Origin of the sequence: Pseudoalteromonas sp. N1230-9 (assembly GCF_032716425.1) — a bacterium.
Classification (GTDB): Bacteria; Pseudomonadota; Gammaproteobacteria; order Enterobacterales; family Alteromonadaceae; genus Pseudoalteromonas.
The window spans coordinates 2,355,072-2,470,414 of record NZ_CP090419.1; the positions used below are offsets into that span (position 1 = coordinate 2,355,072).

The following is a 115,343-nucleotide window of genomic DNA, read 5'->3' on the forward strand; positions in this document are numbered from 1 at the left end:
GCCAAACTATTAATATAAATCACATCACTTTTTGCTTTCAAATTTCCACGACGCGTTAAGTTTAATAACCGTGCATGTAATTCATCAAACGAAAAAGGCTTTGTTAAGTAATCATCAGCGCCTGTGAGCAGCCCTCTAACTCTATCTTCTGGCTCTTGTTTAGCCGATAAAATAAGTACTCGCACATCAAGCTGCTTTGCTCTGATGGTTTGCAGTAAAGTAATGCCATCAATACTCGGTAGCATTAAATCAAGAACTATTAGTTCATACTCTCCTGACATAGCCATACTTAACCCTTCGGCTCCATCTCCTGTTTCATCAATGGTAAAACCTAAGTTTTCAAGACCTATTCGTAAACTGCGTCGCAAAGACGCCGAATCTTCAATGAGTAATAGCTTCATAGCTCTCTCTTATAAAACATTCTAAGCGTAGCTTACGCTGTAAAACTTAAGATTTACTTAAGGTTTACTGAATTTTAGCTAACCCAGTAAACATTAAGTTTTTCATAAGTATTTCTTAAGCTTTGCTTCCTAGTATTGCGATACTTTTCGATTAAGTAAGTATAACTATGCAAGCAATCACATCCGTTCTAAAACCACTATTACGTTTTACGCTACTGATTATGTCAGTTTTTATATTGTCTAGAATGGGCTTGCTATTATGGCAACACCAAAGGTTAGCTGATGGCGATTGCCTAGCCGTTTTATTGGGCGGCTTAAGAGTCGACTTAAGTAGTTTAGGCTACTTGTCAGCCTTGGCTGTTTTGATGTTACTCGCTGATGTGCTTGTGCGCAGCAAAACCGCTTTATTTCGCCGTGCGTTTACTCTTTATAGCAGCATAGTCGTGACTTTAATCGTGGTTGTTGAGGCTTCGACCCCCGCGTTTATTACCCAGTACGATGTACGACCAAATCGTTTATTTGTCGAATATCTCGATTACCCTCAAGAAGTCTTTTCTATGCTATTACATGGCCACCTATTTGCCATGATAAGCACCTTAATTATTGCAACGCTTAGTTGTGTGTTTGCGTATCGTTATGTAAATGCAGCATTTAGCAAACAGCAAAATGCTAAAACGGTTAGCCAAATGGTGATACTCGTTACTACTTTATTAGTTTGCTTAATTAGCGCAAGAGGCACTGTAAGCCATCGCCCTTTAAACCCTGCATTAGTGTACTTTTCAAGTGACTCACTGGTTAACTCTTTGGCTCTAAATTCAACTTACAGTGTTGCATTTGCAATTAAAAATATGGGCAATGAAAAAAATGCCAGTAGTTTGTACGGCACCATGCCACGTAATGAGATTTTACAAACGGTAAAGCAAGCAGCCTATAAAAATCAGTTTGTAACGCAGAGTATTCCTACCCTAGCCAACAACACACCTTTTAATACAGGCAAACACAAGAATTTAGTGATCATTTTAGAAGAAAGCTTAGGCGCACGCTTTGTTGGTGAACTAGGTGGTATTGGTGTAACTCCTGAGCTTGATAAGCTTTATCAGCAAGGCTGGGGGTTTGATAACTTATACGCAACGGGCACACGCTCTGTACGCGGCATCGAGGCCGTAACAACCGGATTTCCTCCTTCGCCTTCACGATCTGTAGTAAAGCTCTCTAAGTCACAGCACAACTTTTTCTCACTCGCTGATGTATTAAGCCGCACAGGCTATACCACCCAGTTTATTTACGGTGGTGAAAGTCATTTTGATAACATGAAAAGCTTTTTCTTAGGGAATGGCTTTAGCGATATTGTAGATATTAGTGACATGCAAAGCCCAGAGTTTATCTCATCTTGGGGCGCAAGCGACGAAGACTTGTTTAATCAAGCTGATAAAGAGCTAAGTGAGCTAAATAAATCAGGCAAACCATTTTTCAGCCTTGTGTTTACCTCAAGTAACCACGACCCATTCGATATTCCAGAGGGTAAAGTAACACTGCCTGAAGGCCACGACCCAGAAAACGTCAAGCGCGATCTCGCAATCAAATATGCTGACTATGCACTAGGAAAATTCATCGCGAAGGCAAAAACGCAAGATTACTGGCAAGACACCGTCTTTTTAGTGGTTGCGGATCATGATGTACGCGTGTTTGGTTCAGAGCCTGTGCCGCTTAAATCTTTCCACATCCCTGCTGTGATCCTAAATAGTGATATGGATGCAAAGCGCGATACTCGCTTAGTCAGCCAAATTGATTTACCCGTTACTTTGTTGTCGTTATTAGGCGTTGAGCAAGCAACCCCCATGCTTGGTTATGATTTAACTCAACAATACCCTGTTGAGCGCGCCATGATGCAGTACTACGACAACTTTGCTTACGTAGAAAATGGTGAAGCCGTAATACTCATGCCAAATCAAAAAGTGAGTTATTGGCGTTATGACCCTTCAAGTAAAACCCAAGTTGCCATTGATAAAGGTGGCAGCAGCGTTGAGCTTGCAAAAAAAGCCTTAGCGCACGTCTTATTTAGCAATTTAGCTTATACCGAACAGTTGTATCGCTTACCAAATAAATCGTAGCGATGAGGAATGATTATGAGCATGCAAATTAAACAACTCCTTACTAAAAAATGGCACGTTAGCTACAGCCAATTTGTCTGGCTGGTGTCGTTGTACTTGGTTATTGTATTTAATGGTCTGTTTTTATTTAATGTATTTGAAGCTGCAAGCAAACCTGAACATGTCGATTGGTTATTTATAGCAAGCGTACCGTTTTTCTTATTAGCACTGACGGCAATGGTGTTAAGTTGGTTATCGTTAATCACCTTTGTAAAACCCGTGCTTTTAACAAGCATCGTGGTTTCATCGTTGTTGTTTTATGCAACCTTAAATTACGGTGTTATCTTTGATAAAAGCATGCTGCAAAATATCTTAGAAACAACTTCAGGCGAAGCATTTTCATACCTTAATGTACAAGTTATCGCTTTTATTTGTGTGTTAGGTGTACTGCCTGCTTACTTGTTTTCTCGCTTTAAAATTGTCGGAAACTTTCGTGTTCGCCTTAAAAGCTTTGCGTTTCTTAACGTTACAGCATTTATTGCTGTAGCTGTTATTGCCGTTCCTTTTTATAAAGATTACGCCTCTGTAGGGCGTAATAATCGCCAATTAACCAGCTACATTACCCCTTTTGCATTTTATACTGCGGGCTATAAGTACCTGCGCGATAATTATTTTTATCCACCTTTACCATTTAAAGTCTTAGATAAAACACCGCACCTATTAGCTAAGCAACAAAGTTCACTGACGATTATGGTGGTAGGCGAAACAGCGCGTGCAGCAAACTTTTCATTGCAAGGTTACGACAAGCCGACTAATCAATATACCCCTAAACTTGGCGTTAAATATTTCAGTGATGTTAGTTCATGTGGCACCGCAACGGCCATTTCTGTACCTTGTATGTTCTCGCGCTTAGATCGCAATCACTATGATTCGCGCATCGCGCAAAGCCAAGAAAATGCCCTAGATATCATTCAACGAAGTGGTGTAGAAGTAACATGGATTGATAACAATAGCAGCTGTAAAGGGGTTTGTGTGCGGGTAAACTCACAAACGGTAGAACCAACAAAGAGCAACCCACTTTGTGACGGACGCTATTGTTTTGATGAAGTACTGGTTGAAGAATTAGCCGCAAAGCTTGCTAAAAGTCATGCGAAGCACCAACTAGTGGTGCTACATATGATTGGTTCACATGGGCCAACCTACTATCGACGCTATCCAGAAAAAGACAGTAAATTTTTGCCTGATTGCCCACGTAGCGATATCCAAAACTGTAGCAGTGAGCAACTTACCAATACCTATGATAATACCATTGCTTATACCGACCTAGTGCTGAGTAAACTTATTAATTTACTGCAAAACAGTCAGGCGGATGACAAAGCTCTGCTGTATGTTTCTGATCACGGTGAATCACTGGGTGAAAAAGGCTTGTACTTACATGGCTTCCCGTATGCGTTAGCGCCTAAAGAGCAAACCCAAGTGCCTATGCTGTTTTGGAGTAATAAACTAGCCGATACCCGCTTTAATCAATGTATCGAACAGCAGCGTAACCAGGCTTTTTCGCATGATAACATTTTTGACACCTTACTTGGCTTAACCCATGTACAAAGCACTGAATATCACCCAGAGCAAGATATCTTTAATGCTTGCTCAATACAAAGCTAACGAAATAGAGATTTCATACTATGCAATTTGATAGCACTAACAAACCCATTGGCATTAAACGTATTCGCCTCGCATTTAAAAATTCCCAACGAGCATTCACGTGGTTAGCAAAGCATGAGTCTGCTTTTAAGCAAGAGCTGATACTGTTGGTCCTAGCCATCGCAGTGGTTTTTGTCTGGCAGATTAGCCTGTATGAGAAAATTATGCTGCTTGTATCTGTGCTCTTTGTGATGTTTGCTGAAGTAGTCAATACGGCAATTGAAGCCGCCATAGACCGAATAGGCCTTGAAATTCATCCATTATCAGGCCTAGCTAAAGACTTAGGCTCCGCAGCCGTGCTGATTGCTCTAACGATTTGTGCGTTGGTATGGGGCGGCGTGTTTGTTAATAACCTAAGCTAACTCGCTTTTTTATCATCAGGGGTGTCATTACAAAATGCACAGTGGCGCCCTTTTGATGAATGATATAAACGGGTTGCGATAAAAATGGCCGTAGCAATAAAAGACCAAAGTAGCGCAAAACCCAATGCACTTAAGGGCTCATGGCCTTTCAAGATTTCTACCATAAATAATAAAATAGCTACCAGCGTAAAAATTTTAGTGGCTCTGAGTATCCAAAATTTTGCACCCATAACTTACTCCTTTAAAAGGATAAGTGTAGTTCAAATAAGAAAAACACCTTACAAATTTAAAGCAGGTTCAGACAATATCTGTACGTTATTTTTGAATACCTCTAAAAGCCCCGGCGGTGACTGTTCCGTACCAAGCAAAGTCACATGACAGACATAACGATAACCGTTGTTAGTAAAGGTATAAAAATGATTGCCCCCACTGCCATCAAAACTTAATGTGCCCCCTGTGAGCACAAGGCTTGGCTCATCTTGCATAGATTGATCAATTTCCCATGCAACATAACGGTACTGATTATCAGCAAGCTCATCGATACGAATTAGATGTTTTTTTGTTTGCCACGTTAATATCGGCTTTGTGAATTCACGAAGGCTTTTATGTAATGCTTGTTTTTGCTCGTCAATCAGTGCTTCGCGTCGTGTTTTTTCTGCCTCTGATTCATAAGGCACAGCCCAAATAGAGCCATCAAAGTCTAACCACAATTTGCCTGAATCAAACATAATGCCGCGCCAGCCCATCATTTCCCAGTCATGGCGAATGTTTGAGCTAGCTATTTGTTCAATAAATTCTTTATCAAAAATTTGCTCAAAGTTTTCTATAAGCATTTGCTCATTTTCAATTGCTTGCAGCGGCGCTTTACGCTGCAGTGGATAATGCACTCGCTTGGCAATGGCAGCTTTATCACCTGCCTTAAATGCCGCAACCACAGGTTTGACAATATTTATGTGCTTTGTTGCGGCAAAAGCTGAAATCGAGAAAATACCGCTAAAAAATAATACCAGTAAATATTTAATTACTTTCACTTTAATACCTATTTAATAGACTTAGTGAAGCGTAACAAATATATGTGTAATGCGCATATCTTTAGCTGTTTAAATTTTTGAAAAAATTGAGCTCTAAAGCTCGATATAAACACGCTATTTTCTATCAGAGATGGTTATGTACTTACTTCATAATTTGCGCTGAACCACACGTCATTAGTTTCATATAAATAACGCGACGTAAAGTCGCGACTACAGTTTATCAAACTGCTTTTATATCTATATTTAAGGTTAAATTTACTCACGGTTTCAAGGTAAAGCCTACGGACTAATGAGCTCTTACCGAAGCTCGTGAATTAGATAAAAGCGAGCAGTGAATTAACACCACCCGCTTGCTTATCGAAGGTTTTTATAGGCTTTAACTCGCCATTGAGTTGTCGAGGTAATCTTCTAGAAGATCAGCGTATTCCTGCTCAATAACTCCTAACTCGATAAAGCACTGATCTTTAATTTTTAGCCACTCGCTTGAATGTTGCCTATGTCTGGCATAGTCAATCATGCTTTCTGCACATTTTAAAATAGCAAAGGCCATTCGCTGGTGGTCATTATCACTTAGCTTTAAAAAGTGGCTATTATGATGGTTTAAAATAACGTTACATAACGGCTTAGGTAAGTGCCACGATGTGGCAATAAAATAACCTATAACAGCATGGTCGCACTGATAACGAGCTTGTTCAAGAGCGGTTATTACTTGCTCTTTTGCATGATTTGCGTGTTGTAATACGTCAATATAGTCACGGTATTTTAGAGCCATTGCTGCAATGCCAACATTGTGGAAAAGGCCTAACGAGTAGAGCTCATCAACTGGCATCAGCGACTTGTAACTATGTCCAAGCCATACACAAGCGTTTGCTACTTCAACAGACTCATCCCAGAATCGCTCTAAACTGATGCAGGCATCACCAACAAAGTTGTTCTTAAGTAATGCGAGTGTAACTAAGCGATTTAGTTGCTCTAAACCCAAAAACATAGCCGCTTGTTTTATATCACTGATCGTTCTTTGTAAGCCAAAAAAAGGGCTGTTGATGGTTTTTAATAATAAAGCAGAGAGGCTAATATCTTTAGAGATCATGCTGGCAATTCTATCTAAGCAAGCATCGTCTAACTCCATTTCAGTTGCAATTTCATCGAGTAGTTCAGGCTTAGGTGGTATATGAAAGCCACGTTTTAACGATGTTAAACGCTGCTCATCTAACGTAATCATTTATCTAAAATCCCTCAAACAAGCAAATAGCTCGTTACTTAATTTGGCAACAGAATAAGCCAGTTTATTTAAAAGGGTGTTATTTAAGATCAATAAGATTAAAGAAGGAAATGAGTTGTCATAAAATGAAACAGCTCGTCGCTGTTTAAAGCTAGAATAGCGAAGAAGCCCTGATAACCATAAAACTAAAGGTGCACAAATGCACCTTTAGTTGCAACTCGATATGAGCCTATCCCGAGCAATCAATTAAAAGTTATAACTGAAGCTCAGTGATGCATTGCGTGGCGCACCATAGCGGTAAAGGTCATAGTAGCCTGCTGTCATGTAATTATAGTATTTCTTATCAAATAGATTATTAACATTTAACTGTAAATCCATTGATTCATTAATATTATAACGCGCCATCAAGTTTACAATTGTATAAGCATCTTGCTCTACATTACGTGTTGTGCCTTGCGCATATGACTTGCTTTGCCAGTTAAGACCACCACCGACTGTAAGCGCTGGTAATTGTTTTACAAATTGGTAGGTCGTAAATAACTTAAATTGCTTACGTGGTGAATCTGTATTTACTTTGTTGTTATCGGCATCCTCGGCTTTAAAGTGTGAGTAGCCGGCTGAGATATTCCAACCATCCACAGGCTCCCCCATCACTTCAAACTCAAAGCCGCGACTTTGTGTTCCTTCAGCGCCATAATATGCTGACATTTGTTCAGCGGTTGGCACAAAGTTGGGATCTTCTGCTGCTAAGTTGTCTTGTTGAATATCAAAAATAGCCAAAGATGTTTGCAAACGCTCATCAAAATAAGCACTCTTTAAGCCAATTTCACTTGCTTTACCATCAACAGGGTCTAAATACTCCCCGTTCGCATCTAAGCTATTTTGCGGACGAAAAATTTCTGTGTAGCTGGCATACATGCGGTGCTGATCATTTAAATCAAAGAGTGCGCCAAAGTAAGGCACAAAAACGCCTGAATCGCCGTAATCTTGTTGATCGCCATAATAGTAGCGCTCTCGCTCCCATGACGAAATACGCCCACCAGCAATCACTTTAAACGCATCAGTTAACGAAACTCGTGTAGCTGCGTAAAAGCCTTTTTGTACTGTGTCGTTATCATCTTGTAGTGTCACTTCTTCAGTCCAATTAGGTTCTGCAATATCATCCCCTTGGAAATCAAAAAAGTTATCAATAGGAACCGCATCCCATGCGCTACCACCAATGATAGGATCGGGATCGCGAGTACTTGTTTCACCAGTTTGCTTAGAGTAAAGCGCACCCACCACAAAGTCATGGCTCTGTTCAAACAAAGTGTATTGACCTTTAAGCTGTACATCGACACTGTCTTGCTCTGTTGAGCCAAACGCAAAATAACGTTGCCCTGTTAAGCCTGCCCCTGTTTCTTTATCTAATGCACCATAGACATAAAATAAGCGGCTTTCTTTATCATATTTTGAGTGATTATAATTTGCTGTTAACTGCCAACCATTCGAAAATAAATGCTCAACGGTTGCAAAATAGTTTTTGTGCGTTGTTTCCCAACGAGTCCAATCAAGGGCCGTAGTTTTAGAATCATCCCACTCAGCTGCTGTGCCATCTGTATAGTATGCAGGTAAAGCGCCCCACACAGGACCATGCGGATCACTGTTCTGGTAACTCGCCCCTACACGCAGGGTAGTATCTGGTGTTAGGTCAGTCTCTAATACACCGTAGAAGATATTTTTATTCTCTTCGTATAAGTCGATATATGATTCACTATCAACCACTTTTGCGACCACTCGACCGCGCACTGTACCGCTATCATTTAAGCCATTCGCGATATCAAGGGTTAACTCTTTTTTATTCCAACTTCCTATTGAAGCATCAACGTAACCAGTTAAGTCGGTGTTACGCGCGCGTTTGCGAACAAGATTAATTGATGCAGATGGGTCGCCCGCCCCGGTTAGTAAACCCGTGGCGCCTCGTACAAACTCTACTCGTTCATAAATCGCAACATCCGCTGACGTTTCACCAGAATCCCCTGCCAAACTCCACGATAAAGGCACACCATCAATTTGATAGTTAGACACATTAAACCCGCGTGATTGCATGGTGTTACGAATGTTATCCATTTTTGAAGATGACAAACCAACCGTATTATCAACTGCGTCAATAATCGTGTCTAAATCTTGATCTCGAATACGCTCAGCAGTAAAGACTGTTACAGACTGTGGAGTCTCGCGAATTGATAAACCAAGGCCTGTCGCTGTATCGATATTTTCGTTAACGATGTACTTACCATTTACAGTAATTTTTTCTATGAGGTCTGTTTCTTTTTCATTAGTTTGTTCTGCTGCAAAAGCACTGTTTGACAGAAGCGCTAAGCTCACCGCTGTGGCTGTAGGAAGTAGAGAAAAATTCATAATAACCCTTGTTATTGAAATAGCGCAAAGATGTTATCACGAACAATTCCCATTTGCATTACATTTAATGTTAATATAGTACAATTCACACTAAATAATAACTACCGCCCCCTAATGCTAATTTTAAAAGCTGATTCTATTGATTCGAAAATTTAGTTTAGCGGTAAGAGAAATAACGACTTCAGTTTCTACTACTTGCAATAAACCCTATTCCAAGACCTAACCACCCTTAACGCAAAGAAACAGACATTCTAAGATATGAAATACCTGATTTTTGAAATGGCTCGCCATGTGAGCACAAGCCAAATCTCTGATAAAAAGAAAGCGCCGTTTTACGTGCATCACACCTAAAATAATTAACATCAGAACACTTCAAGTCACTCAGTATATGCTCTATTACTCTAGAACCTATTCTTTGTCCTTGGTATTGAGGCAAAGTAGCAAACTTTCTCAATCTTGCCTCATTGTTATTAAGATAAATAGATGCAACACATACTAACCTTTTATCAATAAATGCACCGTAATGACTCGCCGTATCGTCGCCTTCAACAGAACAAAAAGAAATCGGTTTATTTGGCCACAAAACGCGATGCCTAATAGGTAAAGCTTCTGCTATGGTAATTGTTTTTATGTCTATGCTATTCATTGGAAGCATCGAAAAATTAAGGGAAAGCCTAAGCTAATAAAAAAGGGCCAGAAAGACAAATCCAGTGTTGTTTAGCATAAGTTTACACAAACACATTTACTTCACTAGGCTAAAACGTGAAACGAAATCGAATCGACGGTGACAAACTCAACTTTAAAGCTTTGCTAAATCAACTTAATAATGGAGCTGACCACCACGTAGGTTGAAATACAATAACTGGAATTAAGGCAAGAGCAGAAATCCAGTATATAGCAGCTTTAACTCGACTCTTTCTGATACGATAAGAAAGTAACCACAATAAAGAACAAGGTATAAGTACAATAAAATATAAAAAGACCCCATAAATCCCAATGCCTTTCCCTTCAAGAATAAAATCTTTAAAAGAAATAACTAAGTATGATTCTGTGCCTATTATCAATATAAGAGCAACAACAAAAAGTAAACTCCCAATAGAATTTTTATTCATTATCGCAAACCTAAATCATAGAGTTCTTTGACTAATGCTTTACGGCGCGCATCACCTATACTCGATGGCTCTGCATAATAAAAATGCCCCTCTGAATTAGGCATTTGATTTGCTAATGTTGGTAAGTTTGAAAAAAGCTCTATAATACTCATACCTGCAAATATAGGATCTCCGTGTTCATCCAAGTCAATGACCACCACTCTTTTTATTTTTGGAATACTTTTCAGTTTTTTGGCTTATAGCAACGAAAGTGAAGAATATATTGACATAAAATTGAAGCTTATAATGGCAAAAGTTACCAGATACAGGCTTTAAAGAGCCAAGTTCAGTTGGGCATTATGTGCCATGAGCAAACATTGGTAACGCCACATTAAGGTGTGAGCAACGCTTGCCTATACTTGAGCGAAGCGAAACTGCCAAGCGTTACGAATCACTATTAAATACATTGCTATTTAGATTTGTTATAGGCTAGTCTATTTCGATAAAATCATCGTCACTAAACTTACCGCTATGTTGCTTCCTATATTCTTCAAACTCTAGATCAGTTTCTAAGTCACCAGTAGGCCAGCCAGCATCTAGTTGCGCCAAAATATCAGAAACTGGCGACCAGCCCACGATATCAGAAGTCGTTTGATTCAACCATGATTTACCATCCCAATATAAGTAGTCATATGAACCGAAACCACTGATATGCCTCAATGCTACTAAGTAGACACCAACTTCACTAGGCTCTGTTCCCTCAAACCATATAGTTTTAATCTTAACTTTACTCATTATTTTCGGTTCCTAAATACTTCCGCCTTATCGCGTAGTTAACACAGAGTAAGCTTGTCATTTTCATGCACATAGAAAGCTGATTAAACTAGTAGTTCTATTCTTAGCCTACAGGTTTATGGAAGGTTTATAAGGAAGTGTTTGGCTTTTAGTGGGAATAAGTTGATTTGTCTTTTGGGAAGAAAATAGGCTATGTCATCTTATACTTCAAACAACAAACCCAATGTTGTTTGAAGTATAAGTTGACATAGCCACATTCGATTTCATTAAGCTAAAACGATACAAGTGAAGTGTAAGTTGGCATAATATTGAAGCATTAAATGGCATAAAGGTACCAATTTTACCTATGGCTAGTAAATATTGATTATTGAAAGTGCTTCATTAAGCCCTTTCTTATCTAACTCAATATCACTGATTAACTTTCTAACACACTTACTTGTCGGTAATTCTGAAATAATTATTTTCGCATCTAAATTTAATCTTGAAAAAAGTAAATTTAGCTCATCAATAATATGCTCTCTAATTAGAGTTTTACTTAGGTTCAGTCTAAGCATCCTATGAACTAAGTAAAATTCTGTTACCAATTCAGGCCTAGATTCTCTTTGATTACCACCAATACCATTAAGAATTTTATAAATATACTTGGAAGTTTCCTTGTTATAATTTTCAAAGTTGAAATCAATGGAAGATTGAGCTAATCCGGCAAGTTCAACATAAGGAGGTAACATATTTGTATTTTCAGCCAATCCCTTTAAAATCTTTCTATAAGTTTTCCAATGACAAACTTTCTCTGGTAACGTCAACGTCCATACATATTTAGCCTTTTTAAATATAAAACTTTTACTACTAGCTTCTCTTTGTTCCTTAGGTACAACTTGTACAAAAAAGTATTTGAGATCATAAAGTGACTGTTCCGGAATATGACTTAAAGAGTAATGTTCTGACTCTATTATTTCATGCCTTATAATCCCCGAATATGAAAGCTGATTACCTAAAGTGTTTACAACATCACATACAAGTTGTGTCACATGAATTTCAGGATAATTCTTTAAACCATTTAAAATTGACTTTGCTTCCTCTAAATCGTTACCTGATATTTCAACAGCAAAATTTGGATAGGAAACTGATCTACCTCCATAAGGAAGCAATCCTGCATGCAATTCCTCTCTTAGAATATACACATGTGTTGAGCCTCGAAAATCGTATTCATTGTTGTCATCCAGAATTCTGGATAAGAACTTAGGTCTTTGTGCTCTTTGGTTATTCTGCATCAGATACACTCTTTATATATTTATCATATTTCTCTTTTTCTCGCAGAATATCGTTTCTCAAATCACGCCTAACATTAACTAGCCTTTCATCTTCAGAGGATAACTTTGGTATCAATATTGTCGTAACAAAGGCATCAATTCCTTCTCTATTAAAATCTCTTGGATTACGAGCAAACAACCTCACGATAGGATCATTATGTAATTTGACTTTCTCTGTATCAAAATAATGTTTGCTCATTGCTATTTCTTTCGTGTCAATTTCACTACTTAATTTAAGGTTTATTGTGTTTTTCCAATTAAATCTATGATCCCATCTATTACCTATCCCTGGAAAACTATCAAAGTAATTTACTGTAGAAAGTACCTGCGAAAAACGGCTCTGCTCTTGGTTGAAATATTGCTCCCAAATACTTTGAATAAAAAGTTCTAATCTTTTATTTTTATTAAATTTACTAATGACTATGGCATATCCAGTCAAATCAAATAAATCAACTAATGCTGCGGATGCAATCCTAAATTGGTTTTCTATCTGCCATGTGTGTTTATATTTTTCTGAAATTAATTCAGAAAATTTATAAAAACTAACCCAAACATAGGTCCTGTATAGTTTTCCAACTTTTCCCAAATCATTATTAATTAGTGCTTCAAAAACACTTTCACCTAAAGAATGAAGTAAAAAACCATGATAATCTGGAAGACTAGCTGGCCGACTATATGGCAGAAGCCCCTTTAAGACTACTTCATTTATGTCTTGGATCGTATTTAATCTCTTCTCCACAACATCAAATATATTATCCAGCTCAAAGTTACTCCATTGAGCTTCATTATTTTTATGAGCCAATAGAGAGTTTTGATAGTCACTCAGTTTAGAACGTTGATAGCTAAACTTAGACCAAAACTCTTTTTCACGTATTATGCAGGTAGAAGCTAGCCAAAACCTTCTTGCTGAAATTAAATTTGCAACCCAACTTTGGTATAACTTACCGACTTCATTCGCGAACAAGTTTATGTTTTTAATAAAAGATAGTTCTTCCTCTCGACTAACTCCGCCTAAAATATACCAATCAGGTGTTATGTATTTATTTTCGATTTGATATTCGAAAACTAACCTTTCAGATAGCCACTCAAGTTTTTTGATAGTATTTTCAGATAACGGTATTTCATAAATAAAGTTACTTCTTCTCCATTCCTTTTTCTTCACAAAATCGCTAATTTTTATGCCATCTCTCAGTTCTAAACCTTGCCTGAATGCTAAAAAAGAATTGATTGGTAACCCTGCTATCTCATCACAGAGTATTGTTAAGTTTTCGTTTTGATCAGTATCTTTTTTACAAACTAGATTGATGTGTGTTGTAGCAATACTAGCTGTTTTTTCAATAACTTTGAGCGACCATGCTATATCCCCTTTCTTAGAGATTACTTCAACATACAATTTAATATAATTTAATGTTCCATGCGCAAAATCATAATTTTTAGAATTTAAATTGGTTTTTAGACAAGTGAGTAGAACTTTTGAAAGCTCATTTTCCAACCACCTATAATCACGTACTATTTTTGGTTGTAGGATTTGACCAAATTGAAATGCTCGATTAGTCACTGAATCATTACTTTTGTACCAATCAGGATGTTCAAGCTTCGACTCGAACCATTCACTGTTTCTAGGTACTTTATCTTTATTAAACTCATACCAACATAAAAACCGTGTTATTTGATCAACAAACTTTAAAAAAACCTTACCTGATAGATGCCTTTCTGAAGATGACAATGTAGCTAATGCGTCTATGGACTCTAACCAAGATTGTACTTTGCTTTGTTCATGCTTTTGAAACTCAGGTACTTTCCAGTTATTGTTTCCAGGTATTACATTTTTTACAGACTTGTGAATGTTTTTAAAGATTTCAGTTGAAAGCTCGGTTGGCTCGAATAAAGATAAAACTCGCACTCCAAGTTGGTAGAAAGCAAATACAGCAAAACCTGCTAAAACGGTGATAATAGGAACATTGATAGGATTTACTCTATACCCTAAAACATATTGGGTTAGGAAAAGAATCCCTAAGAATGTAAAAAATACTAAATATCTTAGATAGTTTTTGCCTATACTTTCATTGAATAATAATTGACGCAAGCTCTGAGGTAGCTTTGTGTAGATTGCACCACTAATACTAGTAATAGCGGTGTAATACAAACCAATAAAAAGGCCACTAATACTTGTAACTGTTGCCACTAAAGTTGAGTAATCAGTATCTTTTAAAACTATCCATCCGTTATTGACAAACAATGGTCTTAAAGGTGCTTCTAAACTTTGTGTTAAGAGTGCAATTGATATTGGTAAAACGAAATAAGGTAAGGAGTTTTTAAACATGTTAAAAATAAAAGCAAGCATGCTGGAAAACTTTACTGCAAACTCCTTTAATAGATAATATCCCTTCGCAACTTCGAATTTTATTAATTTATACAGCCTTTGAATTTTCCAAAATAATTTATATTGAGAAAATTTCTGCTTCAACTCAATAATCATGAAGCAATTCCATTCGTTAAAATATGTTTAATCATATCCTACCTCTGAACCACATGAATTACAGTAAACAAAACATGCCTTACTTCTAAATTTAGTCAAATCATCATTTCCGCATGCGCATTTTATTTGTATGCCTTTAGCCTTTAACTTTGACATCAAGCCAGGTTGAATAATTCTTGGCTGTATATATTTATCTGCAACAGATGCATAAGAAGAGTTACCGCTTAATCTACTTTTCCTTTTTTCATTTAACCTTTTTCTGTAATCTGCGTTCTCTTGCTGGCGCAGTTTATATATCTGATCTGCTTCGTTTTTTGCATCAGTTTCTGACTGCTGAACATCGAAATAGGTAAGGTTGTTCTCGTTAAAGTGTAAGTCGTTCAAACTCACTAATTTTGATTGCTCTGAACTGACAACTTGTACCTGAAAGCCTAAATCATCGATTCCGTATTGTGTATAAAAACACTTAAAAAACAGCTTGCTTTGATCTCGGCTAGTGATTTTTGATTCAAGGTCAAATACGTAAAGGTTTTCGTTAGAGTTATAAAATATGTCTTTTCGGGTGAAGTTGTTTTTGTCTTGTAGAAATAGCCAAAGGACTGTAGCACCTTGTTCTTTAAAAAATCGATCTCTCGCAACAATAACATCTAGTGGTACTTGGTCTAACACTAACTCAATAGCTATATCCATGTTGTGCGTGTTAGAGTAAAAACTTATATCTGGTCTTCGCCATGCTTTAGCTAGTCCCGTCTGAAACTGCTCTCGATAAGTTTGTTCTACTTGAATATTTTCATACTCAAATTCGCTTTTAAGCAAATTTGATATAGTCGCTTTATAGTCTTTATGTTTTTTACTTTCTTTTATTCCATTGTAACTAATTGCCTTTAGTTCACTATCGGTGAGGCTTGTTGTGCTTTTCACAGGACAATCTTCTGAACCGATAGGGTGTTTAAAATGATGTTTTTGCGATGAAGTACCGGCAAGTATTAAAGGCTGAAAACATGTAGCACATAGTATACTTCCAAGCCCTTCTGGCTCTCTTAGAAAGCGTCTAAGCTTAAATAGACCTGCTTCATCTATAGATAGAATTTCATTAGAGGAATAACTTTTACCCTCGACAGGTAAAAAAACTTTAGAGACTGTAGACATAAACTAACTTATTAATTCCATTTAAAATATTCACTCTCAGTAATCTATCCCTTAAAACTTACAGTAGCAAGCATTAGCGTTGGATAGACAAGTCTAAACCATGAGCTAAACTAAAAATAAACCACTCTTAGGGAAATAATATGAGTATTAAACCAGGTCCAAAACCTAAAGCTGACTCTACAGGTAAAACTGATAAGCGAAGACGTGTTACCCCAGAGAATAAAAGTAAACATCCTAGCCTTAAAAAACACGATCACAAAAAGGGTGAATAAGATTAAAATTATTATTCGGCTTTAGAACAAAAGACCCCAGCGTTTGCTGGAGGTCTTTTTATTTAGCCTCTGCCTTTTCGGCAGTTAAAAGTCACAAGATGTGGTTGTTTACTTCCTGGCCTAACTTCAGCTGCCTACTCGGCAGTTCACAATTCGCTTAGGACTTATACCCATAGCTTTACATTTTCAGCTACCTACTCGGCAGTTCACACAGTAACCCGAAGAGAAGTAAAGTCAGGTCAATTTCCAGCTACCTATTCGGCAGTTCACTATTAAAAATAGTTTAAATTTCTATAAATACCAAACCGTTAAATGAATTTAAATTATTTACCCTTACCTTAATAAACCTGATAACTCATTGAAAATTACAGGGTGTTTTAAAACTATTAAAAAAGGGTATTCAAAGAGGGAACTGTACCTTGAAATGTTTGATTTGTAGCAAAACCATAATTGTTAAACTGATTTTTTAAGGATTCAGCTTTTTCAATTTTTTGTATGTGAAGTATAAAATTTTCCCCGTTGCCTTTGCTTGATACGGGTATTGAATGAAAGTGGCCTATGTCTTTTGCCTCAAATTTATATTCAGGATTATAAACCTCACCTCTGGCTTCAGCTCTTTTTTTAGCGCGTTTTAACCGCCTTTGCTTTTCGCCAACAAAAGCTTTAGCTACTGATTGGTTGCGAATAAACATAACCTCATTTTGCTCTGTTGGTACATCAAGTATTTTTGATAAATAAAACAACTTGTCATGAGCCATCATCTCAAAATAGCTTTGCTGAGATAGATTAGTTAATTGCTTTTTATCTGTTGATACAAACGCTATTTGATTGCCTATCGTTTGCTCATTCCATTTAGGAAAACACACACCAATATTACTTATTTCACGTGAACTCATAAACCCATGCAACATGCCAATACAACGCCCAGCAAGAAGACTTACATCACAATTTTTGGGTAAATAAGTAATGGTAAAATAATAGCGCTTCAAGCTTTACTCCTTTGGAACAAGCCACCTTTAATCAGCACTGCCGCAATAAAATGGATTGCGTCTGATTCATCACTTTGCCCTAAACCATGCTTTTCCATGTGCTTAATATGCAAAGCAATACGCGGGAGTAATGAATAAAAGTCTGAATGGGTCTTAGGTGTCCTGTGTGCAACTAATATTTGCTTATCTGCGCCATACTCATGAGTGCGTATAGGTTTGTAGCCTCCCTCATACCAATCATCAATAGTTTGAATCGCAGCCCCTACTTTTTGTGAGTTTAAACTTGCTGCTTTTTTATCGCCTACTTGAGTGTATGCAAGTTGTTTAGATGACATGCCCTGTTCAACAGTATCTACAAACTTTTGACTTGGGTGAACCTCTTGGCTAAATGCATTTTTAATTTTTGCGGTTATATCTAAATAACAGTAGCTTTGAGGGTTACTAAGCCCTTCTTGAATAGCTTCTGATAATGTTATTAGCGCTGTTTGATTATTTTGCCAATTGCCCTGCCACTTTAGCTTTTGTATACCTTCAACAACAATCGGGGCTGCATGTTCAGTAAGCACTTCTATATCAACATTCGGTGATTGACGGTTACGCCAAAGCCAGTTTCCCATCAGTATATTTTTAGCGTAACGGGTAGCAACTTCATTAAGGCCATTGTGCTTTTTATAGGTTTCAAAAAAACGTTTTAACCAATAAATAACTTTAGGATCATCACAAACATGAGGCTCAATACTATTGGCCTCAACCCTGAGTGAAAAACGACAAAATAGCTCTTTTACTGTTGGAGGCACGTAGCACACATCAATTGTTTGAGGGTTTCCAAAAGCAAGATCTTGTGGCGCTAAATTTTTAGCCACATTTTGCTTTTGATAGGCATCGCCAAATCCTGATTTTTGCCCAACTAATTTATTTTGTTCTATTTGTAGCGGTTCAAAATCAGACTCTGGTGTTTTATAAAAAAACACTGCTTTGCTGGGTGAAAGCGAACGCGAGTAACTTAAGTGCCGAGGTAATTGCATTATTCATACTCAAACTTAGACTTTTTCATAAGCATAGACTCTTTTTGAACATCCATAACCCAAAATGCGTCATGAAAGAACTGCTTAGCCCCTGCATACTTAACTGACGTATTGCTAACACACTCTAACAACCCAATTACGGGCTCAGCATAACAATGGTTCTCATGTAATGCTCCACCTCGCTTTACGGGTTCTTCAAGCGCAGCAAAGCCAATTGCAGCGGGTCTTAGATTAAAGTTATCGTTAAGGGCATCAATTAATTGTTCAAAACTTTTAACTACTTTTTTTGAAGGATATAACCAACTGCCATTTGACGATTTTGCTTTAAGTTTTTTAAACAGCTCACTCGGTTTAGTATGCACATGACACCAATCTATATTTTGGTATAACGAAGGTGGATGCATAATTCCACCTGCAAATGAAGATGGTAGTGCGGGCTTTAAAAGTTGACTGTTTAATTTATTAAGCATCTCAATATTTGGTACAAAAAGTCTAAAGACTAAATCGAGTGTTATATCGCATTTAGGTTTATCGATAATTCCTGATCTTATTACATGACTACGCCCTGCAACTTGTTTTAACTTGCTTGGCTCAGGTAATGGTTTACCTGTATGTAATTGATAGTTTTCAATGTAAATGGCACTACCAATACACTTAATTGAAGGGTCTATAAAATTTTTTAGCTTACGCTCAAAGTTATGAGCAAGCCCATTTAAAGCAGTAAGTGACGGCATACCTTGAATATACGAGTTAGCCATTGCCTCGGCATCAAACACTCGCATATCTTGGCAATGTACATACACTATTTGCTCATCATTTAATGTTTCTTCAGTTGCACACTGAGTAAACACATAGTTTAACTGCGTTTTAAACAGCCCCATTAAATTAGGGTGATATGCAAAGCGTTTGAGCTTACTTAAATTACCAAGGCTTTCATTTAGTATGTTACTAAATTGGCTAATACAGTTAGTAATACTCTGATCTAAATAATGCTTTGCCCAATCAGGGTAAGATTGCTCTCGAGCGTTATTTTTAGCTTCAAGAATGTTATCAAGCCATAACTGCAAACTAACACGGACTTGCCTAATAGCCGCTACTCGCGCTAATCGTTTTTGCCTCAATGTATTAAACTGCTTAATGTCTACCAATACCAAAAGCGCCTGTTGAAATTGACTACTTAATAGCGCACGAACTTTAAATGCTTTCTCAATATCATTATTGGCTACTTTAGAGCGGTTAATAGCCTTAGAATATGTTTTAGGGAAGTAGCGCAACACTCTTAAATTACCACCTACTGAGCTTGCTAAGTCGCCAACATTGGCAGGTCTTGAGTGCTCAACTAAACCAGAGTTTAATTTACGCTCTGTTGTTAATTGCTGAATTTTAGCTAGCATTGCGTGGCTTACTACAGGCGTAACCGCAAGGTAGCTTTGCAGGTATGGCATTTGTAATTGTAGTGAAAAAGAGCTCACTTCTAACGGGAGCTCTGCTACTGGCAATTGGTGTTTTATTTTACCAGCTATGTCTAAAACCGCCTTTTTTGTGAAACCGTATGCTCTGATAAAATCAATCCAGACAGGCTCTTCAGTAATTAATAACTTTGCTAAACAAGTCACTTTACCTTGCCAAATAAATAAGGTTAAAAATAGCTTTGCATGATTAATTTCAGCACTGTTGTGCGACCAACCAAAACTCAACGGTAATGACCGACTGCAAATACCTGCAATATCTTCACTTACTACCATACTAATTAAACGTTGATGGCTTACTCGTATATCAGGATATTTTAAATTATGAGTATGAAACCATTTAACTTCGTTTATGCACTTACTCAGTAACACTTCATCGCGTAATACACTTTTAGCGGCTCTTAAACTTGTTAAATCATCAATTTCACTTTGTTTATAAACTAGGTTAATGAGCACAGTCAGCGCTTGTTCTTCAAAGCCATCTACCGCAATGCAAGGCGTGTATGGCGCAAATAACTTTCTAAGTGCTGTGGTTTGTTCTTTTAGTGATTCAATTGCAAATGCATCTTGTAAGTTCATAAGTTACCACGGCGCTATAAATTGTTTTTTTGTTTGAGGCTTTTCAGCTGCGAATGCTTGCTGTAGCTCTATAACTTGGCGTAAATAAAATACATAGCTATCAGCTCTGAGCTGTTCGTTCTTTTTTTGTGGATAAGCACAGCTTAAAAAGCCTTCTTGATGAAGCCTATAAACTTGCTCTGTTGTGGTGTTTAACAATACTGCGGCATCAAAAGTGCATAGCAGTAAGTCAGCAATATTTGGATGTTTAGCTTTAGGGTTACTATCAACTAATTCAACAAAGTATTTAATAATCTCATCAAGTACTTTGTTTTTACGGTTACTTGTTGCTGCAATTTGACAATCACGAAGTAAATCGCCATATACAGAGTTAAACTTAGTTTTATTAAAAGGGTTAAGTTGTTTGAGCCGCGCATTGTTTGTAAGTATATCTAATTCAGTGGTAAACCCATCAGGCCAAGCACTAAAATACCCCACAAAGGTACAACTAAAGTCAGCGTCGCTTATATCAAGTTGTTTAACTTTCGCAAACCACGATATTAACCCGACTATTTTTTGGCTGTGATTACCTGCAAGAGCAATTGCAATTTTAAAGTCTGCATCGTTTAACTGTTCACTATTGGTTAGTTTACAACCGCAATTACATTCTAGAAACGCCTCAGAAGCTCTGTAATAAATTAAGTTATGGCATTCACCACAATGTGTGGCTAATTGTGTCTTATGCTTATGGCACGCTTTATAGGGCTTTAAATGCCAATAAAAAGGAATATATGAAGACTCATACAAGCATTCAATACAAACAGGTATGTTATCAGTGCGAAGTAGTTCAAGGGGAATAGTCAGTTCATTACGGCTTACTGCTGCTAGGTTGCCAAATTTAAAGTTGCTGCGCCGACATGCAAGCTCAAGAATGTCACCAGCATTAACATCTGCTAATTGGGCTACTAACCTGAGCGCTCTTATTCTAAAGCTGCTCGCTTGCCTAGCATGATAAACATCAACTTTACTCAGCTCTAACGGCAACGCACCTTCAAGATCATGATCTTGCTCTGCAAGCCATTGCCACAAAATATCAGCAAGCTCACTATAGCCATCGTATGAGTTATCCCTTGCAAGCCTTAGCAAATAGCTTTCAAGCGCCTCATCTGGGTAAGGTTTTGTTTGAACTAAAAAATGCATCGCCAACCTAAACTAAGAAAATCTTAGTTTAGGTTTAGGCTAAATAAATTAGATAGTCAAAAATAATTATCGTTAAATCATTCGTACTTCACAAAAGTACAATATCTGATACTGTAGAGAGCGTTACGGCATTTCTAAAGGATGTATTAATAGCCAGTAACATAATAAAAACTCAAATTTAAAAATACAAAGCTAACTTATAAGGAGATTCTTATGGCTTGTAACTGCTGTGGCAAAGCTTTAAATAGCGGTATGGTTCAAAAGAAAGACTCATCAACCGGTCAAAAGTTTAAATCATGCCCTCATTGTTCTGACGCTAATGGTTCTGAACATATATTCCACCCATATCCGGCTTCTTTTGGAATTACTCCTGCTCGTAAAACAGCTCGCAACCCTGATGGATATCAAAGCTATTGCAGTGATTGTCGAAGATTAAAAAAGGGCGTTGCTTCGAAAGCTTTTCACAATGGCCGTTTGTGTAGCACACTTTAGCTAAAGAGATTTAATGCAAGTACATAAAGATGATGCGGTAAATTGGTTATCAACACTTTCAACCGAAAGTGTTGATCTTTTAATTACCGACCCACCCTACGAATCATTAGAAAAACATCGAAAAATAGGAACGACCACTCGCTTAAAAGTAAGTAAATCGTCAAGTAATCAATGGTTCGACATATTTCCAAATAGTCGCTTTGAAGAACTACTAATTGAAATTTACAGAGTGCTTAAAAAAGGTTCTCATTTTTATCTATTCTGCGATCAAGAAACAATGTTTTATATTAAGCCAATAGCTGAAAACGTAGGTTTCAAGTTTTGGAAGCCAATAATTTGGGATAAAGTGACTATTGGAATGGGTTATCATTACAGAGCTAGACACGAATATATTCTTTTTTTCGAGAAAGGTAAGCGTAAGTTAAATGATCTAAGCGTGCCAGACATCCTCACTTGTAAAAGAGTATATAGGGGCTACCCTACTGAAAAACCAGTTAAGTTAATTGAAACGCTTATCTCTCAAAGCAGTAATGAAAATGAACTCGTCGTCGATCCTTTTTTTGGCTCAGGAGCTACTTTAGTAGCAGCCAATAACTTAAATCGACAAGCTATCGGATGTGATATTTCAGAATCTGCCCATTCACACCTAAAAGGTCGAATCACATAAGCAGTTATTGATTGTGTGATTCGATAAAATCCCAAACCGTTTCACAAAGCGAAGTAAGTTCTGGCGTTAACTTCCAATCATCAGACTCATTCATTAGTGAAATTGCAGTATGACAGAATTTAACTTTGTCTTTAATTGTACCTGATTTGTCAGAATAGAATTTCCGTTCAAGTCCATCAGCTTTGTCGACATAGCGCTCTAGTACTTCACCAATACCATACTTATTAGATTTGAATAACTCTTCCTTCATATTTTCAAATCTGTCGATATTACTGCCAGTTCTCAGTTTAAAAGTATCCCATCTAGCCTTAGCTGTATCAATCAAAATATCAAAAGGTATGTAGTTTTCAATTTCCTTATATTCGAGTAAGTAAAATGCCTCACTCAAAGCTTTTCGTAAGCTTTCAACACGTTCACCCTTTCCTTCGATATCTGCATCAGCAATTAATAAGATATTTCTGTTGAGTCTTTTAGCAGGAGTTTCATTACCATCGTTTTCAACATCATCACTGAAATCCCAGTGAGTGATATTACTGCCTTGGTACTCTGTAAAAACAAAATGAAGATTTTCATGATAACTTTTCAGCTTACTTTTCTTATCTTCATCTTCGAGCTCTTCGATGTATTTATTTAGATAGGCTCGCAAGTATAATTTATCAGTAACGCCCTCCACCCATATTGAACAATTAGCAAGGAGTACCGACGATGCACGTACACCAAGCTCATTAAGTAACTCACCATAATCTAATGAAGCTTGTACTATATACTCACCGTTTACCCTTGAAACTTGTTGAATAGAAATATCATCACGTTCTTGAACTAAGTCTAGAAAGTGATTTGAATGGGTAGTCATAAAAAACAAGTGTTCTTTATGCTTTGCAAATGTCTCAATCAGAGTTCTTTGAAGACCTGCATGCAGAAAATGTTCTGGCTCTTCTATAAAAAATATTGTTGGTTTTTCAGCCATGAAAACTTTATAGGTCAATAATATTATTGATTGAATACCGTCACCCAAATCATAAATTGGCCTGTCTTCATCATCACCTTCTTTGACATATACGACATGCTTATCAAGCATCGGAACCAAAGATATATCCCTGCCAAAAAAAAAGTTTTCCGAAAGGTAGTTTTCATAGTCTCGAACTTTTTGTCTTTTATCAAAAGAGCCAAGTAAGTGTTCCGTCAAGTCTTTGTAAAGGTTATGACCTGTAAAAACCTCACACTCATTCTGATTCATATTCGAGAAATAATCTAATTTGGTCCTCTGTTCAAAAATATCTAACTCAGCAACATGTCGAAGGCCTCTGAGGGTTGGAATATAAATTTTTGACCAATTTGAGGGCTTGTACAAAGATATTAAGTCTTCAATTTGTTCTGCATTGCTTATATTTTGGATCAAGTTCAACATGGCTTTATAAAAGCCACTTTCATCAACAGAGCTCGAGCGAGTAGGATTATAAAGACTACCTTTATAAGAATCAGCTATAAGTCCATTAATATCATTAACTTTACTTAAGTTTTCTTTTAAAAAATCAGATAGTTTCCCTTTGTTCATAAATCCAAAAAGGTCAAAACCTGTCGAGTTATTACTACGCAAATATTGTGATATTTGTTTTGATAATTCTGAAACAGGAAGTATCTCTAAATCGAAAACCCAATTGCTGTAATTATCTTTAAATAAGCTTCGTAGCTCTCTACTTTTACCAGAGTTATTTGGGCCGATAAAAAATGTCATTTGCCTAACACCTTCTAAAACCCAAGACTCTTCTGTACTTTTTCCAATTTTTGAAATGAGATTAGCTTTTACTTCCATGTCCAAATAAACCTTAAGTTTTATCAGAATTAAGTGAGTTTAAAATTCTGATTTGTTCTTCTTTTTTTAACTTACCCAAAGCACAAATTAGCTCAGATAAGATGTCTTCCTCACAATAAAAGAAAGCTACTGGCACATCTAGCTCTTTAGCTATGCGTTTCATAGTTAAAAAATCAGGGGCATGTTTGCCTTTTTCGTATTGGTTCATGCGAGCACTAGCCGTGTTTGGCTCCATTCCTAAAGCCATACCTAGCTGTTGCTGAGTAAGGCCTGCTGCCTTTCTTGCAGATTTTAGGCGTGAAGGTGTTGGAGTTTCCATGTGAACCTTAGCTATAAATTATATCTTGCTAAGATTCTCTTAGTATCTAACTCATAAGTGTACTAAGGATATTTTAGTTTTGAAACAGATACAAAAATGTCCGTACTTACTTTCCCACTTCAACTACTAGAACATGTAAGTTTAAATAGTTATTTTCATACTAGTGTTGGAGTTTTAAAAATTAACTCGACATCAGTTGTGCCTTAATGTGCAGATACTGGTAGGTCACCAATTGATGAAAATCAGGTGTTTGCTCAACACTTTTTTGGACAAAAATGAGTTAGAGCCAACGGGCGGCTCAATACAATTTCATAAGGTGGTAACGCTCTTATTAGATATTAGACCTCGCCTCTTTTAGGCTTAAGCTGAGTTTACTTGTTAGAAGTTGTACTTTTTTTAACATCCTCTACTAACCTAGGTATCATTTGTTCAACAGAGGCTAGCTGAGTGCCTATATCCAAACTACCTTTCTCTGCTATCACCTCAATATCAGAGAATAACTCTCTTAATTTGTTAGCGCTTATTTCACCACACATCCCTTTTAACGCATGCGCTATTTGACGGACTTCTTCACTATTCCCCTGTTTGTGTTGCTCTATTAGTTGCTGCACTTTAATAGGTGCTTTTACAACAAACACTTCACAAATTTTGTTTAGTAAGACTTCTTTATTTAATAATCGTACAAGGGCTTGTTCGCGGTCCCACAGTTTTTCTTCTTTGAGTTCATTTCCGGCAAGAGGAATTGCTTTAGATTGCCCCTCGTAGCTTGATAACGACCATTTGACGACCTTTTCTAATACTTTAACTGCCTCAATTGGCTTACTCACATAATCACTCATCCCCACAGCTAAGCATTTTTCCTTTTCACCAGCCATAGCGCTTGCGGTCATTGCAATGATAGGAATATCAATAAACGACTCTCCTGCTTTTCCTGTGCGTATTTTTTCACATACTTGATAACCATCTAAAATTGGCATTTGGCAATCCATCAGTATGCAGTTTATTTGCTTCTCATTTGTGTTGAAATGATTTAAAAGTTCAATTGCATCTTGTCCATTACTTGCTGTTAAAATATTTATAGGCAGCTCATCTAATGCGCCTTTAGCAACTTCAATGTTGATTTCGTTATCGTCGACAATCAATATTGTACAATCTTTTAATTGCTCAGTGACATCATCTGTAACTTCAAAGCTATTGGTTTCAGAAAGTAGATATAATGGCTCACTTTTTGGCACTTCGTAGCCAGCTACTTGCACCAGCTCTGTTTGGGTTATAGGTTTGGTGATTTGAGATACTTTTGATGCAATACCTTTAGGGAGTGGATTTCCTGGTTGATGAAGTGTTATAAACTGAGCACTTTGGTTATAATCGCTTAAAACTTCAATGATTGAACCTATGTTATTCGTTGTATCATCTTCATAGTCTAAGAACACGTAATCAAAAGCTTTGTTTTTATGTGCACCAAGCTCTGCCATAGAGCATGTGCTGACAATACCGCCTAGCAAACTAATTGTCTTATCCAAGACTTCCCAAATATTCTGATTACTGCTCGCCACCAAAATAGCTTTATTCTCGTAGCATTTTTCAGTAACTTGAAAGTTCTCTCCATTGCAGCGAACTTTAATATTGAAGGTGAAAGTACTGCCCTGATTTAAAGTTGAACTGACAGAAATGTCTCCATCCATTAATTGACATAATTGTTTACAAATAGACAAGCCAAGTCCGCTCCCCCCAAACTTTTCTGATATTGCCGTACTTGCCTGCTGAAACGCATCAAATAATTGTCCTTGCGTACTAGGCGCTATCCCTATTCCCGTATCTTGGACATTCACTTTTAAATCATATAACTTTTCCGATATGCGCTCAGAACTAACAGTGACTTTTATATAGCCTTTGTCAGTAAATTTTATCGCGTTACTGATTAAGTTATTTAAAATTTGGCTGAGTCTGAGCGGATCTGTTTTAATATTCTCACAGTTTAAGTCACTGGTATCTAAATATACATTTAACCCTTTATCAAAGGCTCGAATAGCACTTGATTCAACTAGTCTTTCAATTAGTAGTTGTAGATTGATTGTTTTAAGATTTAGATCCAGTTTACCTGCTTCAATCTTAGATAAATCAAGTATGTCATTAATTAATAGATTTAAATTTGATGCACTTAGATCCATCATTTCAACAAGGTTTCGTGATTTATCAGACAACTCTTCTCGTTTTAAAATATTTAAAGTGCCAATGACCCCATTCAATGGAGTTCGAAGCTCATGACTTATGTTCGATATAAATGCGCTTTTAATATCGCTATGCTTGATCGCATCATCTTTAGCCTCTGCAAGTGCCTGAGTACGCTTTCTAACTTTCGCTTCTAGCTCTGTATTTAATCGTTTTACTTTTATTTCAGCTTCTTTTTCTTTTGTTATATCTCTAATAATTAAAGCAAGTCCAATTAAAGTACTTTGTTCAGAAAATACGGGACTAACAGATATCGCAAAATGAAACGTTGTTTCGCCAAATTGTTCGGAGAATTCATCTTTAATTTGTGATTTTGAGCTTTGTATATCATTAATGTAGGTCTGGGTGGGTAATTTTGAGAGAAACTCAATGTCTATTGCTGGTTTCCCTAATGCTGTCACTTTAGAAATTGATAACAAACGCTCCGCTGTATTATTTATACTTGTTAACTCACCCTCTAGATTTAACCCAACGATTGCATCGATTGACCCATCAACTATTGCAGATGCTTCTCTGCGAGCTTCCGCTAATAACTGACTCCTCGTTGCATTTCTATAAAACATTATAAGTAATATGGAAGTGAAAACACCAATAGCCGCTAGGAAGCCATAAGTGATTTCACGTTTCTCATTAACTAACATTTCTACGTATTTTTCAGGTACTAAAAGATTAAAGTTAATATATCCATATTTATTCCTAGGTCTTGTTTTCACTTTTGTAGAATGTACATAAAACTGCAAGTTAGGGTTAAGTTTTGATGTTACCGTGTAGAGCCCTTGATATTGAACTTTCTGACTATAAACTTTTTCCCACGTTAGGTCTGGGTTTAAATCTCGTGAAAATTGATAGTCTTCTACAGGATGGTAAATAAAGTCACCTTCAGAGCTACTAATAATTAAATCAGAGTAGTTAAAAACGGTTCGTTTAAGATTATCAATGAGTGCATTAGCATTTACATTCATAATTAAAAATGCATACCGCTTTCCTTTATCACTAAAGACGGGAATAGAAAAACGTAACATTGGCTGGTAAGGAAAAACCACTTCACCAAATTCTTTATTTAAAGTGAGTGGTGACATGTAAATTTGATTCGTTTCAAGTTGAGAGCTTGGTAAAAAATATGGCTCACCACTTTTAGCCTGCAATGAGTAGTCAGGCACAGCCTCTACAGATGCGCCTACTCTTTGCACGCGTATTAACTCTCTACCCTCGGCAGTAACAGCAATAACACGAAGTTGCTCAACTGCAAGGTTATTTTCCATAAAGCCAATAAATATGGTTTCTAGACGTTCTTTCCACTGGTTGTATGTAGTACCATCGTATGGATCAATTCCATCATTAAATTCAGCTCTTGGTAATCCCGATATAGGGGGAGTTGAGTATAAAAAGCGGAGATCTGATTTTGACTCAGCAATTGAACTAGTTACTATTTCTTTTAAGCGCTCTTGTGTCTCAGTAAACTCTTGATCAATTGACCCTAAAACATCACTTTTAACGTGTCCTTCAAAAAAATAAACTGCAAATAAGGCAAAAATAAAAAACACAAAGGAAACTATTGTTAAAAATACCTTCGAACCAACTAAACTTGCACCACCTTTATTATAAATATCCATACTATGTCCGCTTAATATTTGTTCTACACCACTTTAGCAAGATAGACCTCAAAGCGTCATACTCGAGTGGCTTTGCGATATAATCATCCATTCCGGCATCAAAACAGCGCTGCTTATCTGCACTTAATACATTAGCAGTTAAAGCAATAATTGGTGTATGTTTGAAAGCAGAAAACTCTCTAATTTTTACAGTGGCTTGCGGACCATCTAATACTGGCATTTGCATATCCATAAAGATAATATCAAATACACCTAGTTCACATTGTTCAACAGCTTCCTGACCATTGTTTGCCATATTTATAGAGGTAATATTAAATTCATTGAGCATCGCTTCAATCACTATCTGATTAATGTCATTATCTTCAACAACAAGCGCATTAATATTCGATAAATCTATATCTTCTTTAGGTGTAGTTAATGAAGCATCTTTATGATCTAAGTCCATTGAAGATAGTGTGCGCTTTGCTAACAGAGAAAAATAAAAATGAGATCCTTCTCCTAGTGTACTTTCGACTTGTAGAGGTGCTTCCATCAAATCTAATAATTTGTTTGATATAGTGAGGCCCAACCCTGTACCACCAAAACGCCTTGTGATAGAAGTATCTGCCTGAGAAAATGCTTCAAATAGTGTATTCAAGTGTTCACTTGCAATCCCGATCCCTGTGTCTGATACATTAAACGTAAGCTTTACTTCATCAAGCCCAATCTCTTGTATGTTTACAGTTAACGAAACGCTTCCTCTCTCTGTGAACTTAACAGCGTTACCCAGTAAATTTATCAATACCTGCTTTAAGCGCGTTTCATCGGCCAAAAAAGCCAGTTTTTCAACTTCCGGAGTTGTAGAGATATAAAGCTGAATATTCTTACTATCTGCTTGCTCCTGAAATAGGTGTTTAAGCTCCTCTAAAAGATAGCTTAAATCTACTGGTTCAGACTCAAGCTCAATTTTTGAAGCCTCAATTTTACTCAAATCAAGAATATCGTTGATAATAACTAATAAGCTAGCGCCAGAAGACTGTATGAGGTGTAGCATTTTGCTTTGTTCTGGTGTGAGAGTCGTGCGGCTTAGCTGGCGAGCCATTCCTAAAATACCATTCATAGGTGTTCTAATTTCATGGCTCATGTTTGCTAGAAACTCTGACTTAACTTTTGTTGTATGCTCAGCACTTTGCTTCGCTTCAGATAGATCTTTACTTAGTTCTCTAAACTTATTAGCCGCCTTGGCTAAAATACCAATTTCATCCTTTCGTTTTAAATCATAAATCGGTGCTTCCAAATCTCCATCTAAGAAATGTGTGAAGCTATTTGTTAAGCGTTTTATCCCACGTGTAATTTGCAGGTGAAAAAATAAAGATAGAACGACAATGTATATAACAACCATTAAAGCAAGTACATTTAAAATGCTCTCTGTCATTGTAACCGCTTGTTGTGCATTCCGTTTTATTTGTTTTAGTTGAGTTAACGAATCTTCCCTTAAGCTATTTGCAAGCGTACTAAATTCAATTGCATCGCCTGCCATAACAACATTAACTAAGCTCAAATAGTTTCGATTAGCTTGAACACTTTTTGAAAAAACCACCCGATAATGGCTTACGAAATTGAGCATTTTTTCAAATTTAGTATTATCAGCTCCATTTTCAGATAACGTATCCAGTATTTTTTCAACGGATGCTCTTTTGGCATACTCTTTTTTTGTTAAAAATTGAATTGCATCATGATGCAGCACATGCCAAAGATTAAGGTATTCGGCAATTAGCAACTTATCATTTGTATTAATCGTCTTTGTTTTCAAATCGTCTAGAAGTAAAACTGCATTCAGATAAATTTGGGGTAACTCTTTTTCAATTAAGTTATTTCGTTGTGTAAAGCGAAGTTTCAATACTTTTAAATTATCACCATAACGACTTACTAGCTGCGTCATTCCATTTATGTGAGCTTTCGTTCTTCCTACAGTATTTTTTAAAGTAATTTCAGCTAATCGACTTTCAATACTTTCAAAATTTACCATTATTTTTTTAAAAACGGGGGCACTACCTGATGCTCCGTAAACTGAGATATCCCTTTGCATCTCAACAATATCTTTATTGATTTTTAAAATATCTACCGAATAATTACTAATGCTAGCGATATCATTGAAAGAGTCTTCGATGGTTTTCAGCCTTTGATTCATAATCAAATAACTAACACTCATGGCGATTAAGACAAGTGCCATCGCTAGTGACATTTTGGCAGCAAGAGATTTTGAAAAAAAGCTCAACAAATTACTTCCTTATGCATTAAGTAGTTCATACCACTTATCTAAACTGTAGTCATAATTTGGCATCACGGTATTCCAAACAGCGATGTTTGAAAAGCGTTTAATATAGCTGCCACCATCCCTTACTTCGCCAGCTTTAACAGATACTTTACCATCTGTTCCCTTCAAGTCAGTTGATGCTTCTTGTCCTTCATACCAATAGTTCCACTCAGGTTTCGACATAAGCGGTTGGCTTCGGCTAGGGTTAGAAATGTAATATCCTTGCCTTGCTATAAATGCGCCTGGGTAGCCGGATAACCACCAGTTCATATACTCATACGCTGCATCTTTAACATGCCCATGGGTATTTTTTGATAAACACATAACTCCATGCCATGCTCTGTATCCTTCTTTTGGCGATGCATAAGTTACTGGAATGCCTTGCCCGTTTAGCGCACTGACACCTGGTGAGAACATACTTTGAATGGTCACTCGGTTCATTTTCATAAAATCAACCGATTGCGGTACTGACATCCAAAAACCTGAAAAATGACCTTGCCGTTTCTTTTCAAATAAAATGGCAAATAATTGGTCAATCTCGGCAATAGTCATATTGCCGAAATCATTAAATTTCATTAATCCTTTAGCTTGAGCAGCTAGAGCAGCGTCAAAAATACCTATTGTTGGTGCATTAACTAAGGCTACTTTCCCTTTATTCTTTTCATCTAATAACCATGCCCAGGATTCTGTTTCGTAAGGGATACCTTTTTCAATAACATTCGTGTTATAGCCAAATGAATCGACATTATGTACATATGGCATGAAGCTAATTAATTTGGATGGTGTTGCTCCTAACGAACCATCTGCCTGTGCATAAAGCAGCTTGTTTGGTGAATCGCCTGCGCCTAACTTTGCATCCGGTACAATTTTGCCAGTCTTGGTAAGTGGGTTTATTTCATCCCAATAAACGAGTCTATCAACCTCGATTGGCTGAATTGCATCTGCTTGCCACAAAATATTAATAGAGTCAGACCATTGCTCAAACAAATCAAAAGAACTAGGGTCTGCTGCTGCTTTTTGTAAAACGGCGGCACTCCCCATAGGCGTAAACTCGATGTTTATACCTAGCTCGCGCATTGCTCTCTGTCTAAGCTCTTCTTGCAACGTAACATGTGTTCCCATTACACGAAGGGTTACTTTGTTCTTTGCAAAAACATAGGGGGCTTTAAACGCAAGTGATGATGCCGCAGCACCAACACCGAGTGTTTTTAGAAAATCTCGACGCTTTTGGGAATGTTCCATTGTATTTCTTGGTAAGTTAACAATCTCCAAAGTATAGGCTATGTTCCTGAGGTTTCTACAAAAAGCGGTAAGAAAAGCCTAAATCAATCACAAAAACTAAGCCTAAAACAGTTTCGCCCATCACTTTTAGCCGCATAAAGCGCTTTATCTGCGCAATTAATTAGCTCATCAAAGCTCACCTTATTTTGGTGCTCGTAGATAACCCCACCGATACTGACTGTCGCGCGGCCCCATAAAGACTTAACATGCGGGATATTAATCGCCTCAAGCTCTGCTGTAATACGATCACATATGAATTTAACACCTTCGAAGTCAGTGTATGGTAGTATGATAAGAAACTCCTCCCCACCATATCGTATTGCTATATCTTGAGGTCGTTGAATAGAACGCTCAATAACATCAGCAATTAGTTTCAGGCAAGCATCTCCTTGCGGGTGCCCGTATTGATCGTTGTATAACTTAAAGAAATCTAGATCAAGCATTAGCAAACTGAACGGTTTCTTCTCTCTTGAAGTTTGTTTAAAAACATTAGCAACTTCAAGGTCTAAATAGTGCCGATTAAATAAGCCTGTCAATGGATCTTTATAGGTAAGCTCTATTAGTTTTTCTAATCGAAGCTTATTCTCTAAGTGATTTTTTGTACGATGTATCAACGTGGATGCTGTGATGGGTTTACCAATAAAATCAGAAGCACCAGCTTCCCAGCATGCATTTTGGTATTCCGTGTCGTAAGTCGAAGTGATGAAAATTATTGGGATATTTTCGAATGTAGCTTTAGCCTTAAGTCGCCTACAAATATCCAGACCACTTATATCCGGTAAATTAATATCTAGTAAAATCAAATCTGGAAGTAAATCCTCACAGGCTTCTAAAACAGCCTGACCAGAAGAGTATGCATCCACGGAAAAATGATCTTCTAAAATAACTCCTAAACTTAGCCTTACCATCTCATCATCGTCAACGATGAATACTTTACATTGTGATAAGGGCTTTAAACTTAAGGGCATAATATTCCTTCAACCTTACTACTTTGTATTAGTTTGTTAGCCTTGTCGATATTCAAAGGCTTACTTAGTAAATAACCTTGACCAATTTGACAACCAAGCTCTTGCAGTCGATCTTTTTGCTCTAAAGTTTCAATCCCTTCAGCCACAATTTGCAGTCCTAGTGAATGAGCTAATTCAATTATAGTAGTAACAATATTAAATGCTTGAGCATCATCAAGCATATCACGAACAAAAGACTGATCTATTTTCAGCACATCTAATGGGAATAATCTTAAATATGAAAGGCTTGAGTATCCAGTACCAAAGTCGTCAAGAGCAATACTCACTCCCATTCCAGATATAAGCTTTAATTGACTTACAGTATAATCAAAGTTTTCAATCAAGGCCGATTCTGTCACTTCTAACTCTAAATAACGACTTGGTAATTGGGTTCTTTCAAGAATTTCGGCAACAGTATCTACAAGTTTAGTATCTGTGAATTGTTTAGCAGATATATTTACTGCTACTTTAATAGGCAGACCTTTATCAAGCCAAGTTTTCGCTGCAATACAGCTCTTTTCAAGAACTTGTTCTCCTAAGCGAAAAATAAGCCCCGTTTCTTCTGCATATTCAATAAAGTGAACAGGAGAAATAAAGCCACCTTGCCCATCTTTTAAACGAACTAAGCTTTCTACACCAATCAGTGTGTCAGTGTTTAAATCATATTTAGGTTGATAATGAACTTCGAGATCATTTTCTTCTAATGCCTTTCTTAGCTTATTTCCAACCTCAAGGCGCCTATTCATTTCAATCTGTAAATCGTCACTAAAGTAAAAGTAACTATTTGCAGATTCATTCTTTGCTTTATACATTGCAGAGTCTGCATGACGAAGCATCTCTTCAACGCTTGAAGCATCGTCAGGATACACACTTATACCTAAACTTGCTGTAAGCACATGTTGTTCACCACCAGACCTGAAAGGTTTGCTAATAACATTGAGAACTTGATTAACAAGAGGCTCTAGGCTTAATGAGTTAGCTGAATGAGGAACAACGAGTGCAAACTCATCCCCACCAACACGTGCGACAGTAATATCGTTACATGCAAATAAATCTAAACTATGACCAATATGGGCAATTATCTCATCACCAACGTGATGGCCTAATGCATCATTAATAAACTTGAACTTATCTAAATCAAGTAACATTAAACTTAATTTAGAGTCATTAAATTCTGCTCTGGCTATGCCTTGCGTGAGTCTATCATGCAGTAGCACTCGATTTGGTAGTGAGGTCAATTGATCATGATGAGATAAATAAGTCATCTGCATAGACATAGCTAAAGCTTCGCTTACATCTTGAAACACCATAACAGCGCCGCATTGATTATGGTTTTTATCAAGGATAGGAGCTGCGCTGTCTTCAACTCGATGTTCAATTCCTTGCTTACTTATTAGTTGCGTATTTAAAGCCATAGCAACAGGTCTATTTTCATTTAATGCAACGACTAATGGGTTAATTGATGAAGCTTTGGTCGTAGCATCGATTAACTTCATCACCTCTTCAATATGGCGACCTTTCGCTGCTGTTTGTGACCACCCTGTAAGTCTTTGCGCTACAGGGTTCATATACACAATATTTGCCTTTTTATCAGTAGAAATAACAGCATCAGCAATCGAGTCAAGAGTGATTCTCAACTGTTCCTTTTCAGCAAAAAGTTCTGCTTGAGTCTGTTGCAATATCTTTTCTTGTGACCTGATTTTTATATGATTTTCAATACGAATTCGACATAGTCTGAGGTTTAAGGGTTTTGAAATAAAGTCTATCGCGCCAAGAGACAATGCTTTTTCTTCTATCGCAGGATCACTGTGAGACGTAATAACAACAGTTCTAATATGTGCCAGAGTAGACTTTTTCTGTATGACTTCTAAAATATCAAAACCACTGACTGTAGGCATTTCTAAGTCAAGAACTAAGATATCAGGCTTAATTTTTTCTATAAGTTGTATAGCCTCGGAGCTATTGTTAGAAGTTGTAATCTTACCAACATCCTCTAGGGCATGCTCTAACTGTAAGGTATTAATTTCTTCATCATCAATGATTAGAACGCTGCAATTGTCCATTTAAGTTTCCCGCAATACTTTGTACCTACTTACAATAACGCTAAAACAGTAAATTTGCGACACACTTTTTTATTAGTCTTAAAATATTATTTTTTGTATATTAAACTGGTATTTTTGAAAGCATTAGCTAGTTTTTAATTAATGTGTAAGTAATACATATTAACTATGTAATAAAACAAAATGGATATTTTAGGGAGGAATTTTGAAACATTATTACATTAACGATAACGCCCAAAACACAGGTGAACATGAGGTACATACAGAGTCATGCCCGTACTTCAACTTGATAACAGACCGCACTTATTTAGGTTTCTTCCATAGTTGCAAAGATGCAGTAGAGAAAGCAAAAACCAAATATTCAAATGTTGATGGTTGTAAGCATTGTTGCTCGCTTTGCCATACTCGATAGAGAAATTTATAACTGAGAGACTGACTTGATTTAGTCACATTGTTCAGTCTCTCTCAAGTTGTGATAGCTAAATTAAAGGTTTGTTTTAAATTGGCCTACAGCCTCAACGACTTCTTTTGCGCCTTTTTGAATGTCATCGATTACATTACCTGCACTATTAGATAAATCCAAAGCATCTTTGGCTTCTACTAGGCTAGATTCAATTTGGGTTACAGCGTCCTGAGTAAGTACTTTGTTTTCTGCAACCACACTAATTATTTGCTCTGTAGCTAAACTCGTTCTTGATGCTAATTGTCTTACTTCGTCTGCGACAACTGAAAAACCACGTCCTTGCTCACCCGCTCTTGCAGCCTCTATTGCAGCATTAAGTGCTAATAAGTTTGTTTGATCTGCTATTCCTTTAATACTTTCAACCAATTGAGAGACTTTTGCTGATTGTACATCAAGTTTATTAATGCCTTCGCTCGCAGTTTCAAGTTTCTTAGAAAGCGCATTCATAGTTGAGATAGTTTGCTTTACAACACCTAAACCATTTTCTGCATCAGAGTCAGTTTGTTTTGAGATATCGTAAGCAATGCCAGCTGTTTCTGAAATAGCTTGCTCTCTTCTCATTTGTTCTGTAATGACAGTCGCGAACTTAGCAACTTTATATAAATCTCCATTTTCATCATGAATAGGGTTATAAGAAGCTTCAAGCCATACTTCATTGCCATAACTATCTATTCTTTTAAAGCGGTCAGAGATAAAGCGCCCCCCCTTTAACTCTGACCAAAACTCTTTGTAAGAATTTGAATTTGCTTCTTCTGGATCGCAAAAGATACTATGGTGCTTACCTAGTATTTGGCTTTTAGAGTACCCCATTGCATTTAAAAAATTATCGTTAGCACTCAGAATTATTCCATCTAGAGTAAACTCGATTACAGCAGATGAACGACTAAGAGCAGCAAGCATATCTTCTTTCTCTCTCGAATGAGAGATAGTGCGAGTGAGCTCAGATGAGAAAATAGCTATATCTTCATTTACAGGTTGAACAATGCTTCTAAGCCACAATTCTCTATCAGTTTTCGTTTTTAACTGTAAAGCACCATGCCAATGGTTAGTTTTCTTAAGTGCTGACAAGAATTTTTGTGTATGAGGTTTATTTAATGACTTTTTTAAGATCAAGCTTTCAATGCTTGCCCCTTTTAGATCCTCAACTTCAATTTCGATTGCCGCAGCAAAACGATGATTTGCTTCTAAGATATGCCCACTTTTACTTAATAAAAAATACAGCATCTCTTCTTTCAGTTCCTGCTTAATATTTTCATACTCGGCAGTTTGCTCTTTCAGATAAGCAATTTCAGATAACAATTTTTTATTTGTAAACCACATTTGGGGTGTTTCCCTTAAGAGTCAACTCAAAATTTGAGTTTTAAGAATCAATAGTTTAGACAGTAGATACTAAAAGTAAAGATATGGCAGATTAAGGACTCATATTATCACTTCAACTGGCCTTCAGTACGAAGTTAGTGAGCAATTGGATCTTTATGTTAGTTCATAAATAAGAGAGGTTATGTAAATAACCTGTTTCTCTGTAATCTGGTTTGAGTGTCCCTCCCATCACTTTTATCCAAGATTAAAGTGCATGTGCGTAAGAATCAAAAATTGTCTTTAACGCCCCCCAAAAAGGCAGATCACTCTAGCGCATTTCTGGACAAAAACACGTTAGAGTATTTAATCAGTAACGCCTCAATTTGCGGCGAGCGTTAGCGAGTCCGGGCGCGACAGCGCCATACAACATTGACTTGTTAGGCATGCAGACTTCACTTTCGGTCGAGAGTATTTTTACGCTCCGATGTATACGCCCACCAAGGCTTAGCCTCCTCGCCGCTCATGAAACGAGTAATTGATATAAACACATCAATTACACAAGGGTCATGCTTGTGCCCTGTCGTACTGCAGAGTTTTTCGTACATTTGGTATGGGTCACGACCCACAAGATCTTCTGGATTCACAATGCCAAGTAATTGCAAGTCAGAAGCACCGGCCTTGCCAATATTAGGGAGGTCAGTCAACTTTGTGGTTTTGCTGCGATCAACTTTTGCTGGATTCATAGCTTGCCTAACGCCTCAATAATAGGCGTAAAAATGCTTGGCTAAAATTAGCGAAGAATGAGCGCAAGCCAAGCGTTTTGTGTCCTATTGAGTAACTTGTTAGCATTCAATTCGCAAGTTTTTCATAATTACGTCAGCAGAATTGAAGTAATATTCACAATCCTTGCTAACCATTTTTGTAGCATAAGAAGCTTTAGGTTGCTTGCGCTTATCAAATTCGAAGTTGAAACTTAAAGAATTATAATACTGAGAGTCCATATAAACTTCTGCTGGAAGGTGTTCTTTTGAACGAATATTAGCGCGAGCAGTATGTTCTATATCCATTAACTGAGCAAATGGAATACCTAAGCTATTAAGAGATATATGATTTTTTGACTCTGAAATATGAAGCAAATTGTCATCATAGTAAGAGTTTTGCCCTTGTGTAATTACTGAATAGGTTGGTAAGCCTAGGCACTCTTGGTAAATAGTAGATATTTGTGCGGATAGTTTAATAAAGAGCTCTGGGGCATAACTGTATGAGACTTCATTATCATGAGCACCTACTGACCAATTACTTTTTAAAAGTAAACTATCTGCAAAAGAAATAAATGAAATTGATGGGTAATCGCTAGCTAGTGCATCAATACGATCTCTCAGAGATTTGAGCATTTCAGTTGTAAGTTTATCTTCATCCAAATACTGCTTTACGCCAATGGCGTCAACCATAGCAAATACAGAAAAAGAACGAGCATAAAGGCTATTTAACCAGTCTCCGTTGACAAAGACGATTGGTTTTTCGTCATATTCCCAACACCCGACGCAGAATACAAAGTTTTCTTTAGTTAAGATAATAGAGATTTCGTGAAAACGATCGGAAACATTCGCATACCAAGATAACTCAACTGAATTAGCTAGAACCTTTCTTGCCGCTACAAAACTCACGTACCCAACAGGTACATATTCATTGTTTTGTGGATCATCCAAATAGTTAGTCATCATTTGTTCATATTCAGTAAGGAATTTTTCGTCCATAAGATAAATATCTCGGTCTAATGGAATTTCTTCAAATGAATATTGATTAAATTTTTCGTGCTCAAACAATGCTTGATACCTCAGTGAATGTTAACGCCCTTTTAGCCATGATCATTGCCATATAATTTATCAAAATGAACATAGAGTATAGAGTTGATGTTCTCTACCCATTGGAGAATGTCCATTAAATACTTATCTGTAATACCTATATGGTTTAACCACAATTTATATGGGCGGTTGCAGAATATTAAAGTTGTTGTTAAAAAACGTATATCAGGTGGATGGTAAAATGGAAACGGATCAAACGTATTATCATCATTTCTGTATAAGCACCAATCGAGACTATCGTTCCAAGATGCATGAATAGACTCTGACATCATGCCGAAAGTTGATGTGTATAATTTCTCGTCTTCTACTTGTTTAAAAATTTCGAAGAAATTTTTCCCTTGGAGTTTCCAGCCATTCTTTTTCTGCTCTTTGAAAGAATTCTCATCAAAGTTTTCTAATTCAAGCTTTTCTTCAACCGATTTAAGTAGCCTTTTACCTGCTTTTGTTTCAAAAAACACATCTCCGCTTTTCAATTCGCGTAGAATACGTAAACGACCTTTGTAAGAAATCTTTCTATAGTCTTCAATAACTTTAGAGTCTGATTTTATTAAATAACTAGCAGTAATAGCTGACTCAACCAAAGGACGCTCTAGGATGCTTATTATTTCTGCATTATCTTTTTCATAGTAAGCGACTATTTCTTTAAGTAACTTCCAAACTTTAATTAATAAGCCAATAATTGGTGCGTCATCTAGCGAGTATCCTGATGGATTTAATTCAACATTTCTTACTCTTGTTATACAGTCATATATTTCAGCCACATCTTTGTAAAATACAGCAGCAAAAATATTGAGTTTATCTAATGAGTAAATGTGCTCCTGAATATAATCATCCGTGTATTTTTCAATGATATTTTCTAATTCGTCCAATTTGGCTCAATCCTTGACAGTTACGGAGAATGCTAACATGTTTATAGCGAGCGAATCGCGCGTTTTTCTACCACGCTGTCGCTCACTTTTCTGAATGACATATCTTTAACAAACTCGTTAACTTATTACCAGTATTATTAAAAATTACAATCGCTCGTTTTTATCTAAGAACAAAAATGCGCGATTTGGTCGTTTTCCTGACTATGCGAGCAACTTGATTACGTATGTATACAAATACAGGGGTTATTTAAAAGATAAATGTCCGGTTTTCGCTCTTTTGAGTCACTCGCCTAAACACGTTTTGGGGCAGAAACGAGCTAGGGTCGAACAGCCGCTTTCTCATTGACATTTAATATCAAAACTAGAATCCACTCACTTCCTCAACAACTGACTAATAGGCATCCCCTCAGTAAACTTGGTTGCTATAAACGGATCTTCATCTTGGGCGCTGTCAGGTTTATAGAGTGAATAGCGCTCAACTTCACTGGCTGTAATTTCTGCAACGGGCAAAGTAAATAGGTTTGGTACATCAGGAAAGAGTACTTCAAATGCTTTGACCAAATGCTTGGTTGTGAGAGTTTTCGCGTTATCCATTAATGCATAAAGTACCGCATCATCTAAAAAGTATTTTAACGTTCTAAAACAGCCTTTTGAAAGTGAGAACAAAGCAAACACTGTTGCTTGCTCACTTAAATTTGGCTTTTCGGTGAATGGCATACGTTTGGCTAGGCCAATTATTAACTGTACAAAATGCTTTGGGTTTTCTGATAATTTAAAATAAGGCAGCTGCCTCCTTACTAATAAACGCGATGACCACTGGGGTTCGTCTGCTATTTTTTCTACCCACGGCATACCTACCAAGACAATTGATACACCCGCTTCGTCGTTAATGTATTTTAAACGATTAGCAATCTCACGGCGCTTTATACCTTGGTTGTGCTCAATTAGCTCTTGAAACTCATCAATAATTATAAGCTCTGTACCACACGTTTTTAGGCATTTTATTAATGATGTCGTTAAACGCGTACCGTTTACTCGCAGTTTACGCTCAGTGCTGCCTACTTGCCCTAAGTCTTTGAGAAGCTCGGCTAAAGTAGATTCTAGTGTCGGATTGCTAGGTATGCGACTGACTAATACAGGGTGATTCATCACTCCATTAATAAATTGCGGTAAATGACGTTCTTTATATTGTTTTATTAGTGCTGTTTTACCTGTGCCTGTATCGCCATTTAAAAGCATGCAGGGCTTTTCACCCACTAATCCATTACCTAGTCTTAATCTGTCGAAGTCGTTAAATACAGTGGTTATTATTGGGTATTCAATAAATACATCGCGAAATTCATTAAGCTTTTCTTTTTGTTTGTCGGTCAGCATAATTAAAATCCATCAAGGTCTGAGATAAAGTCATCCCAGCTGTCAGTTGCTTGCTCTGTAGGTGTAATCTTTTTGGGTTCTACTGGCTCGCTCTGAGCAATTGATTTCTGCGATTCACTATTTACATTTTGATGCTTAGCTAACGCTTTACCCCCTTTTACTTTTGAGTGTTTTGGTCCAGCCTTTAACTCTGCAATTTCTTCTTGTATTTTATTATGAATAAACATACGGGCTTTTGCTAAGCCAACATTATCAATAGAGCTCGAAATAAAGTCGCGATGAATACGTATATTTATTTTATGTTGATGCAAACTCAGGCCTTGAGTATAGCCTTGATCTTTACATGGCACTTTGATGTAGTGTTCTAATTTATCAAGGTAAACGTATATATAAGAGATATCATCAGGGTTTAATTTAATTAAAACTTCTTGAGATACCTTGTGGCTAAATTGCTTTCTATAGTTGGCAAGTTCAGTACTGTCGTAGTCTAAATTCTCTAACTGTATTCCACCTTTACTTAGTTTGCGTTGATATGAAAAACTTAGTACAACATCTAAGTGCTGAATATCATTATTACTAAGCACTGTTGGTGGTAACGTTTTAAAGCCTTGCTCCCACAACTGACTCGGTACGTAATTAAAGCGGCTGTCAGCATCTTGATGGTAAACGTCTACTACCCATTTATGAAATAACTTCATAAAGGTTGTAAAACGCATGATTGCATCTTTTTTAGGGTTGTATTCATGTTTTTGTAAAATATTAGAAAAAGTTTTACCTGGAATCGGATCTAATAACTCAGTGTTAATAGTGCCAAACATACGTTCTACAAAAGGTTTAAGCCAAGGTTTTTTTGTTGGATTGTATTGAATGTTTACTCCAATTTCGCAAACGGCAAGCTCAAGATTGTTACCCCAAAACTCTCTTCCATTATCAGTAACGAGTGTTTCAATTTTACCAGCACACTTCCATTCATTTACCGTATCAGGGTATAATTTTGCCACTTCACTTTTAGGTTTCATGGCATTCATCATAGCTCGCCTTACTGCTTCATAGCTGGGTTCGCTGAAACTAAAGTAGTAGCCAACAATACAATGACTATACACATCTACTAACATAGTGAGTGTTGGTCGGCCAAGTGGGATATGTAGCTCATCATCTAATAAAATAAGATCGAGCGGTGTATGATCAATCTCAACTTTTTCGAGTACTCTGGTAGGCCGTCTGTGCCCTTCTACTTTATTAAAAGCAATATCAGCAAGGCGCTTACCATAACGAGCAACCATCACATCGTACTGCGGTAAGTTATCTATTCTATTTTTAAAAGCTTTGTATGTTAAAGGCTTTAAATCACAGCCAACAACACTGTCGTTTTCAATAATAACTAAGTCCTTATAGAACTTGTAAGCCGAAGCCACTGATGGTTTTTCTTTTACTAAGTAACGCTCAAGTGCTTTTTCAAAAAACTTATCGGTGGCTGTATTGCGTTCCCTGTTACCTTTTTTTTGATGGTTTGGTATTAGCGACATAATATTTTTATCCGCATTAATGTAAGCGCTATACCAACGTGCTGCAGTTCTCCAACTGGGCTTTTTTTCTCCCTCAACTTCAGGCATTTCTTTCAATAAAGTCTCAAGATTTTTTTGTGTCCAACCACCTTGAATATTAGTCTCAAGCCATTGAATATATTTATACTTAGCAAAAGTAGCTATTTTTATTTTTTCAGGAAAAGCTTGTAGATCTTTAGCGTATTTTGGAGGTAGTTTGATCTCTACTTTTGGCAATGGCTGGTTAAATTCATCATCAAACAGCCCATCATTAAACATTGTTAGACCAAATTGCTGTTTCTATTGAAATTTCATTTGTAGTTATGTCAGCAAATAACTGACCTAAAGATAATAAGCGTAGCACTGTAGCAAGCAGCTCACCGGCAGTTACTTTTAACAAGCTGACTAACTGACCCACCTTAACAGACTCGTATTGCTGAACAAGTTCTAACACCGATACTTGCAACTCTGTTAAGGACTGAAAACCAGAATAACGATGCAAAAGTTTTAAGTTATTGAGTGTTGGGTATACACGGATTTGCTTATCAGTAACCAGTATTAAATCGCGCCCACACTGCTTAGCGACAGCTTGTTTTTCAAAAAAACGTGCACGAAAGTCTTCGTCTGCAATTTTGCTTTGCGGTTTTACTTCTATAAATTTTTGCGTGCCGTCTGTGTGGGTAAGTAAGAAGTCAGGCGTGTATGGGCAAATACGGTTATTAAACTCATATTCGTAGCCTAGTGGTTGTGCTTCAAATGCGGCTATTGATGGTGAAAATTCAAAATGGAAACACGCATCAAATTCTAAAGAGGATTGAACTAAACAGGTCGATTTATTTTTTTGACTAGCAAATTTATGATTATGATTAATCGGAGAGTTTTTGATTTTTTTTTCGTACATGCGAGTCAACCACCTAACCGTTTGGTTAAATAATAGACTATGCCATCATATACTTCCAATTTATGCCATCTTTTAGTACAAATATGTCAATTTATACTTCAAACGACACCCAAGAAGAATTTGGGTGGCAGTCTTACCAGCCACATCTCGGCACACACGTCACACGCTGTGGCTGCTCCCTTCCGGGCCTGACCAGGTTCACCTGCTAGTGTTGCGAGAGGACCAATAAGACTACCATTGAGGGCCTTGTTTGGCGCGGGAGGGATTATCTCTAGTTTTAACCTGTTATTCAAGGGGTATTCGAAAAAGAAAGTGCGATTGCATACTTGCTGTACAATCGCACTGTATTTAATGGTTTAAAAGCTTACTTTTCTAGTTCAGCTTTTATGTTACGTAATGCCGCTTTCACTTTTTTCATATTTTCAGGGCCCATACGCAAAAGCTGCTTTTGCGCTTGTGGAAGGTTTTCCCACTCTGAATAAGCATATTGATAAGTCACTGAGTTGCGCACTAATGGCATGTCACCTTTTGGTTCTGGCGTATCAAGTAGAACGTCAATCGCTTCTTCAAGAGTTTGATTAAAGGCATCGCCTTCGTAGCCAATCTCAGCATATGCTTCGTTTATCAGTGGTTTATATTCATCATAAATGCGAATAGCCTGCGCAGCACTTAAACTAGTAAATAGTTTTACATAAGGGGTGTAGCGCTCATAACTGTTCGGATCAATCGTTAAAATATCACCTTCAATAACTTTAAATGACTCTTTTGGACGTTCAACAGGTGCATGGCTAGCTGCTACTTTGCCTTTTGCAATGTTATCTACATACACTACACCGCGACGAATAAGGTCATCGGTCACCATTAAACTCATAACCTGATCGCTCAGTACTTCGTCCATGCGAGCAACAACCACCTCATCGCTTTCGTTTAATGTAGGTAATGGTTCTACCTCTGGCACTGGCTCTTCTTCACGTGCTACAGGCTGCTCAACAACAACGGGCTCTGGTTCTGCAACTGGTTCGGGTTCAGGCTCTGGTTCGGGCTCTTGAAACTCCGCCATAGGTACTTCTTCAGTTACAATATCCTCTACGGTTTGCGTCGGCTTATCGTCTGGTTGGAGTAAAATATACGCTGCAACACAGGCAACAATAATTAAAATAACAACACCAAATATAAGGTTGTTATTAACTGGACGCTTTTGTACTTCGGTCTCTGACGAATGCTCTGACATACAGACTCCTTTAAAAAACAGACATAAAACTCGACAAAATAACGTGAGCAATTAGGTAAACTTTGCTTCTTCTAGCTTAAAGACTTACAGTTGATAAATAAAGTAAAGACGCACAACAATTTAAATGCAACTATGAGCAGTAAGTTAAAAAAAACACAGCACTCTAAAATCGCCTTATTATTAACAGGTGGTGGCGCGCGTGCCGCTTATCAAGTCGGCGTGTTGAAAGCAATAACACAAAGTATGCCTCGCACTGCCCCATTACCTTTTACTATTATTAATGGGACATCAGCGGGGGCAATTAATTCCGCCGCACTTGCATGCTATGCGTCGTGCGCCCATTTGGCGAGTAAAAAGCTGGAATGGGTCTGGAAAAACTTTTCCACCTCTCAAGTGTACAAAAGTGATTTTTTAAGCGTGTTTTTACATCTAACACGTAATATTTTAACGAGTTTCCAGTCTGAACACATTAATCATCCACCAGCAAGCTTGCTAAATAATAAACCGCTGAGAAAACTTCTTAACGAAATTTTAGACTTATCACGCATAGAACGTAACTTACATAAAAACTACCTTGATGCTGTGTCTATTACTGCGTCAAGTTACACAACCGGTGATTCTGTCGCTTTTTTTCAATCACTTACGCAAAAACCATGGCAACGGGCGAAACGTGAAGGTCAAGCAACGCGTATTAATGTAGAACATTTAATGGCATCAAGTGCTATTCCTATGGTGTTTCCAAGTGTTAATGTACATAACCATTATTTTGGCGATGGTTCTATACATCAGTTGTCACCACTGAGCCCTTCTGTGCATTTAGGCGCTGAAAAAATCTTTATTATTGGTGTTGATGAACCCAAAGAAATGCACCCACCTGGGTATCAACCCCATTACCCTGGGCTTTCAAATATTGCAGGTCACCTGCTTGATAGTGTTTTTACCGACACGCTGCAATCTGATTTAGAACGATTAGAACGCATAAACAGAACACTTGGTTTGTTACCTGCGCGTGACAAACATCAAGAACTTAAACAGATTGATACCTGTATCATTAATCCCTCACAAAATTTTAATATGATTGCAGCACAATTTTATGACGATATGCCAATCGCGATTAAAGTGCTACTGCGTATGATAGGTGTAAAAAAACGCTCACAATCGAGTTTAACCAGTTACTTACTGTTCGAAAAACGCTATACCCAAAAGCTGATTGAAATAGGTTACCAAGACGGGCTCAATAAACTGCCCGAAATTCGTAAATTCTTAGAGCTTGACTAATTACTCTGTTCCATCGAGTAAATAATGTTCTATACGCTCTACTCGACGCGGTTTACCTTGTAAAACAAGAATATCGCCAGCCATTAATACTGTTTGCGATGATGGGGCTTCTATTTCCCTGTCTTGTCGGCGCAGTGCTCTAACCGATACTCGGCGCTGTTCGAGCTTTAGCTCACTGATTTTTTGATTCACAGCAAACGCATATTCAGGCAGTGCAATAACGTGTAAATATTCTAATCGATCAGAACTGGTTTCTTCGCTATCAAGCTTATCCCCAGTAAAAAAGCCATTTAAAAATTGATAGCGATTACGGCGCTCTTTACTCACTCTGCGAATAATTCGTGTCATGGGTACACCAGACATATAAAGCACATGCGAAACTAGCATTAAACTCGCTTCTAGGGTCTCTGGCACAACTTCTGTAACGCCTAACTCTTTGAGTGTTTCCAGCTCAGAATCATCTCGCATGCGGACTAAAATTTTAACTTTGGGCGCTATTTGTTTTATTGCATCAACAACGACTTGCGTTTGTTCAAAGTCTGCAAATGTAATAATAACAAGCCGTGCTCGCTCGACCCCTGCGGATTTTAAAATATCTTTTTGTTTTACATGACCAAAAATAATCGGTTCACCCGCAGCTTTTGCTTCTTGCAATAAAATAGGGTTACTTTCAATAGCCACGTACTCAATGGCCTCAGGCTTAAGAAAACGAGCAACAGTTTGCCCTACACGCGAAAAACCACAAATCACCACATGATTATGATAAAGAGGGCTACTTGTAGCAGGCTGTTGCCAGTACTGACCTGCATGGGAAAGTAAACCAAAGCGCTTTAAAAGTACGGGGGTTTTCTCTATCAAATAAGGAGTGAGTGCCATTGATAAGACGCCCACGGCAATAAGAAATGATGCTTGCTCTGTGCTGATCAGCAAATGCTGCGATGCCAGTGCGATTAATACAAAACCAAACTCCCCCATTTGCCAGAGCATAATACCAGCAGCCACGGCATCTTGTTTACGCTCACCAATCACTTGCGCTGAAATTGCTAATACGGCAATTTTAAAAAAGAGCAGCCCAACTAATACGGCTAAGATCCAATACCAACTATTTAGCACATATAACACATCAAGCTGCATGCCGACCGTAACAAAAAATAGCCCCATTAAAATATCGCGAAACGGTCTAATATCAGCTTCTAATTGATGACGATACTGGCTCTCGCCTAGCATCATCCCTGCTAAAAATGCACCCAGTGCCATAGAAAGGCCAAATAAATACGTAAGGCCTGCTGCAAATAGTGCGACCAACAAGGTTGTTAAAACAAATAACTCATCGGTACGAACCAATGCTATCTCACTGAATACCTTAGGTAAAATCCATTTCCCAATTGCCCATAATAAAGCGCATACAAATGCCCCTTTGGTTAATGCGAAAGCCAGTGCGCCGGCAATGGCATCTGAGCCACTTTGCGCTAAAAGCGGGTAAACAATTAACAACGGAACAACTGCAATATCTTGAAACAGTAATACACCCACAGCCAGCTGACCACGCCGTTGATTCAGCTCGCCAGACTCCTTTAACAGCTTAACCACAACGGCTGTAGAAGATAGCGCCATTAGAGTTGCAATCGTAAAGCTGTTTAACAGGCTATGCTCAAGCACTAGCAAAATAATGATAAAGACAAGGCTAGTGACTACAACTTGCAATGATCCCAGCCCAAATACAATATTGCGCATTGCCATCAAGCGGGGAATCGAAAACTCAAGCCCAAGGCTAAAGAGCAAAAACACAATACCGAGTTCTGCTACAAAATGCATTTCATGGCTTTGCGCCATCCAGCCAATGCCGTGGCTTCCCGCCAACACACCGGTTGCCAAGTAGGCAAGAATAGGAGGTAAACCAATTCGTTTGAAGAACCAAACAAATACAACGGCAGCGACAAGCAAGCCAAACACTTGAATCAGTACATTTTGCAAGCAATAAACTCCTTTCGACTTGATGACCAGCTATACCTTTCTTTAAATATAGCAACCATTTGTTTCTCAGCCAGTTTAAAAAAGTGGCACAAATCTCGCTTACTCACAGTATCTAAACACTCCGGGGGGAGAATTATCGTGGAAAATGTCCATATTTTGACGCAGCGAGTGTCTGCACGTGGCGAATTCATGCCATTTTCGGCAGAGTATTACCGAAATAATGAACTAAGCAATGCGCATGGCCTTGTAGCGAAATTACAGACAACTCTATCAATTGAGGAAATTCTTACAATTTTTGCTGACCATGCTAAACAATTAATAAACTTGTCGGGTTTGCAATTTCAGTCTTCCCTTGGTGTTTGCCAAAGTGCAGAAAGCGATACCAGCCAGACGCCTTATTCATTTGATTTAGATATCGAAAATGAGCGCCTTGGTCAGCTAATATACTTTAGTAAGTTTCCTATGGGACAAGCTATAAAAAGCAAATTGCAACAACTGCACAGCGCACTTATTTACCCATTACGTAATGCGGTTATGTATAACCGTGTATTACGACTTGCAACTAAAGATGCCTTAACCGGTCTCAATAATCGCAGCCAATTTAATGACAGCTTGGCACAAAGGCTTGAGCGTTGTCGCAGGCAACACCGCCCATTTAGCTTGATGTTGCTGGATTTAGATAACTTCAAACAAGTTAACGATAATTTTGGTCACAAGATTGGCGATGATGTACTGCAAGAGTTTTCTAAAGTACTAAATAAAAGCGTACGCGGCACCGATTCAATCTTTCGTTTTGGTGGTGATGAATTTGCTTTGCTTATCGATGACCCAGAATTTACAACCAACAAAGTGATTGCCGATCGCATTATGCACTTAGTTGCTCAGTCTGATTTAATGGCGCAATACAAGGTTACATCTAGCATAGGTTTTACACTTGCTAACAACCAAGACTGCGAAAACGAAGTATTTGCCCGTGCTGACAAAGGTCTTTACAAGGCTAAAGCAGCAGGCAGAAATTGCGCCAGAGCCTACTAATCAAATAGAAAGCCTAACATCCCCCGTTAGGCTTTCTTAACCATCAGCTTATAGCCCAGTAATACCAACCAAAAGCCAGAGAAAAAACCACTCAATAAATAAAGTAATGCAGCCATCGTGGTAAGCGGCGATATCACTACTAACGCCAATGGCGTAAGCACGCCTAAAATAAAGAAAATACCGCCTTTACCTGACCAATAAGCCAATAGCAATAACGAGCACACGACTCCGCCAGCCAACGCATAAAAGAGCGTATTTAAAGTCAACTGTGTGAAAACAACACTCGCAATTACTGCAACTAACACCGACAACACAAATCCAAGCGGTGCCTTCTTAACTAGTGATAAACCAGCATGTGGTTGTTCACTCATACATCTATCTCCCAAAAAATTCCATCATCAGCACTGTGCTGAGCACTAACAAAATAGCCAACCACCTGAACTAGCTCATCGTTATAGTAAATAAGCGGCACTTGCACACGTAACCAAGGAGCTACTTTGGCATCTTTAAACCAATGCTTTAAGGTATTTGAACCTGGCTTGTTAACTGGCTTAATTCGAGCCTGTGGATTATTGAACATAACCTTCACTTGCTCATTTTCTAAAGGCATACGAACACCTTTGCCTCTATGCGGCGCAAGCATTCTGCCATCAGACAACTGCACGGGCTGTAAGTCAATCATCATTGCATCAGGAGCAGCTTGCTCAACAACAAAATACCAATGCTGTTGATGACGGCGCACATCACCGCTTTGCAAACTAATTTTCAATTGCGCATCAGCCTGCGCTGTTAAGCCTTGTTCAATAATTTGCCGCAGCTGATTTTCAGAAGGCAATTGGTGAGTAAATTGATTAAGCCACGCACGCACAAGGTTGGCTTGGCGAACTTCACTAAACTTTGCAACGGACCCACAACTTAAGCCCCCGTGCTGATTTTGACACTGTGCAAGGTCACTTTGCGTATATTCATCAAGTAGCGATTGCTGTTTCTGTAACAGTCGAATACTGCGCGCTGCACTTTTTTCAAACCCTTGAAAACGCTCCGTTAAAATCGGCATAACCTGATGACGTAAAAAATTACGGTCAAAACGCTCATCGCTATTTGAATCATCTGTGATATGAGTAATGGCAAATTCATCAGCAAACTGTTCAATTTGCTCACGAGTAATATTAATGAGTGGCCTAAAACATACGCGTCCTGACGCGAGTAGTCGCTGCTGTTGCATCGATGCCAAGCCTTGCAAGCCTGAGCCACGTTTGAGTCGCAACAAGAAGGTTTCAAGCTGATCATTTAAATGCTGACCAAGCAGTAACACATTGCCTGCTGAACAGTTTTCATCGAGTGCTTGGTATCTTGCCTCTCGGGCTTGTGCTTCAAGTGAGGTGCGTGCACGCTCAACAATTTCAACGCTCACCGCTTTAAATGCTACATCAAGTTTTTCACATAACGATTGACAAAACCTTTGCCACTCACCAGCATGTTGACTCAAACCATGATTGACATACACCGCTTCGATTTCAAGTTCAGGATACTGCATTCGCACAGTAGTCATTAAATGTAATAACACAACCGAATCAACACCACCGGATAAAGCCACACTAAAGCACCTGTGCTGAGTATTCAGTAAAGGCTGTAATTGAGCTAAAAAATGGTGATATAAATCTGATGTTTGCATTAAAAACCAATCAATATACAAGCATAATAGTTACAGGCATTATAAAACAAAAAAAGCCGCAAAAGCGGCTTTTCCGTTTATAAGCTGTGTTTAGCAATAACCAAACGACATTAAACGTTTGTAACGCTGATCAAGCATTTCATCTAGTGAAAGGCCTTGTAAGTCAGCAAGGTCACGCTTAAGTTGGTTTTTAAGGTTACGTGCCATCGCATCGTAATTACGATGTGCGCCACCTAGTGGCTCATCAATGACGTTGTTAATTAAATCAAGCTCTTTAACACGTGCAGCAGTTACACCCATCGCCTCTGCAGCTAATGGTGCTTTATCTGCGCTTTTCCATAATATTGATGCACAACCTTCCGGTGAAATTACAGAGTAAGTACTGTATTGCAGCATGTTTACACGGTCACCCACACCAATTGCTAATGCGCCACCTGAACCACCTTCACCGATTACGGTACAGATGGTTGGTACTTTTAACGCCGCCATTACTTTTAGGTTACGTGCAATCGCTTCACTTTGACCACGCTCTTCAGCACCAACTCCTGGGTATGCACCTGGGGTGTCGATAAAGGTCATGATTGGCATTTTGAAACGCTCAGCCATTTCCATTAAGCGCAATGCTTTACGGTAACCTTCAGGCTTTGGCATACCAAAGTTGCGTTTGATTTTTTCAGCCGTGTCACGCCCTTTTTGCTGGCCAATAACCATAACTGGTTGACCTTCAAAGCGTGCAACACCACCTAAAATAGCAGGGTCGTTAGCAAAAGTACGGTCGCCTGCTAGTTCGTCAAATTCCGTGAAAATGCGCTCGATGTAATCACGAGTATAAGGACGCAACGGATGACGGGCTAACTGAGAAACCTGCCAAGCACCTAATTCAGAGAAGATTTTCTCTTTCATTTCAGCGCTTTTCTCTTTTAATCGACTGACTTCCTCTTCTAATCCAAGGTCTAATTCGCCAGCGCGGCTTACATTTTGTAATTCTTCAATTTTTGCTTCTAATTCTGCGATTGGAAGCTCAAAATCAAGATAATTGAGGCTCATGCTCTAAACTACCTAATTAATTAAATTCTAGTTCTACATCTTGCGCCGCCATCAGTGATAACTTATGAATTAAGTCATCACTAGGCGTAACACACCATTCGGTTCCTAAGGTAATCTCAGCCAACGCATCCGGACGTTGATAGAATACTTTTATAGGACAAGTACCAAACTTATAAGGCTCCAGTACTTTTTGTAAATTATCGAAGAAGTTCGCCTCGATTTGCACCATATTCAACGTCATTTTAATCGCTTTTATACGTTTTTCTCGCGCTTGAGCAATGGTGCATATGTCTCTAGCGGTCATTGTAATGCCACCGGAGAAGTTATCAAAGCTGACCTGTCCAGATATCACCAAGATATTATTAACTTGTAGCATATCTTGGTACATTTCAAACTGTTCTGGGAATAAGCGTACATCAATACGGGCACTCTTGTCATCTAAAGTTACAAGACCCCAACGATTTCCTTTTTTATTAATAAGGGTTCGCGCATTAATAACAAGACCAGCTGCTGTTGACTGCACATCGCGGTTTGTCGGTTGTAGGTCAACAAGGCGGCCTGATGTGTAGTGTCTTAGCTCTTTTCTATACTGATTTATAGGGTGACCAGTTAAATAAAGGCCCAACGTTTCTTTTTCGCCATCAAGCCATTCGTTATCCGTTAAATCAGTTGCTTTTATAAATGCTTGTTCAACTTCGTCAGGCTCTGTGGCTAATAACCCAAATAAATCGGCCTGACCTAATGATTCAGCCTTATGATGCTGATCGGCCGCTCGCATGGCATCTTTTAAGCTCGCTAATAAAGTCGCACGACCTGGCTGGGTTTTATCTGGGCCTAACTGGTCAAGCGCACCGGCATAAATTAGTTTTTCTACCACACGTTTATTTAAACGTTTTAAATCAACTCTCGCACAAAAATCAAATAAGTCTTTGAAAGCCCCACCTTCACTTCGTGCTTCTAAAATGGCTTCAACAGGCGCCTCACCTACTCCTTTAATAGCACCAATACCGTAAACAATCTCACCTTGACGATTAACCGTAAACTTGTACTCACCCGCATTTACATCTGGCGGTAACAAGGTCAGTTTCATGTTTTCACATTCATCAACCAAGGTAACAATTTTATCGGTGTTATCCATATCCGCCGACATTACCGCAGCCATAAACTCTGCTGGGTAGTGGGTTTTCATCCACAGCGTTTGATACGACACCAATGCATAAGCCGCAGAGTGAGATTTGTTAAAACCATAACCTGCGAACTTCTCTACCAAGTCGAAGATTTTCATTGCAAGTTCGCCGTCAACTCCGTTATTAACAGCTCCTTCTTCAAAGGTTGAACGTTGCTTTGCCATCTCTTCTGGCTTTTTCTTACCCATCGCACGACGTAGCATGTCAGCGCCACCTAGCGTATAGCCAGCCAGTACCTGCGCAATCTGCATTACCTGTTCTTGATAAAGAATGATACCGTAGGTCGGTTCTAGAATCGGTATCAAACTATCGTGTTGCCACTGCACATCTGGATAAGATAACTCTTCACGACCATGCTTACGGTCGATAAAGTTATCTACCATGCCTGATTGCAATGGGCCTGGGCGAAACAGTGCTACCAGTGCGATCATATCTTCGAAGCAGTCGGGCTTTAGACGACGAATAAGGTCTTTCATACCACGAGATTCTAACTGGAATACCGCGGTGGTTTCGGCGCGTAGCAATAACTCAATACTTGGCTTATCATCAAGTGGAATGGCGTTGATATCAACCGGCTCTTTACCCTCACGAGCTAAGCGCTCGTTAGTCATATCAATTGCCCACTGCAAGATAGTAAGTGTTCTTAGACCTAAGAAGTCAAACTTAACTAAACCCGCCGTCTCAACGTCGTTTTTATCGAATTGCGTTACCGGGAATTTACCCTCATCATCACAATAAAGGGCGGCAAAATCAGTAATCGTTGTTGGCGATATTACAACACCACCGGCGTGCTTACCGGCATTACGTGTACACCCTTCAAGGATGCGACACATATCAATAAGTTCTTTGACCTCTTCATCACCGTCGTAGGCTTCTTGTAACCGCGGCTCAACATCAAACGCTTTAGCCAAGGTCATGCCCGGATCGCCCGGTACTAATTTTGAAATACGATCAACAAAGCCATAAGGGTGACCAAGTACACGGCCTACGTCACGGATAACCGCTTTTGCAGCCATGGTACCAAAGGTAATAATCTGAGATACCGCGTCACGACCATAAAGCGCCGCTACGTGATCTATTACCTCATCGCGCCTATCCATACAGAAGTCGACGTCGAAATCGGGCATTGAAATACGTTCGGGGTTCAAGAAACGTTCGAATAGTAAGTCAAATTCGAGCGGATCAAGGTCGGTAATTTTTAGGGCATAAGCAACCAATGAGCCGGCACCTGAACCACGCCCAGGACCTACCGGAATATTGTTATCTTTACTCCACTGAATGAACTCCATTACGATCAAGAAGTAACCAGGGAAACCCATTTGGTTGATTACGTCGAGCTCTATTTTTAAACGCTCGTCATACTCACCGCGTTTTTCTTTACGCTCTTGCTCATCTGGGAACAAGAACTGTAAACGCTCTTCAAGGCCATCTTCAGAGACCTTAACCAAGAAGTCTTCTATTTTCAGCGAACCGGTTGGGTAATCTGGTAAGAAGTAAGTCCCGAGCTGCACGGTTACATTACAGCGCTTGGCAATTTCAACAGTGTTTTCCAGCGCTTCAGGAATATCACTAAATAGCTCAGCCATTTGCTGTGCTGTTTTTAGGTATTGCTGATCTGAAAAGCGTTTAGGCCTGCGCTTATCTTCAAGCGTGTAACCATCATGAATTGCTACGCGGATTTCGTGAGCTTCAAAGTTCTCAGGTTTTAAAAACACCACTTCGTTCGTTGCCACTACAGGTAACTGCTCTTGTGCGGCAAGCTCAACGGCTAAGTGTAAATAATCTTCTTCTAATGGGCGCTCTGTTCGAATTAATTCAAGGTAGTAATGATCGCTGAAATGCTGTTTATAAAAGCTTACTACTGACTCAATAAGCCCTGCATTACCTTTAAGCAGTGCTTTGCCTAAATCACCATCTTTCGCGCCAGAGAGAATAATCAAGCCGTCTTTTAACTCAACTAACCATTCACGATCAATAACTGGGCGATGAAATAAATGCCCGCGCTGATACGCCTTAGAAATCAATAATGTGAGATTTTTATAGCCGTCATTATCTTTCGCTAATATGGTTATACGACATGGTTCATCTTCAAACTCAGGGCTTCTTAGCCAAAAATCAGCGCCAACAATAGGTTTAATACCCGCGCCATGGGCAGCACCATAAAAACGCACCAAACCACATAAGTTCATTTGATCGGTGATTGCCAGCGCAGGCATTTGTAACTCTTCAGCCTTTGCAACTATTGGTTTTGTTTTAGCAAGACCATCCACCATTGAGAAATCTGAGTGAACACGTAAGTGGACAAATTGCGGCGTTGGCATTAGCGTTGCTCTCCTTTTAACGCCAAAATGCGCTGTACAGGTTTAAAGCTTTTACGATGCTCTGCAATTGCACCGTATTGTTCAAGTGCCGCAAAATGTGCTTTTGTCGGGTATCCCTTATGGCCTGCAAAACCATAATCTGGGTAACGTTTATCAAGCTCAATCATTTCATCATCGCGGGCAACTTTAGCCAAAATGGACGCTGCTGAAATTTCAGCTACTAAACTATCACCTTTTACAACAGCTTGAGCAGGGACCGTTAATTGAGTTGGCACACGATTACCATCAATAAATACAAACTCAGGCTTTACACTCAAGCCTTCAACAGCACGACTCATTGCCAGCATAGTGGCATGTAAAATATTTAATTCGTCAATTTCACTTGGGCTACAACGGCCAATAGCATAGCAAAGTGCTTTTTCTTTTATTTCGGTTGCAAGCAATTGACGCTTTTTATCGGAAAGCTTTTTTGAGTCAGTTAAGCCTGCAATAGGTTTAGCAGGATCTAAAATAACCGCGGCTGTGACTACATCACCGACTAATGGACCACGGCCAACTTCGTCGACACCCGCAATAAAGTTAACGTTAGGTCGTTCAATCTGCATCTAGTAACTCCGCAACTGCAGCCGCAGCTTGTTCATTGGCATTTAATCTAATTTCTTTGTGAATAGCTAAAAAGCGTGCTTTCAGTTTTGCATTATCGGAATTTAACATGGGTGTTAATGCATCAACTAAGTTCTCAACATTACACTCTGTTTGCAAATATTCAGGCACCAGCTCTTCATCTGCCAATAAATTTGGCAATGAAAAATATTTAATATTGAAAGTGAATAATGTTTTGAAAATCCAATAACTCATTGGTTTTATTTTATATCCAACAACCATAGGTTTTTTATAAAGCATGCCTTCAAGTGTTGCCGTACCTGATGCGAGTAAAATAGCATCCGCTGCTTGCATAGCGAGGTTTGATTTACCGTCTAATAGCGCTAACTTTAACTGTGGTGCTGTTTTTTCTAACACATCGCAAAATTGGGCTTTGCGTTTTTCATTAACTAAGGGCACCACAATTTTAAGCTCTGGGTTCGCAGCTTGTAGCTTTGCAGCTGTTTGAATATAAGTTTCGCTTAACAGGCCGACCTCTGAGCCTCGACTGCCTGGTAATAACGCAAGCACCTTATCCGTTTGAGCTAAACCTAACTGATGGCGTGCATCATTTTGGTCATGTTCAAGCGCAATATCATCTGCAAGCGTATGCCCAACAAATGTACAAGGCACATTATGCTTATCATAAAATGCTTTTTCGAACGGTAACAGTGCTAACACTAAGTTAGTTGCAGCACTAATTTTGTGAATACGTTTTTCGCGCCATGCCCACACCGACGGACTAACATATTGAACCGTTTTGATACCCGCCTCTTTTAAAGGCTTTTCAACACGCAAGTTAAAGTCTGGTGCATCAATACCAATAAATACATCAGGTGGGTTATCGATAAAGTGCTGTACAAGCTGCTTACGAATTTTTAGTAAACGCGGTAAGCGGCCTAAGACTTCAACGAGCCCCATAACCGATAATTCGTCCATATCAAATAGTGTTTTGCAGCCAGCCGCTTGCATACGAGGGCCTGCAATGCCTTCAAATATGGCATCTGGAAAACGGACTTTAAGTGCTTTTACCAGTCCCTCACCTAAAATATCACCTGATAACTCGCCTGCCACCAAGGCAATACGTAACGGCTTTTTTTGTTCTTTCATTCGTTGATAATTCGCAACTTAAAGGCACATATAAAAATTAGTTTACCGTGTTTTAGCAACAGGATAAATGTCACACGCTGAATAAATACTAGAAATTGAAATTACGCTCAAAGGTTAAGCATTTAAGCCTCTTTATAAGGCTTTAAAGTTCGACATACCAAAGACTGATACCTCAAATGAAGTAATCGATACCCATTAAGTAATAACTGAATATCTTATTCTTTAAAGTAATTAATCATTTGAAACTTTAGAGCTTTATCTCTAACCTGTAGAAATGGTGAGCAGTGGTTTCACCTTATTTTCTTATTTATCTATTGACTAAAATGAATACAAGGTTACTATTTACAAAGTTTCAATAAATACTGAAACTTGAATAATTTAATTTGTCGTGTCTACCGCACCGTTTACAAGGAGCCAACCAATGATAGATGAAACGTTTGTGGATCTATCGCGATTGCAATTTGCAATCACTGCCCTATTTCACTTCCTATTTGTTCCTCTTACCTTAGGTATGACGTGGATTTTAGTGATCATGGAGTCCGTTTATGTGATGACTGGTCGTGAAATTTATCGTGATATGACTAAGTTTTGGGGTAAGTTGTTTGGTATAAACTTTGCTATTGGTGTGGCTACAGGTCTAACCATGGAGTTTGAGTTTGGTACCAACTGGTCTTATTACTCTCACTATGTGGGCGATATTTTCGGCGCACCTCTTGCCATTGAAGGTCTAATGGCCTTTTTCCTCGAATCGACGTTCGTAGGTATGTTCTTTTTAGGCTGGGAACGATTAACAAAGCGCCAGCACCTTGCAGCAACCTTTTTAATGGCACTGGGCACTAACCTGTCTGCACTGTGGATTTTAATTGCTAATGGTTGGATGCAAAACCCAGTGGGGGCAGAGTTTAACTATCAAACCATGCGTATGGAAATGACTAGCTTTGCTGAACTGGTATTTAACCCAGTTGCACAAGTTAAGTTTATTCACACCGTATCAGCAGGTTATGTTGCAGCATCTATGTTTGTACTTGGTATTAGTAGCTGGTACATCTTAAAAGGTCGCGACCTTGCTTTTGCTAAGCGCTCATTCTCGGTGGCTTCAGGCTTTGGTTTAGCGTCTATTCTGTGTGTGATTTTACTTGGTGATGAATCTGGCTACGAAGTTGGCGAGGTACAAAAAGTAAAACTCGCCACCATTGAAGCTGAGTGGCATACCGAAGAAGCGCCTGCGGCATTCACCTTAGTCGGTATTCCTGACTCTGAAGAACAAGTCACCCATGCTGCAGTTAAAATCCCTTATGTTATGGGTATTATTGCAACACGCTCAATAGATGAGCAAGTAACCGGTATCAAAGAGCTTGAAAAACAACATGAAGTACGTATTCGCAACGGTATGCTTGCCTATGAATACCTTGAAAAGCTTCGTAGCGGTAATGATACAGCTGAAAATATTGCCAAGTTTGACACACTAAAAGATGATTTAGGCTACGGTTTACTTCTAAAACGTTATACGCCAAATGTCGTTGATGCCACAGAAGAACATATTCAAAAAGCAGTTAAAGACTCCTTCCCTAAAGTGGGCCCAATGTTTTGGTCATTTAGAATCATGGTGGGCTGCGGTGTACTTATGCTTGGGGTATTTGTTCTGGCATTTTATTACAATGCACACCGTGTAATTGAACAAAAACGCTGGTTACTATGGGCTGCGGTATGGAGTATCCCACTTCCTTGGATTGCCATTGAGTTTGGTTGGATTGTCGCTGAATACGGCCGTCAACCTTGGGCTATATCAGAAATTTTACCAACCTTTTTAGCAACATCGTCACTGACCGTTAATGATCTTTTGATTAGTATCACAGGCTTTATTGTATTTTATACAGGGCTTGCTGCGGTAGAAGGCTGGTTAATGTTGCGCTTTATTAAGCAAGGCCCAAGCTCGCTTCATACAGGTAAATATCATCATGAACTTGCTAAAGTAGATAGCCAAGGAGCTCAGTCATGATTTTTGATTACGAAACACTTAAATTTATCTGGTGGCTACTAATCGGTGTATTACTGATTGGTTTTGCCGTGACCGATGGCATGGATATGGGTGTAGCGATTTTGCTTCGCCTAGTAGGTAAAACAGATGTAGAACGTAGAACAGTTATTAACACCATTGGTGCTCACTGGGATGGTAACCAAGTGTGGTTTATCACCGCTGGGGGCGCACTATTCGCAGCATGGCCTATGGTCTATGCTGCGGCCTTCTCAGGCTTTTACTTTGCCATGATGCTGGTGTTATTCGCACTCTTTTTTAGACCCCTTGGTTTCGATTACCGCTCTAAAATTGAGTCAACCCGTTGGCGTAACAACTGGGATTGGGGGCTTTTTGCTGGCAGCTTTATTCCTGCGCTCGTTTTTGGGGTCGCATTTGGTAACTTATTATTAGGTGTGCCGTACCATATTGATGACCTATTGCGTGTAAGTTATCAAGGTTCATTCTTTGCCTTACTTAATCCTTTTGCACTTGTTGCAGGCCTGATCAGTGTATTGATGTTAGTCGGACATGCTGGTATGTGGTTACAACTTAGAACAGATGCTGAGGTTGCAAAACGCTCAGCACAGTATGGACGATACGCACTCATGGCATTTATTGTGTTATTTGCTATTGCTGGTGTGTGGATATCACAAATTGAAGGCTATCGAATTATTAGCATGGGTGATACGCAAGGTTATGCAAATCCACTTGCAAAAACCGTAGCCCAAGCGCCTGGGGCATGGCTTGACAACTACAGCAAAATGCCATTAACCATGTTGTTCCCTGCTCTTGCATTTGTAATGGCTATTCTGGCACTGGTGTTTTCAAAATTACACAAGCCTGCGCTAGCACTTGTATCCTCAAGTCTAATGCTTGCAGGTGTGATTCTTACAGCAGGTATGTCAATGTTCCCGTTTGTGATGCCATCGAGCAATAATCCTAATATTAGTCTAACGATGTGGGATGCGGTTTCGAGCCATATGACATTAAATGTGATGTTTATTGCTGCAGTCATTTTTGTACCACTCATTCTTCTTTACACCACTTGGTGTTATGTGAAAATGTGGCGCAAAGTAACGATTAGTGAGATTGAAAACAATACGCACGGTAGCTATTAAGGAGATTTAATTATGTGGTATTTCGCCTGGATATTAGGTGTTCTATTAGCCTGTACACTTGGAGTTATCAACGTCATGTGGTACGAATTTCACCAACATAAAGATTCCATCGCTGATGATGAGCTAGAGCTGTATGCGAGACTCAAAAACAACGATGACAACTAAACCCCGACCAAATCGCGCGCAGCAGCAAACGCTGCGCGCGTTCTTAAAGCAGTATAGCCAGTCCGCTTCAGGGCTTCTGAAACTAAGCATTAGTCTGGGCACACTCAATGCCCTGTTAATGATTGCCTCTTGCTATTTACTGGCAAACGCGGTTCATCAAATTATGTTTGAGCAAGCAAGTTTGCAAGCTGTCACTCCGTTACTATGGCCTCTTGCAGGTCTTATTGTACTACGCGCCCTATTAGTTGCATTGAGTGAACGGGTGAGTAGCCTTGCCGCAGTAAAAATAAAAACGGTGATGCGCAATACATTACTTGCGAAGTTAACTAAACTAGGCCCTGCTTACAGTGAGCACAAAGGACACGGCGCAACACTTAACACTTTACATAATGGTGTAGAAGCGCTTCACCAATATTACGCAAACTACATTCCAAGCGTGGCGTATAGCGCACTTATTCCACTCGCTATTTTAGTGGTTATTTTTCCAACCGATTACAAAGCAGGACTTATCTTCCTGTTAACTGCCCCGCTAATTCCATTTTTTATGATTTTAGTCGGTCACAAAGCGGAGCAACTCAACCAAGAACGTTGGCAACAGCTCGCGGTACTTGGCAATTACTTTTTTGACCGCTTGCAAGGACTGACTCAGCTTAAGCTGTTTAATGCGACCAAACGCGAGCTTAATAATATTAGCCAGATTTCTGATGACTACCGTGGTGCAACCATGGGGGTGTTGAAAGTTGCCTTTTTATCCTCTTTCGCCTTGGAGTTTTTAGCCACCATTAGTGTTGCACTTGTTGCAGTTATTATCGGTTTTAGACTGTTTTTTGGTACCCTTGATTTTGCCACTGGGTTTGTGGTGTTACTACTGGCCCCTGAGTTTTACTTACCACTTCGACAAATGGGCACTCACTATCACGCAAAATTAGAAGGGATTAGCGCCGCTGCTGATATGGTCGACATCGTTAATCACAGCGAGGCACATGAGCATACGGGTACATCACAGTTATCAACACCGCTAAAAAACATACATGTGCATGGACTCACCTATCATTACCCTGACACAAACGAAGGGGTCACCGACATTAATTTTAGTCTGCCAAATAAAGGGTTAATTGCATTTGTTGGAGAGAGTGGCTCAGGTAAAAGTACCCTCTTTGATTGCCTTTTAGGTTTTCACCATCAAGCTAACAGTGCCGTCAATATTAACGGACAGGCACTCAGTGATATCGCACTACATAATTGGCAGGCGCAACTTGCATGGATCCCACAACAAGCCACACTATTTTATCGAAGTGTTGCCGACAATCTACGTCTTGCCAAACCAAATGCAAGCCATGATGAACTTATTGCGGCCACTCGAAAAGCAGGCGCACTTGAGTTTATTAACGCCTTACCAAATGGCTTTGATACTATGCTGGGTGAACAAGGGGAAGGTCTCTCTGGTGGCCAAAAGCAGCGTATTGCCCTTGCTCGTGCATTTTTAAAGGATGCACCAATTCTAATGCTTGATGAGCCAACAGCACACTTAGACAGCCAAACAGAGCACCTAATCAACCAAGCAATCCGAAATTATGCAAACGATCATTTAGTGATGGTTATTGCTCATAGGCTTAATACGGTAAAACACGCGGACAATATCTACGTTATGCAGCAAGGTAAAATTATCGAGTCGGGTCATTATCAACAACTCACTGAACAAGCGGGTCTGTTTGCTAAGCTTGTGAGTCGAGGTGAAGCACATGTATAACTTCATTCGCTTATTAAAACTGTGTAAACCTCATGCTGGCATGCTGCTACTGGGCGCTTTTTTAGCAAGCTTGACTGTGCTTGCCAATGTTGGTTTGCTTGCAATATCTGGCTGGTTTTTAGCAGCAATGGCAGCCGCTGGCATTGCAGGTGTACATATGAATTATTTTACACCAGCAGGAGTGATTCGCTTTTTAGCCATTGTAAGAACTGCATCACGGTACGGCGAACGAATGATCACTCACAATGCTACATTTTTATTATTAAGCGAAATTCGTGTAAAAATGTTTGCAACACTGAGCCGACTCAACAACGTTGATTTGGCAATGAGTCGCAGTGCCGACCTTGTGAATCGTTTGCAAAATGATGTGGATGCCCTTGATAAATTTTACTTAAATGTCTTACTTCCCATCATAATAGCCTTATTTACTATTCCAATTGTCATGGCATTTATGAGCGCATACAACGCGAAGGTGGCTTTGATTTGTTTTATATCATTGATGATAATTGGTGTTCTGCTACCAGTCTTATTGAGTCATAAACTACACAAACAAGCAGATGCCGAGACCAGACTTTCAGCTGAGCTAAAAGCTGAGCTTGCCGATACGTTAAAAGGAAGCCGTGAACTTGCAATTTATCAAGCACATGATGCTCAGTTAACACGCTGCGATACACTAAGTCAGCAATATAATTCGCAACTCTATACTCGCCATAAAGCCATCGCGAACAGCAATGGTTTAAGCACCTTTGTTGTACAGTTAACCATGCTTGCAAGCGTTTTTGTAATTATTCCTTTGGTTGCAACAGGCGCTATGAAAAATGTTGAATTGGCAATGCTCGCACTATTCGTCTTGGCTAGTTTTGAAACTGTACTTACCCTGCCCGCTGCTTTTATCGAGCTCCCTGTCGCTTTAAGTGCAGCAGAGCGGTTATTTTCGCTAGAGGACAAACAAACACCAGCACCTTACAAAAAGCACGACCAAGTAAACAATCAACACGCGCTCGGCTTAGAATTAACTAACGTGAGTTATCAATACTCTGGGGCGCATAATGACGCTTTGAGGGATATTAATCTATCCATTGCAGCTGGCAACAAAGTAGCACTGGTTGGCGCAAGTGGCAGCGGTAAAACAACATTAGTAAATTTACTCACGGGACTTTGGCCTTTACAATCTGGCTCATTAAAACTGTTAGCGGCAGAACACAGTGTTGAACTTAGTAGCCTAGACGCTAACGAACGCTTTATGCAGCTCACAATTGTCGCCCAACAACATCATATTTTTGATGGCACACTAAGAGATAACCTTCGCTTTGCAGCACCGGAGGCGACTGATAAAATGCTTATAGAAGCCTGTAAACAAGCAGAACTTGGCTCATGGCTGAATAACTTAAAAAACGGCCTCAATACCCGATTAGGCACCGCAGGAAGAAAACTCTCTCATGGTCAGTCACGTCGTATTGCTATTGCGCAAGCATTATTAAGACAAGGTAATTTTGTGGTTCTTGATGAACCAACAGAAAGCTTAGATAACCACACTAAGTACAGTTTACTTAATACACTCGAAAAGGTCTGGGCTGATAAAACCGTGCTAACGATCAGTCATGATCCTGTTATGTTGAATCGTGTTGATAAAGTCATTTGGTTAGAACAAGGGCAAATAAGAGCAATGGCAAGCCATGCTGAGCTGGTTGAGAATGAGCCTGATTATGTCGAGCTCATCACTCGTTTTTAATCAAGTTGCTCAACGGTAACGTCAATAACACCTTGCTGCAAAGAAGCTATTTGTGAAAATGCCTTTTTAGACAAATCAATAATTCGACCGTGAACAAACGGACCACGGTCGTTAATACTAACAATCACACTTTTATTATTTGCGACATTAGTCACTTTTACGCGGGTACCAAAAGCGAGATCTTGGTGGGCTGCACTCAATGCTTGTTGATTAAACACTGTACCACTGGCCGTTGTACGGCCATGGTATTTGTCCGCATAAAAGCTGGCTTTACCTCTTTGTACCTTAGCACTTGAGTTTATTGTTGGCGAGCTACTACAGCCACTTAAAATTAAGCTTAACAATGCAAAGACGATGAGTTTGTTCATATTACTAGATCCTTTTTGCTGTGAAGATAGCAAGCACTGACTTAGCAAAACCTGAACTATAAAAACAAAAAAGCCACCTTACGGTGGCTTTTGTAGGAGGTCGCTAATGATTAGCGAATAATTCCGCGCTCAGAGCTTTTCACGAAGTCTATCATCAGCTGAACAGCTGGGTACTTCGCAGCATCTTCGCTCAGCTCAGCAATTGCTTCTTCAACACCTAAGCTCTTACGATAAAGTGTTTTGTAAGCACGTCGAGTTGCCATTACTTCATCACTTTCAAAGCCACGACGTTTCATACCTTCAGTATTGATTGCGACTGGGCCTGCTGGCGTACCAATGGTTGTAACAAACGGCGGTACGTCTTTATTAACGCCTGAGTACATACCAACAAAAGCATGTGCACCAATCTTACAAAACTGGTGAACACCCGAGTTACCCGCAAGGATCACCCAGTCACCTACGTGCACATGACCAGCAACAGAGGCGTTGTTAGCAAAAATCACGTTATCACCCACGACTGCGTCATGAGCAACGTGCGTGTAAGCCATAAACAAGTTGTTGCTACCAATTTTAGTCACACCTTGATCTTGAATAGTGCCACGGTGAATTGTTGCACATTCACGAATGACATTGTTGTCACCCATAATTAAAGTAGTTGGCTCATTCGCGTATTTTTTGTCTTGGCAAGCTTCACCAACCGATGCAAACTGAAAAATATGGTTACCAGAACCAATTGTCGATGGGCCTTTGACAACCACATGAGACTCAATGATACAGTTATCACCAATCGTTACATCGTTGCCAATATAACTATAAGGGCCAACTGAGACATTTTTTCCAAGCTTCGCACCTGGTTCGATTATTGCCGTAGGATGGATCACTATTAAAACTCTCTTCTCGCACACATGATTTCGGCAGTACACACTACTTTGCCGTCAACTTTTGCTTCTGCTGCAAACTTCCATATATTGCGGCGCTCTTTAACAAACTCTACATGCAAATGCATAGTATCGCCAGGTAATACTGGTTGCTTAAATCGTGCATTATCAATGGCAGCAAACAAGTAAAGTTCATTATCGCTACGATTTTCAACTGTTTTAAAACCTAACAAGCCAGTTGCTTGAGCCATTGCTTCTAGGATCAACACACCTGGAAAAATTGGTTGATTCGGAAAGTGGCCTGTAAAAATAGGTTCATTCACTGTTACATTTTTAATCGCATGTAACGACTCGCCTGGCGTGTAATCTAATACACGATCAACAAGTAACATCGGATAACGATGCGGAAGTAAATTCAAGATATCTTGAATATCAAGACTATTTAATTCATTTGCCAAAATAGCATCCTTATTTGTCTTCAATATTGAGTGACTTAGTCAGTGACTCAAGTGCTTTTAAGCGGTCTTTCATATCACCAAGGTTTCGGATATGGGCAATACTACGACGCCATTCTTTGTTGTTTTGATGAGGCAAACCTGATGAGTAAATCCCAGGTTCAGTGATTGCTTTTGTCACCATACTCATGCCCGTGATTATAGCACCATCACAGACACTGATGTGACCATTAATTGCAACCATGCCGCCAATTTGACAATGTTTACCAACAACAACACTGCCGGCAAAAACAGTGCAGCCAGCAACTGCTGTACCCGAACCGATCTCGACATTATGCGCTATTTGACATTGATTATCGATAATTACATTACTATGGATGAGTGTGTCATCAAGTGCGCCACGATCAATCGTTGTTGAGGCACCGACTTCAACTTTATCACCAATAATTACACGTCCTAATTGCGGTATTTTAATCCATTCACCACGCTCATTGGCGTAACCAAAACCATCGCTTCCTACAACTGTATTTGCTTGAAACAGGCAGTCACTGCCAATTTCAACTTCATGGTAAATACTGACGTTAGCCCAAAGCTTTGTTCCTTGGCCTATTTTTACCTGCTCACCAATAAAGCAACCTGGACCAATCTGTACATCGTTTGCGATGACTGCATTTGCTTCTATCACCACATTGGCAGCGATCGAGACATTATCTCCAATTGATGCTGAATCATGAATGACTGCACTAGGGTGTATCCCAACTGATGCACTGCGAGGTGTTGTATCCATTAACTGGGCAAGCTTGGCGTAGCATACATAAGGGTTAGCAATAACCAGCTTATTGCCACTAAAATAGTCGGCATCTGCCGGTGATAAAATCACCGCACTGGCATTGGTACTCTCTAACTGAGAACGATATTTTTTGTTCGCCAAAAATGCAATATGCCCAGATTGGGCATTTGCAAGTGTTGATATTTTTTTAATCTCTTGAGTGCCATCGCCGTGTAGCTCAGCACCCAAAAGATCCGCAATCTGCGAAAGCGTGTAGTTTTGCATATGTAATTTCTATTGCTTACTTACTTTTTCAACAACTTTATCTGATAAGTCAGACACTGTTTTAGGATTAACGTAAATTGTTGTTTCTTTAACTTTTACTTCGTCGTACTTACCTGCTTTAGCAACTTCTTCAATCGCATCTAGAATTAGCTTTTGAACTTTTGCTAACTCTTGGTTTTGACGCATTTTGATTTCTTGCTCTAAAGGACGGCCCTTTTCAGCAAGTTGTTGTTGCATGCCTTGAATCTTAGTACGTAATTCTTCTTTTTGCTTGTCACTCATTGTTGTTGCTTCACGCTTGAACTTTTCAGCTTCAAAACGGATATCACCCTGCAATTTTTCAAGCTCTTGACGGCGTTCAGCAAACTCAGCTTCAAGTGTTTGCTCTACTTTTGCCATTTGAGGAATTTGCTTATAGATTTCTTGCATGTCAACAATAGCGACTTTATGTGCAAATGCACTGGTAGACAAACCCATTGACAAAGTAGCAAGTAGTGCAAACGCTGTTGATTTAATTGATTTTTTCACAAAAAACTCCTTTAGAATGTATTACTAATATTAAAGCTGATGGTTTTCGTATCGTCATCTTCTTCTTTTTGCAATGGATACGCAAAACTGATCAGCATTGGACCCATTGGAGAGATCCATTGTAGTGAAAGACCGGTTGATACCCTAAAGCGCATCGGATCTGAATAATCCTCTAATTTTGCGCGTTGATCAGGGGCTAAGTTTTGATAACGGTCAACGTTAAACTCTGTATCCCATACGTTCGCAGCATCTACGAAGAAGCTTGTACGTACAGAACTCGTGTTTTCTTCATCCAAGAATGGGGTAGGAACAATCAGCTCCATCCCTGCAACCGCTTTGGCATTACCACCAATTCGGCCTTGTAATCTTAATTCGTCAAATTCTGACGCCCCACCAATACTGCCGGTTGTTGTACCATCTTCAAGTGGCGTGCCCGGAATAGTTTGCGGTGTACGTGATACAGCACGTGGTAAAATGGTATTTCTATCAAAACCACGTAATTCCATCTCAGTAATACGGAAGTACTCTTGGAACGGTAATGTTTGATCAAACCCATTGGTTGAACCGTAACCATTGCCATATGCAAGCGCTGCACGTGTTGAGAATACCCAACGATGGTCATTGCTAATCGGCCAGTAAAAACGTGAGTCATAATTTAACTTAAAGTAAGTTAAATCTGAGTTAGGTGTTGTTGCTGTTAGATTAATTGATTGACGCGAACCCGCTGATGGGAATAAACCACGGTTTACTGTCACACGCGACCAGCCAGCACTTAACTCGTACTTAGTAAAGTTAAAGCCAGCATCTGGGTTTTCAGGGTCTAAGAAGGTTTCTCGCATTACGCGTGTTTGCTCGTATTCGGCGATATCCGATAACTCTTCTTCAATCCAACGGATACCGAAATTAATACGGTTTACAGCATCAATTGGGAAACCAATATTGGTACCAATACCATAGCTTTTCGATTTATAGTCGATGAGGCTAAATTTACTTGCATCATAGTTACTATAGAAAATGCTACTGCCCTGCGAAACACCATCTGGGGTGAAGTACGGGTCAGTATACGATAAGCTAATACGCTCTGAACCACGTGACGTATTGATATTAAAACCAATTTGGTTACCAGTACCTAAGAAGTTCGACTCACTGACACCAATGTTAAATTGCAGACCTAAGTAAGAGCCATATGCCAGACCAGCATTAAAGCTACCTGCTGACTGTTCTTTCACGGTAAAATCAACGTCTACTTGATCATCAACACCTGGTACAGGAACAACATTGAAATCAACGCTTTCCATATACGGCAAACGTTGGATTTGCAATTTAGAACGCTCTAGGTTTTGATTAGATAGCCACGCACCTTCAAGCTGAGTCATTTCACGACGAACAACTTCATCTGAGGTATTTTGGTTACCGCCAACGATAATACGGCGCACATATACACGCTTGCCAGGGTCTACCGATAGCGTTAACTGCACTTCTTTATTTTCATCATCGATTTCAGGAATCGTGCGTACTTCTGCATTCGCATAGCCAAATCGGGCTAGGTAGCTCTTGATAAACTCTTCTGATGAGGTAACCACAGAGCCATTGTACAACTCACCCGCTTTAAGTGGAATAACACTTTTAATAAGCTCTTCGCGGCCAAGTAAGTCACCGATAAAGTCAAACCCTTTTACGGTGTATTTAACACCCTCAGTCATGTTTGCTGTCACATAAACTGAATCTCGCTCAGGGCTCACAGACACTTGTGTGGAATCAATATTAAAGCGTAAGTAACCACGGTCTAAATAGTAACTGCGGATTTTCTCAAGGTCGCCTTCAATCGTTTGTTTCTGATAGCGGTCACTTGACATGAACTTCCACCATGGCAAATCTTGTTGAGATTCAGCCAACTTGAGTAGTTCTTCATCTGAGAAAAGTTCATTACCAACAAGGTTTATTTGACGAATTGACGCAGCGTCACCTTCATCAAACTTAAATAATAACTTTACGCGGTTGCGAGGTAGCTTGGTGATGCTAACTTCAACTTTAGCATTGTATTTACCAATACTATGAAAGAACTCAACAAGCCCTTTTTCAATATTATCAAGAACGGTTTTATCAAGAGGCTCACCGGTACGAATATCTTGTTGATCAAGTGATTCGTTTAGCTGCTCATCTTTAATATCTTTATTGCCGTCGAACTCAATCAAGCTGATTGTTGGGCGCTCAGTGACACGGAAAATAACATTATTACCGTCACGCAACGCTTTAATATTATCAAAGTGACCTGAACGATAGAGTGACTTTATGGTTCTTGAAATTGTGTACTCATCAATATTATCGCCCACGTTGATCGGAATATGCGTCAGTGCTGCACCTAATGCAACACGTTGTAAACCTTCAACTTTTAAATCTTCTACAATAAAGGAGTTTTGGCCTAGGGCTGCAAAGCTTGCACCTAATAAACTTGAAACTGCCAAATGTTTTTTTATAGCCATTTTGTTATCTTTATCCTTTACAACTGTATTACCGCTCAACACCTTGTAAATTTAACTTTTTGCGGTGTTTTACAATCGTGTTCAAATTGGAATTTTCCGCTTACTTGTTATAAACGTGATACATCATTGAACAAAGCGAAACATGTTAAAAATATGAGCAGTAAGGCGCCCAATTTAAAACCAAACTCTCGTGTCTTTTCAGAGACAGGCTTCTTACGAAAAAGTTCAATTATGTAATACATTAAGTGCCCACCATCAAGCACTGGCAACGGCAATAAGTTAAATACGCCAAGGTTAACACTGATCAAAGCTAAAAAGCTTAAAAATGCAACCAAGCCATAGCTTACGCTAGTCCCCGCCCCCACTGCAATGCCTACGGGCCCACTTAAGTTTTTAACTGACACTTGACCCGTAATGAGGTTGCCAATCATATCAAAACTTAAGGTTATTAAACGCCATGTTTCTTGTATGCCCAGCACAATACTATCGACGGGGCCATAATGTCTAGTTTCAATGTAGTTTTCTGGCCAAGGCTCAACCTTTGGTGCAACCCCTAAAAACCCTTGCAACACGCCAGCATCATTATCACGGCCATCTGGTGTGACGGTAAGTGACTCAATACTACCTTGTCTTTTTACACTAAATTGTAAGGATTTGTTAGGTGATTGTTGAATAATAGAGACTAACTGGGTCCAATCGCTGATATTTTCACCATTTACGGCTGAGATTGTATCATTTACCTGAAGACCAGCCCGCTCAGCTGCAGAACCTTTGTTGATTTGCGCGACCGTTAATGTCGCTTGAGGTCTAAATGGAACAATACCAATCGACGTTAACGGAGGCACATCTTGTTGGTCTAACTTCCAGCCATCTAGGTTCAATGTACGAACATGCTTTTGGTAATTTTGGTCGCGTAAAGTCACCACAACACTTTGCTCACCTAAACGACTCATTAATGAGAAAGTAGCATCTTGCCAGGTGCTAATATCATCTTCACCTATTTTGATAATTTGTTGGTTTGGTTCGATATTTGCGGCTTCTGCACGACTACCTTGCGTGACCTCACCAACGACAGGTTTTAGTGACTGTACGCCCACCATATACATTACCGCAAGGGCAAAAATAGCAAATAAGAAGTTCGCCATGGGACCAGCAGCAACAATCGCAATACGGGCTTTTACAGATTTGGCATTAAATGATAGATGACGCTGCTCCGGCGGGACTTCGTCAACTCGTTCATCCAGCATTTTAACATAGCCACCCAATGGAATAGCAGCAATGACGTATTCTGTTTTATGCTTGTCGTACCATTTTATAAGTGGTTTGCCAAAGCCAATTGAAAAGCGTAAAACCTTTACGCCGGCTTTACGCGCCACCCAAAAATGACCATATTCATGCACGGTCACTAAAATTCCCAATGCAAGAATGAATGAGCCTAAATTCCAGAAAAAATCAAACATCTTAATTCATGCCCTTTTTAACAAGTTCAAGCGCTTTCATACGTGCAGCTTTATCGCACGCTAATATTTCTTCAAGTGTTTGTACATTAACATTCAAGGTTGACTCTAATGTCTGCGCATTAACACGGAAAATATCTGTAAAGCCAATTTGCCCATTTAAAAATGCCGCAACAGCTACTTCATTGGCAGCGTTGACTGTCGTTGTTGCACCTTGCCCCATTTCACTGGCATCTATTGCTAATTTTAAATTTGGATAACGTGCATAATCAGGTTTAGTAAACGTAAAATCAGCTAGCTCTGAAAAGTCGAGGGGCTTCACACCTGCATCAACACGATCTGGAAAAGCAAGTGCATGTGCGATAGGTGTGCGCATATCTGGATTCCCCATTTGCGCAAGCACAGAGCCATCTTGATACTGTACCATTGAGTGAATAATACTTTGCGGATGAATGACCACTTCAATATCACTGGCGTGACAGTTAAATAACCATTTAGCTTCAATGAATTCGAGGCCTTTGTTCATCATGGTCGCTGAATCAACAGAAATCTTTTGTCCCATAGACCAGTTAGGGTGAGCCACCGCCTCAGCGACTGTAACAGATGATAAGGTGGCTAAATCACGTGTTAAAAATGGACCACCAGAGCCCGTTAACAAGATTTTGCTCACGCCGTTATCACCAAGTAACCCTGATGTGTTTTGTAATGATGCAGGCATGCATTGAAAAATAGCATTATGTTCGCTATCAATTGGCAGTAATGTTGCGCCATGTTGCTTTACTTTGTCGATAAACAACTGACCTGACATCACCAACGACTCTTTATTAGCAAGCAGTACTTTTTTACCTGCTTCAACGGCACTCAAGGTGGGTAGTAAGCCTGCTGCTCCCACAATAGCCGACATCACTGTATTAACCTCGGGGTGAGCCGCAAGCTCGCTCATTGCTTCTACGCCTGCAAGCACTTCGGTCGTACAGGGTGTATTTGCAAGTAAGCTTGATAACGCCTTTGCTGCCGCGTTATTAGCCATAACTGCAAATTTCGGTTGATGCGCTAAGCAAAGCTCAGCCATTTTTTCAGCATTTTGCCCTGCGGTTAACGCAAAAATAGCGAAGCGATCTGTATTTCGAGCAACAACATCTAACGTGCTTAGGCCGATTGACCCCGTTGCACCAAGCACTACCAGTTGTTCAGTCTTACTCATAAACTCAATGTCCATGCATAACAAAGGACAAAAATAGGTGCTGCAGCAGTTAGGCTGTCAATACGGTCTAAAATACCGCCATGACCAGGTAAGCATGAACCGCTGTCTTTTAAACCCGCTTCACGCTTAAACATACTTTCAAGTAAGTCACCCACCGCAGAAAACAGTGCTATAAATGCAGTCATAATGGCATAAACAGGCCAAACAGCCATATCAACATCGCTAAAGTGACAAAAAGCCAACACGAAGATAACCGATGCGACGACACCACCAAGTAGCCCTTCAATGGTTTTATTAGGGCTGACTTTAGGCATTAATTTACGTTTTCCTAAGTTCTTGCCTGTAAAATAAGCACCGATGTCTGCGCTCCAAACAATACCTAAAACCACTAAAATAAGCATTGAACCAAAGTGAGTCGATTCGTTATAGCCCGCACTTCTTAAGGTATTTAACGCCAACCATAATGGCACGAGGGTTAGAAAGCCTGCTATCGCTCGCATCACAAGACCTTCATTCCATGCTTTGGCCATGGCCGGGTAGCGCCATACTAAATAAGTGGCAACAATCCACCACGCGAATGACAAGGTAAACAAATAATTAGCATCGCCCACCAGTTTACCGTTTTGCCAAAGCGACTCTATCGGCCAGTGCCAATTCAGCAGAGCAAGAATGATAGCGGTCGCAGCAACAAAGCCTAGCCGTTTGAATTTATCGCATAAGCCCATAAAAGCAGACCATTCCCACGCACCGAGTAAAACAATACCGGCGGCGATATAACTAAATAAAGTAAGTGGGGTATAAAAAACCAGTACAAGTGCAAGTGGCGCAAGTACAAGTGAGGTTAAAATTCGTTGTTTAAGCAATGTGTGTACCTTCAACTAGTAATTAGGTTTCGGCGAGTAATTGTTTTATTTGTTCACCGGTACAACCAAATCGTCGCTCTCTGGCAACGTAACAAGCGATAGCGTCAGCAAAAGCAGCTTCATTAAAATCTGGCCAAAGCGTATCTGTAAAGTAAAGCTCAGCATAAGCAGCTTGCCACAAAAGAAAGTTACTAATGCGTAAGTCGCCACCAGTACGGATCATCAAATCAAGTTCCACCTGACCTGCCATACTCATGTGGTCGTTCATATGCTGCTCAGTAATTTCATCTGCAGCTAATTCACCTGCAGCGACTTTCTTCGCAAGCTGTGTTGCGGCATTGGTAATATCCCAACGACCACCATAATTAGCCGCGACATTTAATTCTAACCCAGTATTGTTGCGGGTAAGTTCGTGTGCAGCATCTACTTTGTGTCGTAAACCTTCAGAAAAACGTGATAAATCACCAATGATATTTAGTTTTACATTATTTTTATGAAGTTTTTTTACTTCTTTGCCCAGTACGAATAAAAACAACTCCATAAGTGTATTTACTTCGTCCTCTGGGCGGCGCCAATTTTCACTACTAAACGCAAATAGTGTTAATGACTGAATACCTAAGCGAGTACAAAATTGAACAGATTGACGCACCGCATCAACGCCCTTTTTGTGCCCGTAAACACGTGGACGATTTTTAGCTTGCGCCCATCGACCGTTACCATCCATGATTATAGCGACATGCTTAGGCAAACTTTGCTGGGAAATTTTATCAGCGTTAAGAACCATAAATATCGAGTATTCCATAAAAAAACGCCGTCTAGTATACCCTAGACGGCGTTTCAAAACTAATAAATTTAGTTATGCCTATTACCTATTCAGGATGAGTGTCTGAAAGATAAACAGGACGTATTAGATTTCCATCAATTCAGCTTCTTTCGCTGTTAATTGTGTATCCATTTCTTTAATGAACTTATCAGTAAGCTTTTGAATTTCATCTTCTGCTTGACGCGCTTCATCTTCAGAAATGTCTTTATCTTTCAATAAGCTCTTAATGTCGCCATTCGCATCACGACGGATGTTACGTACCGCAACACGGCCACCTTCAACTTCGCCACGTACGATTTTAATTAGGTCTTTACGACGCTCTTCTGTAAGTGGAGGAAGTGGAACACGAATAACTGTACCTGCAGACATAGGGTTTAAGCCTAAGTCTGAAGCCATGATCGCTTTTTCTACAGCTTGTGCTAGTGACTTGTCGAACACGCTAATAGCAAGTGTACGCGAGTCTTCAATTGTTACGTTTGCAACTTGGTTTAACGGTGTATCAGCACCATAGTAAGATACTTGAATACCATCAAGTAACGCAGGGTGAGCACGGCCTGTGCGAATTTTAGATAATTGACTGCCTAGTGCCGCAACACTTTTTTGCATGCGCTCTGACGCATCTTTTTTGATATCGTTAATCACGGTTCAATCCTAATAATCTATTTATTTATTTCATCTGAGGCTTGTGAAGAAATAAGTGTTCCTTCATCTTCACCCATAATAACACGTTTCAACGCGCCAGATTTGTTCATATTAAATACGCTTAAAGGCATTTTATGATCTCGTGCAAGAGTGAATGCAGCTAAGTCCATAACCTTTAATTCTTTTTCAATGATTTCATTGTAGCTCAAGTGGCGATATAGTGTAGCTTCTGGATTTTTCACTGGGTCATCAGAATAAACACCGTCCACTTTTGTCGCTTTGATAACTGTATCAGCTTCGATTTCGATACCACGTAAACACGCGGCAGAATCAGTAGTAAAGAACGGATTGCCTGTGCCCGCTGAGAAAATAACTACGCGGCCAGATTTTAATAAGCTGATTGCTTCAGCCCAGTTATAAGCATCACACACACCATTAAGTGGGATAGCTGACATTAAGCGGCAATTTACAAATGCACGGTGTAGTGCATCACGCATTGCCAAGCCATTCATTACTGTTGCTAACATTCCCATGTGGTCACCCACTACGCGGTTCATACCTGCTTCTGCTAATGAACCACCACGTAAGAAGTTACCGCCGCCGATAACCAAACCTACTTCTACGTCGAGTTCTACAAGTTCTTTAATTTCTTGAGCCATACGGTCAAGTACTTTCGGGTCGATGCCGAAGCCTTCGTCTCCCATTAATGCTTCACCGCTAAGTTTAAGAAGAACACGTCTAAAAATAGGTTTACGATTGATAGTCATAATATTTGGGCCAGCCTTAGTAATGAGATAAAAAATAACCGCGCTATGGTTACACATAAAACGCGGTTATTTTAAAGAATTTTCATCAGTGACGCAAAAGCTAATAGCAGATTAATTTCATCTAATTTCGCCTGCATCACTCAAGCAGAAAATTACTCGCCTTTTGCAGCAGCGATTTGTGCAGCTACTTCAGCAGCGAAATCTTCTTCTTTACGCTCGATACCTTCACCAACTTCTAAACGGATGAAGTTAGAAACAGTTGCGCCTTTCTCTTTAAGAATTTCGCCAACAGTCTTCTTAGGCTCCATGATGAAAGCTTGACCAGTAAGAGAGATCTCACCAGTGAATTTCTTCATACGGCCAACAACCATCTTCTCAGCGATTTCAGCAGGCTTGCCTTCGTTCATCGCGATATCGATTTGAACTGCTTTTTCTTTCTCAACAACGTCAGCTGGTACGTCTTCTGGGTTAACAAACTCAGGCTTAGACGCAGCTACGTGCATAGCAACTTGCTTAAGTGTTTCTTCGTCAGCTTCACCAACTACAACAACACCGATACGGTCGCCGTGACGGTATGAAGAAAGTTTGTCACCATCGATGTACTCAACGCGACGAACATTGATGTTTTCACCAATTTTAGCAACTAGTGCAACACGCGTTTCTTCGAATTGTGCTTTAAGCGCATCGATGTCTGCTTTAGATTCTGCAGCAGCGTCAAGAACTTGGTTAGCGAAACCAAGGAAGTTAGCATCTTTAGCAACGAAGTCAGTTTGACAGTTAACTTCAAGAAGCGCAGCGAAACCGTTACCTTCTTTGATTAAGATTGTACCTTCAGCAGCGATGTTACCAGCTTTTTTAGCAGCCTTTGCAGCACCGCTCTTACGCATGTTTTCGATCGCTAACTCGATGTCACCGTTAGTTTCAGTTAACGCTTTTTTACAATCCATCATGCCAGCGCCAGTACGCTCGCGTAATTCTTTAACTAGGGCAGCAGTTACAGCCATTAGAATATCCTCAATTGAATTCTGTTATTAGGGAAGCGGTATAGGCCGCTTAACAAGAATAACAAGTCTTCACCTTAATTAAGATGAAGACTTGATGACAGCTAATTACTCAGCTTCTACGAAATCGTCTTTCTCAGCTTGAGCAACGATGTTGTTCTCACGACCTTCAGTGATCGCAGCTGATACAGCGCCAGTGTAAAGTTGGATAGCACGGATCGCATCATCGTTACCAGGAACAACGTAATCAACGCCGTCTGGGTTAGAGTTAGTATCAACGATAGCAACAACTGGAATACCTAGGTTGTTAGCTTCACGGATAGCGATGTGCTCGTGGTCTGCATCGATAACGAAAAGTGCGTCAGGAAGACCACCCATCTCTTTGATACCACCAAGGCTCTTTTCAAGCTTTTCCATTTCACGAGTTAGCATTAACGCTTCTTTCTTAGTTAACTTCTCGAAAGTACCGTCTTGGCTTTGCGCTTCAAGATCTTTAAGACGCTTGATTGATTGACGAACTGTTTTCCAGTTAGTCAACATACCACCTAACCAACGGTGGTTTACGTAGAACTGCTCGCTTTGAAGAGCTGCTTCTTTAACTGCTTCGCTTGCTGCGCGCTTAGTACCAACGAAAAGTACTTTACCTTTGTTAGAAGCTGCGTTCGATAAGAACTTAAGTGCTTCGTTGAACATTGGTACAGTTTGCTCTAGGTTGATGATATGAACACGGTTACGAGCGCCGAAGATGAAAGGCTTCATCTTAGGATTCCAGTAACGTGCCTGGTGACCAAAGTGAACACCAGCTTGAAGCATATCGCGCATTGAAACGTTTGCCATTTGTAAATTCCTCTAATAGTTTAGGGTTAGGCCTCCACATATCCCATAGCACCAACACCTAAGCTAATTTGTAACTTATGTGCACCCAAGTGTATGTGACGATACGTGTGTGTGTTAAAATAAAATTGTGTTTGCCTTAAATACAAAAAATCAGTTAAGAATTTATTTGTAAAAAGACGGCGCGCTTTATACCATATTAAAATTGAAAACTCAACATTCAGTGCAAAATTTGTGCACTGAAAAATGACCTAAAAAACAACTTTGGAGCCTCAATGAGTGCTGTGATCAAGACCCCTGAAGAAATCGAAAAAATGCGTGTTGCCGGGCGCTTAGCCGCCGAGGTACTTGAAATGATTGAACCGCATGTGGTGCCAGGTGTAACCACAGATGAACTAAATACAATTTGTCACGATTATATTGTTAACGTTCAAGATGCTATTCCAGCACCACTTAACTATCACGGTTTCCCAAAATCAATTTGTACCTCAGTGAACCATGTAATTTGTCACGGTATCCCAAATGACAAACCACTTAAAGAAGGTGACAGCGTCAATATTGATGTAACTGTAATCAAAGACGGTTACCATGGCGATACATCTAAAATGTTCCATGTTGGTACACCTAATATCCAAGGTAAGCGCCTTGCTGAAGTAACTCAAGAAAGCCTGTACCTTGCCATTAAAATGGTAAAACCTGGCGTTCGCTTAGGTGACATTGGTGCTGCGATTCAAAAATATGCTGAAAGCTTTAGCTATTCGATTGTACGTGAATACTGTGGTCACGGTATTGGTGCAGAGTTCCACGAAGAGCCACAAGTTATGCACTATGGCAAAGCAGGTACTGGTGAAGTATTAAAAGCGGGCATGTGCTTAACAATCGAACCTATGGTTAATGCGGGTAAACGCCAATGTAAGTTGCTTAAAGATGACTGGACTGTCGTAACAAAAGACCGTTCATTGTCTGCACAGTGGGAACATACGCTGTTAGTGACTGAAAATGGTGTTGAAATTTTAACGCTCCGATCAGATGATACTATTGACAGGATCATCGAACACTAGGAGCCAGCCCCTGTGGCATTACCCAATAAAGTAAAGAAGTTGCTTAGCCAAGCTGAGCAACTTAGCGACTATCGCGACTGTTCAAGTTATTTTTACAAATGGCTTCAGAACGAATTTTCTAAACAACCCGTCAGCAACTTAATCAATGCCCGCGCTGAGTTTATCGATCGCTTATTGATTAAACTGTTTCATGACTATGACCTTGCGCACGAAAGTGATTTGGCCCTTATCGCAGTAGGTGGTTATGGCCGTGGCGAATTGCACCCCTACTCCGACATCGACTTTATGTTGCTAGTAAGCGAGCAGCCAAGTGATGCGGTGTGTGAAAAGATTGGTCAATTCGTCACTATGCTTTGGGATCTCAACTTAGAAATTGGTCACAGCGTTCGTACCATAGAACAAGCATTAGAACAAAAGCGCGAAGACGTGACGTTTGCCACCAGCTTACTCGAAAGCCGACTCATTTTCGGTAATCATATTGAGTTTGAAAAGCTCAAAAGACATTTAGACGATACACCCATTTGGCGCTCTGATGAATTCTTTTTGGCGAAAGTGCAAGAACAGAATTTACGTCATAAAAAGTGTCACGGTACAGCCTATAACCTTGAGCCGAATATTAAAGAAAACCCGGGTGGTTTACGTGATTTACAAACCATTATATGGGTGGCAAAAAAACACTTTAGAGCAGAAACATTACAAGAGCTCATTAATCACGGCTATCTTACTCACGAAGAATATCAAGAACTCTCTGAATGCTTAGAGAACTTATGGAATATTCGATTTGCGCTGCACATCGCTGCGGGTCGCTCTGAAAACCGCTTATTGTTTGATCATCAACCTCACGCTGCTGAAATACTTGGTTTTGGTAGTGATGGTAAAGCTTCCGTTGAGCGCATGATGAAACGCTTATTCCGAATTATGAGCCGCGTACGTGAGCTTAATCAAATGCTGCTTTCATACTTTGAGCAAAGCATTTTACCGGGCGCAGGTGAGTTACCTGTCGTTGAGCTCGATCGTAACTTTGAGCGTATTGGTCATCAAATTCGGGTAAAAAACCCATCGGTGTTTTTCCGCCGTGATCAACTATTTGTGTTGTTCGAGCATATTGCTGACAACCCTGAAATCACCCATATTTACCCAAGTACCATCCGTACAATGCGCCAAGTACGACGCCGTTTACTCGGTGATTTACAAGATTACGCAGCCTGCCGCGAAGCATTTTTACGACTTGTTAAGCATCCTAACGGCATGGGTCGTGCATTCACGCTTATGCACAAGCACGGCATGATTGCAGCCTATTTACCGCAATGGCGAAATATTTTTGGACAAATGCAGTTTGACCTCTTTCATGCTTACACCGTGGATGAGCACACGCATAAATTAATCAACAATATTTACAAGTATTTTGATAAATCAAAAGTCAGCGAGTTTCCGCTATGTAGTGAAATTGTCACGCGCATGGATAAACCTGAGCTACTTTATTTAGCAGGTATTTTCCATGATATTGCCAAAGGTCGTGGTGGCGATCACTCAGAGCTTGGCTCTGTAGACGCCCTTGCCTTTGCTAAGCTTCACCGCTTCCCTGCATCCGATGGTAAACTCATTTCATGGCTTGTTGCTAATCATTTACTCATGTCGGTCACGGCGCAGCGTAAAGATATCAATGACCCTGATGTCATTAAAGACTTTGCCAGCAAAGTAAAAACGGAGCGTCAACTCGATTACTTATATTGTTTAACATTAGCCGATATTCGTGCCACCAACGATAACTTGTGGAACGATTGGAAAAATACCCTACTACGAGAGCTTTATTTACACACCCAGCGCGCACTTCGTTTAGGGCTTGAAAACCCGATGGATCAACGTGACCAAATTCGTGATAAAAAACAACAAGCTAAACAACGCTTATTGAACCACGGCTGTAACGAAGATCAGATCGACTTAATTTGGAGTCGTTTTAAAGCCAATTACTTTACCGCTTTTAGTGAACAACAAATTTCGTGGCACACCGAACACTTACTCAGTTGTGAGGACTTAAGCCAGCCCAGTGTGATGGTATCTGATACCGCCATGCATGGGGGAACGCAAGTATTTGCTTATAGTCCATACTCAGGCGGGCTGTTCGCTCGTTTAGTTAGTGTCATCGGCTCAAAAAAAGCACAAATTCAACATGCACAAGTCCTCACAACGAAAGACGGTTATGTGCTGTTTAGTTTTGTTATTCTGGAAGTGAATGGCGATCCAATTGCCAGTAACCGTGCGCAAGGAATTAAACGTGCACTAGACGCTGCAATTAGTGACCCTAAAAAGAAAATCCGTTTTAAGAAGAACCGTTCACAGCGTTTTAAAGACTTTAATATTAAACCCAAAATTGTGCTTCGACCACATGCCCGAAAAGATCGCAGTTTAATCGAAATTCAGGCCGTGGATATCCCTGGGTTACTCACGAAAATTGCCGAAGTGTTTCAAGCACACTTATTACATATTCATGCCGCACGGATCACCACTGTCGGTGAACGTGCAGAAGATTTCTTCGTGGTATCAAATAACGAATACCAAGCATTAACAGACGAAGAACAAGCAAAAATTCATCAAGCATTGCGTAAAAAACTCAACGCAGAAACCGAATAAGAGGACCTTATGTCAGATTTAAAAACCATGATCGAAAACGCCTGGGACAACCGCGATAGCATCAGCCCAAGCACGGTATCAAGCGACGTAAAACAAGCTATTATCGACGCACTTGAACTACTTGATAGCGGCGCTGCACGTGTTGCTGAAAAAATCAGTGGTGAGTGGGTTGTACATCAGTGGTTGAAAAAAGCAGTGCTATTATCTTTTCGTATTCGTGATAACCAGCCAATGAACGATGGTGTTAATCAGTTTTACGACAAAGTACCACTTAAATTTAGCGACTATACTCCAGAGCAATTCCAACATGGTGGCATGCGTGTTGTGCCAAATGCAGTTGCTCGTAAAGGGAGTTTCGTAGGCAAAAACGTGGTACTCATGCCATCTTATGTCAACATTGGCGCTTACGTTGATGAAGGGACGATGGTTGATACATGGGCAACCGTTGGCTCGTGTGCTCAAATTGGTAAAAACGTACACTTATCTGGTGGTGTAGGCATAGGTGGCGTACTTGAACCACTACAAGCAAACCCTACGATTATCGAAGACAACTGCTTTATTGGCGCACGCTCTGAGATTGTTGAAGGTGTTGTCGTTGAAGAAGGTGCAGTTATTTCAATGGGTGTTTATATCAGCCAAAGTACGCGCATTTATGACCGTGAAACAGGTGAGATCCATTACGGTCGCGTACCTGCCGGTGCAGTTGTTGTACCAGGCTCATTGCCTTCAAAAGATGGTTCACACAGCCTTTACGCTGCCATCATAGTGAAAAAAGTTGATCAACAAACTCGCGAAAAAGTGGGTATTAATGCCCTCCTTCGTTCAATTGACGAGTAACTGCTTGCAATAACCGATTTTCATTACAGCGCTAGCCATAATGGTTGGCGCTTTTTTATACTCGTCGCTTTAAGTTTTATTCCTTAAATTGTTACATCTTATTTCAAATACACACTTAATCGCGTATTTACTGCTATTCGGCGTTACTTCTGACACACACTCTATTTACCTCACTGGCACTTTTTTTACATATCACTACAATGCACACAAACTGATTTTGGAACACACACAATGAATCTGACACGAAGTTCGCTAAAGAACCCCGCGAGCGTTATTGTCATCTTGGTGCTGATTATATTGTTTGGCGCATTAAGTATTTTTAAGCTGCCCATTCAGCTCACACCGGATATAGAGCAACCACAGATCACGATTTTTTCTGGCTGGCGTCAAGCTGCTCCTGAAGAGATCGAATCAGTCATCATTGAACCGCTTGAAAATGCAGTAAAAAACACCCCTGGTGCTTTAGAGATTAATACAAATATTAATCGTGGCAATGGGTCTATCACACTCACCTTTGCTGTTGGACAAAATATGCAACAAGCCATGCTTGATGTACTGACAAGTCTTAATCAAGCGCCTCCTTTACCTTTAGATGCTTTTGACCCTGTTGTATTTGCTGGCGGCAACAACCGTGAAGCAGCAGCTACGTTACTCGTTACACCCAAAAACTATAACAGCGACAGTCTTGATTTAGACATGGCGCAATTTCAAAAACAAATCGACGAATTTATAGAGCCACGCTTGGCACGTATTCCTGGTGTTGCCCGTGTTGATTTAGCCAGTGAACGTCCGAAAGAACTACGCATCACTTTCGACCCTCACAAAGCCGCTGCACTGGGTATAAGCCTTGATCAAATTACCACTGTGTTAGCCAGCTCACGCGATACCTCTGGTGGACTTGCTAATGTAGGACGTCGTCAATATACCGTACGTTTTACTGGCCAATATGATTTATCGAGCATGGCACAAATGCGCGTTGGCTATTCTGGCGACAGACCCATTTACCTTGGCGATATAGCAAGCGTTGAGCGTACTTTTTCAGATCGTTTAGGCATGAGTGGTCGAAATGGTAAACCTGCTTATTACATTCGTGTTTCTCGCGCAAACGAAGCTAATACCGTTGCTCTACTCGACGAAATTAATCTTGCTATAAAAGAGCTAAATGAAGGACCTCTTGCTGAGAATGGCTTGTCGATTGAATTAAGCTTTGATGCCTCAGTCCATATTCGCAACGCCTTATCACTCGTGAAAAGTAATCTAGGCTTGGGCGTATTACTTTCATGCTTAATCTTATGGCTGTTTTTTCGCGGTCTAAAAGCGACCTTTGTCATTGCAGCGACCATTCCTATTTCCTTAATGGTTGCGTTTTTAACCTTAAATATTTTTGATCGTAGTTTAAATGTCATCTCACTAGCAGGCCTTGCTTTTGCAGTAGGCTTGGTGCTTGATGCCGCCATAATTGTTCAAGAGAACATAGTGAGGCTCAAAAACGAAGGTTTCGATAGTAAAAAAGCTGCGCTAAAAGGAGCTGCACAAGTAACCGGCGCTTTATTTGCATCTACCACCACCAGCGTTGCTATCTTTTTACCAATATTATTTATGGCTGGAATTGAAGGACAACTATTCTCTGATTTAGCACTCACCTTATCAATTGCTGTTATCGCCTCTATGGTGTGTGCTATTACACTCATCCCCTTAGCTAATCACTTGTGGCCTGACAACAAATTAAAACCTGACCCTTTTCGCGAATACTGGCAAAAGCTGACTAACCTCATCATGACTTTGACAAACACACGGGTTAAACAAATCATGTGGATCAGTGCATTGTTAGGTGGCTCAATCTTAGCAACGATGACCATGCTACCTAAAACTGATTTTATGCCACGTGCACCCACTGATGGCTTTTTCTTTAACCTAAACGCACCTGCTGGCGGCAATGTGCAATTTATAGAAGAGGAGCTATTAATGCGAATCAAAAAGCGCCTGATGCCCTACTATAACGGTGATAAAGAGCCGGGGATTAAAGACTTTAACTTCTTTGCGTTTGGTTCAAACGCCGGAGGTTTTATTTACTCAGCAGACCCACAACGAGTAGAAGAGTTAATGAAGGTAGCCCGAGAAGAAATTTTCATTGATTTACCTGATACGCAAGTGTTTTTCTTTAGAGGCTCAATGATCCAAGTTGCCAATGGCGGTGATGGTCGTAATATTAATATCGATTTAACTGGCCCAAATATGGACGAGCTCATTGCCGGTGCCAATGTCGCACTGCAAGCGGTAAGTAAAGCAATGCCTGCTGCAACAGCAAGGCCACAGCCTCGCTTAGATATGGCAGAACCTGAGCTTAGACTGACACCAAATGACCGTCGAATTACTCAAGCGGGTCTGACCCGTCGTGATATATCACAAGCAATGCAAGCCTACACAGGTGGTTTATTTGTTAATGAATACTTTGATGGTAATGAACGCATGAATGTTATTCTGCGCGGTATTCCTTGGAAAACGCCTGAAGAGTTAAAAGCTTTGCCGATTGTTACACCTCAATCAGGTATTCAAACTTTAGGTGAGCTTACCTATATTGAACGAACAGTGGGGCCAACACAACTTAGGCGCGTGAATGGACGTCGAACCGTTAGTATAATTGTGACTCCACCAGCAGACATGAGCCTGCAAGAAGCGCAGAATATTTTAGCTGAGCAAGTCATGCCTCTAGTGCGAGACAGCTTACCACAAAGTGCCGGTGCAATTTTGGCAGGTAACGCCCAAAAGATGAATTCGGCAATGCAGGAAATGACCATCAACTTTTTCTTAGCACTGTTTATTTTATTCTTATTAATGACAGCATTATTTAAATCGGCCAAAGACAGTGCCTTGGTATTACTTGTAATGCCATTAGCAATTGCAGGCGGCGTACTGGCACTATTTATACTCAACTTATTCACCTTCCAATCACTCGATTTACTCACCATGATTGGCTTTATTATCTTGCTTGGTTTAGTCGTAAATAATGCCATTTTGCTAGTTGATCAAACGCGTGTTGCTATGGCAGCAGGACTTAACCGAGAAGACGCAGTTCGCCAAGCTGTGCTACTTCGTGCAAGACCTGTGTACCTGAGTACCTTAACTAGTTTATTTGGTATGTTGCCACTGATGCTAATGCCTGGCGTTGGTTCAGAAATTTATCGTGGTCTTGCAACGGTCATTGTGGGCGGTATGGCTATTAGCGCCCTATTCACCCTTATTTTGATGCCTAGCTTATTACAGCTTGGCAGACAACAGCCACCTATAAAAACCAAACAAAAACCAAAAACAACGCCTTTAAGCTTGGTGTCAAATCAATGAGTGATAAAACAATGAATATAATTTTACGTAAACTAACGGCAAGCGTTTGTGCTCTATTTAGTCTATTGGTGTTTAATGTCTGTGCTGTGGTGCCTGTTACTGTTGAAGCGGTAACCAAAGCCCAGCTAACCAGCGAAGTAGAAGTCAGCGGCACATTATATGGCAAAAGTGATGTAACCCTAACAGCAGGTGTCAGTGGCCGTTTATTATACGTAGTTGAGCCTGGCACTCTCGTCAATAAAGGGGATACGCTGGTGCGTATGGATACTCTGCCACTTGAGCTGGAGAAAGCACGTCAACAAGAAATGCTAAACCGTGCGAAAATCAACTTACGTTTGTATCAGCAGGAGCTAGCTCGATTAGAGAAACTAGCAAAAGCAAGCAGTGCAGCGGCAAGTCAAGTTGATGATATGCAGAATAAACATGACCTCGCTTTATCAGATATTGCATTAGCTAAAGTTGAACTGAGCGTAATTGATGACCAGCTATCGCGTGCAACAGTTCAAGCGCCCTTTGATGGTGTTATAAGTGAACGCTTTAAGCGTGCAGGTCGCGAGATTAACCGTGCTGATGAGCTAGTAACATTACTCGATATTCATAATTTAGAAGTGCGCTTATATGTGCCAGTGAAGTACTTAAAATTTTTGCATAAAGGTATCGAACTTCCAATAAAAGCAGGTGATTTATCGAACCCAGAAACCACCAAAGCACAAGTAACAGCCGTGATCCCATCAACAGATCCGCGTTCACAAACTGTTGAGGTTCGAGCTTTAATAAAGAAAAGCTCGGAGCAACTATGGGCTATTGGCCAACTTGTTGATGTTGCAGTGCCATTAAAGACAAAGGGCGATGTGCTCTTAGTAAACCGCGACGCACTTATCCTGCGTAAGCAAGGCAGCCATATAGTTAAAGTTGAAAATAATAAGGCCTTACAGATCCCCGTAACTGTGGGCGATGGAAAAGATAAGCTGGTTGAAGTGACTCCTCTCACTGATATTACTTTTAGTGCCGGCGATATGGTTATTATTCGAGGTGCTGAACAGTTACAAACAGGTCAGGAAGTTGAGGTACAAGGTGAGCTTTAAATTAATCTCTTAAACGAAGGCTTAAAATAGTGAATTAGGAGCTACTGTATTCATACTATCTAGTACGAGTTGTGTACTCCTAAACTAAAGTCTACCCGTTTAGGTGAATACACTTATTTTTGATTCGCGTAGTACATCTTTATTAACTCCCCCTTAATATTGGAAAAGCAATCAATATATTCAAAAACAATCCTTTATAACTAGCTATTCATTATTTGATCCAATAAGGTAGTTGATAAGTACGCTTAAAGTTAGCTTTAAAATAAAGGATTTATTTATGGCAAGAAAAACCTTACGCTCAACTATTTTACTACCCGTATTTTTACCGGCAGTCTCTATTATCTTTTTACTTGTGCTTGGTACAATCAGTGACCCTGAACAAGCAGGTAAAGCATTTTCAGTAACGCTATCTTGGATAACAGAAACCTTCGGCTGGTTTTATATGTTATCTGTTGCGGTATTCCTAGTATTTATAGTATCCATAGCAGCCTCTAGCTGGGGTAATATAAAGTTAGGCCCCGCTCACGCAGAACCTGAATATAGCTCATTAGAGTGGTTTGCTATGCTCTTCTCAGCAGGCTATGGTGTAGCACTTCTTTACTTCGGTGTTGCAGAGCCTGTTCTTCACTATTCCTCACCGCCTAGTGGCGCAGCAGAAACTATTGATGCAGCAAAGCAAGCGATGCAAATCGCATTTTTTCACTGGGGCTTCCACATTTGGGCAATTTATGGCGTCGTCGGTCTTGTTCTTGCCTACTTTGCATTTCGCCATGGTCTTCCGTTATCCATTCGCTCAGCCTTATACCCGCTAATTGGTGATAAGATCCATGGCCCTATTGGTCATTGCGTCGATATATTTGCAATTTTGGGGACCCTGTTCGGGATTGCAACCACATTGGGCTTATCTGTTACTCAAATCAATGCAGGCTTACATTATTTGTGGGAAGGTATTCCCATTAATACAACAGTGCAAATTATTACAATCGCCGTCATAACCGGTGCTGCAACTATATCGGTAGTTGCGGGGTTAGATAAGGGAGTAAAACGCTTATCTATACTCAATATGGCTATCGCAATAACGTTAATGATGTTTGTGTTTTTTGTTGGTTCAAGTATCCATATCTTAGAATCATTTTTACAAAATACAGGTAGCTACTTAAGTGGAATTGTAGAAAGAACCTTTAACTTGCAAGCATATACCCGCAGTGACTGGATAGGAAATTGGACACTATTTATCTTTGGCTGGACTATCGCTTGGGCCCCTTTTGTTGGTATGTTTATAGCAAAAATAAGTCGTGGTAGAACAATCAGACAGTTTGTTGTGGGTGTCATGTTAGTGCCAAGTTTATTTACTTTTTTATGGTTTTCCATTTTTGGTGACACAGCATTAAACTTGATAATGAACGAAGGGTTAAATTCACTTATTACTGATGTTGAAGCAAATCACGCTGTTGCTTTATTTCAATTATTCAATGCGTTACCGCTTTCATCATTTGCCTCTTTCTTAACTGTTATTTTGATTATCACGTTCTTCGTGACGTCATCTGACTCGGGTTCATTAGTTATTGATTCATTAGCATCTGGCGGCAGTATTCATACCCCTGCTTGGCAGCGAGTTTTTTGGGCTGTACTCGAAGGTGCTGTTGCTGCGGTATTACTTTTAGCCGGTGGTCTTAAAGCACTTCAAACGATGACCATAGCCAGTGCCCTGCCCTTTGCTATTATTATGCTACTTGCCTGTGCGGGACTATGGCGTGCTCTTCGCATTGAGGGCCACCGAGATGTGAGTCTACAAGCTCATACGCTCATTAATAAAAATTTAGACCTTTCTCTGTGGAAACATCGCTTAAAAGCAATGATTGATTACCCTAATAAGCAAGAGGTGTATGCATTTATAAATAAGATTGTTGTAACTGCAATGAAAGAAGTGCAAAGCGAGCTAATTAACCGTAATTGGCAAGCCTCTGTTGATGTTGACACTGATATTGGCCGAGCATATCTAACAGTAACACGTCATCATCATGTCGACTTTGTATACGACATTAGGCTTACCGAGCATGCTAAACCGAGCTTCGCATATGCCGAGCCCGCTGCTGCAGATAGTGAATCGCAACTGTATTATCGTGCAGAAGTGTTTTTACGTCGCGGTGGGTTGTCATACGATATTTATGGCTTTGAAGAAAATGATGTTGTAAAAGATATTCTCGACCAATTTGAAAACTACTTACACTTTTTAGATAACAGTCCAGGCGATCTTCCTTGGGATCTAGAAAAACATGATGATATGTTAGACACACGCAAAGATTAACAAGCCAAGCTAGCTTGTATCTCTTTGATTTAATCGGTGTAGCATTATTCAAGCCAGCAAAAGCTGGCTTGAATAAGCGCTCTTAAGCAACTTTAAATTGCTTCACAATCTGATCAAGTTCCAGCGCTGTTTGCGCCAGTCCATCAGCAATAGCAGCTGCTTGCTCTGCTCCATCCATTGTTTCATGAGCTTTCTCATTCACATGCTGCACACTTTCACTAATTTGCTGACTGACAACATTTTGCTCTTCAGACGCACTCGCTATTTGTACATTCATATCTTTAATGGTCCCTACTGATTGCGATATTTGTTCAAGCACGCTACCTGTTTGCTCTGTTTTTTCTGCAGTTTGCTCAACACTGACCATATTTTCTTTCATTGAGTCTACTGATTTCTTCGCTTCATTTTGTAAGTTTGAAATCATCACTTGTATTTCTTCGGTGCTCTGTTGAGTACGACTAGCTAATGAGCGAACCTCATCAGCAACAACTGCGAACCCGCGCCCTTGCTCTCCTGCTCTGGCAGCTTCAATTGCTGCATTCAAAGCAAGTAGGTTAGTTTGATCCGCTATCCCTCTGATCACATCCAGTATTGAGCCAACAGATTCTGTTTCAGCTTCTAAATTAGCAATGGTTTTACTAACATGAAGCATGGTTTCTACAAGCTCTCCCATCGCAGCATGCGTTTGCGAGACCACTTGTGTGCCTGTTAAAACCTCATTATCTGCTTTTGTAGCTGCCTCTGCTGCTAATTGCGCACTTTGGGTTATTTCATTGATTGTTGCAGACATTTCATGCATTGCTGTGGCTGTTTGCGTCAGTTGGTCTGATTGATGTTCAGCACCTGTCTTAGAATTTGTTGTGATGGTAGTTAACTCTTGCGAAGTTTGCGAAACTTGAGTCGTTGAGTCACTGATTTGAGTGACCATTTCATTAAGTTTAGCCACCATGTCCCGCATCGCTAAATAAATACCCGTTTCATTACCCTGCTGACTAAAACAATAGGTTAAATCTCCTTGTGCTATTGATTGAACAATACGAGCTATTTCGCTTGGCTCGCCACCAATAGGCGCTTTTATGAGCCGAGATATAAAGATACTTAAAAAAATACCTACAGCAATAATAATTAGCGAAAATACCAAAATCGTATTAATTGCATTTTTACTGCTAGCTTGTAGCATCGGGCCTATTTCATCTTGACGATTTTGACTGGCTAACTTTATTTGCTCTATTTGCTCGGCAATTGCAGGGCCTATGTTATCTAAGGTACCTGATATCACCGTGTTACGCTCGCTAATTGCTTCGTTAACAAGCACTAAGCCTTCAATGTATTCATTGGTTCTGAGTTTTACATCTGCGAGTAACGTTTGCTCTTTATTGCCACTCACTGTTTTTGCCAAACTCTCTAGCCTATCCAATAAAACTGTAAACTCTTGCTTCGCCCTATTAAGTTCTTCTTGCGTGTTATTAACAAGAAACTTAGCGGCATATAAACGACCTAACAGGAGTGACTCTTGTAATTGTGAGCTGTAAAACAAAGCTGAAACATCATTGTTTTGCATACTTAATTGAATTACTTCACTGATTCCCTCGCGCATATATTTACCATTCGCATCAAGCATGTTGGATACGACTTCATTTCTCTTATTAATGAGGTTAACAATTTCTTCAAAGGCTGATTTATAAGTTAACGCCTCTTGCTCTATGGTTGTAATCGCTTTAACTTTGTTTGCGTCGTTAAACTGCCGCTTTCCAGATTGGATGAGATCATTTAGTAATTGGTAGCGATTAGTAAATTCATTAATACTTGCTTGGTTCTGGTCCTTTAAATACTTAAGAGCACTTAAGCGAAGACTTAAAACATTTGATTGGATTCGACCTGAAATATTACTATCACGCGCATTTGCACGATAATCTACAAAATTTTCGTATCCAGAATTAAGTGCTATAAGTGCAACAACACTAACAACACCGAGAAGAAGGACCATTGCACCAAAGGCTAGGTACAGCTGGGTATTTAACTTTAACTTAGTAAACATAACGTTCTCTCTGTTTAACGTTGCGTCCACTGCATTAAGAGTCCTTGATAGGGGGCTTAAACAAAGTATAGAAACAATGTATGTAAATGAAATGTTTAGTACGAAAAAAAATTAATTTACGAAATGTCTGATAAGAGCAAAGGTATTAATTGCATTAAGAACAATTAAAACCTTGCAGTGAGATATGTTTGCTGTGCTCACCCAAGCTATCTTCGTGATGAATAATTAATTCATCTTGATTCACAGTAAAACTAAATTTCCCTAGCCATTGTAATGAAGCTATTGGTTCTTGATGATAAAAACCCTGTTTGTCATAACAAAGATAAGTAAAGTGATGGTAAACATCAGCAAAAACACCATAATCTGCGGTAAAAACATTAATATGTTGTTGCTGCTTAAAATGCTTTGCCTGAGTGCCTGCCACTAAATACCAAAAACAAACAGATGCCATTATCACCACTTGCAACCCTGCGAAGATAAAAGATAACAGACGAATCAAACGAATAGGTTTTGTATCTTGATGGAGTAATCTTTCATGTTTAAGAAGAATAAAAATACCCACTATCACCATCAGTAATTTTATAAACATCAGATAAACCCCTATCTGATACATCATTTTGGGGCTATGCCATTGAATACCAAACACTTGAGGAACAAACAAACTATCGATAAGAGGTAAAAAAATAAACAGAGTAGAAATTAATAAACTTTTATTTTTCATAGTATTCCTTAAAACTCTCATCATGTTACTTTTTCCCCTTTGCAAAAGCAAAAAGGCGTAATCTTGCGATTACGCCTTTAAAAGTTTTAGAGATGCTTTTTATAATGCAGCGAATACGTCATCTGTTTTAGCAGCACAAATAAAATCGTTTTTGTGTAAGCCTTTGATTGAATGACTCCACCAAGTAACAGTTACTTTACCCCACTCGGTTAAAAGACCAGGGTGATGGCCCTCTTCTTCGGCCATATCGCCCACTTTATTCGTGAACTCAAGTGCTTGCTTGAAGTTTTTAAACTTGTAAACACGCTCTAATTGCATAATGCCGTCGCGCACTTCAGGAACCCAATCTGGGATCATTTTGATCAATTCTGCTAATTCAGCATCAGATACTTTAGGCGCATCCGCACGACACGCTTCACACTTTTGTGTGCTTAATGAAGACATTATAAATCCTTAACTTGCTAATTTTTCTTTAGGTGGAAACTTTGGCTCATGTAGCCCCAATTCTTTTGCTTTACTCACCAGCGACATGATATCCATTTGTGAAATATCGAATAAGTCATTGATTGAGCTTATGGTGTAGTACACAGGTTGCATTATATCAATACGATAAGGTGTACGTAGCACATCTAATACATCCATTGCATTGATTTCTGGCTTATCTGAATATACATACTGTGTTTCGCCAGGGCTCGATAAAATACCACCACCATAGATACGCAGGCCTTGCTCAGTTTGCATCAAACCAAACTCAACAGTAAACCAGTAAAGACGCGCTAAATAAACACGATCTTTCTTTTCAGCGGCATAGCCTAACTGGCCGTATTTGTGAGTAAACTCAGCAAATGCAGGGTTAGTTAGCATGGCGCAGTGACCAAAAATCTCATGGAAGATATCTGGCTCTTGTAAGTAGTCAAACTCTTCACGGCTTCGAATAAACGTCGCAACTGGGAACTGCTTGCTTGCTAATAAACGGAAAAACTCATCAAAATCGATCAGAGCTGGTACAGGGGCAACTTGCCACCCCGTAGCCTCAAGCAGCACATCATTAAGCTCACTGAGTTGTGGAATACGATCTGTTGGTAAATTGATTTTCTTAAGACCTGCTAAATATTCATCACAGGCTTTACCTTCGATGCAAGCGAGTTGGCGAGCAACGAGCTCAGACCATATTTTATTTTCTTCTTCGCTCCAATGGATAACCCCATTTTCATCAGGTTGCTTGGAGGTGTAATTACTTGCTTTAGCCATAATAACCTTCTTCGTTAAATCGTGATCAGCATCGATCAGAGTTTCATTAACTTGTTGGTTGATACTATTTAAAAGTAAGCAAAAGTTTAATAGCTAGGGTTGTTTCCGAGACTTTCAAAAACAACCCAACTGTAAACTTAAGATTACACTAAAAGATCAATAAGTTTACACAGCTCGAATTACAAGGGGCTTAACGCCAAATTACTGTAAACATTAAATTACACACTAACTGATAAATGTAAATGCAGTTTTGAGATCGTTAATTATATCGTTAACATCTTCTAAACCAACTGATAAGCGAATTAAACCGTCACTAATACCTGCGGCTGCTCTTTCTTCGGGTGTATAAGGCGAATGGGTCATTGATGCAGGGTGTTGAATGAGCGTTTCAGCATCCCCTAAACTGACCGCAAGGGTGCAAAGCTGGGTGTTATTTATAAATGTTTCACCATCTTCTAGGTTGCCCTTTATTTCAAAGGCAATTACACCACCGGCCGCTTTCATCTGTGAGCCAATAAATTTATGACCTGGGTGTAATTTAAGCCCAGGGTAATATACTTGGCTCACTAACGGGTGTTGCTCTAAATATTCAGCGACGACTTGCGCACTGGTGCAGTGACGCTCCATTCGTACAGCGAGAGTTTTTAAACCGCGATTAATTAACCATGCATCATGAGGGCTAATCGTTGCACCAATATCTTTTAACACGGTCATTTTTATCAGGTTGATATGTTCCTCTGTGCCACACACAAGCCCTGCCACCACATCACCATGACCATTTAGGTATTTAGTTGCACTGTGCACCACAATATCAATGCCAAACGAAGTAGGTTGCTGTAGCAAAGGTGTTAAGAAAGTATTGTCGATAACGCTTATCAGTTGATGCTGCTTGGCAACGTCGGCAATTAAATTTAAATCAAGCACCGCCATGGTCGGGTTGATTGGTGTTTCTGCAAAAATCATTTTTGAATTTGCTTTAACCGCGCCACGTAGTTCAGCTTCGTTAGTCATATCAACAAAAGTGACTTCGATCCCAAAGCGCGGCAACATGTGAGCAAAAAATGCAAAGGTACAACCGTATAACGCACTTGATGCCACTAAGTGGTCACCTTGTTGTAAAAAGCTAAGCACAGATGCAGACACCGCCCCCATACCGGTCGCTGTGGCAGCAGCTGCTTCACAGTTTTCTAACTGGGCTACTTTTTGCTCAAGCTCTTGCGTTGTCGGGTTACCTAAACGGGTATAAATAAAGCCCTGCTCTTCACCGGCAAATCGGGCTGCACCTTGGGCTGCATTAGCAAATGCGAAGGTAGAGGTTTGGTAAAGTGGCGCACTCAGTGCGCCATGTGGGTCATTTGGTTTTTCTGGACCATGAATACATTGTGTATGTAAGTGATGCTTAGTCATTGTGTGTTCTCGTTTTTATTATCAGTACTTCATACTCATAAATAAAACGTAGATACCCACAATGCACAAGCATGCCGGATGCTCAGATGGCTAAATATCACTCAGCCATTTTTATTAACTGTACACAAAAGTTGTCATTTTGTGTTTTCGGTCTCTTTATCACTGGTACGTGAAGCAATTTTACGGGCAATACTATTAGCGGTTTCTTTTAGCAAGCTGCGTTTATGTTCCAAGCGAGGTAACGGACGGCTAAGCTCCATCGCTTTATAGCCTATGCGCGCAGTAAAAATACCTGCACTTAGACCTTGTGCTGCACGGCCCGACAATTTCCCCAGCAATTCAGCACTTAGTGCCGTGGCAGCTAGATCTGATACCAACTCTGCACTGCCAACAAACAACACTTGCTTAACCAATAAGCGATACAATTTAATACGGCTTGCATAACCAAAACCAATACCGTAAATACGGCCAATTTGCTCAATGAGCTTAGTGCCACGCCATAACACCGCCATCATATCGACTAAAGCCAGTGGACTTAGCGCAACTAACAAAGCTGACTCAGTCGCAAAACGGTTAATCAGTTTTTTCGCTTGTTGATCTTGGCTTACCAATAAGCTATCGGCGTATAACGTCATGATTTCTTTATCGGTATGGTGACTCGCTATTTGCTGCTTAAACTCTTCAAACCCTGTAAGCTCCTGATGTTTATTAAGCTTTTCAAGCCACGGCAGTGCTTCACCTACTTGCTCGCTATTGAGTAAGCGGTCGGCTTCACTGCGATGCAATTGATTACGCTTTAAACTTCTCAGCATGCGGTACTCGCGCCAAATAACACGGGCAATCAGTAGCACACCACTGAGAACAGCCGTTAGATACACCGAACCTAAAATAATCGATTGCTGAAACGTCACAAACAGCGACATAGCAAACTCAAGTAACACTAAAACTAAAAAGCTAACAACAAACACCCCTTTTAAGGTTTGCCATTTCGACTTTTTATACACGGGTTCAAGCTCAATGCTATCTTGCAGTTCCTCTTCTGCGTCAATAAATTCGGCGTTCTCTATTACTTTAGCAACAGTTAACTCCTTTGCAGGAGCTTCATTGCTTGCAGAACTTGAAATACGTCGACCAGCCTGAAAGTTAATCTCCTTTGGTTGCTCACTCATGTTAGTTTATCTCCTATCAGGTACTGCATGACATGATCTAAACGAATATGCTTTAACCGTTTATCAGGGCATGGAAGTGGCGAAAACGATAAAAACTCAAAGCCTTGTTTTGGCCACTCTTGTTTGTTGAGAAGGCGTGACGGTGGCTGCGGCGGTAAATACGTCAGCCATTCTTGCTCGCCTAAAGGCTTGCCATAAATACAGGCTAACTGTTGGCCTTTCTCAGCTACTTGGCGCGGCTCTGTAGCGCAAATGGATGACATTGCCATGGTCTCAATTTGCACGCCTTCGAACTTTAAATGATTCGTTTGGTCATGCACGATTGAATCGAGTAATAATGCTAAATCTTTATGATACTGGGCACTAATATGGTCTGACTTATTGGCCGCAAACAATAACTTGTCGATGTTTGGTTTAAACAAACGTTTAAAGAAGCCCGCCTCACCATAATTAAAATGCGCCAACAATTGGTTGATAACACGGCTTTGCTCATGCAGGGTTTCGCTGCCTTCATTCAAGGCGCTGAGCACATCCACCAGCACAATTTGTCGGTCAAAATGACGAAAATGCTGCTCGTAAAAAGGTTTTATAACCTCTTTTACATAGGCTTTATAGCGCTTTTTAAGATGCGCTAAATTTGACCCTTCGGTTATGTCGTTAGGCACATTAGCAACTGGGAAAAACTGCAGTAATGGTGCTCCTTTTAGCTCACCGGGCATCAGCATACGACCAGGTTGCAGCATAGCAAGCTTGGTGTCTTTTTTAAGGCCGACCAATAACTGTTGATAAAGTGCTGCGACATCAGCCAGTTTGCTTTCATCAACACTGGCTGATAAATCAAGTTCAGCAAGGGCAGTTAAAAATGGCTTAGCCTTTTCGTTACGGGCTGTTTGCTGCAAGAGTGAGTATTGTAATTCACACCAATCAGCAAATGATTGCTCCAGCATTGGCAAATCGAGTAACCATTCACCAGGATAATCAATAATGTCTAAATAGAGCGTTGATTGCGGTGCAAAATGACCACGAAGCCCTGAGTTACTTTGGTATTTAATTGCCAAACGTAAGGTGTTTATACGCTCAGTGGATGCAGGCCATGTTGGCTCACCTTCAACAGGTAACAACGCCGATAATGCATTCGTGTAGTCAAATGTCGGAATTGTCAGTGCTTGCTGCGGCACTATTTTTGTAGCGATATGACGCTTTTCACGCATCACATCGAAAAAAGGTAAGTTTTTATCGTCAGCTTGGCTGGTTAAATGTTTAACCAAGGCGGTAATAAACGCAGTTTTGCCGCTGCCACTTAACCCTGTAACAGCTAATTTCACGTGTTGATCTAAACTACGGTGAAGTGCTTTTTCTGCTTTATTTTTTAACGAATTAAAGGTGTTCTTTGCGAATGATTGGCTCATAAAGTGTCTGGCACCTTATTTGCGCTTGGTATCACGATGCAAACAAGGTGCGTTTATATCCTTTAAAGTTTGTTGATTTCACGGCTAACCGTAAATTCTGTTGATGTGACATAGCGTTCCATCTCTTGTAAACGACCATCAACTCGAGCAAGACGATCTTTTAAGTCTTGCAATGCACGGCGAGGTGGCTCCCCTTTTTGCCATACTTTAAATTTTACTTCAAGCGGGTCTTGGTGAATGCTGTCTGCGTTTTTAACTGTTTTTTCAGCCGGTTTTTTATCTAAAATAAACCACGCAGCAATGTAAGCAACAACAATAAATGGACCACCTGATAATAACACTGCTGTCACAACTAAAATACGTACCAGCCAAAGCTCCATATTGAAGTAGTCGCTGATCCCCGCGCACACGCCGGCTATTTTACCACGCTCCGCGTCTCTGAATAATTCGCGTTTGGTACTCATACTTTACGTCTCCACTGCGGAGCCTCTTGGTCAAGTAAGGCTTCTAATGTTTCAACACGCTCTGCCATTTTATCTGCTTTTTGTGCAAGCTCTAGTAGCTGACGATGCTCGTGTTCACTTAAACCTTGGCTCACTTGCTTTTTACTACGGAAGTGTAGAATAAGCCAAAGTGGGGCAACCACCACCATAAATACAATGATGGGTGCCATCAAAACTTCTGCGTTGAACATGATACTCTCCTGTCAATCCGTTATGTGTTTAAGCATTGGGGGACACGCCCCCATTTTATTATTTTTTATCTGCTAACTTTTTCTTAAGCTCAGCTAACTCATCATCAATCTTTTCGTCTTGCTGAAGACCTGCAATCTCGTCTGATAATGATTTTTTACCAAGATCATAAGACTCTATTTGTGATTCTAGACCATCGATCTTGTTTTCGTAACGTTCGAAGCGGTTTAAAGCATCTTCAACTTTTGAGCTGTCGAGCGCTTTTTTCACCTCAAGACGTGACTCAGCAGAGCGTTGACGTAAGATGATTGCTTTTTGACGCGCTTTTGCATCAGCTAGCTTCTCTTGTAACGTACTTACTTCTTGCTGTAGTTTTTCAATGTGAGACTCTACATGCTCAAGCTCAGTTTCAACTGCTGCCACTGCATCTGCTGATTTTTGCTTTTCAATCAGTGCTGCTCGTGCTAAATCATCACGGTCTTTACTGAGCGCTAATTCAGCTTTTTCTTGCCAGTCTGCAACTTGAACTTTCAAAGTTTCAACGCGACGTACCAGCTCTTTTTTCTCAGCAAGTGTTTTTGCTGACGTAGAGCGAACTTCTACTAATGTATCTTCCATCTCTTGGATGATCAGACGAACCATTTTTTCTGGGTCTTCTGCTTTATCTAAGATGGCATTGATATTAGAATTAACGATGTCTGCAAAACGTGAAAAAATTCCCATAACATTTACCTCTTTGGTGTTTTAACTTAATCAGTTGGTATATCTAGTATCAATATGCTTGCCAACTTTTATAGATGTAGAATAACTTAATATATTCAAACAGTTAAACTAAATTTATAAATTTCTTTAGTTCTCATAAATAATGAAATACACTAGATCTTAGTAAAAATGACTAAGAGTTAGGGAATATGAGCCAATTTCGCCAACAGGATAATTTACTCGGCCAATCAGACAGCTTTTTAAGCGTACTTGACCAAGTTTCACAACTGGCAAGTCTTGATAAGCCTGTGCTTATTATTGGTGAACGCGGTACAGGTAAAGAACTGATTGCTGCGCGTTTACATTTCTTATCTAAACGTTGGGAACAAAACTACATAAAGCTAAATTGTGCTGCACTTAATGAAAACCTGCTTGAAAGTGAGCTATTTGGTCATGAAAGCGGTGCATTCACCGGTGCCAGTAAACGTCATGAAGGCCGATTTGAACGCGCCAATAGCGGCACATTATTCCTTGATGAATTAGCGAATACCTCGGCCATGGTGCAAGAAAAGCTTCTGCGCGTAATTGAATATGGCGAATTTGAACGCGTTGGTGGTAAGCAAACGGTTAAAGTCGATACCCGCCTAGTTTGCGCAACCAATGAAGACTTGCCGACCCTTGCTGAACAAGGCGAATTCAGAAGCGATTTACTCGACCGCCTTGCTTTTGATGTTATCACCCTGCCTCCGCTGCGTGAACGCCAAGAAGATATCATGCTGCTTGCAGAGCAATTTGCGATAAATATGGCCCGCGACCTCGAATGGGAATTATTCAGTGGCTTTACGCGTAGCGCCATCGAAACACTGCAATCTTATGATTGGCCAGGTAATATTCGTGAATTAAAGAATGTTGTGGAACGTAGCTTATACCGTCATGGCAATGAACATATTCCCGTTCACCAGATTATTTTAGACCCATTTGCGAGTAAATTTAGACCCAAACAACGTGTTAAAGCCGCAGTGAGCAGTACGCCTGTTGCAAATGTGGAAGCTGCACCTATTGTAACAACACAAAATCAAGAACCTGTGACTCTCAGTAAACCTGACATTCAATTTCCTTGTAATTTAAAACAGCTATCAAATGACTTTGAAATTGATGTGATAAAAAAAGCACTGGAATATAGTCAATTTAATCAAAAGAAAACTGCAGAACACTTAGAATTAACGTATCATCAATTACGTGGCTATTTGAAAAAATACAATTTATTAGATCAGCAGCAATAGTTAGAGGCTAATCAGGTGTTTAAACCGTTACTTGCTTTGTCTTTGGTGTGCTTAGTCGGCTGCCTAGATAGCGAAGAAAAAACCACAGAACAAAAAAACCAAGGCTTAGTGTATTGCGCTGAAGCTAATCCCGTGTCGTTTAATCCGCAAGTGACAACCACTGGTTCAACTATTGATATTATTGCTAATCAATTATATGACCGCTTGCTCAGTATTGACCCTGTCTCTGCCGAGTTTCAGGCAGAGCTTGCCACTGATTGGAAGATTAGCCCTGATGGTAAAGCCATCACATTTATGCTTCGTAAAGGGGTAAAATTTCACACTACTCGGTACTTTACACCAACCCGAGACTTTAATGCTGATGATGTTATTTTTACCTTCAGTCGCCTATTTGATGTTTACAACCCTTACCATTTTGTTGGTGATGCTAACTACCCATATTTTCAAAGTGTGGGAATTGATCAATTAATTCGCCGCATTGTACGCGTTTCTGATTACCAAGTTCGGTTTGAATTATACAACGCTGAAAGTAGCTTTTTAGCGAATTTGGCCACGGATTTTGCTGTCGTGCTATCGAAAGAATATGCTATGCAGCTCAAAGATCGCAAACAAGAGAACCTGTTTGATCAATACCCTGTTGGTACAGGTCCCTATGTATATAAAGAATACCGTCGTGACCGCTTAATTCGTTACTATCGTAACCCTGATTATTGGAAACACCCCGTCGTGCTTGAGCAATTGGTGTATGACATTACACCCAATGGGACAACGAGGGTTGCGAAAATGCTCACTAAAGAATGCGATGTGACTGCGCACCCAAGTAGCGCACAGCTCAGTATTTTGTCACAACGTGAAGATATCAAAGTCCAAAAAGAGCAAAACCTCAATATTGGTTATTGGGCCTTCAATACGGAACGCCCACCGTTTGATGATGTGCGTGTTCGACAAGCCCTCGCTAGCGCTATTGATGTAGATAAAATTATGCAGGCTGTGTATTACGGAAATGGCATAAAAGCACAATCATTATTGCCTCCAGCATCATGGGCTTTTGAAGCACAAAAAGCGATGCCCGAGTTTAACCCTGAGCTTGCTAAAACCTTACTTGCCGAAGCGGGCTATAAAGATGGCTTTGATATGAATATTTGGGCCATGCCAGTAAGCCGAATTTACAACCCAAATGCACGTAAAATGGCTGAATTGATGCAAAGTGATTTACGTAAAATTGGCGTTAATGTCAGTATTGTAGAGTACGAGTGGAACACCTTTTTACAACGTATTGGCGAGCATCGTCACGACAGTGTACTACTGGGATGGGCAGCCGATACGCCTGACCCTGATAACTTTATGAGCCCGTTACTAAGTTGTACAGCTACTTTTAGTGGTAAAAACCCTGCAAACTGGTGTAATCCAGAGTTTGATTTACTGCTTACTCAAGCTCTAGATACCACCGACTTAGAAAAGCGCAAACAATTTTATAACCAAGCACAACGAATAATTGTTCAAGAAATGCCGATATTACCGATTGCACACGGTATGCGTTTTCAAGCGTCAAGTAGTGACGTAAAAGGTATAAGTCTAAGCCCATTTGGTGGCATTTCACTGGCTAACGCGAGGAAGGAGTAATGATTCTAGACTATATTCTTCGCCGCTTAGCCCTATTATTATTTATGATGCTAACATTAAGTGTCTTCACTTTTTCGCTAAGCTTCTTATTCCCAGGTGATGCCCTGACAAACTTAAGCGGCGTTACCAATAGCACATTTGCTCAAACGAATGCGCTTGAGGCAAAATTTCATTTTACTGAAAATTACATAGTACAATATTTCGCATTTTTAGAACGGATTATACAGGGTGACTGGGGCATCTCTTTTGCCTCAGGAGAAAGTGTCTTTGCACATATTATTGATTTGTTTCCTGCGACTCTTGAACTAAGCACATATGCACTTATTGTGTCTGTACTTGTGGGAGTACCAGGGGGGATTTTAGCAGCGGCTTATTATAAACGTTGGCCCGATAAATTAATTAATTCAGGAACCTTAGTCGGCTATTCAATGCCCGTATTTTGGTTAGCTCTATTACTAATTATGGTGTTTTCACTGCAATTAGGCTGGTTTCCAATGTCAGGCCGGATGGGTTTACTGTACGAAATAGAACCCGTTACGGGGTTTATCCTCATTGATATTATTGCCGATGATTTCCCCTATCATGGCATGGCATTTTTAGATGCGCTGCATCACTTGACCTTACCAACAATCGTGTTAGCCATGTATCCAACAACAGTATTGGTTCGTTTTACTCGTGATTCAATGCTCAAAGTGCTCGAGCAAAGCTATATTAAAACAGCCCGTGCAAAAGGCTTAAACCGTGCGCAACTAATTATCCACCATGCACTACGTAATGCATTACTGCCTGTAATCAAGCAAATTGGTCTACAGTTTAGTACTTTGATAACGCTGGCAATGATAACGGAAGTCATTTTCTCTTGGCCGGGGATTGGTCGTTGGCTTATCGACAGTATTTATCAACGCGACTACCCTGCTATTCAAGGTGGCTTACTCGCTGTGTCTATGTTTGTTATTTTAGCTACCATAGTCGCTGAGCTGACTTATACGTTATTCGATCCATTATCGCGGAACCAAGCACATGGCAAAGTTTAATTTATTCTCTGAAGAGTCGAATAAATCGCCACTGGCGCGGTTTTGGCGAAAGTTTAAGACAAATCACCCTGCACTAGTTGGTTTGTGGCTGTTTATAGCACTTGCGTTACTTGCTGCATCCGCTCCACTCCTTGCACCTTACGGCGTGAATCAGCAGCATAGCGATGCTTTATTACTACCTCCTTCTTGGCATGATGCTGGCGATGTTAGGTTTTTGTTAGGTACTGACGATTTAGGCCGAGATGTATTGTCACGTTTAATGAACGGGGCAACTTATACCTTTGGTCTATCTGTTGTTGCTGCACTAATTACCACCGTTATAGGTGTATTAGTTGGTACTTTTGCTGGTATTAGTCGTGGTATTCGCTCAAGCTTTTTGAATCACTTACTCGATATCACGTTATCTATCCCATCGCTGTTACTGGCGATAATTATCATCGCAATTCTTGGCCCTGGTTTAATGAATACAGTTTGGGCTATTATCTTAGCGTTATTACCACAATTTATTCACTCAGTAAGGAATTTAATTGTTGAAGAGCTGAGTAAAGACTACATTACTGCTTTTAAACTCGATGGCGCATCTAATTGGCATATTTTAGCACGTGGTATTTTTCCAAATATTTACGAGCATATCGTGGTTATTTTTACCATGGCTCTGTCAACAGCAATACTCGATATTTCAGCGCTAGGCTTTTTAAAGTTAGGTGCACAACCCCCCACTACAGAATGGGGGGCAATATTAGCTGAAAACCTAGGTTTAATTTATCTTGCCCCTTGGACTGTCGGCCTGCCAGGCGTATTATTATTTTTAGCAGTCCTGTCCACCAATTTAGTGGGTGATGGACTGCGACAAGTGCTTAAAGAACGTAAGGCTGATTAACTATGCAATTACTCGATATTCGCAATCTCACGATAGAGTTACGCACCTCTGACACAGTAATTCGTGCAGTTGATAGAGTTAGCTTAACCCTTAAGGAAGGTGAGGTTCATGCTCTTGTCGGTGAATCAGGCTCAGGCAAAAGCTTAATAGCAAAAGCAATTGTCGGTGTTTTAAATAAACGTTGGCACATTACAGCAGATAGAATGCATTGGCGCGGCGTTGATTTAATGCGCTTGTCGACAGAACAACGCAGAAAACTAGTCGGCCAAGATATTGCAATGATCTACCAAGATCCGAGCCGCTGCCTTGACCCTACAGCCAAAATTTTTGATCAAATAGCTGAAACCCTGCCCGCGCAAGCGACGAGTGGCTTTTTTTTAAAGCGTAATAGACAACGTAAAGACAGAGTAAAAGCATTAATCCACAAAGTGGGTATCAAAGATCATAAAAAGGTACTCGACAGCTACCCTCATGAGCTCTCTGAAGGGGTCTGTCAAAAAGTAATGATTGCCATGGCAATTGCCCGTACTCCTAAATTACTTATTGCTGATGAGCCTACAACTGCGCTTGAAAGCACTACTCGTGCACAAGTATTTAGGTTACTAAAGAGCTTAAACCAATTAAAAAACATGTCGATACTAATGATTTCTCATGAACTAGAAGAGATTATTGAGTGGTCACATGGTATGCATGTTTTATATTGCGGACAAATGGTCGAAGCAGGTCCGACTAACCGTATTTTTAAGCAGCCTCACCACCCGTATACCCAAGCTCTTCTAAAAAGCTTACCTGATTATGAGCAAGGCCTGGCCCACAAAGAGCCGTTTTATGCGCTAAAAGGAACTATTCCGACCTTGCAGCACTTACCGATAGGCTGCCGATTGGGGCCACGTTGTCCACAAGCACAAAAAGCATGTGTTGTAACACCTAAGCTGACTAAACATCATAGCCACAGTTATGCTTGCCATTTTCCCCTCATTAAGGCGATGAAATAATGCAACCTCTGTTAAAAGTTCAAGCGTTATCAAAGAGTTTTAATTTACGTGCAGGGTTATTTTCACGTAAGCGCTTTTCAGTGCTAAAAAATATTTCGTTCTGCTTAAGTCAAGGCGAAACCATTGCGATTATTGGTGAAACCGGTTCAGGTAAAAGCACCCTTGCCAAGCTACTTGCTGGGGCCGATAATGCCGACAAAGGACAGATTTTACTGGATGGTAATATTATTGAAAATGATGGCTTACGTGATAACGACTGTCGTCATATAAGATTGATATTCCAAGACTCTGAAGCTTCGCTCAATCCTGGTTTGACTATTGGCGATATGCTCAATGACTGCTTACAGTACAACACTGATTTAAACAAAGATGAACGTGAAGAAAAAATAAAGCAGACTCTCGCAAAAGTGGGTTTGCTATTAGATCATCAGCATTATTACCCACACATGTTTAGTAGTGGCCAATTGCAACGCATAGCGCTTGCACGCGCTTTAATTCTAGATCCTAAGGTTGTGGTGCTCGATGAAGCTTTATCGTCTCTAGACCCGTCTGTACGTGCACAAACGGTAAACTTATTACTACGTTTACAAAAAGATACGGGCTTGAGCTATGTACTGATTACGCATCATTTAAGTTTAGTCCGCCATATTAGTGACCAACTCGTGGTACTCGATCATGGTGAAATTGTTGAGTACGGGCAAACTGAAGCAATCTTCCAGGATCCACAATCAAAAGTAACACAGAAGTTGTTGAATTGCTGATAGTGAGTTGTCAGCTATCAGTTTAATTCGGCGTTAAAACGCCTCCTACGCGGGTGATTTGAGCACTCAATTAACCTTACTCTTTCCCCTCGGCTTTTACACATCAATTCTGTCACCATGGCTTGGTGGTGTTGATGTAACGATAAAATGTAATGGTTCAGTACCTTGATTACTTAGCTGATGAACTCGGCCAGCACTTACATGCAAACCTTGTTGCGCAGTCAGTTGGTGTATTTGCCCATCAAGCTCGATAGTGGCACAACCACTAAGCACGAAGAAAAATTGCTCTGCATGCTTGTGGTAGTGCTTTACTTCAGCTCCACCCACAGGGACATGTTCTTGAATAACACTCAGTGCATTAGACTTTACCAAATGCCAACCGTCGCAATTATACCAATTCGCTTAATTAAGTGGTCTATTTTGAGGCAATAAAACCTCGTTGATAGCAAGGCAAAAATTTCGTTGTTTAGTTGTTCTAAATCAGAAATTTTTAACGCAGGTAGCGACAGGTTTAATCCCTCAAAATGATTAAGTATTATTCCGAGTTGGTATCACATCCCCATGTGTAATGATCTGCGCTATGTTTGTCTATGATATTCAAAACTTTTTATACATCCCTTGGCTTTGTGGTGCGACAAACTTGTAGCCAAGCTTTTCGTAAAAACCTGGTTTATCAGCCACCATTGTGACATAGCTGCCCTCAAAGGCTGCCGATTCAATGTAACGATCAACATGTTTCATAATCACTCTGCCTAAGCCTTGCCCTTGGTAGTCAGGTGCCACTGCAATATCAACCACTTCAAAATTACAACCACCATCGCCAATTACACGGCCCATGCCAATCAGCTCTTCGCCTTTGCGGATACAAATAGCATAAAGAGAGTTTGGTAAACCAGCTCTAGCCGCCGCGAGTGAACGAGCCGACAAACCCGCTTTGCGGCGCATTTCACAGTATTCTTCGGCACTCGGCAGTTGCTCAATAAGACTATATTGCATAATTACTCCTTCTCTGTGGTAACAAAAAAGGCGCCAGAGGCGCCTTTTACTTAAGTCGTTTTGCTACTTATTCAGCAGCTTGAACCACTTTTGGTACCTGAATATCAGCTTGCGCTTTAAGTGCAGCAATAAATACCATGTAGTTTTTATTCACTTGAGCCATGGTGATATTTTGCTTTTGTTGCTCATTAATTTCAGCTTTAGGTGCTTCATTAACAGCTTTTAATGCAACAATTGCTGTATCACCATTGCTTAGGTCAACAACATCAACAACTGGCTGATCTTTAGGGTGTGCCATTTTAAATGCTTGTTGAACAATTGCAGGCGACACCGTGTAAGCTTGACGAGCAAGCGCAGCTTCTTGACGAACAGTTAGTCCTTCAGCCGTTGCTACATCATTTAAGCTCTTTCCAGCTTCAATATCAGCATACAGAGTACGTGCTTTTTCTTTAGCAAGTTCTGATGCTTTTTGTGCTACTAATGTTGCTTTGATTTGCTCAGAAACCTCTTCTAGCGGTTTAGTTGTAGCCGCTTTATGATCGTTTACACGCACAACGATAGCATGCTCATCACCGACTTCAATCACTTCTGAGTTCATGCGATCTTCTAACACTTCAGGTGAGAAAATGGCAGCAACTACTTGAGGGTTGTTTAGCGGTTCAGGTAATGCATTACGTGTAACAAGTTCCGTTTTTTGTACTTCTACGCCAGCTACATCTGCAGCATCTGTTAAAGTATCTGAAATTTCAAACGCAAGTTCACCCATTTGAGTTTGCTTCTCATAAAACGCATTAACTTTCTTAGAGCGTTCAAGTTCAGCGCGAAGTTCATCTTTTACGTCTGCATACGGTTTTACTTGCTGTGTTTGGATGTCAGTAAGCTTAATGATGTGATAACCGAATTCTGATTCTACAACGCCTGAAATGTCACCTTTATTTTCAAGAGCATAAGTTGCGTCTTCAAACGCGGGGTCCATCATGTCGCGTTCAATCCAATCTAGATCACCACCCATTTCAGCGCTAACAACATCATCAGATGATGATTCAGCTAATTCAGCAAAATCAGCACCGTTATTTAGCTGTGTTAATAGCTCTTCAGCTTTCGCTTTTGCGGCATCATCATCTTCACTGTTATCAATTAAGATATGCGAAACACGACGTTTTTCAGGCTCAACGTATTGTGCGCTGTTTTGGTCATAGTATGCTTTTACGTCATCTTCAGAGACACTTGAATCTAATTCAAGATTTGCTGCATTTAGGTCAATATAGCTTACTGATACTTGCTCTGGCGACAAAAATTGCGGTTGGTTTAAGTCGTAGTAATCTGCAATCTCTTGCTCAGATACTTCGATACCCTCTTGCAAAGACTCTTTATCAACCACCACATAATCAATGCTACGTGTTTGCTGTTGTAGCGCTACGCTATTGTTCAGTTCGTTTTCTAAAACAAAATCACTACCCGCCACTGCACCAACCAATTGGCTGCGTGTCATATCTTCACGTAAATACTCACGAAAAGCATCTGGCTGGAAGTTCATTTGACGAATAACTTGTAAGTAACGATCGTTGCTAAATTGGCCGCCAACTTGGAAGTAAGGCATTTCTAAAATAGCTTTACGAATACTTTCATCACTGACGCGAAGACCTAATTCTGCCGCTAGTTGAGTTTGCAATTCTTGTTGTACTAAACGGTCAATTACGCCTTGACGAATTTGCGCCATATAATTTGGGTCAGCAGCGATTTGTGCGAAGTATTCACCAAATTGTTGCTCTAAACGACTGCGTTCGTTTTGGTACGCACGGCTGAACTCGGTTTGGCTAATTTTAACTCCATTTACTTCTGCAACGGGCTGCTCTGTGGTTTGTCCTAAATAACCACCAATCCCAGCTAAAGCAAAAGATAAAATCACCGCGCCTAAAATAATTTTGGCTGCAGGTCCCTGCGAACCTTCTCTGATTTTCTCAAGCATTTATTTATCTCTATTCTGATCAGGTAAAAATTATACCAATTAGCCTAATGAGGTATCATTACGGATTTGGTATCAACCCTGCTCATGTAAAAAAAGCGTATCTTACCAGATACGCTTTTCCACTTGAAGTAACTGGCGCTAAGATACTTAATTTGATCTAAGTGCAATTAAGTATCTTTCACCTAACTAATCGTGTGTTGATTAGTTTACTGCGTCTTTCAGCGCTTTACCTGCTTTGAAAGAAGGAATGTTTGCTGCAGCAATCTGGATAGTTTCACCAGTTTGCGGGTTACGACCTGAACGTGCTGCGCGCTCACGTACAGAGAAAGTACCAAAGCCAACTAGCGCCACTGAATCGCCATCTTTAAGAGCGCCTGAAACAGCCTCGATGAATGAATCTAGTGCACGACCAGCAGCCGCTTTAGAAATGTCAGCATCAGCTGCGATTTGATCGATTAATTGAGATTTATTCACAATATCATCCTCTTTCATTGTTATTATCAAGAGCGATTGTTTTTAAATTAACATCACTGTTTTGAAAATTTATGAGCAAATTAAGTTTATGCTCAGTTTATTATATTTTTCTCAACCCTAGGCCACATAAGGCCTAGGCTTGAAAACTAGTGCTTAACTTATCATACCTTTGGTATTTGAAAAGCCCCTAAATGCACTTTTTTGCGGTTTTTTACTGGTTTTTTTCAGTTTCGACAGAAAAACTCTCAACTGGGTGCTTTAAAGCCAGTTTTAAAACGTCATCAATCCAAGTAACTGGGTGAATTTCAAGGCCCTCTAATACGTTATCAGGGATCTCTTTTAAGTCACGTTCGTTAATTTTTGGAATAATAACGGTTTTAATTCCACCACGATGTGCTGCAAGTAGCTTTTCTTTAAGGCCACCAATTGGTAATACTTCACCACGTAGCGTAATTTCACCAGTCATGGCTACATCAGAGCGTACTGGGTTCCCAGTTAAGCTCGATACTAAACCTGTCACCATGGCAATACCCGCACTTGGGCCATCTTTTGGCGTTGCACCTTCAGGTACGTGCACATGAATATCACGCTTTTCATAAAAGTCGCTATTAATGCGAAGCTTTTCAGCGCGATTACGAACAACCGTCATCGCTGCCTGAATTGACTCTTGCATTACATCACCAAGCGAACCAGTATAAGTTAGCTTGCCTTTACCTGGTACGGCAGCTGATTCGATAGTCAGTAAATCTCCACCTACTTCAGTCCACGCAAGGCCCGTTACTTGGCCAATTCGGTCACCGTCTTCTGCTTTGCCATAGTCAAAGCGTTGTACACCTAAGAACTCTTCAAGGTTGTTTTCGTCAATAAGTACCTTTTTGGTGCCTTTATCAAGCAGGATATTCTTAACTGCTTTACGGCATAGTTTTGATACTTCACGTTCTAAGTTACGAACGCCCGCTTCGCGTGTGTAATAACGAATAATGCCAATAATCGCACTGTCTGCAATCTCAACCTCAGACTCTTTTAAACCATTACGCTTCACTTGTTTTGGAATTAAGTGTTGCTTAGCAATGTTTAGCTTTTCATCTTCGGTATAACCCGATAAACGAATCACTTCCATACGATCAAGTAATGGACCTGGGATGTTAAAGCTGTTTGAGGTGGCAACAAACATAACATCTGATAAGTCGTAATCCACTTCGAGGTAATGATCAGCAAAATGGCTATTTTGCTCTGGATCGAGTACCTCAAGTAATGCTGAAGCAGGGTCTCCGCGCATATCCGATGACATCTTATCAATTTCATCTAATAAGAATAATGGGTTCTTCACACCCACTTTGGTCATATTCTGGATTAACTTACCAGGCATAGAGCCAATGTAAGTACGGCGGTGACCACGGATTTCAGCTTCATCACGTACGCCACCTAATGCCATGCGTACATATTTACGGCCTGTAGAGCGGGCGATTGACTGACCCAATGAGGTTTTACCCACACCTGGAGGTCCTACTAAACATAAAATAGGGCCTTTTAACTTATTGGTACGTTGCTGCACAGCAAGATACTCAATAATGCGTTCTTTCACTTTATCTAAGCCGTAATGGTCGGTATCTAGAATCTTTTGCGCACCCGCTAAGTCTTTTTTCACTTTTGAGCGTTTTTTCCAAGGCACATTGATTAGTGTATCAATGTACGAGCGCACAACAGTCGCTTCTGCCGACATTGGCGACATCATTTTTAACTTAGCAAGCTCAGCGTTCGCTTTTTCTTGTGCTTCTTTTGGCATGCCCGACTCTTCAATACGCTTTTTCAGCGCTTCGAATTCATCCGGTACATCATCAAGCTCACCTAGTTCTTTTTGGATGGCTTTCATTTGCTCGTTGAGGTAATACTCGCGCTGCGATTTTTCCATCTGCTTTTTCACGCGGGTACGAATTTTCTTCTCAACTTGCAATAAATCTATCTCGCCTTCCATCAACGCCATTAAGTACTCAAGACGCTCTGTTACATCGGCAATCTCAAGCACTTTTTGCTTTTCAGGTACCTTAAGTGGCATATGTGCCGCCATAGTATCAGCCAGACGTGCAGCTTCATCGATCCCTGACACAGAAGTAAGTACTTCTGGTGGAATTTTCTTATTTAGCTTTACATAGCCCTCAAACTGGCTAATTGCGCTGCGGATGAAGATATCTTGTTCTTGCTCGTCGATATGGCTTGATTCAATAAACTGCGCTTCTGCAACAAAGAAATCATCATTATCTAGAAACTTCTCTACACTTGCGCGTTGTGTTCCTTCGACAAGCACTTTAACGGTGCCATCAGGTAGCTTTAATAACTGAAGTACTGTGGCAATTGTACCAACACGGTAAATATCATCTTGCTGCGGATCATCAACTGAGGCGTCTTTTTGCGCCACTAGGAAAATTTGTTTGTCCTTGTCCATCGCCGCTTCTAGGCATTTTATTGATTTTTCACGACCAACAAAAAGCGGGATCACCATGTGTGGATAGACCACGACATCGCGCAGTGCCAACACGGGGATTTCGACTCGATCTGTTCTCTCAAGCGTCATTATATTCTCTTCGCACTTCATTTATTTTAAAGATTACTCAAGTATATGGGGATATGTAAGGGAAAGTTCAACAAATTTATAAAAAAAGGAGCCTTTGGCTCCTTTTTAATGCTTAACTGCTTAATATTTAAACTATCAAAAGATTACTCTGATGCTGCTTTGTCTTGATTACCACTTTGGTAAATCAAAATTGGATCAGACTCACCTTTTATCACTGTTTCATCAATAACGACTTTACTTACTTCATCCATTGATGGCAGCTCATACATAGTATCGAGTAACACACCTTCAACAATCGAGCGTAAGCCACGTGCACCTGTTTTACGCTCCATTGCTTTATGTGCAATCGCTGATAAAGCGTCTTCACGGAACTCAAGCTCAACATCTTCCATCGCGAAAAGTGCTGAAAACTGTTTTGTTAACGCATTTTTAGGCTCGCTAAGGATTTGAATAAGCGCGGCTTCATCTAGTTCTGTTAGTGTTGCAACAACAGGTAGACGACCAATAAACTCTGGGATTAAACCATACTTTACAAGATCTTCTGGCTCAACATCTTTAAATGTCTCACTTAAGCTGCGGCTTCCTGATGAGCTTTTAACCTCAGCACCAAAACCAATACCTGTGTTTTTATGACTACGCTGCTCGATCACTTTATCTAAGCCTGCAAATGCACCGCCACAGATAAATAAGATCTTAGATGTATCAACTTGTAAAAACTCTTGCTGCGGATGCTTACGACCACCTTGTGGTGGTACTGATGCAACCGTACCTTCGATTAATTTAAGTAAAGCTTGTTGAACACCTTCACCAGACACGTCGCGGGTGATTGACGGGTTATCTGATTTACGTGAAATTTTATCAATTTCATCAATATAAACGATACCACGTTGTGCTTTCTCTACATCGTAATCACACTTTTGCAGTAGCTTTTGAATGATATTTTCAACGTCTTCACCTACATAACCGGCTTCAGTTAGCGTAGTCGCATCAGCCATAGTAAATGGTACATCAAGTAAACGTGCCATTGTCTCAGCTAGAAGTGTTTTACCACTGCCCGTAGGACCAATTAGCAAGATATTACTTTTACCCAGTTCGATATCTGGGTTGATAGTTTGATTACGTAGACGCTTGTAATGATTGTAAACTGCAACAGATAACACTTTCTTCGCGTGATCTTGGCCAATTACATAGTCATCTAAGTGATTACGAATCTCTTTTGGTACAGGCAGTTTATCAGACGCGTTGTGCTTAGGCGCAATGTCTTTGATTTCTTCCCTGATAATATCGTTACACAGCTCAACACATTCATCACAAATGTATACTGAAGGACCGGCAATTAACTTGCGTACTTCATGCTGGCTTTTGCCACAAAAAGAGCAGTATAACAATTTATTACTTTTGTCGCCGTCTGTAGGAGTGTCAGACATTCAGCTACCTCTTTTATTACGTTGGTAGCAGCATCTATCTGCTGCTAATTCACTATGTGTAACTATATCAAAGATTTTTAGTTTTCGCATAGTAAAGGGTGATAGCTAATAATACGTAATTACTAGCTATTCAGATTACTTAGTTTCACGATTCGTGAATACCGAGTCGACTAAGCCATATTCAACTGCTTCACTGGCAGTCATGAAGTTATCACGGTCGGTATCGCGCGATACAACATCTAAAGGTTGACCCGTATGCTCAGCCATTAAACGGTTTAGCTTATCTTTAATTGACAGAATTTCACGCGCATGAATTTCAAAATCAGATGCCTGACCTTGGAAACCACCTAATGGTTGGTGGATCATGACACGTGAATTTGGTAAACAGAAACGCTTACCTTTAGCACCACCAGATAGCAAAAATGCACCCATGCTTGCTGCTTGACCAACACAAATTGTGCTTACATCTGGCTTAATAAAATTCATTGTATCGTAAATTGCCATACCAGCAGTCACTGAACCACCTGGCGAATTAATGTAAAGATAAATATCTTTTTCTGGGTTTTCTGATTCTAAAAATAGCATTTGCGCAAGAATCAGGTTTGCCATGTTATCTTCAACTTGGCCAGTTAAGAAAATAATGCGCTCTTTTAAAAGACGAGAGTATATATCATATGAGCGCTCACCTTTCGCTGTTTGCTCAACAACCATAGGGACTAATGCGTTTAGAGGGTCTATCATACCGCTGTTCATTCTTGTTTAATTCCTTATCCGCTGCGACTCATCCTTACAATAAGGAAAGCACATTTATACTAATATTAATAAAGCTATCTATCTAATCTTTTAAACTATATAGGAACTTATCAGAACAAATTCAATCCTCGTCGAACAAAGTTCTGTAATAACATCAGCATTGTTGGTTTTTGTGAAACTAATATCCACAAACTAAAATGGCCCGGGTACGCTGTATAAATACAGAGTAACACGAGCCATTTAATCGCTAGCGAGAGCTTAAGTCAATGACTTATTAAGCACCTTGCTGTGGATTCATGATGTCGTCGAATGCTTTTTCAACGTCAGTCACGTTTGCTTTAGCTAGAATTGCTTCAACCGCTTGCTCTTCCATAGCAACGTTGCGCATTTGTTGCATAAGCTGATCGTTTGCTTTGTAGTATTCTACAACTTCAGTTGGATCTTCATATGCAGAAGCAACCGTTGCGATTAGCTCTTCAACTTTAGCATCATCAACTTTAAGCTCGTTCGCCTTGATAACTTCACCTAATAATAGGCCAGTTTTAACGCGAGTAATAGCTTGCTCGTGGAAAAGCTCAGCTGGAAGCTCAGGCATGTTTTTAGCGTCGCCACCGAAACGTTGTGCAGCTTGCTGACGTAGAGCATCAATTTCTTGATCTACTAGCGCTTTTGGCACTTCGATTTCGTTATTTTCTAAAAGACCTTTGATTGCTTGGTCTTTAACGTTAGCTTTAACCGCTTGGTCAAGCTCACGCGTCATGTTCTTTTTAACTTCTTCTTTAAGAGCGTCAACACCGCCTTCAGCTACACCGAATTTAGTTGCGAACTCATCATTAAGCTCAGGGAGCTCTTGAGTTTCAACTTTCTTCACAGTGATTGTGAAAGAAGCCGCTTTACCTTTAAGGTTTTCAGCGTGGTACTCTTCAGGGAAAGTTACTTCAGCAACAACTTCTTCGCCCGCTTTTTTGCCAACGATGTTGTCTTCAAAACCTGGGATCATACGACCTTGACCAAGTTCTAGAGGGAAGTCTTCAGCTTTACCGCCTTCAAACTCTTCACCGTCGATAGAACCAACGAAATCGATAGTTACACGGTCATTTTCACCTGCAGCTGCGTCAACTTCAGTCCACGAAGCATGTTGCTTACGTAACGTTTCTAGCATGTTAGCTAAGTCTTCATCAGTTACAGAAACAGCTGGTTTTTCAACAGCGATTTTATCTAAACCTTGAATTTCAACTTCTGGGTAAACTTCGAAAGTTGCATCGAATTCTAAATCTTTACCAGCTTCTAACGCTTTAGGAGCGAAAGTAGGTGCACCTGCTGGGTTAATTTTCTCTGAAACGATTGCTTCAATGTAGTTGCGTTGCATTAATTCGCCAGCAACTTCTTGACGTACTGCTGCACCGTAACGCTTGTTGATGATAGACGCTGGTACTTTACCAGGACGGAAACCATCGATACGCTGGGTTTTAGACAGTTGTTGTAAGCGTTTTTTTACTTCAGTCTCAACGTTCTCTGCAGGAACGGTGATGGTCAGACGGCGCTCAAGGCCTTGAGTCGTCTCAACAGAAACTTGCATGATTTACCTCAATCTTCAATTTTGGCGACTGTTCGCCTTCCTTACAAACAAGGTGATCTCTATGAGTGATAGCAAGTTTTAACGCTGAAAATTTCAACTTAAAACGGCGCATTGTAACCATGAGATACCATTGCTGCTTTGCCTCTATGGGCACTATGTTAAACAATAGACGCGGCATTATAACCTAATATTTATGATAGTCGAGTCTAGGGGGCAATTATTTGGCGTATATAGCAGCAATCAGTGTTCAAATGCGTAAAAAACGAACTCAGTAAAATAACAACGATGAATTAAGCTGGTTTGAAGATATGAAATATGAATTTAAGAAGCTTTTAATGAGGGATTAAAGCTTAAAAGTTTTATAAGTGGTCGGCGATGCAGGATTTGAACCTGCGACCCCTTGGACCCAAACCAAGTGCGCTACCAAACTGCGCTAATCGCCGATACTGAGAGAAGTTTTGAAAATAAAGACCATTTAAGAAAATGGTCGGCGATGCAAAATTTGCACCTTCGACTGAATTGGATATACCCAAACCAATCGTCCTTTGACCTTTAACTTTCTAAAAGTGGTCGGCGATGCAGGATTTGAACCTGCGACCCCTTGGACCCAAACCAAGTGCGCTACCAAACTGCGCTAATCGCCGATATCTTAGAGTAAATTGGGGTGACTGATGGGGCTCGAACCCACGACAACCGGAATCACAATCCGGGGCTCTACCAACTGAGCTACAATCACCACGGCATTTACATATTTTCAAATGGCGCACCCGGAAGGATTCGAACCTTCGACCAACGCCTTAGAAGGGCGTTGCTCTATCCAGCTGAGCTACGGGCGCATCGAAAACTTCAAAAGTTTGCCTGTAAGCGCCGCTTCTTAAAGAAGAAGTGGTCGGCGATGCAGGATTTGAACCTGCGACCCCTTGGACCCAAACCAAGTGCGCTACCAAACTGCGCTAATCGCCGATGCTTACTATTGTTTGCGAGTGACCTCGTTAACAACGGGGTGCATAATAGTGATTTGGCTGGGTTAGGTCAAACATTTTTTTAAGAAAATAATTCAATCGGT

General features: G+C 39.9%; 96 protein-coding genes, 5 tRNA genes, 1 other RNA gene and 1 pseudogene (1 of these 103 only partly in view). 26 read left to right on the forward strand and 77 right to left on the reverse strand.

Annotated elements, in window-relative coordinates; all coding sequences use genetic code 11:
• A protein-coding gene (locus LY624_RS10995) for a response regulator transcription factor (protein ID WP_130150638.1) crosses the window boundary here: on the reverse strand, nt 1–401 show its 5' portion. The gene continues 274 nt to the left of window position 1, outside the view; 401 of the gene's 675 nt are visible here — the first part of the coding sequence; it begins with the start codon at nt 399–401; the stop codon falls past the left edge of the window.
• A gap of 167 nt (nt 402–568) precedes the next feature.
• On the opposite strand from LY624_RS10995, the gene LY624_RS11000 reads away from it, so the two are divergent.
• The 3 genes from LY624_RS11000 to LY624_RS11010 are packed head-to-tail and all read left to right on the forward strand — an operon-like array spanning nt 569 to nt 4,554.
• Complete coding sequence (locus LY624_RS11000) at nt 569–2,512, forward strand: LTA synthase family protein (protein WP_341802991.1); 1,944 nt, start codon at nt 569–571, stop codon at nt 2,510–2,512.
• Nucleotides 2,513–2,527: 15 nt separating this feature from the next.
• Complete coding sequence (locus LY624_RS11005; RefSeq protein ID WP_341802992.1) at nt 2,528–4,153, forward strand: phosphoethanolamine transferase; 1,626 nt, start codon at nt 2,528–2,530, stop codon at nt 4,151–4,153.
• A 20-nt stretch (nt 4,154–4,173) separates the two neighbouring features.
• On the forward strand, nt 4,174–4,554 hold the full coding sequence (locus tag LY624_RS11010; protein ID WP_058586251.1) for a diacylglycerol kinase: 381 nt from the start codon (nt 4,174–4,176) through the stop codon (nt 4,552–4,554).
• Here the strand turns inward: LY624_RS11010 and LY624_RS11015 are convergent.
• The 11 genes from LY624_RS11015 to LY624_RS11065 all read right to left on the reverse strand — a co-directional run bounded on the left by LY624_RS11015 (nt 4,551) and on the right by LY624_RS11065 (nt 16,031).
• Nucleotides 4,551–4,784 carry a hypothetical protein gene (locus tag LY624_RS11015; RefSeq protein WP_341802993.1) on the reverse strand — a complete coding sequence of 78 codons (234 nt, stop codon included), beginning with the start codon at nt 4,782–4,784 and terminating at the stop codon, nt 4,551–4,553. The two genes, LY624_RS11010 and LY624_RS11015, sit on opposite strands and share 4 nt — an antisense overlap.
• Nucleotides 4,785–4,832: 48 nt before the next feature.
• Entirely contained in the window at nt 4,833–5,585 is a 753-nt protein-coding gene (locus LY624_RS11020) for a hypothetical protein (protein ID WP_341802994.1), read from the reverse strand.
• Between the two features lie 376 nt (nt 5,586–5,961).
• On the reverse strand, nt 5,962–6,807 hold the full coding sequence (locus LY624_RS11025; protein WP_341802995.1) for an HDOD domain-containing protein: 846 nt from the start codon (nt 6,805–6,807) through the stop codon (nt 5,962–5,964).
• A gap of 246 nt (nt 6,808–7,053) precedes the next feature.
• Entirely contained in the window at nt 7,054–9,207 is a 2,154-nt protein-coding gene (locus tag LY624_RS11030) for a TonB-dependent siderophore receptor (RefSeq protein WP_341802996.1), read from the reverse strand.
• Between the two features lie 229 nt (nt 9,208–9,436).
• On the reverse strand, nt 9,437–9,853 hold the full coding sequence (locus LY624_RS11035) for a GNAT family N-acetyltransferase (RefSeq protein ID WP_341802997.1): 417 nt from the start codon (nt 9,851–9,853) through the stop codon (nt 9,437–9,439).
• A gap of 169 nt (nt 9,854–10,022) precedes the next feature.
• Nucleotides 10,023–10,319 carry a hypothetical protein gene (locus tag LY624_RS11040; RefSeq protein WP_341802998.1) on the reverse strand — a complete coding sequence of 99 codons (297 nt, stop codon included), beginning with the start codon at nt 10,317–10,319 and terminating at the stop codon, nt 10,023–10,025.
• Nucleotides 10,319–10,504 carry a hypothetical protein gene (locus LY624_RS11045; RefSeq protein ID WP_341802999.1) on the reverse strand — a complete coding sequence of 62 codons (186 nt, stop codon included), beginning with the start codon at nt 10,502–10,504 and terminating at the stop codon, nt 10,319–10,321. The genes LY624_RS11040 and LY624_RS11045 overlap by 1 nt, the downstream gene beginning before the upstream one ends.
• Nucleotides 10,505–10,787: 283 nt before the next feature.
• On the reverse strand, nt 10,788–11,093 hold the full coding sequence (locus LY624_RS11050; protein ID WP_341803000.1) for a hypothetical protein: 306 nt from the start codon (nt 11,091–11,093) through the stop codon (nt 10,788–10,790).
• A 350-nt stretch (nt 11,094–11,443) separates the two neighbouring features.
• Nucleotides 11,444–12,364, reverse strand: a complete 921-nt coding sequence (locus LY624_RS11055) for a hypothetical protein (RefSeq protein WP_237127032.1) — start codon at nt 12,362–12,364, stop codon at nt 11,444–11,446.
• A complete protein-coding gene (locus LY624_RS11060; protein WP_341803001.1) occupies nt 12,354–14,882 on the reverse strand; it encodes a hypothetical protein in 2,529 nt (842 codons plus the stop codon). Before LY624_RS11060 ends, LY624_RS11055 begins: the two co-directional genes overlap by 11 nt.
• 27 nt (nt 14,883–14,909) lie before the next feature.
• Entirely contained in the window at nt 14,910–16,031 is a 1,122-nt protein-coding gene (locus tag LY624_RS11065; protein ID WP_237127034.1) for a competence protein CoiA, read from the reverse strand.
• Between the two features lie 140 nt (nt 16,032–16,171).
• Between LY624_RS11065 and LY624_RS11070 the strand changes: the two genes are divergently transcribed.
• Nucleotides 16,172–16,303, forward strand: coding sequence for a hypothetical protein (locus LY624_RS11070; RefSeq protein ID WP_267135521.1), 132 nt, complete (start codon nt 16,172–16,174; stop codon nt 16,301–16,303).
• A 386-nt stretch (nt 16,304–16,689) separates the two neighbouring features.
• Here LY624_RS11070 and cas6f read toward each other — a convergent pair whose 3' ends face one another.
• The 4 genes from cas6f to LY624_RS11090 are packed head-to-tail and all read right to left on the reverse strand — an operon-like array spanning nt 16,690 to nt 21,544.
• On the reverse strand, nt 16,690–17,292 hold the full coding sequence (gene cas6f / locus LY624_RS11075) for a type I-F CRISPR-associated endoribonuclease Cas6/Csy4 (protein ID WP_237127035.1): 603 nt from the start codon (nt 17,290–17,292) through the stop codon (nt 16,690–16,692).
• The gene (csy3, locus tag LY624_RS11080) at nt 17,289–18,317 is read right to left on the reverse strand and encodes a type I-F CRISPR-associated protein Csy3 (RefSeq protein ID WP_237127036.1); all 1,029 of its coding nucleotides are present in this window, start codon (nt 18,315–18,317) and stop codon (nt 17,289–17,291) included. The genes cas6f and csy3 overlap by 4 nt, the downstream gene beginning before the upstream one ends.
• On the reverse strand, nt 18,317–20,365 hold the full coding sequence (locus LY624_RS11085) for a type I-F CRISPR-associated protein Csy2 (RefSeq protein ID WP_341803002.1): 2,049 nt from the start codon (nt 20,363–20,365) through the stop codon (nt 18,317–18,319). Before LY624_RS11085 ends, csy3 begins: the two co-directional genes overlap by 1 nt.
• A gap of 3 nt (nt 20,366–20,368) precedes the next feature.
• Nucleotides 20,369–21,544: a TniQ family protein gene (locus LY624_RS11090; protein ID WP_237127038.1), complete on the reverse strand. Its 1,176-nt coding sequence runs from the start codon at nt 21,542–21,544 to the stop codon at nt 20,369–20,371.
• 213 nt (nt 21,545–21,757) lie between these two features.
• On the opposite strand from LY624_RS11090, the gene LY624_RS11095 reads away from it, so the two are divergent.
• Nucleotides 21,758–22,036: a hypothetical protein gene (locus tag LY624_RS11095; protein WP_237127039.1), complete on the forward strand. Its 279-nt coding sequence runs from the start codon at nt 21,758–21,760 to the stop codon at nt 22,034–22,036.
• A 13-nt stretch (nt 22,037–22,049) separates the two neighbouring features.
• A complete protein-coding gene (locus LY624_RS11100; protein ID WP_237127040.1) occupies nt 22,050–22,703 on the forward strand; it encodes a DNA-methyltransferase in 654 nt (217 codons plus the stop codon).
• Nucleotides 22,704–22,707: 4 nt separating this feature from the next.
• Here LY624_RS11100 and LY624_RS11105 read toward each other — a convergent pair whose 3' ends face one another.
• From LY624_RS11105 to LY624_RS11135, 7 genes are all read right to left on the reverse strand, one after another.
• Nucleotides 22,708–24,516: an AAA family ATPase gene (locus LY624_RS11105; protein WP_341803004.1), complete on the reverse strand. Its 1,809-nt coding sequence runs from the start codon at nt 24,514–24,516 to the stop codon at nt 22,708–22,710.
• A 13-nt stretch (nt 24,517–24,529) separates the two neighbouring features.
• On the reverse strand, nt 24,530–24,835 hold the full coding sequence (locus LY624_RS11110; protein WP_237127042.1) for a helix-turn-helix domain-containing protein: 306 nt from the start codon (nt 24,833–24,835) through the stop codon (nt 24,530–24,532).
• Between the two features lie 371 nt (nt 24,836–25,206).
• A complete protein-coding gene (locus LY624_RS11115) occupies nt 25,207–28,680 on the reverse strand; it encodes a PAS domain-containing hybrid sensor histidine kinase/response regulator (RefSeq protein ID WP_237127043.1) in 3,474 nt (1,157 codons plus the stop codon).
• Nucleotide 28,681: 1 nt separating this feature from the next.
• The gene (locus LY624_RS11120) at nt 28,682–30,937 is read right to left on the reverse strand and encodes an ATP-binding protein (RefSeq protein ID WP_182396436.1); all 2,256 of its coding nucleotides are present in this window, start codon (nt 30,935–30,937) and stop codon (nt 28,682–28,684) included.
• Between the two features lie 12 nt (nt 30,938–30,949).
• Nucleotides 30,950–32,218 (reverse strand): ABC transporter substrate-binding protein, encoded by a 1,269-nt coding sequence (locus tag LY624_RS11125; protein ID WP_341803005.1) that lies wholly within the window; start codon nt 32,216–32,218, stop codon nt 30,950–30,952.
• 83 nt (nt 32,219–32,301) lie between these two features.
• A complete protein-coding gene (locus tag LY624_RS11130) occupies nt 32,302–33,225 on the reverse strand; it encodes a GGDEF domain-containing response regulator (RefSeq protein ID WP_237127044.1) in 924 nt (307 codons plus the stop codon).
• Complete coding sequence (locus LY624_RS11135; protein ID WP_237127045.1) at nt 33,216–35,327, reverse strand: two-component system response regulator; 2,112 nt, start codon at nt 35,325–35,327, stop codon at nt 33,216–33,218. Before LY624_RS11135 ends, LY624_RS11130 begins: the two co-directional genes overlap by 10 nt.
• 202 nt (nt 35,328–35,529) lie before the next feature.
• Here LY624_RS11135 and LY624_RS11140 point away from each other — a divergent pair, with 202 nt between their 5' ends.
• Entirely contained in the window at nt 35,530–35,736 is a 207-nt protein-coding gene (locus LY624_RS11140; RefSeq protein ID WP_082874020.1) for a hypothetical protein, read from the forward strand.
• Nucleotides 35,737–35,808: 72 nt separating this feature from the next.
• Here the strand turns inward: LY624_RS11140 and LY624_RS21345 are convergent, their stop codons facing one another.
• The 10 genes and pseudogenes from LY624_RS21345 to LY624_RS11185 form a co-directional block, all read right to left on the reverse strand.
• Entirely contained in the window at nt 35,809–36,348 is a 540-nt protein-coding gene (locus tag LY624_RS21345; RefSeq protein WP_445936741.1) for a methyl-accepting chemotaxis protein, read from the reverse strand.
• 42 nt (nt 36,349–36,390) lie between these two features.
• Nucleotides 36,391–37,107: pseudogene (locus tag LY624_RS21350) on the reverse strand (PAS domain S-box protein); the annotation flags it as partial.
• A 431-nt stretch (nt 37,108–37,538) separates the two neighbouring features.
• Nucleotides 37,539–37,829, reverse strand: coding sequence for a helix-hairpin-helix domain-containing protein (locus tag LY624_RS11150; RefSeq protein ID WP_237127047.1), 291 nt, complete (start codon nt 37,827–37,829; stop codon nt 37,539–37,541).
• Between the two features lie 99 nt (nt 37,830–37,928).
• On the reverse strand, nt 37,929–38,912 hold the full coding sequence (locus LY624_RS11155; protein ID WP_237127048.1) for a hypothetical protein: 984 nt from the start codon (nt 38,910–38,912) through the stop codon (nt 37,929–37,931).
• Between the two features lie 32 nt (nt 38,913–38,944).
• A complete protein-coding gene (locus tag LY624_RS11160; RefSeq protein ID WP_237127049.1) occupies nt 38,945–39,820 on the reverse strand; it encodes a DUF5677 domain-containing protein in 876 nt (291 codons plus the stop codon).
• A gap of 372 nt (nt 39,821–40,192) precedes the next feature.
• A complete protein-coding gene (locus LY624_RS11165; RefSeq protein WP_237127050.1) occupies nt 40,193–41,194 on the reverse strand; it encodes a TniB family NTP-binding protein in 1,002 nt (333 codons plus the stop codon).
• 2 nt (nt 41,195–41,196) lie between these two features.
• Nucleotides 41,197–43,017 (reverse strand): Mu transposase C-terminal domain-containing protein, encoded by a 1,821-nt coding sequence (locus tag LY624_RS11170; protein ID WP_237127051.1) that lies wholly within the window; start codon nt 43,015–43,017, stop codon nt 41,197–41,199.
• Nucleotides 43,010–43,639, reverse strand: a complete 630-nt coding sequence (locus LY624_RS11175) for a Tn7 transposase TnsA N-terminal domain-containing protein (protein WP_237127052.1) — start codon at nt 43,637–43,639, stop codon at nt 43,010–43,012. The genes LY624_RS11170 and LY624_RS11175 overlap by 8 nt, the downstream gene beginning before the upstream one ends.
• A 131-nt stretch (nt 43,640–43,770) precedes the next feature.
• An RNA gene (gene ffs / locus LY624_RS11180) (signal recognition particle sRNA small type) lies at nt 43,771–43,867 on the reverse strand.
• 136 nt (nt 43,868–44,003) lie between these two features.
• Entirely contained in the window at nt 44,004–44,870 is an 867-nt protein-coding gene (locus tag LY624_RS11185) for a DUF3014 domain-containing protein (RefSeq protein ID WP_341803006.1), read from the reverse strand.
• Nucleotides 44,871–45,002: 132 nt separating this feature from the next.
• Between LY624_RS11185 and LY624_RS11190 the strand changes: the two genes are divergently transcribed.
• Entirely contained in the window at nt 45,003–46,148 is a 1,146-nt protein-coding gene (locus tag LY624_RS11190; RefSeq protein ID WP_130150626.1) for a patatin-like phospholipase family protein, read from the forward strand.
• Here LY624_RS11190 and LY624_RS11195 read toward each other — a convergent pair whose 3' ends face one another.
• Entirely contained in the window at nt 46,149–48,122 is a 1,974-nt protein-coding gene (locus tag LY624_RS11195; protein WP_341803007.1) for a monovalent cation:proton antiporter-2 (CPA2) family protein, read from the reverse strand.
• Nucleotides 48,123–48,260: 138 nt separating this feature from the next.
• Here LY624_RS11195 and LY624_RS11200 point away from each other — a divergent pair, with 138 nt between their 5' ends.
• Nucleotides 48,261–49,157 (forward strand): GGDEF domain-containing protein, encoded by an 897-nt coding sequence (locus tag LY624_RS11200; protein ID WP_237118236.1) that lies wholly within the window; start codon nt 48,261–48,263, stop codon nt 49,155–49,157.
• Between the two features lie 26 nt (nt 49,158–49,183).
• Here the strand turns inward: LY624_RS11200 and LY624_RS11205 are convergent, their stop codons facing one another.
• From LY624_RS11205 to lpxB, 6 genes are all read right to left on the reverse strand, one after another.
• A complete protein-coding gene (locus LY624_RS11205; RefSeq protein ID WP_130150623.1) occupies nt 49,184–49,528 on the reverse strand; it encodes a hypothetical protein in 345 nt (114 codons plus the stop codon).
• Nucleotides 49,525–50,832, reverse strand: coding sequence for a tRNA lysidine(34) synthetase TilS (gene tilS / locus LY624_RS11210; RefSeq protein WP_341803008.1), 1,308 nt, complete (start codon nt 50,830–50,832; stop codon nt 49,525–49,527). The genes LY624_RS11205 and tilS overlap by 4 nt, the downstream gene beginning before the upstream one ends.
• A 90-nt stretch (nt 50,833–50,922) precedes the next feature.
• Nucleotides 50,923–51,879, reverse strand: coding sequence for an acetyl-CoA carboxylase carboxyl transferase subunit alpha (accA, locus tag LY624_RS11215; RefSeq protein WP_054553102.1), 957 nt, complete (start codon nt 51,877–51,879; stop codon nt 50,923–50,925).
• A 16-nt stretch (nt 51,880–51,895) separates the two neighbouring features.
• Nucleotides 51,896–55,387 carry a DNA polymerase III subunit alpha gene (dnaE, locus tag LY624_RS11220; RefSeq protein ID WP_130150621.1) on the reverse strand — a complete coding sequence of 1,164 codons (3,492 nt, stop codon included), beginning with the start codon at nt 55,385–55,387 and terminating at the stop codon, nt 51,896–51,898.
• Nucleotides 55,387–55,992 (reverse strand): ribonuclease HII, encoded by a 606-nt coding sequence (rnhB, locus tag LY624_RS11225; RefSeq protein ID WP_062569891.1) that lies wholly within the window; start codon nt 55,990–55,992, stop codon nt 55,387–55,389. Before rnhB ends, dnaE begins: the two co-directional genes overlap by 1 nt.
• On the reverse strand, nt 55,982–57,139 hold the full coding sequence (gene lpxB, locus LY624_RS11230; protein WP_130150620.1) for a lipid-A-disaccharide synthase: 1,158 nt from the start codon (nt 57,137–57,139) through the stop codon (nt 55,982–55,984). The genes rnhB and lpxB overlap by 11 nt, the downstream gene beginning before the upstream one ends.
• A 421-nt stretch (nt 57,140–57,560) precedes the next feature.
• Between lpxB and LY624_RS11235 the strand changes: the two genes are divergently transcribed.
• From LY624_RS11235 to cydC, 5 genes are read left to right on the forward strand one after another with little or no spacing between them, the layout of a single operon-like run.
• Nucleotides 57,561–59,138: a cytochrome ubiquinol oxidase subunit I gene (locus tag LY624_RS11235; protein WP_341803009.1), complete on the forward strand. Its 1,578-nt coding sequence runs from the start codon at nt 57,561–57,563 to the stop codon at nt 59,136–59,138.
• The gene (gene cydB, locus LY624_RS11240) at nt 59,135–60,274 is read left to right on the forward strand and encodes a cytochrome d ubiquinol oxidase subunit II (RefSeq protein ID WP_341803010.1); all 1,140 of its coding nucleotides are present in this window, start codon (nt 59,135–59,137) and stop codon (nt 60,272–60,274) included. The genes LY624_RS11235 and cydB overlap by 4 nt, the downstream gene beginning before the upstream one ends.
• Nucleotides 60,275–60,286: 12 nt before the next feature.
• Nucleotides 60,287–60,439 (forward strand): cytochrome bd-I oxidase subunit CydX, encoded by a 153-nt coding sequence (gene cydX / locus LY624_RS11245; protein ID WP_036969707.1) that lies wholly within the window; start codon nt 60,287–60,289, stop codon nt 60,437–60,439.
• Nucleotides 60,429–62,189, forward strand: a complete 1,761-nt coding sequence (cydD, locus tag LY624_RS11250) for a thiol reductant ABC exporter subunit CydD (RefSeq protein WP_341803011.1) — start codon at nt 60,429–60,431, stop codon at nt 62,187–62,189. Before cydX ends, cydD begins: the two co-directional genes overlap by 11 nt.
• A complete protein-coding gene (gene cydC, locus LY624_RS11255) occupies nt 62,182–63,921 on the forward strand; it encodes a thiol reductant ABC exporter subunit CydC (protein WP_341803012.1) in 1,740 nt (579 codons plus the stop codon). Before cydD ends, cydC begins: the two co-directional genes overlap by 8 nt.
• On the opposite strand, the gene LY624_RS11260 is transcribed toward cydC, so the two are convergent.
• The 14 genes from LY624_RS11260 to rpsB all read right to left on the reverse strand — a co-directional run bounded on the left by LY624_RS11260 (nt 63,918) and on the right by rpsB (nt 77,281).
• Nucleotides 63,918–64,289 (reverse strand): septal ring lytic transglycosylase RlpA family protein, encoded by a 372-nt coding sequence (locus tag LY624_RS11260; protein ID WP_341803013.1) that lies wholly within the window; start codon nt 64,287–64,289, stop codon nt 63,918–63,920. The genes cydC and LY624_RS11260 overlap by 4 nt on opposite strands.
• 110 nt (nt 64,290–64,399) lie before the next feature.
• Nucleotides 64,400–65,170: an acyl-ACP--UDP-N-acetylglucosamine O-acyltransferase gene (lpxA, locus tag LY624_RS11265; protein WP_062569884.1), complete on the reverse strand. Its 771-nt coding sequence runs from the start codon at nt 65,168–65,170 to the stop codon at nt 64,400–64,402.
• A 2-nt stretch (nt 65,171–65,172) separates the two neighbouring features.
• On the reverse strand, nt 65,173–65,625 hold the full coding sequence (gene fabZ, locus LY624_RS11270) for a 3-hydroxyacyl-ACP dehydratase FabZ (RefSeq protein WP_130150615.1): 453 nt from the start codon (nt 65,623–65,625) through the stop codon (nt 65,173–65,175).
• 10 nt (nt 65,626–65,635) lie between these two features.
• Complete coding sequence (gene lpxD / locus LY624_RS11275) at nt 65,636–66,676, reverse strand: UDP-3-O-(3-hydroxymyristoyl)glucosamine N-acyltransferase (protein WP_130150614.1); 1,041 nt, start codon at nt 66,674–66,676, stop codon at nt 65,636–65,638.
• A gap of 9 nt (nt 66,677–66,685) precedes the next feature.
• A complete protein-coding gene (locus tag LY624_RS11280; protein ID WP_062569881.1) occupies nt 66,686–67,204 on the reverse strand; it encodes an OmpH family outer membrane protein in 519 nt (172 codons plus the stop codon).
• Between the two features lie 11 nt (nt 67,205–67,215).
• Entirely contained in the window at nt 67,216–69,687 is a 2,472-nt protein-coding gene (gene bamA / locus LY624_RS11285) for an outer membrane protein assembly factor BamA (RefSeq protein WP_130150612.1), read from the reverse strand.
• Between the two features lie 107 nt (nt 69,688–69,794).
• Nucleotides 69,795–71,147 (reverse strand): sigma E protease regulator RseP, encoded by a 1,353-nt coding sequence (gene rseP / locus LY624_RS11290; RefSeq protein ID WP_341803014.1) that lies wholly within the window; start codon nt 71,145–71,147, stop codon nt 69,795–69,797.
• A gap of 1 nt (nt 71,148) precedes the next feature.
• On the reverse strand, nt 71,149–72,348 hold the full coding sequence (ispC, locus tag LY624_RS11295) for a 1-deoxy-D-xylulose-5-phosphate reductoisomerase (RefSeq protein WP_130150610.1): 1,200 nt from the start codon (nt 72,346–72,348) through the stop codon (nt 71,149–71,151).
• Complete coding sequence (locus LY624_RS11300) at nt 72,345–73,211, reverse strand: phosphatidate cytidylyltransferase (protein WP_130150609.1); 867 nt, start codon at nt 73,209–73,211, stop codon at nt 72,345–72,347. Before LY624_RS11300 ends, ispC begins: the two co-directional genes overlap by 4 nt.
• 22 nt (nt 73,212–73,233) lie before the next feature.
• The gene (locus LY624_RS11305) at nt 73,234–74,013 is read right to left on the reverse strand and encodes an isoprenyl transferase (protein WP_130150608.1); all 780 of its coding nucleotides are present in this window, start codon (nt 74,011–74,013) and stop codon (nt 73,234–73,236) included.
• A 105-nt stretch (nt 74,014–74,118) separates the two neighbouring features.
• Nucleotides 74,119–74,676, reverse strand: a complete 558-nt coding sequence (gene frr / locus LY624_RS11310; protein WP_130150607.1) for a ribosome recycling factor — start codon at nt 74,674–74,676, stop codon at nt 74,119–74,121.
• 17 nt (nt 74,677–74,693) lie between these two features.
• Nucleotides 74,694–75,443, reverse strand: a complete 750-nt coding sequence (pyrH, locus tag LY624_RS11315) for a UMP kinase (protein WP_062570043.1) — start codon at nt 75,441–75,443, stop codon at nt 74,694–74,696.
• 152 nt (nt 75,444–75,595) lie between these two features.
• Nucleotides 75,596–76,447, reverse strand: coding sequence for a translation elongation factor Ts (tsf, locus tag LY624_RS11320; RefSeq protein ID WP_237127061.1), 852 nt, complete (start codon nt 76,445–76,447; stop codon nt 75,596–75,598).
• A gap of 105 nt (nt 76,448–76,552) precedes the next feature.
• Nucleotides 76,553–77,281: a 30S ribosomal protein S2 gene (gene rpsB / locus LY624_RS11325; protein ID WP_130150605.1), complete on the reverse strand. Its 729-nt coding sequence runs from the start codon at nt 77,279–77,281 to the stop codon at nt 76,553–76,555.
• A 272-nt stretch (nt 77,282–77,553) separates the two neighbouring features.
• Here rpsB and map point away from each other — a divergent pair, with 272 nt between their 5' ends.
• From map to LY624_RS11355, 6 genes are all read left to right on the forward strand, one after another.
• Nucleotides 77,554–78,339, forward strand: a complete 786-nt coding sequence (map, locus tag LY624_RS11330; protein WP_062569872.1) for a type I methionyl aminopeptidase — start codon at nt 77,554–77,556, stop codon at nt 78,337–78,339.
• 12 nt (nt 78,340–78,351) lie between these two features.
• Nucleotides 78,352–80,970, forward strand: coding sequence for a [protein-PII] uridylyltransferase (glnD, locus tag LY624_RS11335; protein WP_341803015.1), 2,619 nt, complete (start codon nt 78,352–78,354; stop codon nt 80,968–80,970).
• A 9-nt stretch (nt 80,971–80,979) separates the two neighbouring features.
• On the forward strand, nt 80,980–81,807 hold the full coding sequence (gene dapD, locus LY624_RS11340) for a 2,3,4,5-tetrahydropyridine-2,6-dicarboxylate N-succinyltransferase (protein ID WP_341803016.1): 828 nt from the start codon (nt 80,980–80,982) through the stop codon (nt 81,805–81,807).
• A gap of 231 nt (nt 81,808–82,038) precedes the next feature.
• Entirely contained in the window at nt 82,039–85,149 is a 3,111-nt protein-coding gene (locus LY624_RS11345) for an efflux RND transporter permease subunit (RefSeq protein WP_341803017.1), read from the forward strand.
• The gene (locus LY624_RS11350) at nt 85,146–86,234 is read left to right on the forward strand and encodes an efflux RND transporter periplasmic adaptor subunit (protein WP_341803018.1); all 1,089 of its coding nucleotides are present in this window, start codon (nt 85,146–85,148) and stop codon (nt 86,232–86,234) included. Before LY624_RS11345 ends, LY624_RS11350 begins: the two co-directional genes overlap by 4 nt.
• Nucleotides 86,235–86,511: 277 nt before the next feature.
• The gene (locus LY624_RS11355) at nt 86,512–88,542 is read left to right on the forward strand and encodes a BCCT family transporter (protein ID WP_341803019.1); all 2,031 of its coding nucleotides are present in this window, start codon (nt 86,512–86,514) and stop codon (nt 88,540–88,542) included.
• Nucleotides 88,543–88,624: 82 nt separating this feature from the next.
• Here LY624_RS11355 and LY624_RS11360 read toward each other — a convergent pair whose 3' ends face one another.
• The 10 genes from LY624_RS11360 to pspA all read right to left on the reverse strand — a co-directional run bounded on the left by LY624_RS11360 (nt 88,625) and on the right by pspA (nt 97,952).
• Nucleotides 88,625–90,580, reverse strand: coding sequence for a methyl-accepting chemotaxis protein (locus LY624_RS11360; protein WP_341803020.1), 1,956 nt, complete (start codon nt 90,578–90,580; stop codon nt 88,625–88,627).
• Nucleotides 90,581–90,734: 154 nt separating this feature from the next.
• Nucleotides 90,735–91,301, reverse strand: coding sequence for a hypothetical protein (locus tag LY624_RS11365; protein ID WP_341803021.1), 567 nt, complete (start codon nt 91,299–91,301; stop codon nt 90,735–90,737).
• A 99-nt stretch (nt 91,302–91,400) separates the two neighbouring features.
• Entirely contained in the window at nt 91,401–91,745 is a 345-nt protein-coding gene (locus tag LY624_RS11370; RefSeq protein ID WP_036969771.1) for a 4a-hydroxytetrahydrobiopterin dehydratase, read from the reverse strand.
• Nucleotides 91,746–91,754: 9 nt separating this feature from the next.
• Nucleotides 91,755–92,552 (reverse strand): phenylalanine 4-monooxygenase, encoded by a 798-nt coding sequence (gene phhA / locus LY624_RS11375; RefSeq protein WP_445936713.1) that lies wholly within the window; start codon nt 92,550–92,552, stop codon nt 91,755–91,757.
• Between the two features lie 225 nt (nt 92,553–92,777).
• Nucleotides 92,778–93,959, reverse strand: coding sequence for a methionine gamma-lyase (megL, locus tag LY624_RS11380; RefSeq protein ID WP_341803022.1), 1,182 nt, complete (start codon nt 93,957–93,959; stop codon nt 92,778–92,780).
• 134 nt (nt 93,960–94,093) lie between these two features.
• Complete coding sequence (locus LY624_RS11385) at nt 94,094–95,128, reverse strand: TIGR01620 family protein (RefSeq protein ID WP_341803023.1); 1,035 nt, start codon at nt 95,126–95,128, stop codon at nt 94,094–94,096.
• Nucleotides 95,125–96,537 (reverse strand): YcjX family protein, encoded by a 1,413-nt coding sequence (locus LY624_RS11390; protein ID WP_341803024.1) that lies wholly within the window; start codon nt 96,535–96,537, stop codon nt 95,125–95,127. Before LY624_RS11390 ends, LY624_RS11385 begins: the two co-directional genes overlap by 4 nt.
• A gap of 62 nt (nt 96,538–96,599) precedes the next feature.
• Entirely contained in the window at nt 96,600–97,001 is a 402-nt protein-coding gene (gene pspC, locus LY624_RS11395; RefSeq protein ID WP_062569862.1) for an envelope stress response membrane protein PspC, read from the reverse strand.
• On the reverse strand, nt 96,998–97,231 hold the full coding sequence (pspB, locus tag LY624_RS11400; protein WP_341803025.1) for an envelope stress response membrane protein PspB: 234 nt from the start codon (nt 97,229–97,231) through the stop codon (nt 96,998–97,000). Before pspB ends, pspC begins: the two co-directional genes overlap by 4 nt.
• Before the next feature lie 58 nt (nt 97,232–97,289).
• Nucleotides 97,290–97,952 (reverse strand): phage shock protein PspA, encoded by a 663-nt coding sequence (pspA, locus tag LY624_RS11405; protein WP_062569861.1) that lies wholly within the window; start codon nt 97,950–97,952, stop codon nt 97,290–97,292.
• Nucleotides 97,953–98,140: 188 nt separating this feature from the next.
• Between pspA and pspF the strand changes: the two genes are divergently transcribed.
• The 6 genes from pspF to LY624_RS11435 are packed head-to-tail and all read left to right on the forward strand — an operon-like array spanning nt 98,141 to nt 104,507.
• Nucleotides 98,141–99,214: a phage shock protein operon transcriptional activator gene (gene pspF / locus LY624_RS11410; protein ID WP_341803026.1), complete on the forward strand. Its 1,074-nt coding sequence runs from the start codon at nt 98,141–98,143 to the stop codon at nt 99,212–99,214.
• A 15-nt stretch (nt 99,215–99,229) separates the two neighbouring features.
• Entirely contained in the window at nt 99,230–100,837 is a 1,608-nt protein-coding gene (locus tag LY624_RS11415) for an ABC transporter substrate-binding protein (protein ID WP_130150591.1), read from the forward strand.
• Complete coding sequence (locus LY624_RS11420) at nt 100,837–101,871, forward strand: ABC transporter permease (protein WP_130150590.1); 1,035 nt, start codon at nt 100,837–100,839, stop codon at nt 101,869–101,871. Before LY624_RS11415 ends, LY624_RS11420 begins: the two co-directional genes overlap by 1 nt.
• Nucleotides 101,858–102,751: an ABC transporter permease subunit gene (locus LY624_RS11425; RefSeq protein WP_130150589.1), complete on the forward strand. Its 894-nt coding sequence runs from the start codon at nt 101,858–101,860 to the stop codon at nt 102,749–102,751. The genes LY624_RS11420 and LY624_RS11425 overlap by 14 nt, the downstream gene beginning before the upstream one ends.
• Before the next feature lie 2 nt (nt 102,752–102,753).
• Complete coding sequence (locus LY624_RS11430; RefSeq protein ID WP_130150588.1) at nt 102,754–103,746, forward strand: peptide ABC transporter ATP-binding protein; 993 nt, start codon at nt 102,754–102,756, stop codon at nt 103,744–103,746.
• On the forward strand, nt 103,746–104,507 hold the full coding sequence (locus LY624_RS11435; RefSeq protein ID WP_062569855.1) for an ATP-binding cassette domain-containing protein: 762 nt from the start codon (nt 103,746–103,748) through the stop codon (nt 104,505–104,507). Before LY624_RS11430 ends, LY624_RS11435 begins: the two co-directional genes overlap by 1 nt.
• Nucleotides 104,508–104,603: 96 nt before the next feature.
• On the opposite strand, the gene LY624_RS11440 is transcribed toward LY624_RS11435, so the two are convergent.
• The 13 genes from LY624_RS11440 to LY624_RS11500 all read right to left on the reverse strand — a co-directional run bounded on the left by LY624_RS11440 (nt 104,604) and on the right by LY624_RS11500 (nt 115,240).
• Nucleotides 104,604–104,879 (reverse strand): cupin domain-containing protein, encoded by a 276-nt coding sequence (locus LY624_RS11440; RefSeq protein ID WP_341803027.1) that lies wholly within the window; start codon nt 104,877–104,879, stop codon nt 104,604–104,606.
• 225 nt (nt 104,880–105,104) lie between these two features.
• The gene (locus LY624_RS11445) at nt 105,105–105,503 is read right to left on the reverse strand and encodes a GNAT family N-acetyltransferase (protein WP_341803028.1); all 399 of its coding nucleotides are present in this window, start codon (nt 105,501–105,503) and stop codon (nt 105,105–105,107) included.
• A gap of 67 nt (nt 105,504–105,570) precedes the next feature.
• Nucleotides 105,571–107,472 carry a peptidylprolyl isomerase gene (ppiD, locus tag LY624_RS11450; RefSeq protein WP_341803029.1) on the reverse strand — a complete coding sequence of 634 codons (1,902 nt, stop codon included), beginning with the start codon at nt 107,470–107,472 and terminating at the stop codon, nt 105,571–105,573.
• Nucleotides 107,473–107,673: 201 nt separating this feature from the next.
• Nucleotides 107,674–107,946, reverse strand: coding sequence for a nucleoid-associated protein HU-beta (hupB, locus tag LY624_RS11455; protein WP_054553319.1), 273 nt, complete (start codon nt 107,944–107,946; stop codon nt 107,674–107,676).
• Nucleotides 107,947–108,157: 211 nt separating this feature from the next.
• Nucleotides 108,158–110,518 carry an endopeptidase La gene (gene lon / locus LY624_RS11460; RefSeq protein ID WP_130150583.1) on the reverse strand — a complete coding sequence of 787 codons (2,361 nt, stop codon included), beginning with the start codon at nt 110,516–110,518 and terminating at the stop codon, nt 108,158–108,160.
• 143 nt (nt 110,519–110,661) lie between these two features.
• Entirely contained in the window at nt 110,662–111,945 is a 1,284-nt protein-coding gene (gene clpX, locus LY624_RS11465; protein WP_341803030.1) for an ATP-dependent protease ATP-binding subunit ClpX, read from the reverse strand.
• Nucleotides 111,946–112,080: 135 nt separating this feature from the next.
• On the reverse strand, nt 112,081–112,698 hold the full coding sequence (gene clpP / locus LY624_RS11470) for an ATP-dependent Clp endopeptidase proteolytic subunit ClpP (RefSeq protein WP_062569849.1): 618 nt from the start codon (nt 112,696–112,698) through the stop codon (nt 112,081–112,083).
• 274 nt (nt 112,699–112,972) lie between these two features.
• Complete coding sequence (gene tig, locus LY624_RS11475) at nt 112,973–114,277, reverse strand: trigger factor (protein WP_062569848.1); 1,305 nt, start codon at nt 114,275–114,277, stop codon at nt 112,973–112,975.
• Between the two features lie 366 nt (nt 114,278–114,643).
• Nucleotides 114,644–114,720 (reverse strand) — tRNA-Pro (locus tag LY624_RS11480).
• Nucleotides 114,721–114,844: 124 nt separating this feature from the next.
• A tRNA-Pro gene (locus tag LY624_RS11485) sits at nt 114,845–114,921 on the reverse strand.
• 16 nt (nt 114,922–114,937) lie between these two features.
• Nucleotides 114,938–115,013 (reverse strand) — tRNA-His (locus tag LY624_RS11490).
• Between the two features lie 23 nt (nt 115,014–115,036).
• Nucleotides 115,037–115,113 (reverse strand) — tRNA-Arg (locus LY624_RS11495).
• Between the two features lie 50 nt (nt 115,114–115,163).
• Nucleotides 115,164–115,240 (reverse strand) — tRNA-Pro (locus LY624_RS11500).
• Nucleotides 115,241–115,343 lie beyond the last annotated feature (103 nt).

Bases quoted from the DNA above. Each gene is read 5' to 3' on its own strand.
- LY624_RS11030 (WP_341802996.1), bottom strand. From the start codon at position 9,207: ATGAATTTTTCTCTACTTCCTACAGCCACAGCGGTGAGCTTAGCGCTT.
- LY624_RS11125 (WP_341803005.1), bottom strand. From the start codon at position 32,218: ATGGAACATTCCCAAAAGCGTCGAGATTTTCTAAAAACACTCGGTGTT.
- LY624_RS11170 (WP_237127051.1), bottom strand. From the start codon at position 43,017: ATGTTTAATGATGGGCTGTTTGATGATGAATTTAACCAGCCATTGCCA.
- LY624_RS11010 (WP_058586251.1), top strand. From the start codon at position 4,174: ATGCAATTTGATAGCACTAACAAACCCATTGGCATTAAACGTATTCGC.
- LY624_RS11130 (WP_237127044.1), bottom strand. From the start codon at position 33,225: ATGCCCTTAAGTTTAAAGCCCTTATCACAATGTAAAGTATTCATCGTT.
- LY624_RS11205 (WP_130150623.1), bottom strand. From the start codon at position 49,528: ATGAGTGAACAACCACATGCTGGTTTATCACTAGTTAAGAAGGCACCG.
- tig (WP_062569848.1), bottom strand. From the start codon at position 114,277: ATGCAAGTTTCTGTTGAGACGACTCAAGGCCTTGAGCGCCGTCTGACC.
- LY624_RS11365 (WP_341803021.1), bottom strand. From the start codon at position 91,301: ATGAAAAATAAAAGTTTATTAATTTCTACTCTGTTTATTTTTTTACCT.
- LY624_RS11105 (WP_341803004.1), bottom strand. From the start codon at position 24,516: ATGGAAGTAAAAGCTAATCTCATTTCAAAAATTGGAAAAAGTACAGAA.
- LY624_RS11385 (WP_341803023.1), bottom strand. From the start codon at position 95,128: ATGAGTGAGCAACCAAAGGAGATTAACTTTCAGGCTGGTCGACGTATT.
- pspA (WP_062569861.1), bottom strand. From the start codon at position 97,952: ATGGGAATTTTTTCACGTTTTGCAGACATCGTTAATTCTAATATCAAT.
- megL (WP_341803022.1), bottom strand. From the start codon at position 93,959: ATGACTAAGCATCACTTACATACACAATGTATTCATGGTCCAGAAAAA.
- cydC (WP_341803012.1), top strand. From the start codon at position 62,182: ATGTATAACTTCATTCGCTTATTAAAACTGTGTAAACCTCATGCTGGC.
- LY624_RS11040 (WP_341802998.1), bottom strand. From the start codon at position 10,319: ATGAATAAAAATTCTATTGGGAGTTTACTTTTTGTTGTTGCTCTTATA.
- lon (WP_130150583.1), bottom strand. From the start codon at position 110,518: ATGACGCTTGAGAGAACAGATCGAGTCGAAATCCCCGTGTTGGCACTG.
- ispC (WP_130150610.1), bottom strand. From the start codon at position 72,348: ATGAGTAAGACTGAACAACTGGTAGTGCTTGGTGCAACGGGGTCAATC.
- map (WP_062569872.1), top strand. From the start codon at position 77,554: ATGAGTGCTGTGATCAAGACCCCTGAAGAAATCGAAAAAATGCGTGTT.
- pyrH (WP_062570043.1), bottom strand. From the start codon at position 75,443: ATGACTATCAATCGTAAACCTATTTTTAGACGTGTTCTTCTTAAACTT.
- LY624_RS11175 (WP_237127052.1), bottom strand. From the start codon at position 43,639: ATGTACGAAAAAAAAATCAAAAACTCTCCGATTAATCATAATCATAAA.
- bamA (WP_130150612.1), bottom strand. From the start codon at position 69,687: ATGGCTATAAAAAAACATTTGGCAGTTTCAAGTTTATTAGGTGCAAGC.
- LY624_RS11355 (WP_341803019.1), top strand. From the start codon at position 86,512: ATGGCAAGAAAAACCTTACGCTCAACTATTTTACTACCCGTATTTTTA.
- cydD (WP_341803011.1), top strand. From the start codon at position 60,429: ATGACAACTAAACCCCGACCAAATCGCGCGCAGCAGCAAACGCTGCGC.
- pspF (WP_341803026.1), top strand. From the start codon at position 98,141: ATGAGCCAATTTCGCCAACAGGATAATTTACTCGGCCAATCAGACAGC.
- LY624_RS11100 (WP_237127040.1), top strand. From the start codon at position 22,050: ATGCAAGTACATAAAGATGATGCGGTAAATTGGTTATCAACACTTTCA.
- dnaE (WP_130150621.1), bottom strand. From the start codon at position 55,387: ATGCCAACGCCGCAATTTGTCCACTTACGTGTTCACTCAGATTTCTCA.
- rseP (WP_341803014.1), bottom strand. From the start codon at position 71,147: ATGTTTGATTTTTTCTGGAATTTAGGCTCATTCATTCTTGCATTGGGA.
- LY624_RS11390 (WP_341803024.1), bottom strand. From the start codon at position 96,537: ATGAGCCAATCATTCGCAAAGAACACCTTTAATTCGTTAAAAAATAAA.
- cydB (WP_341803010.1), top strand. From the start codon at position 59,135: ATGATTTTTGATTACGAAACACTTAAATTTATCTGGTGGCTACTAATC.
- pspC (WP_062569862.1), bottom strand. From the start codon at position 97,001: ATGAGTACCAAACGCGAATTATTCAGAGACGCGGAGCGTGGTAAAATA.
- LY624_RS11090 (WP_237127038.1), bottom strand. From the start codon at position 21,544: ATGCATTTTTTAGTTCAAACAAAACCTTACCCAGATGAGGCGCTTGAA.
- tsf (WP_237127061.1), bottom strand. From the start codon at position 76,447: ATGGCTGTAACTGCTGCCCTAGTTAAAGAATTACGCGAGCGTACTGGC.
- LY624_RS11425 (WP_130150589.1), top strand. From the start codon at position 101,858: ATGGCAAAGTTTAATTTATTCTCTGAAGAGTCGAATAAATCGCCACTG.
- dapD (WP_341803016.1), top strand. From the start codon at position 80,980: ATGTCAGATTTAAAAACCATGATCGAAAACGCCTGGGACAACCGCGAT.
- LY624_RS11435 (WP_062569855.1), top strand. From the start codon at position 103,746: ATGCAACCTCTGTTAAAAGTTCAAGCGTTATCAAAGAGTTTTAATTTA.
- LY624_RS11050 (WP_341803000.1), bottom strand. From the start codon at position 11,093: ATGAGTAAAGTTAAGATTAAAACTATATGGTTTGAGGGAACAGAGCCT.
- LY624_RS11420 (WP_130150590.1), top strand. From the start codon at position 100,837: ATGATTCTAGACTATATTCTTCGCCGCTTAGCCCTATTATTATTTATG.
- LY624_RS11445 (WP_341803028.1), bottom strand. From the start codon at position 105,503: ATGCAATATAGTCTTATTGAGCAACTGCCGAGTGCCGAAGAATACTGT.
- clpP (WP_062569849.1), bottom strand. From the start codon at position 112,698: ATGAACAGCGGTATGATAGACCCTCTAAACGCATTAGTCCCTATGGTT.
- LY624_RS11035 (WP_341802997.1), bottom strand. From the start codon at position 9,853: ATGAATAGCATAGACATAAAAACAATTACCATAGCAGAAGCTTTACCT.
- LY624_RS11015 (WP_341802993.1), bottom strand. From the start codon at position 4,784: ATGGGTGCAAAATTTTGGATACTCAGAGCCACTAAAATTTTTACGCTG.
- LY624_RS11345 (WP_341803017.1), top strand. From the start codon at position 82,039: ATGAATCTGACACGAAGTTCGCTAAAGAACCCCGCGAGCGTTATTGTC.
- clpX (WP_341803030.1), bottom strand. From the start codon at position 111,945: ATGTCTGACACTCCTACAGACGGCGACAAAAGTAATAAATTGTTATAC.
- pspB (WP_341803025.1), bottom strand. From the start codon at position 97,231: ATGTTCAACGCAGAAGTTTTGATGGCACCCATCATTGTATTTATGGTG.
- rpsB (WP_130150605.1), bottom strand. From the start codon at position 77,281: ATGGCAAACGTTTCAATGCGCGATATGCTTCAAGCTGGTGTTCACTTT.
- LY624_RS11095 (WP_237127039.1), top strand. From the start codon at position 21,758: ATGGCTTGTAACTGCTGTGGCAAAGCTTTAAATAGCGGTATGGTTCAA.
- ppiD (WP_341803029.1), bottom strand. From the start codon at position 107,472: ATGCTTGAGAAAATCAGAGAAGGTTCGCAGGGACCTGCAGCCAAAATT.
- lpxD (WP_130150614.1), bottom strand. From the start codon at position 66,676: ATGCAAAACTACACGCTTTCGCAGATTGCGGATCTTTTGGGTGCTGAG.
- cydX (WP_036969707.1), top strand. From the start codon at position 60,287: ATGTGGTATTTCGCCTGGATATTAGGTGTTCTATTAGCCTGTACACTT.
- phhA (WP_445936713.1), bottom strand. From the start codon at position 92,552: ATGGCTAAAGCAAGTAATTACACCTCCAAGCAACCTGATGAAAATGGG.
- LY624_RS11260 (WP_341803013.1), bottom strand. From the start codon at position 64,289: ATGAACAAACTCATCGTCTTTGCATTGTTAAGCTTAATTTTAAGTGGC.
- LY624_RS11370 (WP_036969771.1), bottom strand. From the start codon at position 91,745: ATGTCTTCATTAAGCACACAAAAGTGTGAAGCGTGTCGTGCGGATGCG.
- LY624_RS11190 (WP_130150626.1), top strand. From the start codon at position 45,003: ATGAGCAGTAAGTTAAAAAAAACACAGCACTCTAAAATCGCCTTATTA.
- LY624_RS11165 (WP_237127050.1), bottom strand. From the start codon at position 41,194: ATGCTGACCGACAAACAAAAAGAAAAGCTTAATGAATTTCGCGATGTA.
- LY624_RS11055 (WP_237127032.1), bottom strand. From the start codon at position 12,364: ATGCAGAATAACCAAAGAGCACAAAGACCTAAGTTCTTATCCAGAATT.
- LY624_RS11305 (WP_130150608.1), bottom strand. From the start codon at position 74,013: ATGGAATACTCGATATTTATGGTTCTTAACGCTGATAAAATTTCCCAG.
- LY624_RS21345 (WP_445936741.1), bottom strand. From the start codon at position 36,348: ATGAGAAGAGAGCAAGCTATTTCAGAAACAGCTGGCATTGCTTACGAT.
- LY624_RS11000 (WP_341802991.1), top strand. From the start codon at position 569: ATGCAAGCAATCACATCCGTTCTAAAACCACTATTACGTTTTACGCTA.
- LY624_RS11060 (WP_341803001.1), bottom strand. From the start codon at position 14,882: ATGATTATTGAGTTGAAGCAGAAATTTTCTCAATATAAATTATTTTGG.
- LY624_RS11350 (WP_341803018.1), top strand. From the start codon at position 85,146: ATGAGTGATAAAACAATGAATATAATTTTACGTAAACTAACGGCAAGC.
- LY624_RS11025 (WP_341802995.1), bottom strand. From the start codon at position 6,807: ATGATTACGTTAGATGAGCAGCGTTTAACATCGTTAAAACGTGGCTTT.
- LY624_RS11065 (WP_237127034.1), bottom strand. From the start codon at position 16,031: ATGTCTACAGTCTCTAAAGTTTTTTTACCTGTCGAGGGTAAAAGTTAT.
- tilS (WP_341803008.1), bottom strand. From the start codon at position 50,832: ATGCAAACATCAGATTTATATCACCATTTTTTAGCTCAATTACAGCCT.
- csy3 (WP_237127036.1), bottom strand. From the start codon at position 18,317: ATGCAATTACCTCGGCACTTAAGTTACTCGCGTTCGCTTTCACCCAGC.
- accA (WP_054553102.1), bottom strand. From the start codon at position 51,879: ATGAGCCTCAATTATCTTGATTTTGAGCTTCCAATCGCAGAATTAGAA.
- LY624_RS11235 (WP_341803009.1), top strand. From the start codon at position 57,561: ATGATAGATGAAACGTTTGTGGATCTATCGCGATTGCAATTTGCAATC.
- LY624_RS11135 (WP_237127045.1), bottom strand. From the start codon at position 35,327: ATGGACAATTGCAGCGTTCTAATCATTGATGATGAAGAAATTAATACC.
- LY624_RS11005 (WP_341802992.1), top strand. From the start codon at position 2,528: ATGAGCATGCAAATTAAACAACTCCTTACTAAAAAATGGCACGTTAGC.
- lpxB (WP_130150620.1), bottom strand. From the start codon at position 57,139: ATGAAAGAACAAAAAAAGCCGTTACGTATTGCCTTGGTGGCAGGCGAG.
- rnhB (WP_062569891.1), bottom strand. From the start codon at position 55,992: ATGCAGATTGAACGACCTAACGTTAACTTTATTGCGGGTGTCGACGAA.
- LY624_RS11110 (WP_237127042.1), bottom strand. From the start codon at position 24,835: ATGGAAACTCCAACACCTTCACGCCTAAAATCTGCAAGAAAGGCAGCA.
- LY624_RS11430 (WP_130150588.1), top strand. From the start codon at position 102,754: ATGCAATTACTCGATATTCGCAATCTCACGATAGAGTTACGCACCTCT.
- LY624_RS11150 (WP_237127047.1), bottom strand. From the start codon at position 37,829: ATGAATCCAGCAAAAGTTGATCGCAGCAAAACCACAAAGTTGACTGAC.
- LY624_RS11185 (WP_341803006.1), bottom strand. From the start codon at position 44,870: ATGTCAGAGCATTCGTCAGAGACCGAAGTACAAAAGCGTCCAGTTAAT.
- LY624_RS11115 (WP_237127043.1), bottom strand. From the start codon at position 28,680: ATGGATATTTATAATAAAGGTGGTGCAAGTTTAGTTGGTTCGAAGGTA.
- LY624_RS11070 (WP_267135521.1), top strand. From the start codon at position 16,172: ATGAGTATTAAACCAGGTCCAAAACCTAAAGCTGACTCTACAGGTAAA.
- LY624_RS11360 (WP_341803020.1), bottom strand. From the start codon at position 90,580: ATGTTTACTAAGTTAAAGTTAAATACCCAGCTGTACCTAGCCTTTGGT.
- LY624_RS11085 (WP_341803002.1), bottom strand. From the start codon at position 20,365: ATGAACTTACAAGATGCATTTGCAATTGAATCACTAAAAGAACAAACC.